This window comes from Janibacter melonis (genome assembly GCF_020567375.1).
Taxonomy (GTDB): Bacteria; Actinomycetota; Actinomycetes; order Actinomycetales; family Dermatophilaceae; genus Marihabitans; species Marihabitans melonis.
Window position 1 is genome coordinate 1,027,288 of record NZ_JAJBZM010000002.1, and the last position, 90,691, is coordinate 1,117,978.

Below are 90,691 nucleotides of genomic sequence, written 5' to 3' on the forward strand. Positions count from 1 at the left end.
CGTCGGCGATGTAGGTCATCACCGGCGAGTCGATGACGTCGACCGCGCCGAGGTAGATCTGGCCGGTCTTGCCGTCGATGGAGATGACGTCGCCCTCGGAGACGACGGTCTCGCCGACCGTGATCGTCTTCTTCGCGACGTCGATCTGCAGGTCCTCGGCGCCGACGACGGCGCACATACCCATGCCGCGGGCGACGACCGCGGCGTGCGAGGTCTTGCCGCCACGGGCGGTGAGCACGCCCTGCGCGGCGATCATGCCGGGCAGGTCCTCGGGCGAGGTCTCGCGACGCACGAGGACGACGTCCACCCCTTCGGCCGCCTTGGCCGTGGCCGAGGCGTTGTCGAAGGCGACGGCACCGACCGCGGCGCCGGGGGAGGCCCCCATGCCGGTCGCGAGGAGCTGGCGCACCGCGTCCTTATCGAACTGCGGGAAGAGCAGGTTGGTCAGCTGCTCACCGGTGACCCGCTCGAGCGCCTCGTCCATGGTGATGAGCTGCTCGTCGACGAGCTGGGTGGCGACGCGGAAGGCGGCGGCCGCCGTGCGCTTGCCGACACGGGTCTGCAGCATCCACAGCTTGCCGCGCTCGATGGTGAACTCGATGTCGCACAGGTCGCGGTAGTGCGTCTCGAGGCGGCGCATCGCCGAGCGCAGCTCGCGGTAGGCGTCGCGGTCGCGCTCCTTGAGGTCCGACAGGGCCAGGGTGTTGCGGATGCCGGCGACGACGTCCTCGCCCTGGGCGTTCGGCAGGTAGTCGCCGTACACGCCGGAGTGGCCGGAGGAGGGGTCGCGGGTGAAGCACACGCCCGTGCCGGACGTCTCGCCGAGGTTGCCGAAGACCATGGCTTGGACGTTGACCGCGGTGCCGAGGTCGTCCGGGATGCGCTCACGACGGCGGTAGAGCATCGCGCGCTCGGTGTTCCAGCTGCGGAAGACGGCCTCGATGGCCATGTCGAGCTGCTTGCGCGGGGTCTGCGGGAAGGGCTTGCCCGTCGCGTCCTCGACGATCGCCTTGTACTCCTTGACGAGGGTGCGCAGCTGCTCGACGTCGAGCTCGACGTCGGAGGTCACCCCGGCCTCGGACTTGCGGGCGTCGAGCGCCTCGGAGAAGAGCTCGGAGTCGATGTCGAGCACCGTCTTGCCGAACATCTGGATGAGGCGGCGGTAGGAGTCCCAGGCGAAGCGCTCGTCACCGGCGAAGTCGGCGAGCGCGTGCACGGTGTCGTCGTTGAGACCGACGTTGAGGACGGTCTCCATCATCCCCGGCATGGAGAACTTCGCGCCCGAGCGCACGGAGAGCAGGAGCGGCTCCTCGCTGTCGCCGAGGGTGCGGTCGATGTGGTCCTCGACCTCGCGCAGCCGTCGGGTCACCTCGACCCGGACCTCCGGCGGGACCTTGCCCTCGCTGAGGTAGGCGCGGCACGCATCCGTGGAGATGGTGAAGCCGGGCGGGACGGGCAGACCGAGCTTGACCATCTCGGCGAGGTTGGCACCCTTGCCGCCGAGGAGGTCCTTCTGGTCCTTGTCGCCGTCGCTGAACATGTACACGTACTGCGTCATCGCTGCTCCTCGCCGTCCGGGCGCGTCGACGCGCCCGAGGATCCCTGGGGTTGGCTCATGGTGGCAGACACGAGCGGCAGTGCCGCCTCGGGGTTCCGACTGGCGGGACGGACAGGTGTGCGAAGGGGGACCGTCGGGTCCTCGGCAGCGCGAGGGTCAGGTGCCGCGCACCCGGTCGACCGCGCCGCGCACGGCGTCGGCGGAGCGGGCGAGGAGAGAGGCGTCGGTGTCGCCCCCGGACGACCAGGACGGGTCCTGCGGCAGCGGTCCCATGGGGTCGGCCTGCTCGGGGTCGTCGGCGGACTCGACGCGCGGGTCGGCGAGGGAGCGACGGATCGCGTCGTCCAGCGGCACGAGCTCGTACCCCGCGGGGAGGAGGTCCCGGCGGACGTCGTCCTCGGCGGCGACCATGTCGTGGTGCAGGCTCTGGACGAGCGCCTTGACCGTCGGGGAGGGCACGTCGGTCAGGGCCGCGACGAGCGAGCCGACGAGATCGGTGGGCAGCAGCGGGACCTCGACCTGGGGTCGGGAGAGCCCGGCGATCGCGGCGTAGCGGTCGAGCAGGCCGGCGTAGGACAGCGCCTCAGGGCCGCCGACGTCGTAGTGCCGGCTGGGTCCGGGGGCGTCCAGCGCGCCGACGAGCGCCTCGATGACGTCGACGACGGCGACGGGCTGGACCTGCGTGTCCATCCAGCTCGGCACGGTCTGCACCGGCACCCTCTCGCTCACCTGGCGGATGATCTCGAAGGACGTCGAGGCGCTGCCGACGAGCACGGCGGCCCGCAGGGTGATGACGACCGCCGAGCTGCGCCCGAGGATCTCCTCCACCTCGAGGCGAGAGGACACGTGGGCGCTGAGGTCGTCGTGGTCGACCTCGGGCACGATCCCGGACAGGTAGACGACTCGCTGGACGCCGTGGGCGTCGACCGCCGTCGCGACGTGCTGCGCGGCCGCACGGTCCGTGTCCTCGAAGTCGCCGCCGTCCATGCCGTGCACGAGGTAGTAGACGGCCTCGACCCCGCGGACCGCCGCGTCGACGGAGCGCTCGTCGGCGATGTCCATCTCGACGACCTCGACGCGGTCGCCCCACCACGGCGCGGGCCTGTCGAGGTCTCGGGTCGTCGTGCGCACCTCGTGCCCCTCTGCCAGGAGCCGGGGGACGAGTCGCCCTCCGACGTAGCCGGTGGCGCCGGTGACCAGGACCTTCACAGATGTGCTCCTCGCAGGGCCCGGTGGGGCCACGTCGTCGAGAGGTCGACGCTACCCGCGTCAGCCCTCCGCGAGGCCGGCGAGCGCGTCGCCGGTGAGACGCTGCGTCGTCCACTCGTCCTGCGGGAGTGCACCGACCGCGCGGTAGAAGGCGATCGACGGCTCGTTCCAGTCCAGGACGGTCCACTCCAGGCGGGGGTAGCCGCGCTCGCGGCAGACCTGGGCGAGCGTGCGCAGCAGCGCCAGGCCGAGGCCCGACCCGCGCTGGTCGGGCTCGACGTAGAGGTCCTCGAGCCAGATGCCGTTGCGGCCGGTCCACGTCGAGAAGGTGAGGAACCACAGGGCCATGCCGACCACCCTTCGCCCCTGCGGCCCGTCGACCTCGGCGACGTGGCAGAAGGCGGTGGGTGCCCCGTCGGCGGGGAAGAGAGCCGCGGAGAGGGACTCGACGGTTGCCTCGACGGCGTCCGGCTCGCGCTCGTAGACGGCGAGCTCGGTGATGAGCCGCAGGATGTCGGGGACGTCGGCGACGGTCGCCTCGCGGACGGGGGCGCTGGTCGAGGTGCTCATGGGCTCAGCCTGCCGTGCGGGCCGCGACCTGCGCGCGGGTGTCCCGGCGGTGGGCGAGCAGGGACAGGCCGAGGACGAGCAGGCCCGCGGTGGCGAGCAGGGCGCCGACGGCGCTCGGGGCGCGCCAGCCGTAGCCCGCGGCGACGACGAGACCGCCGAGCCAGGCGCCGAGCGCGTTGGCGGTGTTGAGGGCCGCGTGGTTGCCCGCGGCGCCGAGGGTGCGCGCCGACCCGGCGACGGCCATGAGCCGCAGCTGCAGCGAGAGGACGAAGACCGAGGCGCTCGCGGAGGCGAGGAAGACGGCGCACGCGACGAGCACGACGGAGCCGGCCGACAGCGCCACGAGGAGCAGGGCGACGGCGAGGGAGAGGGCCGACCCGGCGACGGTGCGCAGCACCGAGCGGTCCGCGAGCCGTCCGCCGGCGATCGTGCCGATGACCCCGGCGACACCGAAGACGAGGAGGTAGAGCGGCACGCTCGACGCGCTCACGCCGGTCTCCTCGCGCAGCATCGGCGAGATGTAGCTGTACATCGAGAACATGCCGCCGAAGCCGATGGCGCCGACGAGGAGCGTGAGCCACACCTGCAGCGAGCGGAAGGCGCGCAGCTCGGTGCGTACGCTCGCCCCCTCCTCGGGGGCGAAGTAGGGCAGCGTGAGCAGGACGAGGACGGCCGTGACGAGCCCGACGGCGGTGACGCCCCAGTACGCGCTGCGCCACCCGAGCTCTTGCCCCATCCACGTCGAGACGGGCACGCCGACGACGGTGGCGAAGGGGATGCCGAGCATGATCTGGCTCACCGCGCGCCCGCCGCGGCCGGGGGCGGCGAGGTCGACGGCGACGATCGAGGCGACGGCAAAGAAGGCGCCGTGCGGCAGCCCGGCGAGCATCCGGGCGCCGAAGAGCACGGGATAGCTCGTCGCGAGCGCGCTCAGGGTGTTGCCGACGACGAAGGCGGCCATGAGCGCGACGAGCATCGCGCGCCGCGGGACGCGCGTGCCGAGGACGGCGATGGTGGGAGCGCCGACGACGACCCCGATCGCGTAGGCGGAGATCGTGTGGCCGGCCTCGGGGATGCTCACCCCGATCCCCTCGGCGATCTCGGGCAGCAGCCCCATGGTGACGAACTCGGTCGTCCCGATGGCGAAGCCGCCGAGGACGAGGGCGGTCATCGCGGCGCGGTGGGCGGTCGGTCCGAGGGCGGGGGGCGAAGGGGGAGCAGGGGGTGCAGCGGTCGTCACCGCAAGATTCTCCCCCCTCGCGAGGTGCGCGGCGAAACCGTCTCGGGCGGGCAGCCGGCGCCACCTGCTCGTGACGGGTGGGTATTTCTCCCCATCGACGGTGCCACCTGCACCTCCATAGCGTGGGTGCAGCGCCCCACGGGGGAGGCGCCGCGCCCGAGGCGGGACCAGCAGGGGAGGTCCCGCCTCGTGGTGTGCCCCCTGTCGCCGGTCGAGGGAGGAGGGTGAGCCCCCGCACGCAGGCCCGTGCCGACGCTGGGCAGACGCGCGAATACCGCTGGTCCGTGGGGTCATCCGCGGGTTGGGCTGTGCCACGATTACCCGCATGTCACACAACGCAGGGGGCCCCTCTGGCCCGAACGTCCCTCCGCCCCCCGGTCAGGGTCCTGGCGGTTCTTACGGCGGCCCGCAGGGCCCCGGCGGCCCTGGTGGTCCGGGTCAGCCCTACGGCGCCCCGCAGGGTGGCGCCCCCCAGAAGAAGAGCAAGACCGGCCTCATCGCCGGGATCGCGGGCGGCATCGCCCTGATCCTCGTGCTGTGCTGCGTCGGCGGCTTTTTCCTCTCCCGCGGTGACGACGACGAGTCGAGCTCGACGAGCACGAGCGCCGCCTCGACGAGCGAGAGCCCCAGCGAGTCCGAGACCTCCTCGGAGAGCCCCAGCGAGTCCGAGACCTCCTCGGAGACCCCGAGCGAGTCCGAGACCCCGAGCGAGACGAGCAGCGACACCGGCTCCGGCTCCGGCGGCGACATCAGCCTGCCCTCCGAGTTCGACGGCTGGAAGAAGGTCGACACCAGCGTCAGCGCGCCGGCCGGCGGCCAGGTCGGTGCCTACACGAAGGGGTCCGAGGCCCTCTCGATCGTCACCATGGGCGAGAGCCCGGGCGTCATGGACAGCTTCGAGGGCCTGTGGTCGAACGAGGAGAAGGTCGGGGACACGTCCTGCGGCAAGTACTCGAACCAGACCCAGTGCGCGAAGGTGCAGGACGGCAACATCATCCTCATCACGCACAGCGGTGACGCGAAGACCACGGCCGGCTACCTGGACGACTTCATCGCCGCCCTCTGACCGACCGCCCGTCTCGACGGCCCTCGCCCCTCCCGGGCGGGGGCCGTCGTCGTGCCCGCCGACCCGCGGCACCCACGTCATAGGCTCCCGGCATGGCGACCTCTCACATCCGCACCACCCGTGACGGTGGCGTGGCCACCGTCGAGCTGCACCGGCCCGACAAGCTCAACGCGCTGACGCTCGACATGCTCGACGGCCTCGTCAGCACCGCCCACGAGCTCGGGCGCGACCGCTCGCTGCGGGCCGTGATCATCGCCGGCTCGGGCGAGTCCTTCTGCGCCGGGCTCGACTTCGCGACCGTCATGTCCGACCGGGCAGGTCTCTGGCGCGCCTTCGCCCCGCGGCCCTGGCGGGGGACGAACACCTTCCAGGAGGCGTGCTGGGCCTACCGCCGTCTGCCCGTGCCCGTCGTCGCCGCCGTGCACGGCAACTGCCTCGGCGGCGGGCTGCAGATCGCGCTCGGCGCCGACTTCCGGGTGACCACGCCGGACGCCCGCTGGTCGGTCCTCGAGGGTCGCTGGGGGCTCATCCCCGACATGAGCGGCATCCAGTCGCTCTCGGAGCAGGTCGGCAAGGACGTCGCGAAGCGCCTGACGATGACCGCCGAGGTGCTCGACGGGCAGCGGGCGGTCGATCTCGGCCTGGCCAGCGAGGTGGCCCTCGACCCGCGCGAGCGCGCCGGAGCGCTCGTCGACGAGCTGCTCACCCGCAGCCCCGACGCGCTGGCGTCGGCGAAGCGTCTCTTCGAGGGCACGTGGCACCGCGGGCCGCGGCACACCTTCGCCCGTGAGCGCGTCGAGCAGCTCGGTCTGCTCGTCGCCGCCAACACGCGGCGGGCGCGCTCGGCCGCCTTCGCCCGCACGACCCCGGAGTACGCCGACCGGGGACGCCGGCTGCTGCCCTGACCCGCCCGGATGGTGCACGCGCCCCGCACCGGAGGAGGGTGCGCTGGGAGACTGGGTCGGTGACCTCACCTCACCTCCCCATGCCCGACCTCGCCCCCGGCCTGCACGTGGTGCCCCCGACCCACGACGACGTGGCGGCGCTCGCGGCCCTCGCGACCGCGCAGAGACGGGCGGTGACCGGCAGCGGGTCGGTCGGCGTCGACGAGGTCGCGATGGAGGTCACGGGCATCGGGTCGTGGACGCGTCGCCAGCTCCTCGTGCGCGACGGCGAAGGGGAGGACGCCCCCGTCGTCGCGTGGGCGAGGGTGCACGACCGTGCCGCCGGCCGGACCAACGTCGAGCTGACGGTCGCGCCCGACCGGGCGGACGGCGACGAGATCGCGGCGGCCCTGCTGCGCTGGGCCGAGGAGGTCGGCGTGGCCTTCGCCGCCTTCCGCGGGCTCGGGGGCACGCTGCTCGACGTCAGCGTGCGCGCCGACGACGAGACCTACCGCCGCCGCCTCGAGGCTGCCGGGTACGAGGCGGTGCGCACCTGGCTGCAGATGAGCCGACCGGTGACCGAGGACGACGCCGGGCTCCCCGGCCCGCGCGAGGGGGTCGTCGTGCGCCGGGTCGCCACCCACGAGGACGGCATGCCGGTCGCCGAGGACGTCCAGACCGTGCACCGGATGCTCGAGGAGTCCTTCGCCGACCACTTCAACTCCTACCGGGAGTCCTTCGCGGAGTTCGTCCAGCGGCAGCGCGAGGCGACGGGTCACCGCTGGGACCACTGGTGGATCGCCGAGATCGACGTCGACGGGCAGTGGGTGCCCGGGGGCGCGGTCGTCTCCTCGGTGTCCGGCCGCGACGCCGACGGCCGGGTCGGCAGCTATGTCGACTACATCGGCGTGCACCGGCTGGCACGCGGGCGCGGGGTCGCGAAGGCCCTGCTGCACACCGTGATCCGCGACGCGCTGGAGCGGGGCCGCAACCGGGTCGCGCTCGAGGTCGACGCCGACAGCCCGACCGGTGCCGACGGGCTCTACGAGTCGATGGGGTGGGCCACCGCGTACCGCACGACGTCCTTCCACCGGCACGTGGAGGTGCCCGGGGCGGACGCCCCGGTGCCAGTGGCCAAGCCGATCGACGACGAGGGCTGAGCCCGCCGCACCGATCGGCTCGGCTCAGTCCTGCACCTCGAGCTCGAAGTCGAAGCCGCGCAGGCGCTCGGCGAGGGGCTCGGCCATCGCGGCCGCGGGGGTGAGCACGCCCCCGGGGCTGTCGAGCTCGTCGAGCGCCAGGCACAGCGCCGCCTGGCCGAGCATGATCGCCGTCCCGTTGTACCCGGGGTCGTAGGGAGCGCCCACCCGGGTGCGCACCTGCTGCCCGCTCGTCGTGCCGGCGACGACCTCCATCGCGAACATGCCCCGCTCGCGGGTCTCCTCGCTCGGGCCCTCGCCGGGCTCGGGGAGCACGCGGTCGAGGACGGCGCGGGTGGGGCCGAAGGCCATGCCCCCGGCCACCCCGAGCAGCCCGGCGGTCATCGCGACGGCCTTGAGCGGCGCGGTGCGCGAGCGTCCGAAGTCGCTCACCTCCTGGTAGCGGAAGTCGCGCCCGTAGGCGTAGCCGAGCAGCGCGTTGGTCCGGCGCACGACCCGGGTGTTGTACGACGCCATGACGAAGGGGCCCGTCCACCGGCCCTCGTCGGTGCGGCGCACCGGGATCGCCCGGGTGACGCGGGAGAGGGGAGAGGACCCGCCCCGAGACCTCGGGGCCGGCTCGGCTGCCCGGTCGGGGGACAGCCCGTAGGGGTCGGCGACGGTGCGTCGGGCGGTCTCGTCCTCGCGGGCGGCGATGGCCTGCTGGCGCATCGAGTCGATCGTGCCGCCGCTCAGCCCGCCGCGCATGCGCCGCACCGACAGGGTGGTCGTCGTCAGCTCGCCGAGCCCGCGCTCGCGGGCGGCCTCGGCGGTGAGCCAGACCCCGAGGTCCGAGGGCACGGAGTCGAAGCCGCAGGACGGCACGATGCGGGCTCCTGTGCGCCCGGCGAGCTCGTGGAAGGCGTCGGCCACGTCGTGCACGAAGAGCACCTCGCCGGTGAGGTCGGCGTAGTGGGTGCCGGCCTCGGCGCACGCTCGGACGACCTCGCGGCCGTGGCGGGCGTACGGGCCCACGGTCGTGGCGAGCACCCGGGTCCGGGCGGCCAGTGCGTCGCACGCGGGTCCGTCGGAGGCGTCGAGGACGACCCGCTCCCACTCGGCGGCGACCCCGCCGAGACGCTCGGCGACCGCGTCGAGCCGGGCGCGCGAGCGACCCGCGAGGGCGACCCGGAGGCCGGCGGGTGCGTGGTCGCGCAGGTGGGCGGCGGTCAGCTCGCCGACGAAGCCGGTCGCGCCGAAGAGGACGACGTCGAGGTCACGGGTGGTCGAGGCCATGACGCGACCCTACGCGGGCGAATTTCGGGGGAGCGCAAGACGCCTCCACGAGCTGCTGAGCAGGTAGAACGGCAGGGCAGGGATCCCCTGACCGGCCCGAGGAAGTCCCCGCGGGCCCCCGCTTCAAGGAGGACGAGCATGACTCAGCCGAACGACGAGACGGTGCCCTCGGACGCAGCCCTCGGCGGTGTCCCGACGACCAGCGGTGACGGCGGCGCGGACGGCGGTGCCGATGGTGGCGCCGACGGCGGCGCGACCCACGGCCCGGCCGACGGCGGTGCCCACGGCCCCGCGGACGGCGGCGCCGGTGCGGGTGGCGACGGCGGTGCTGACGGTGGAGCCGATGGCGGTGCCGATGGTGGCGCGGACGGCGGTGCCGATGGTGGTGCTGACGGTGGAGCCGATGGCGGTGCCGACGGCGGCGCGACCCACGGCCCGGCCGACGGCGGTGCCCACGGCCCCGCGGACGGTGGCGCCGGTGCGGGTGGCGACGGCGGTGCTGACGGCGGTGCCGATGGTGGCGCGGACGGCGGCGCCGACCCCGTCGCACGTGGTCTCTGACATCTGTCGGTGAGCACCCCGACCTCGGGCCGGGCCGGTCAGGTGACCGGCCTGGCCCGACTCATCCGTACCGGGCGTGACGACTTCGCCCGGGATCACTGGGGCCGCGGGCCCCTGCTGTCCACCGCCGACCAGCTCGGCGGAGGGGGCTTCGACGGCCTCCTCGACGAGGACGCGGTCGACGAGCTGCTGACGACGCGGGGTCTGCGGACCCCCTTCGTCCGGGTGGCGAAGGCGGGTCGCACCCTCCCCGAGCGCTCCTTCACCGGACCGGCCGGTGTCGGCGCGAGCATCACCGACCAGGTCCGTGACGACGAGCTCGCGCGGCTCTTCGCCGACGGCCACACGATCGTCATGCAGGCTCTGCACCGCACGTGGGAGCCGGTGATGCGACTCGTCCAGGAGCTCTCGGACGACCTCGCGCACCCCGTCCAGGCCAACGCGTACATCACGCCGCCGCAGAGCACGGGCTTCTCCGCGCACTACGACGTGCACGACGTCTTCGTCCTGCAGATCAGCGGCGAGAAGAGGTGGCGCATCCACGCCCCCGTCCTCGTCGACCCCCTTCGCACCGAGCCGTGGGACCAGCGCGGCGACGCCGTCGCCGAGCAGGCGACGGGCGAGCCCGCGCTCGAGGCCACGATGCGGCCCGGTGACGTCCTCTACCTCCCGCGCGGGTGGCTGCACTCCGCGACCGCTCTCGGGGGCACGAGCACCCACCTCACCCTCGGCGTGCACACCTGGCAGGGCGGGCACGTCCTCGACGCCCTCGTCGACCACGCCCGTCGCGCCGTGGCCGACGACCCGCGGGTGCGCGCCTCGCTGCCCCTCGGCGTCGACCTCGGCGACCCGCACGCGCTCTCCGGCACCCTCGACCACGTGCGCGACGCCCTCGTGCGCGCCGTCCAGGAGGTGCCCGACGACGTCCTCGCGCAGAGCCTGCTCGGCCGGTCGCACGGGTCGCGCCGGGCCGCCCCCGTCGCGCCGCTGCGCACGGCGCGCGACCTCGCCGCCCTCGAGCAGGACCCGACGGGCTGGGTGCTGCGTCGGCGCGACCACCTCGGCGCCGTGCTCGACGGCGGCGTGCTGCGCAGCCGCGCCGGGACCGTGACCGTCGCCGCCGACGACTCCGCCTGCGTCACCCGTCTGCTCGACGAGGGCGTCGTCCCCGTGGGCGACCTCGGCGTCGACCTCGCCCGCCGTCTCGTCCTCGCCGGTCTGGCGACCCCGGACCGGGCGGCGTGACGAGGGCGGGAGCGCGCGGCCTAGGCTCGTGCCGATGACCCTCACCCCTGCCGACCAGCGATGGCGGTGCTCGGTCGCCGCCCGCGAGCGCGACGACGCACCGATCGGCACGGCGGTGCCCGCCCCCCGGTGGATGCTCGTCGGGCACCCGGGCCCTTGGGCCGAGAAGGCCGCACGCACCGATCCCGTGGCGGGGGTGCGCCCGGCTCTCGTCTCTCGGCTCGACGCCGTCGGGGCGCGGCTGCAGCTCATCCGCCCGCACGGCCGGTCCGAGGACTTCCAGGCCCCGTGGCCGGTCTTCCTCGTCGACTGCACGACGGGACGGATCGGGCGCTACACCTGGTCCGAGCCCGAGGATCTCGTCGAGATCGCCGCGCACTTCGCCGAGCTGCCCGAGGTCTGCACCGACCCCCTGGTCCTCGTGTGCTGCCACGGCAAGAAGGACGTGTGCTGCGCGGTCGAGGGGCGTCTCGTCGCCCGTGTCCTCGACGACATGCTGCCCGGGTCGGTGTGGGAGACCACCCACCTCGGCGGTGACCGCTTCGCCGGCAACCTCGCGATCCTCCCGGAGGGCTCGATGTACGGCCGGGTCGACGGCACGAGCGCGCCCGAGGTCGTCGTCGGTCATCTCGACGGGGTCGTCGACCTCGAGCGGTGGCGGGGCCGGTGCACGTGGAGCTCGCCCGAGCAGGTCGCGGTGCGCGACGTCCTCGCCGGCGGGGTCCGTCTGGCGGACGTCGCCTCGGCCCGGGCGAGCGCTGCGGGCCGGCACGAGTGGGACGTCGTCGTGAGCGCCGGGGGCGAGGAGCACGTCCGCCGCGTGCGGCGCGACTTCTCCGAGCCGCGGCGGCTGACATGCGGTCTCGACCTCGCGGTCATGGCGCAGTGGTCAGTCGCCGAGCGGGCGCACTGACAGCTCGCCCGTGCCGCAGGTGCGGCCCTCCGCCGGAGGCTCCATGATGCGGGCCGCGTTGAGCACCGACACCCGGTCCAGGCTCGGCCGGCCCTCGAGGACCGAGCGGTAGAGGTAGCGCGTGAGCGTCTGCCCGCGGCACTGGTCGTCGATCGTCAGCAGGTCGAAGGAGCTCGGCTGGCCGACGAGCTCCTGGTCGGCCTCGTCGAGGCGGAAGTGCGAGAGCGTGCCGCCCCCGGTGAAGGTGCCGAGAGCCACCCTGTTGCCGTCGACGTCGGGGACGTGCCCGTGGCCGTGGACGCGCAGCCGGCCGGGGGCGTCGGCGAGGGCGGGGGCCTCGTGGGAGAGCGTCAGGTCCGGCGGCTCGGCGTCGCCGAGGGCCTCGACCCATCGGTCGCGGGCGGCCTCCTGCGGCTCCGTGCTGCCGTCGTCGGCATCGCCGTAGTACCGCGGGTCGCCGAAGCCGGCGATGCGCACACCGCCGACGTCGGCGAGGGCGTAGCTGCCGTCGCCCGGGTCGGGCAGGACGACGTTGTCGACCATCGACAGGGCGTCGAGGAGCGCGGTGTCGTCGGCGGATGTCGCGTCGTGGTTGCCGCGGACGAAGACGTAGGGGACCCCGAGCGACTCGATGCCGCGGGTGATCCGGGAGAGCCGCAGCTCCTCGACCCGGCCGAGGTTGACGAGGTCACCGGTGTCGACGACGACGTCGACGTCGCGCTCCTGCACGATCGTGCGCATGAGCGCGTACTGGTTGGAGGCGTGGATGTCGGAGACGAGCAGCACGGTGACCGCCGGGCGGGTGGCGATCTCGGTGGGCGTGTACTCGCTGCCCAGCGCGGCCGACAGGGCGAGGAGGTTGCGCAGGTAGGGCGCGGCCTGGCCGGCCCGCTCCTCGACGTCGGTGAAGAGCGAGGCGTTGTCGGCGGCCAGGCGCAGCAGACCGGTCGTCTCCAGCGCGGCGAAGCGCTCCTCGCGGTAGGTGCTCGCGGCGCCGATGCCGACGGCGGCGCACGTGAGGCCCCACACGAGCGCGGTGCCGACGACGGCCCGGGCCCCAGGTCGGCGGCGCCTCCACAGCGAGCGCACGGCGAGGACGGCGCCGGCGCCGAGCAGGGCGCCGCCGGCCATCCGCAGGCCCACGCCCACCGCGGCCTCCTCGATGACCCGGGCGCGCTCTGCCCCGCCGACGACGAGCTCGGTCGTGCTCACCCGGCCGCCGGCCACGACGTCGGTGACCTCCTCGCGGATCTGCGGCTCGACCTCGATGCCGGGGGCGAGGCCCGTGAAGTCGGCCGAGACGCTCCCCACGACCGTCTCGGCGCTGATCGAGGAGCGCTGCTCCCACGACGGCGACAGCCGGACCTGCGCGGAGTAGTAGTCGGTGCTCACCGTCGTCGGGAGCAGGACCGTCGTGACGACGCCCGTCACGAGCGCGACGAGCGCGGTGACGACGGCGGTGAGGACCACCCCGCCGACGCGGCGCACGGCGAAGGGGGACGGCATGGCTCGATGGTACGAAGGACGCCCCGGGTTACCCGCGGGTAGGATCTGGCCATGGATGCAGACGTCGTCGTCGTCGGACATGGCCTCGCCGGTCTCGTCGCCACCGCAGAGCTCGCCGACGCCGGTCGCCGGGTGCTCGTCGTCGACCAGGAGCCCCGCTCGGGCATCGGCGGCCAGGCCCACTGGTCCTTCGGCGGGCTCTTCTTCGTCGACAGCCCCGAGCAGCGCCGGATGGGCATCTCCGACAGCCACGAGCTCGCGCTCGCCGACTGGATGGGCTCGGCCGGCTTCGACCGGCCCGAGGACCACTGGCCCCGGGAGTGGGCGCAGGCCTACGTCGACTTCGCCGCGGGGGAGAAGAGGTCGTGGCTGCACCAGCAGGGCATGCGCTTCTTCCCGCTCGTCGGCTGGGCCGAGCGCGGTGACGGCACCGCGGACGGGCACGGCAACTCCGTGCCTCGCTTCCACATCACCTGGGGCACCGGACCCGGGGTCGTCGCCCCCTTCGCCGAACGGGTGGCCGCGGCCGAGCAGGCCGGTCTCGTCACCTTCGCCCACCGTCACCGCGTCGACGAGCTGCTCGTCGACGGGGGAGCGGTCACCGGGGTCCGGGGGGTCGTCCTCGCACCCGACGACCACCCCCGTGGCGAGAGCACGAACCGCGACCCCGTCGGCGACTTCGAGCTGCGCGCTCCCGCCGTCGTCGTCGCGAGCGGCGGCATCGGCGCGAACCACGACCTCGTGCGCGCGGCCTGGCCGCAGCGCCTCGGCGAGCCGCCGCGGCGGATGGTCACCGGGGTCCCGGCGCACGTCGACGGGCGGATGATCGCCATCACCGAGCAGGCCGGCGCGCGGGTCATCAACCGCGACCGGATGTGGCACTACGTCGAAGGGGTGCGCAACTGGGACCCGATCTGGCCTGGCCACGGCATCCGGATCCTGCCGGGGCCGAGCTCGATCTGGCTCGACGCGACCGGCCGCCGGCTGCCCGCGCCTCTCTTCCCCGGCTACGACACCCTCGGCACGCTCGCCCACCTGCGCCGCACCGGGCACGACCACTCGTGGTTCGTCACCAACCGCACGATCGCCGGCAAGGAGTTCGCCCTGTCGGGCTCCGAGCAGAACGCCGACCTCACCGGCCGATCGGTGCGCGCGGTCGCCCGCCGACCGGTGACCCCGGTGCCGCCGTCGGTCCAGGCCTTCCTCGACAAGGGCGTCGACTGGGTCCAGGCCGACTCGCTCGACGAGCTCGTCGCGCGGATGGGCGAGCTGCGCGAGGAGGGCGAGCCCGAGCTCGACGTCGAGACCGTGCGCCACGAGGTGCTCGCCCGGGACGCGCAGGTCGGCAACTCCTTCAGCAAGGACGCGCAGCTCGCGGCGATGGCGGTCGCCGGGCGCTACCGCGGTGACCGGCTGAGCAAGCGGGCCTACCCGCCCCACCCGATCACCGACCCCGCCCGCGGCCCGCTCGTCGCCGTGAAGCTCCACATCCTGTCGCGCAAGACGCTCGGGGGCTTCGAGACCGACCTGTCCGCCCGGGTGCTCGGCCACGACGGCGAGCCGATCCGCGGCCTGTACGCGGCGGGCGAGGCGGCGGGCTTCGGCGGCGGCGGGGTCCACGGGTATCGCGCGCTCGAGGGCACCTTCCTCGGCGGGTGCATCTTCTCCGGCCGCACCGCGGGCCGGGCGATCGCCGGCGAGCTCGCCGACTGACGCCGCCCGGGTCGAGGTGATGCGGTGCGTCCGGACGCACGACATCACCTCGACCGAGGCTGATCCCCCTTCGCCCCCTGACCGAGGAGGGCGGCTCGGCCCCCTGCGCCGGGCCGCCCTCCTCGGCGGTCTAGGCCGTGCGCCGGGTCGCGTCCGGGGCCCGGCGGATGCCGGCCGCGGCGATGGCCCCGGCGAGGAGCGGCACGACGACGAGCACGACGAGCAGCGGCAGCCACGGGATGACGACGATCGGCGAGGCCACCACGGAGGTGCCCTCGACCGGGTCGAAGGACGTGCCCGTGAGGGGGACCGTGAGGGCGATGCCGGGCACTGCGCCGACGACCACCCCCAGGCAGACCCCGACCACCGCGAGGGCGAAGGTCTGCGCCCCGGCCATCCACCGGCGGGTGCGCCGGTCCGCGCCGACGGCCGCGAGGGTCGCCTGGTCGCTCTCCTGCTCCGCGAGGCTCAGCGCCGTCGACGTCGTCGTGACGACGAGGAGCACCGCGGTGAAGATGCCGAGCAGGATCGCGATGATGAGGAAGAGCGGGTTCTGGTAGCCGCTCTCGACCTGCACCCCGCCGGTGTCGCCGACCTCGGTCTGGACGCGGTCCGCGACCTCCTGGCTCACCCCGTCGTCGCTGTGACCGACGAGCGTCCCGGTGACGAGGGGCCAGCCCGCGTCGTCGGCGACCTCGTCGGGGACGAGCAGGGTGAACCCCAGGCCTCGAGCAGCGTCGTCGTCGGACTCCGGCAGGTGGACGACCGGGAGGCGGGTGGCGCTCGTGCGGCCGTCCACCTGCGCGGTGCCGGTGTCGCCGTAGCGGACGTCGCCCCGGGTGACGGTGATCTCGCCGTCGCGCACCGCCCCGGCCGTGCGGTCGCCGCCGAGGAGGACGGCAGCGCCCGACCGGACCTGGCTCGCCTCGTCGCCGTCGAGGTCGAGGCGGCGCACGATCTCGTCGGCGGGCAGGACGGCCAGACCCGAGGCGTCGGTCAGCGACAGGCTGCCGGAGACGGAGGCGCACCGGCCGCCCTGGGCGTCCGCCGTCGCGTCAGCCGCCTGCTCGAGGGTGCACCCGGGGGGCAGGAGCTCGAGGACCGGCTGCGCCGCATCGGGGTCGGAGTCCTGCGAGCCGGGCGTGCGCGCCGTCGCGAAGGTGACGCCGGGGGCGATCTGGCCGGCGCGCGCGATGACGGCTTGCAGCGCGTCGGGCGAGGCGTAGGCGACGAGCTCGCCGGGCAGCGCGGAGGCGAGGTACTCGCGGCGGGACTGCTCGTCGTCGCTCGCGGTCGCGACGAGGGTCATCGTCAGCACGGCGGTGCCGGCGAGGATCGCGGCCACCGTCGGGGCGCTGCGGGAGCGGTGCCGGGCGAGGTCACGCGTCGCCATCCGCAGGGGCAGCGGCAGCCGGCCGCCGATCCTGGCGAGCAGGTGCAGGATGGTCGGGACGACCATGAGCGCGCCGAGCACGAGCGCGAAGGCTGCCGCCGCGATGACGAGGGCAGACAGCTGGCGCAGGGCGCCGCCGATGACGCCGGTGCCGCCGAGGAGCACGAGCACGAGGCCGAGGACGAGCATCCACCGGCTGGGCGGCGGGGGAGCGTGCTGGCCCTTCATCACCCCGACGACGTCGAGCCGCGACAGGCGCTGCGCGGGCATGAGCGCCGCGATGACCGACGACAGCACGGCGAGCGCCGCGATGGCGAGGACGGCGAGCACGGGCACCTCGAAGGGCCCCATCGGCCAGCCGCGGCTCACCGAGATCCACTGCGCCAGGCCCCAGGCGCCCGCGACGCCGAGCCCCGCGCCGATCACCGAGCTGAGCCCGCCGAGGACGACGGCCTGGGCGAGCACGCTGCGGCGCAGCTGGCTCGTCGTCGCGCCGTTGCTCGCGGCGAGCGCGAGGGTGCGGCGCTGACGTGCCGCGCCGACGGCGAAGGCCGGTCCGACGAGGAGGGTGACGACGAGGACGAGCAGGACGCCGCCGATGACGACGATGTCGGTGACCTGGCCGTCCTGGGAGCTCTGCTGCGCGGCGATCGTCTCGGGCAGCTCGGACGTCGACGGGGGGTCGAGCAGGACGGCGGCGCTGGTCACGGCGAGGCCGTAGCCGCCGAGCCGGCGCACCTCCTGCCAGCCCATCGGCTCGTCGCGGTCGACGAACCACGACACGGGAGACCCGGAGCTCGCCGGACCGAGGTCGGTCGTCACGGCGTCGTAGATGCCGCCCCACGTCGTGTAGGCGCGGACCGTGCCGACGACCTGGACGGTGCGGGTGGAGTCACGGCCGTCGACGACCTCGACGCCGCCCGACTGGGGGATGCCGCGGTCAGCCACGGTGGGCGAGACGAGGATCTCGTCGGGCGAGGTCGGCCAGCGGCCGGAGAGCAGCTCGACCTTGTCGCCGAGCGCCTCGGGGTCGGTGACGCCGAGGGCGAAGAGGCGCGGGGTGCGGTCGCCGACGCGCATCGCGAGCTCGCGCTCGGTCCACGAGATGGCGCGCCCGCCGACGAGCTCGCCGATCGCCGCGGCGTCGCTCTCGACGTCGGTGCCGTCGTCGTACCCGGGGATCGGCGCCGCGGCCTCGTCCCGCGCGCTGAAGCCCTCGGAGTCCGGCGACGGGCCCTGGTCGATCGCGGACGCCTCTGGGGGCCGGACGAGTGCCGTCGTGCCGCCGACCTTGTACTGCACGTCCTCGGACATGCTGATCTGCTGCGTCGCGCCGAGCGTGAGCGCCGCGCAGATGAGCGCGGTGGGCAGGCCCACCATGAGCAGGACGACGAGGCTGCGCCCCCGGTAGCGGCCGACGTCGCGGCGGGCCATGCGCAGGGCGACGCGCCAGGACGAGACGAAGGTCCCCGTGGGGCGCTCGCCGACGCTGCCGCGCTCGGGCAGGGTGTCGCGATCGGGACGGGTCAGCGTGCTCACGACGCGTCTCCGGGGAGCAGGTCCTCGACCCGGCCGGGCTCGCCGGTCGTGTCGACGACCCGGCCGTCGCGCAGGAAGACGACGCGGTCGGCCCACGCGGCGTGGCGGGCCTCGTGCGTGACGAGCAGGCCCGCGACGCCCTTGTCGCACCGGCGACGCAGGATGCGCAGGACCTCCTCGCCGGTCTCGCTGTCGAGGGCACCCGTCGGCTCGTCGGCGAGGACGAGGCGACGGCCGCCGACGAGGGCGCGGGCGATGGCCACCCGCTGCTGCTGACCGCCCGACATCTGGTCGGGGTAGCGGTCGGTGAGCTCCTGCAGGTCGAGCATGCCCAGGGCCTCGCGGGCGGCGCGGCGACCGGCGCGCACCCCCACCCCGTCGAGCTCGAGGGGGAGCGCGACGTTCTCGCCCGCCGTGAGCGAGGGGATGAGGTTGTAGTCCTGGAAGACGAAGCCGACGCGGCGACGCCGCAGCTCGGCGAGCTGGCGCGGCCGCAGCTGGGCGACGTCGTGGCCCTCGATGATCACCTGGCCGCTCGTCGCCCGGTCGAGGCCGCCGGCGAGGTTGAGCAGGGTCGACTTGCCCGACCCGCTGGGGCCCATGACGGCGACGAGCTCGCCGGGCCGGATCGCGAGGTCCACCCCGCGCAGCGCGCTCACCGCGGTGTCGCCCTCGCCGTGCGTGCGGGTCACCCCGCTCAGCTGGAGGACCGCCCCCTTCGAGTCGGTGCGGGTGTCCCTGACCTGCGCCGTCGTCGTCATCGCTGCTCCCCTGCTCGTGCCGAGGCCGCCGCGGACGCGGGGGCCGTGCTGCTCGTGCCGCCGTCGGGCGGCGGCGTGGCCACCGGGCCACGCGGTCGGACCCGCTCGCGGGCGAGGCGCGACTCGACGTGGTCGAGCCAGCGCACCTCCGACTCCGCGGCGAAGATGAGGTTCTCGACGACGAGGAGCCAGGCGAGGTCGTGCCGGCCACCCCTCGTCGGACCCGACTCGTGCTGGTCGAGCGCGCTCTGCTTGAGACGGGTGAGGTCGCGCAGGTGGCGCAGGCTCGCCGTGCGCTGGGTCTGGACGAGGGTCGGCACGTCGACGCCGGGCGCGGTCACCGCGAGGGCGAGCTTGATGACGAGCTCGTCGCGGGGGCTGCTGTCGCGGACGACGGGCGTGCCCCACCAGCGCAGGACGTCGGTGCGACCCTCCTGGGTGAGGCGGTAGGTGATCCGCCCCTCCTCGTCGGGGGCGTCGGCCTGCTCGACGAGGCCGTCGCGCTCGAGCCGGGCGAGGGTCGTGTAGACCTGCCCGATGTTGAGCGGCCACGTGCCGCCGGTGCGGGCCTCGAACTCCGCGCGCAGCTGCGCACCGTACATGGGCTGCTCGTCGAGCAGTGCCAGCAGACCGAGCCGGACGGACATGAGGACCTCGTATCACCGGGGCGAATACTCGGTATGCATCGCCGGTGCGGTGAAGATATACCCGGTATGCGCCCGGCGGCAAGCGGGTCGTCCGGTCGGCGCGTCCTCGCGTCCGACGGGCCCGGGTACGGCTCTCCCCCTCCGCCCGGCGGGGGCGAAGGGGGAGATGAGGGGCGCCTGCAGCGGCGCGGCGAGCCGGGGCTCAGGGCACGAGGAGGACCTTGCCGATGTGCTGGCTCTCCTCGAGCTCGCGGTGCGCGTCGGCGGCGCGCTCGAGCGGGTGGGTGCCCTGGATGACCGGGCGGAAGACGCCGTCCTCGATCAGGGGCCACACGTGCTCGCGGACCGCGGCGACGATGGCCGCCTTCTCCGCGGCGGGCCGGGCGCGCAGCGAGGTCGCGATGACCGCGGCCCGCTTCTTCACGAGCGACCGGAGGTCGAGCTCGGCCTTCGCGCCACCCATGAGGCCGATGTTGACGAGACGGCCGTTCGTCGCGAGAGCGTCGATGTTGCGGGCGAGGTACTTCGCGCCGATGTTGTCGAGGAGGACGTCGGCGCCGTGGCCGTCGGTCTCCTCCTTGAGCCGCTCGACGAAGTCCTCGTCCTTGTAGCTGATGAGGATGTCGGCACCGAGCTCGCGGCAGGCGTCGAGCTTGGCCTGCGAGCCGGCGGTGACGGCGACGCGGGCGCCGGCGGCCTTCGCGAGCTGGATCGCCGTCGTCCCGATGCCGGAGGAGCCCCCGTGGATGAGCAGGGTCTCGCCGGGCTGGAGGACGGCGGTCATGAAGACGTTGCTCCACACGGTGCAGACGACCTCGGGCAGACCGGCCGCGTCGACGAGCGAGACGCCGGCGGGCACCGGGAGGACCTGGGTCGCCGCGACGGCCACCGCCTCGGCGTAGCCGCCCCCGTCGAGCAGCGCGCAGACCTCGTCGCCGACGGCGAGGCCCTCGACCCCTTCGCCGATCTCCGCGACGGTGCCGCTCACCTCGAGACCGGGCAGCGGGGAGGCCCCGGGGGGCGGCGGGTAGGCGCCCTTGCGCTGGAAGAGGTCGGCACGGTTGACCCCGGCCGCGGCCACGTCGATGACGACCTGACCAGGACCGGCCGCGGGGCGCTCGACCTCCGTGACCTGCAGGACGTCGGGCTCTCCGGGCTCAGTGATCTCGATCGCGCGCATCATGGGCCCCACCCTACGGACGGGGCCCGGACGCGGGTCGCTCAGGCGCCGCCCTGCTGCATGTCCTTGGGGAGGTGGCCGGCGGAGCGCTGGTAGAGCTGTGCGGCCTTGCGGGTCGCCATCGTGCGGGCCAGGCCCATGGCCAGACCGGCGAGGGCGGCGTAGACGAGCGCCTCGCCGACGGGGCTCTCGGGGTTGCGCGGGTCGATGTCGACGTCGCGGCCGGCCTTCTTCCAGGCGGCGGTGACGACCTTGTTGGCGATCGTGCCCGCGGCGATGGCCAGACCGGTGCCCAGGACCTTCCAGAGTGCGTTGCCCATGACTTCCTCACCTCGACGTGCGTTGCTCACGACCGCCCGACCTGGGCAGTCGTGCCTGCCTTCGGCACTCTGCCACAGCCTGGGCTATCCTCGGCCCGTACGACAGGGGAGCGCTGAGCAGCGCTGAGAGTGCGGGTAGCCGCAGACCCTCCGACCTGATCCGGTTCGCACCGGCGTAGGGAGTCACGAAGATGACCCGATCCACCCGTCCCGTCCGCCTGCTCGCGCTCGCCGCGACCGGGCTGAGCCTCGCCGCGTGCTCGCTGAGCTCCGGCACCGACAGCGGGAGCGGCGGCGAGAGCTCGTCCGCCGGCTCCGGCAGCAGCACCACCGCGGCCTCAAGGTCGTGCGAGCCCGGCAGCACCCTCACCGTCCTCGCGCACGAGAGCTTCTCGCTGCCCGAGGAGGTCACGGCAGACTTCGAGGAGGAGACCGGCTGCACGGTGGAGGTCGTCACGGCCGGTGATGCCGGCCAGGTGACGAACCGCCTCGTGCTCACCAAGGGCAGTCCCGTCGCCGATGTCGTCTTCGGCATCGACAACACCTTCGCCGGGCGAGCGGTGAGCGAGGGGGTCCTCGCGCCGTACTCGCCGCAGCTGCCCCCGGGCGCCGACCAGTACGCGCTCGAGGGCGAGGGCGCCGACGTGCTCACCCCCGTCGACTTCGGCGACGTGTGCGTCAACGTCGACGACGCGTGGTTCGCCGCGAAGAAGATGGACCCGCCGAAGACCCTCGACGACCTCACCGACCCCGCGTACCGCGACCTCTTCGTCACGCCGGGTGCGTCGAGCTCGAGCCCCGGTCTCGCCTTCCTCCTCGCGACCGTCGCGGCGAAGGGGGAGGACGGCTGGCAGGACTACTGGCGCGACCTCATGGACAACGGCGCGAAGGTCACCTCCGGCTGGTCCGACGCCTACGGCGTCGACTTCACCGCCGGCGAGGGCAAGGGCGACCGCCCGGTCGTCCTGTCCTACGCGAGCTCGCCGCCCTTCACCGTGCCCGAGGGCGGGACCGAGCCGACGACCTCGGCCCTGCTCGACACGTGCTTCCGCCAGGTCGAGTACGTCGGCGTCGTCGCCGGCACCGAGCAGCCGGGCGGTGCCCAGGCGCTCGTCGACCTCATGGTCGACCCGCAGGTGCAGTCCGGCATCCCCGAGTCGATGTACATGTACCCGGTCTCGGGCGAGGTCGAGCTCCCGCGCGACTGGGCCCGGTGGGCGAAGGTCGCGCCCGAGCCCTTCGAGGTCGAGCCCGCGACGATCGAGGAGAAGCGCTCGACGTGGGTGCGCGAGTGGACGGACCTCACCTCCTGAGACGCGCGGGGTCACCGGCTGCGGCCGCGGCACTGCTCGCGCTGCTGCCGCTGGCCTTCCTCGCGGTCTTCTTCGTGCTGCCGCTGCTCGGCATGCTCGGGCGCGGCTTCGTCACCGACGGGGCGCTCGACCTCTCCGGCGTCGGTGACGTCCTCGGCCGGTCTCGCACGGCCCGGGTGCTCGCCTTCACCGCCGGCATCTCGACGCTCGCGACGGCGGTGACCCTCGCGCTCGGCGTCCCGACGGCCTACGTCCTGCACCGGCTGCGGGTCCCCGGCGCGGGCCTGCTGCGTGCGCTCGTCGTCATGCCCTTCGTCATGCCGACGGTCGTCGTGGGCGTGCTGTGGCGCGGGCTGCTCGCCTCGTCCGGCCCGCTCGGCGTCCTCGGCCTCGACGGGTCCTGGGTGGCGATCCTGCTCGCGATGGTCTTCTTCAACGTCGCCGTCGTCGTGCGCACGGTCGGCGCCGCGTGGGACGGGCTCGACCCGCGCACCGCCCAGGCCGCTGCCGCCCTCGGCGCCTCGCCCGGGCACGTCCTGCGCACGGTGACGCTGCCCGCCCTTCGCCCCGCCGTCGTCTCGGCGGCGAGCGTCGTCTTCCTCTTCTGCTCCACGGCCTTCGGCGTCGTGCTCACCCTCGGCGGGCTGCGCTACGCGACGGTCGAGACCGAGATCTACCTGCTGACGACCTCGCTGCTCGACCTGCAGGGCGCGGCGGTGCTCAGCGTGCTCCAGCTCGTCGTCGTCGTCACCCTGCTCGTCCTGTCCGAGCGGACGCGCAGCCGCGCACGCGGGGTGCGACGGCGCTCCCGGGCGAGCGTCCCGCGCGTGCCGGTCGCCCGCCGCCACCTGCCCGCTCTCGTCGTCGCCGCCGTCGCCGTGCTCCTCGTCCTCGCCCCGCTCGTCGGTGGCGTCATCCGCTCGTTGCGCCGGGGGTCGACGTGGACGCTCGCGAACTACGCCCAGCTGACGAGCGAGGTGCCCGGCACCGGGGCCTCGGCCTGGCACGCGCTCGGCACGTCGTGGCGGATCGCGGTCGACGCGGCGCTCCTCGCGCTCGTGCTCGGACTGCTCGTCGCCCTCGCCGTCACGAGGCGCCCGCGCTCGCGGCGGGGTCGCTCGTGGCTCGCCGCCCTCGACGCGACATTCATGCTGCCGCTCGGCGTCTCCGCGGTGACGATCGGCTTCGGCTTCCTCATCACCCTCGACCGCCCGCCGCTCGACCTGCGCTCGACGCCGCTGCTCGTGCCCGTCGCGCAGGCGATGGTCGCCCTGCCCCTCGTCGTGCGCACCATCGCGCCGGTGCTGAGAGACGTCGACCGCCGTCAGGGCGAGGCCGCGGCGACGCTCGGGGCGGGCCCCCTTCGTGCCTGGGCGACGGTCGAGCTGCCCGTGCTGTGGCGCCCGCTGCTCGCGGCCGTCGGCTTCGCGCTCGCGGTCTCGCTCGGCGAGTTCGGCGCGACCGCCTTCCTCGCCCGCCCCGACGAGCCCACCCTGCCGGTGCTCGTCTACACGCTCATGGGGCGGCCCGGCGCCGAGGCGCAGGGCGGCGCGATGGCCGCCGCCGTCCTCCTCGCCGCGGTCACCGTCGCCGTCATGGGCCTCGTCGAGCGGCTGCGGCTGTCCTCCGTGGGGGCGTTCTGATGAGCGAAGGGGGACCCGGCCTCACCCTCGACGGCGTCACCGTGCGCTTCGGCGCGCTGACCGCCGTCGACGACGTGAGCCTGCACCTGCCGACCGGGCAGGTCCTCGCCGTGCTCGGTCCCTCGGGCTGCGGCAAGTCGACGCTGCTGCGCGCCGTCGCCGGGCTCGAGCCGCTGGCCGCCGGGCAGGTGCGCTGGGACGGGTCGGACCTCGCGACGACGCCGACGCACCGGCGCGGCTTCGCGATGATGTTCCAGGACGGGCAGCTCTTCGGGCACCTGTCGGTGGCGCGCAACGTCGGCTACGGCCTGCGGCTGCAGGGTCTGCGTGGCGCCGAGCTCGCCCGTGAGGTCGACCGGCTGCTCGAGCTCGTGGGTCTGTCGGGGCGCGGTGACGACGACCCGCTGACCCTCAGCGGCGGGCAGCAGCAGCGCGTGGCGCTGGCCCGCGCGCTGGGCGCCCGCCCCCGGCTGCTCCTGCTCGACGAGCCGTTGTCCGCGCTCGACCGCGAGCTGCGCGAGCGCCTCGCCGCCGACCTGCGCGAGGTGCTCGTCGAGACGGGCACGACCGGCGTGCTCGTCACCCACGACCACGCCGAGGCCGAGGTCGTCGCCGACGACGTCGTGCGGATGGCCGACGGCCGCCTCGTCCCCCCTTCGCCCTGACCGGCCGCCCCAGCTTTCCCGCCCTGGGCGGGAACATGCGACTTCGGGAAGGGAATGTTCTTGCCCGAGGTCGAGCTTTCCCGCCCTGGGCGGGAAAGCGCGAAGGGGGATCAGCAGCGGGTCTTGCTCTCCTTGAACCACGACATCCGCCATCCGTCGCGGGAGGGCCAGGAGGTGTTGCGCACGGAGAAGGTCGCGCGGACGCTGCGCAGGGCGGGGTCCTTCACCGGGGAGCCCGAGGCGTCGACGGTCTTGAGCGCGGAGCGGTCGATGCACCCGGACAGACGCACCGTGGGCCACACGGTGATCTTCTTCGAGTCGTCGAAGGTGAGGTCGAGCGAGGTGATCGTGAGGTCGCTGATCTCGGTGCGGCCGGTCTGCGCCCGCTCGGCCAGGATCAGCCGGTTCGCCCGGGTGGACGCGACGGTCTTCGCCGAGCCCTCGGCGACCGCCTCGAGGGTCGCGCCGCCGGGGTCGGCAGACGGGTTGTCGAAGATGCCGTCGGCGCTCGCGAAGTAGCCGGTGACGACCCCCTTCGCCCGCTGCCGGGCGTCGTCCTCGGGCGAGATCTCCTCGACCGGGGCGCGGTCCACCCCGCCGGTCCGCACGACGAGCGGGGTGGGCTCCTGCGCGCAGCCGGCGAGCACGACGAGACCGGCCGCGGCGACGAGCGCGAGCGGACCTGACGCCCTCATGCCGCGTTGACCGTCTGCGACTCGAGGACGCGGATGACGGCGGACCGCTCGAACTCCAGCTGCTGGCTGTCGTAGCCCAGCGCGTCGACCCACTCGACGTTCCAGTACGTGCGGATCGTCACGCGGTAGTAGCCGGGCTCCTTGTACCGGTGCCCGCACGTCGGGGAGTCGCGCAGCTTGAAGGACGGGAAGTACTCGGTGCCCTTCTTGCAGCGCACGGTCGTGCCGTCGCCCATGTCCCACGTCGTGTGGGTGGTCCCGGCGGTGACGTAGTAGGGGGTGCCGGGCTCGCGCACCGTGACGGGCGGGTCGGCGTAGGTGTAGAGGTACTGGCCGGCGGCCCACATCCACACCGGCATGCCGACGACGCCGGCGCTGCCCTCGGCGTAGCGACGCGCGCTGGGCGCCAGCCCGATGGGGAAGGCGACGAAGCGCATGTTGAGCACGGTCTGCGCGGCGCTCGAGGGGTTCCACCCCTCGATCTGCGGCGGGTTCTCGTACCAGTAGGTCCCGATGGTCACGCCGACGCTGTTGACGCAGTCGTAGAGACGACCGGTCGTGTGCCCCTCCCACTCGGGGCGGGAGTAGTCGACCTCGTCGTTGTTCTCGGCGAGGTAGCACTGGCGCTCGTTGTTCCACGGGCCGTTGATGCTGAAGCAGCTGATCGCGTCGTACGCCGGAGGGCCGCGGTGGCAAAGCGGGCGCTTCTTGCCGCCGCCCTTGCCGTCCCCGCCGCCGGGGTCGCCGAGCACGAGCCGGCAGCCCGCCTGCAGCCCGAGCTTGCGGCAGATCTCGGCCTGGCTGCTCGGGGCGACCGCGAGGGCGGAGATGAGCAGCAGGGCCGTCGCGCACAGCACGGACAGCGCGCGCGAGGACCGGCGGCGGGCGGGGTCGAGACGGCGGGTCCGGGGCATGGGGCGGTGCTCCTTCGGTGAGGTCATCCGACGCCTCGCACGGCATGGGTGCGCTCGAGCTGGTCGACCTGCTCGAGCAGCCGGCGCGACCCGGTGTCGAGGTCGGCGTCGTCGGTGCCGCCGAGCTCGCGCAGACCGGCGACCGCGCCCTCGAGCAGCTCGTCGTCGAGCTCGTGGGCGGCGAGGACCTGCAGGCGCCACAGGGGCTCGGCGTGCGGCTCGACGGTGAGCCCGACGACGGTCGCGTCGTACGCGGCGCTCACCCGGCCCTCGAGCAGACGGCGGCGGGCGAGCTCGGCCGCGGCCTCGCAGATGGCCTCGATCATCGTCGATCGCAGCGGTGCCGCCCAGAGGTAGTGGCGCGATCGCGACCCGACGAAGGGGCGCCCGCGCACGAGGCCGAGGGCCTGCTCGAGATCGGTGGTCTGGGCCGAGCGGGTCTCGCCGGGCAGCAGGCGCTGCCAGATGTCCCAGTCGGACGGCAGCGCGGCAGCAGCGGCCCGGCCCGACTCCGGTGCCCCGGTGAGGTCGTGGGCACCGCGCTGCGGCGCGAGCTCGCCGATCCAGTCGCCGAGCGCGGCGAGGGCGCCGAGCCGGGCGCGGGCGTGGTCGTGCCCGCTGCGGTTGGGCCACATCGCGTCGTCGAGCTCGGCGTCGCTCGCGCCGGGGTGGAGGTGGAGGTAGGCCGCCAGCTCGGTGAGCCGCGCACGGTGCACCTCGCGCACCTCGGGCCCGTGGTCGATGTCGACGGGGCCGAGGAGGCGCAGGACGGGCCCTGCCACCTGCGCGGCGAGGTCGGCGTCGCGCAGCGGGAAGGCGACGACCGGCGGCAGCGGCACCCCGGGGGTCGGCGTCACCTGGTTGCTCAGCCAGCGGGGAGTGCTCGCCGTCGCGGTCCACGAGCTGTCGGTCGCCCGTCGCACGGTCTCGACGAGGGCAGCGGTGTCCTCGTCGGCAGCGCGCCCGGAGGTCGCGACGACCGGGGTGTTCCAGCGAAGGGGGACCCGTCGCGCCGCCGTGATCTCGTCGACGTGGCGTCGGGTGGGCTGGTCGTCCTCGCTGCTGACGACGACCCGGCCGTCGTCGTCGAGGACGACGCCGGGCGAGCCCATCGCGGCCGCGGCGGCGCCGACGGTGGCCAGCGTCGGCTCCTGCGCCGGTGCCCAGTAGTCGTCGGACTGCACGGCGAGCTGGAAGAGCTCGACGACGGCGGCGACCGCGGCGTCGTCGGCACGCTGGGCGCGCAGCTGCAGCTGGCTGGGGGCGAGGACCGCGGCGTCGGGGTCGGCGCCCACCGACAGCGACCACAGCCCGTCGACGGGGGTCTCGCTCGTGTGCACGAGAGCGATGCGCGGCGAGCTGGCTGCCGTCCGCACGAGACGGTCGCGGTCGGCCGCGCTCGGCTCACCGCTCACGAGCACGACCTCGCGCGCCGTCGTCTCGGCGGTGACGCCTGCGGCGACGAAGTAGCCGGTCGCGTCGGGCACGTGCCGCAGGCGGGGAGAACCGATGGCGTCGACGAGCGCGGGGTCGCCGCCGACGACGGTGATCGTCGTCCGGTCGGCCCACGCGCTGCCGGCGAGGTCGAGGGCGAGGGCGGCGACGACAGCGCGGGTCGTGCGCTGCTCGCCGACGACGGCGAGGGTCTGGGCGTGCGCGAGGTCGACGAGCACGTGCGCGTCCTCGGCGTCGGTCCCGAGGGAGACGAGCGCCGGGTACGGCGGGGGCACCTGGGCCAGGGCGAGGGCGTCGAGCCCACGGGCGCGCTCCGCCGCCAGGGTCCAGACCCGGGGGTCGGCGGTCGACGTCCACGGCGCGGGGAGCACAAGCGGGCTGTCGAGCTGCACGTCGACGTGGTGGCGGGTCAGCCGCACCGACTGCAGGCCAGGCAGCGCGACGTCCTGGGCGGCGGCCGCCCGGGCGAGGTCGCGCAGCGCGAGGTCGACCGTGTCGCGGGAGTGGCCCTCCGCTGCCAGGCGCAGGGCGCCCTCGAGCGGCGTCGTCTCGCTCGTCCGGCGGCCGGCTCGCAGGCCCCGTCGGCGGGCCGCGCCGAGCAGCCCGAGCAGGCCGACGGCGGTGAGCCCGCCGATGCCGATGGCCGTGCCGGCCCAGCCGTCGTCGGGGTCGGCGACGAGCACCGGGTCGGCGGTCTCGGAGGACTCGCCGGTCGCCGGGGTGGCAGCCGCGGTCTGCCCGACGGTCGTCGCGGCGTCGCCCGCGGTGACCGCGGACCGGGCATCGGCGGCGGTCTCGGCGCCCAGGTCATCCGGCACGTCAGCGGCCGGGTCGTCGTCGGTCGTGGGGGAGGACGGTGCCGTCGTGGACGGCGCGGTCTCGGCCGACCCGGCCGCACCGGGGGACGCGGTCCCGGCGTCGGACGCGGTGCTGTCAGAGTCGGCGCCGCCGGACCCCGTGCCGTCGGACCCCGTGCCGCCGGGGACGGAGAGCTGCCAGCCGGGCTTGATGAGGTCGGGATCGGTGAGCCGCTCGCCACCGGGCTGCTCGAGGTCCGAGGAGGCCTGGGCGATCTCGCCGTACCGCGAGCCGTCGCCGAGCTCGTCCTCGGCGACCTCCCACAGGGTGTCGCCGGGCTGGACGGTCACCTCGTGACCGGCGTCGTCGGCGGAGGGCGCGGGCGTCTCGTCGGGGACCTGGAGCTCGGCGCCGGGGGTGATCCAGTGCGAGGAGATGCCGGGGTTGAGCTCGAGGATCTCGTCGTACCGGGCGCCGTCGCCGAGGTGCTGCTCGGCGATCGACCACAGCGTCTCGCCCCGCGCGACCGTGTGCGTCCGGGTGGCGACCTCCGGTGCGGCCTCGACGGAGCTCGCGGCGTCGTCGGCCGCACCGATGCCGGTCTCGGCGGTCGTGCTCGCGACCGCCGCCGCCCCGCCCGCCTGGTCGGCGACGACGCTCGCCGTCGCGCTGGCCGTGGCGGCGCTCGCCGCACCGCCGCCCGGGGACGCGCTCGCGCTGCCGGCCACGCTCGTCACGGCCGGAGCGGCGATGAAGAGCAGGGCGGCCGTCGCGACGAGGCTGCGGGCTATGCCCTGCGGCAGGGACAGGCCCGGCAGGTCGGGCGCCTGCGCGCCGGCGAGCCGGGCGACGACCTCGACGACGATGCACAGCGCGAAGAAGAGCCAGGCCAGCCAGGCCGCGTAGGTGAAGATCGTGCGGAAGACGGCGCCATCGGCGGGCTGGCGCACGGCGTCCCAGATCTCGCCGACCTGCGGGGTCGACGACGGCACGGGGCTCGCCCCGATCGCGAGCAGCAGCCACGGGACGCCGCCGAGGACCGCGAGGATCCCGACGAGCGCGAGCAGACCCCGCAGACGTCTCATCGCCGGTACTCCTCGCCGTCGAGATCGGTCTGGGCCAGGGTGGCCGTCGACTCGCCCTCGACCGTCCACGGGCCGAGGCCGATGGCGCCGAGGAAGACCGGCTCGTAGGTCGCGCGGGTCCGCACGGTGATCTCGCGACCTCCCGGCTCGAGGACGACCGAGTCGACCTCGAGACCCTGAGCGACGACGTAGTCGCGCGCGGCCTGGGTCGAGCGGTTGTCGAGCACGACGCGGTCGCCCTGGATCGCGTCGCCGGCCTCGATCTGCTGGCCGGCCGCACGTGCTGCCTCGTCGGCGACGAGATCGGCCCGCTGCGTCGCCCGGACCTGGCCGCCGCCGTCGACGACGAGCCCGAGGAGCGGGATGACGGCCAGGGTCGCACTGATGAAGTAGGCCGAGAGCGACCCGCGGTCGTCGCGGACGCGCCGGCGAAGGGGGGGACGGGCCACGGCTCAGCGCTCCCGGTAGACGTCGAGCGGGCTCGTCGCCGAGCCCTCGAGCGTCACGTCGCCCAGGCCCGGGATCTCGACCCCGGAGATGTCGACCTGGCAGCTGACGGTCACGGCGACCTCGGCCGGGGTGCCGGGGTCGGTGCGGAAGGCCGCGAGGTCGACCGTCACGGCAGGGGTCCCGCGGCACTGGAGGTCCTGCTCGGCGAGGTACTCGTCGGCGGCGCGCTTCGCGTTGGCCGTCGCGGCGTCCTCACCGCGGCTGAGCGTGGCCGAGCGTGCCGCCTCGGAGGCGGCGTTGCCGATCGCCTGCTTGGCGATGGCGACCCGTCCGCCGATGATGAGCATCGCGAGGAGCAGCACGAAGGCCGGGCCGAGGATGACGAGCTCGATCGAGGTCGACCCCCGCTCGTCGCGCACCCGTGCACGCCGGGTCACGGGCCCGCACCGCCGATCGGCAGCGGCTCCGCTGGGTCCTCGGGTCCCCCTTCGCCGACCCCGTCGGGGTTGACCGGGTTGCGGGGGGCCGAGAAGTCCTCGAGCGGGCGGGTCGAGGACTGGGTGACCTTCGGGTCCCAGCCGGGGATGACCGACAGGGTCGTGCCCGTGACGGTCACCGTCACCGCGTCGTCGGTGCGCTCGACGCTCACCTCGGGCGAGCCGAGGATGCCGTCGCCGCCGGCTCGTCCGGCGAAGGACATCGCCGCCTCCTGGCCGAGGCTGTCGCTCGACCCCTTCGCCGCCGCGTCGCGGGCACCCTCCTGCGCGGAGGCCATGGCCACCCCGCGGGCGTGGTAGTAGATCGCGCCCTGGACGGTGACGAAGAGCAGCGTGAGGGCAAGGGGGAAGAGGATCACCATCTCGATGGAGACCGACCCTCGCTCGCGCGCCCGGCGGGCGCGCCCCCCCTGCCCGCGCGTCACTTGATCTCGTTGGCCTTGTCGGTCACGAAGCCGCGCACGGCGACGACGACGAGGGTGGCGATGGCGATGGCCGCGACCGCCCACAGGACCTGCTCGATGGTCACCGAGCCGCGGTCCTCCCTGGCCCGGCGCAGGACGCCGACCTGGTCGGCGGTGTGGTCCGTGGCCCGCAGGCCGAGGATCTGGAGGGTGGTGATCAGCGCGATCATGGCTGCTCCTGCTCTGAGGTTCGAGGGCATGCGAGGGCGACAGACCGAACCCCCGGCATAACGAGGGTAACGGGGTGCGACCTCGCGGTGGAACGGGGAAGAGTCCCCGTCGTCGGTGGTCTCATCACGACCCCACGATCCGCAGCAGCGCGGGGGTGACGAGGATGGCCATGAAGATCAGGCCGAGGGTGGACATCGGGATCGAGAGCCGCTCGCCGGTCGCGTTCGCCTCTGCGAGAGCGGAGTTCAGCTCGGCGGTGCGCATGCTCTGGCTGCGGGCGCGCAGCGTCGTGTAGACCTGGGCACCCTCCTCGCCGGAGAGCCGCATGATGTCGGCGAGGTCGGCGAGCTCGGGCAGCCCGAGGTCGTCGGAGAGCTTGCGCAGCGCGTCCCACGGGGGCTGGCCGGACCAGCGCGAGCGGGCCAGCTCCTCGCCGATGCGGCGGAAGACCCACGCGTCGCCGATGCCCGCTGCGATCTCCATCGCCTGCCGCGGGCCGGACCCGGCGTTGCGCTCCAGCGCGACCAGGTCGATGTAGGAGGCGAGCGCGCGGCCGAACTCCTTGCGCGCCTTCGCGGCGTCGTCGCGCACGTTGTAGTCGGGCAGGAAGAACATCAGGCTGCCCAGGAGCAGCGCTCCCATGATCGCGAAGAAGACCGGGACGGCGAGCCCGACGGCGGAGAAGAGGATCATCAGCGCGAAGGGGATGACCAGCCCGACGACGGCGAAGAGCACCTTCTCGCCGAAGAAGCGGTGCACGGGGATGCGCAGGAGGGCCAGCTCCTTGGTCGGCACCGCGCCGAGCGCGTCGAGCGGCAGCGTGCGCATGGCCCACCGGCCGAGCTTGTCCTTCGCGTCGGCGTCCGTGCCCGCGCGCTGCGTGCGGTCCTCCTCGGCGAGCGAGCGCTCCGGCGAGAGCCGGTCCAGCGCGGAGGACAGGTCGACCTGGGCAGGGCGCACGCGCCACAGCAGCATCGACAGCCCGAGCCCGACGAGGGCGCCGGCGAGGAGCATGAGGGGCAGGTCGCCGGTGGTCATGCGTCGGCCTCCTCGGCCACGGCCGTGCCGATGAAACGGGGCAGCTCCTTGCCCTTGGCCATCTGCTTCATCCACACGAGGGCGGCGACGTACAGGCTGAGGAGGAAGCCCAGGGCGATCTGCCCGACTCCGCTCTTGTACGGCTCGACGTACTCGTTGGTGAGGAAGAGGACGCCGAGGACGACCATCGTGATGATCGTGACCCAGCGGGCCGTCGCGCGGGGCTTGGCGCGGTCGGCCTCGATCATCCGGCGGGCCCGCACGTCCTCGGCGACCGACATCGCCACCGACTCGAGGACGCTGGCCAGGCCTGCACCGCGACGCTGGGCGCCGAGCAGGAGGTTGGCGGCGAGGAGGTCGCCGGTGGAGTCGTCGAGGTCGTCGGCGAAGGCGCGCAGCGCATCGCCCGTGGGCCAGCGGGCGCGCAGCCGGGCGGCGAGCAGGCGGACCTCCGGCTGGATGGCCTTGGGCGCGCTGCGCAGGGTCGCGATGATGGCCTGCTCGAGACCGACGCCGACGGTGAGGACACCGGCGAGCGAGCGGGTCCACTCCTCCATCGCCTCGAGCCGCTCGATGCGCTGGTCGGCGTCGCCCGACCCGAGCAGCCAGGGCAGGCCGAGGACGAGGGCCGGCAGGATGACCATGGCGATGACCCAGCCGGTGAGCAGCGCGATGACGAGCCCGAGCACGACCGAGGCGACGGCGAGCTGCTGGGTGCGCCTGGGCAGTCGACCCCACCGCGAGTCGTCCCGCGCGCGGGCGACGGCCGGCTGCTTGACCCGCACCGGGGTCTTGCGCACGCCGAGCACGAAGGTCACGACCGCCAGCGCGAAGATCGCGCCGACGAGCAGCGACCAGAGCCAGATCACGCCGAGCTCCGGGCGAAGTAGTCGGCGATGTCGAAGCCGTAGCGCTCGAGCTCGCGGTAGTCGTCGGGGAGCACGCCCGGCACGGGCGGGCCGCCGTTGGGGTTGGGCTGGTAGACGTGCGTCGTCGCCGCCCCGTCCTCGCCGGGCTGCACGACGACGATCTCGCTGACGTAGCGCTCGCGGCGGGACTCGCCGTCGGGCGAGGACTGGGTGTCGAGGTGCAGCTGGACGATGACGTTGATGTGCTCGGCGATGGCACGCTGCGCGTAGGCCTCGGTGACGTGCGAGCCGGCCTCCATCGCGCAGGTGATGAGCTTGCGGATCGCGCCCACGGCGTTGGCGGAGTGGGTCGTGCTGATCGACCCCGAGCCCGACTGCATCGCCTTGATCATCGCGAGCACCTCGCGCCCGCGGACCTCGCCGACGATCTGGCGCGAGAGGTTGAAGCGGAAGGAGTCGTAGAGCAGGTCGTCGAGCGGGATCTCGCCGGCCTGGCGCCCGTCGGGGCCGACCTCGCCGGAGCCGGGCCGCGACTCCCACGCGACGATCCGCCGGTGCTTCTCCGGCAGCTCGTGCAGGTGCAGCTCGTACTCGGTCTCGAAGGTGCCGATCCGCTCCCACGGGTCGAGCTCGGCGCACAGCGCCCGGACCATCGTCGTCTTGCCCGCGCCCTGGGGGCCGGCGACGACGATGCTCTTCTTCGCCCGGACCGCGGCGCGCAAGAAGGACACGGCGGTCATGTCGAGCATCCCGCGCTGCGCGAGCTCCTCGAGGGTGATCTCGCGCAGCCGGTGGCGTCGGATGACGAGCGAGGGTCGCGGGGTGACCCACGCGGTCGCGGCGAGACGGGCACCGCCGTCGAGCCGCATGTGCAGCCGCGGCTGAGCCTCGGAGAAGGGCCGGGCGTTGACCTCGGAGCGGCTGGCGAGGAAGACGAGGAAGTCGATGAGCTCCTGGTCGGTCTCGGCGACGGGCGGGCCCGGCCGCAGCGTGCCGTCGGTGTACTCGAGCATCACCTGGTCGCACCCGGTGATCTCGATGTTCTCGACGCGCTCGTCGTCGACGAGGGGCTGCAGCCGTCCGAGCCCGAAGAGCGCGTTGAAGACGGCCTCGGCGACCCGCTCCTGCTCGTCGAGCGACCACGCACGCCGACCGGTGGCGAGGTGCTCGGCGGCGGTGGTCTGCAGCAGCTCCATGATGATCGCCCGGCCGAGCTCACGCTGCTGCGCCGTCGTGAGGTTGCTCCGGTCGTGCAGCGCGCCGGTGAGCATCTCCGAGGCCTGGGTGCGCAGGTCGGCGACCTGGGTCCAGTCGATGTCGCTGCCGTGGACGGCCTCGGCGGGCAGGGACCCGCCCTGGACCCGGCTCACGGACGGCAGTGCGGGCGACGAAGGGGGCAGCGGCGCGGCGTCCGGCGCGAAGGTGCCCGACGGCGGGGGGCCGACCTCGGGCAGGGGTGCGCTGCCGGCGTCGCCCGGCACCGACGGCACGGCCGGTCGAGGGGCGGCGGTGTGGCGGGCGTAGGGCGAGGAGGTGCCCGCACCCGCGGCGAGCCGGGCGGAGACGTCGGCGTCCTGCGGTGCCGGCTCGTCGAGGTCGCCCCCGGCGAAGAGCGGCAGCGAGGTGGGGTCGGTCGGTCCGTGCTCAGACATTGCTGTCGGCCTTCCGCTGGACGGAGCTGAGGCGCTGCCGGTTCGTCGCGATGACGCCCTGCGCCGAGCTCACGGCGGCGGCGAGGCTGCGCTGGAAGGCGCCCGAGGCGTACTTCTTGCCCGGCTGCGCCCCCGTCGACAGCACGAGCGCGTCCTCGGGCGCCCAGGCGATCTCGGCGACGACCGGCAGCCCGAGGACCTTGCGGATCTCACGGGCGCTGTAGGGGCGGCCCGAGCCGACGACGACGAGACCCAGGCTCTCCTCCGAGCCGGTGCTCAGCAGCTGCTCGCGCACCGCCTTCGCCCAGGAGCGGGCGCCGGCGACGGCCGGCAGGTCGGAGCGCACGACGAGCAGGGAGAGGTCGGCGGAGCGCACGAGCGGCTGGGCGGAGTGGGCCACACCGATGCGGCCGGCGTCGACGACGACGTCCATGCCCCGCTGCTCCATCCCGCGCAGCACCCCGGTGAGCGGCTCCCAGAGGTTGACGAGCGACGCGGCCTGCTGGTGCGAGCGGATGCCGGGGACGAAGGAGACGGGGGAGCCGGGGATCTCCATGGCCACGGTGGCGATCGCGGCGTTGAGGTTGCCGACCCGGTTGGCGACGGCGAGCTCGACGAGCCCGCGGTCGTGCGCCGCCTGGCCCTGGAGGTAGCCGGCGAGGACGGCAGGGGAGCCGGTCGCGTCGGCGTCGACGAGGTAGACGGGGCGCTGCCAGGCCAGGGCCAGGCCGAGCGCCGTCGTCGTCACGCCGGGCGCGCCCGCGGCGGAGAAGAGGGTGATGACCGCCATCAGCTGCTCGACCCGCTGGAGGTGGGGGAGCTGCTGCCAGAGGAGCTGGAGCCGCTCGGGGACGTCGACCCCGCGGGCACGTCCGCCGGCGCCCCGTCGACGGGGAAGCCGTCGGTCTTGGCGTTGAGGTCCTGCTCGGCCCGGTCGCGGGTGTTCAGCACGAGCGAGACGTTGCCGGTGCCCGACGCGGCGGCCACCCGGGGGGCGTCGTCCGCGCGCACGAGGATGTCGACGATCATCCCGCGGGCGTCGGTGGCGGGGCGGGTGCTCGTCACGTAGCCGAGGTACTCGTCGGGGTTGGCCGCGGGGTCCTCGTCGAGGGAGTAGACGACGCGCACCTGGTCGCCGTTGCGCAGGATGTCGCTCGGCATGCGTCCCGGCTCGAGGTAGAGACCGACGACCGAGGTGTCGGCGGGCACGTCGAGCTCCTCGGTCACCGCGTCCTGCGTGACGATCGAGCCCGGCGCGAGGTCGTACTGCGCGTAGAGCCCCTCGAGCTTGCGCGCGTCGGACCACGGGAGCGGGCGGACCGCGCTGTCGTAGCTGACGTTGGCCATGACGAGGTCGTCGGCGGTGATCTGCTCGCCGCGCGACACCCCTTCGCGCACCGCGACGACCTCGTTGGTGCCCGCGATCTCGGTGAGGAGGTAGGCCGCGAGGAGCGCACCGACCGCGGTGAGGATGACCGAGACGGCGATGAGCATGGGGCGCCGGCGCAGCTTGGGCGGGGCCGCGGCGACGTCGCCGTCACGCCGGGTCGACCGCGTCTGCTCGGGCGGGATCTGCTCGGTCGGGATGCTCATGCTCGCGGGCTCCTGAGGGCGGGGTCGGGTGGGGGAGCCTCGCAGCCCCCTGCTCCAGCGCGCTCAGGCTATGCGACGGTGAGGGTCCCCGGTACCCGCGCAGCCGTTGGGTTTTGGCGATGTCGGCCGTCCGCGACGACGGGGTCGGCCCGCCTCGCTGGCAGCATGACCGCATGGCCACGTTGCTCGTCGTGCACCACTCGCCCACGTCGTCGATGCGCGCCCTGCTCGACGCAGCGCTCGCAGGCGCCGGTGACGACGAGATCGAGGGGGTCGAGGTCGTCGTGCGCGACGCGCTCGAGGCGACGGCGCAGGACGTGCTCGACGCCGACGGCTACGTGCTCGGCACGACGGCGAACTTCGGCTACATGTCGGGCGCGCTCAAGCACTTCTTCGACAGCACCTTCCTCGCCGTCGGCGGCGCTCTCGACGCGGACGGCCAGGGCGCGGCGGGGACGCCGCGGCGCACCCCCTTCGGGCTCTACGTGCACGGACGCTACGACACGACAGGCGCGGTCCGCTCGGTCCACGGCATCGTCGGAGCGCTCGGCTGGACGCAGGCGTCGGCGGACGTCGAGGTGCTCGGCGACGTCGACGACGACGCCCGGGCGCGGGTGCGCGAGCTCGCCGCGACGATCGCGGCGCTGCTGGGCTGAGCCCGGTCGGCCTCAGCCGTGACGCGGGACGTGCCGGGTGTGCCGGGCGGTGTAGCGACGGTTGACGAGGTGCTGGGCGAGGAGCAGCCCGCCGACGAGGAGCGCGTAGCCGGCGAGGGCGATCCAGCCGCCGATCAGCCCGACGACGGCGCCGAGCAGGACGATCGCGGTGACGACGACGGCGAGGGCGACCTGGTTGCGGCGCACCGCGTCGAGCGACTCGGCGCTCGCGTGGCGGTGGCGGGTCGCGGGGGAGGCCACCAGGGACGGAGCCGGCGCAGCGGCGGGTGCGGGCACGGCGGGCGCAGGTGCGGGCGCCGCTGTGGGGGCCTGCGAGACCGGGGCGGTCGTGGCGCCGGCGGGCAGCTCGACGGGCACGACGACGTGGTGGCCCAGGGCCAGGCGCGGGATGACCGCGGTCTCGACGTCGTCGGTGTCGACGTCGAACCAGGCGGCGAGCATCTCGGCCTCGAGGACGCCGTAGTCGTTCGCGGAGGTCTCGGGTCGGGTGGTGGCGCGCTCGGTCATGCCTGCGATTGTCTACTGCCGCCGGGCCGCTCGGGCGCAGGCACGCCGCAGCCGGGTCGCCTCCTTGGTGAGCCGCTCGCGCTCCGTCGACTGCGTGCGCAGCCGCTCGCGTGCCTGTGCCACCGCCTCCCGGGCCCGGGCGAGCGCCTCCTCGGCCTCGGCGAGCTGCGAGGTCGCCAGGTCGACCTCGGCCCCGACGGTCTGCAGCCGCAGCTCCGTCTCCCGCAGCTCGGCCGCCTCCGGCGGCTCCGGGGGGTCCTGCGTCTGCTCCTCGTCGGTGGTCTCGTCCCCTTCGCCCCGACCGGCGCCGGCCGCGCCCCCGGGCAGCACCCGCAGCCGAGCTCGCGCGGCGACCGCGTCGTCGAGGTCGACCTCGCCGAAGCCGGAGTAGCGCAGGGCCCGCACGAGCATCCCCGACGCCAGCGCCGCCTGGCTCGTCTCGTCGGCCAGGGCGGCGACGACGGTGGCGGCGACCTCGTCCTCGCCCGCGGCGGAGAGCTGCCGGTCCTCCCCCTTCGCGACCTCCCGGGTCGCCGCGACGACCCGTCGCACGAGGGCGTCCCGTTCGGGACGCGCGTCGCGCAGGGCGGCCGCGTCCCCTTCGCCCTGGGCCGAGCGCATCCGCTCGCCGAGCTCGCCGACCTCGGCGAGCAGCTCGGGGGAGCGGCGGGCGAGGAGGTTGAGCAGCCACGCGGTGACCGTCGGCTTGCGCAGGGCCTTGATCTCGCGGCCCAGGTCCCTGCCGGCCTCCTTGGCCAGGCGGGTGCGCACCGCGACGAAGTCGCCGAGCCCGGCCCCGTAGAGCTCGCCCACCGCCTCGTCGAGGTCCATGCGCCGATCCTGCCAGCACGCTCCCACCTCACGCCCAGGCCACGCCCCTAGGCTGGCGCCGCATGAGCGGCCTGACGTCCACCCCTGCGCGCACCCGCCCGGCGACCCGATGGGTGGCCGTGGCCACGACGCTGCTCGTCCTCGGCTCGCTCGCCGCCTGCGGCCTCGTCGCGCTGCGGGCCGACCGGGTCGGCGAGGGCAGCGGTCTCGTCTTCGGCTTCCTCGCGTGGAACCTCTTCCTCGCCTGGGTGCCGTACGTGCTCGCCCTGCTCATCGGGACCCTCGACCGCGACGGCCGGCCGGGCTGGTTGCTCCTGGGCGTCGGCGTCGTGTGGCTCGCCTTCCTGCCCAACGCGCCGTACATCCTCACCGACTTCATCCACCTCGGCGCGGTGGCCGGGGTGCCGCTGTGGTTCGACGCGGCGCTCATCGCGAGCTTCGCCGGGACCGGTCTGGCCCTCGGCCTCGTCTCGCTCGTCCTCGTGCACCGGGTCGTGGCGCGTCGCCTGGGGCCCGCCGCGGGCTGGGTCAGCGCGGTCCTCGTGCTCGCGCTGAGCGCCGTCGGCGTCTACCTCGGCCGCTTCCCGCGCTTCAACTCCTGGGACGTCGTCACCAACCCCGGCGGGCTCGTCTCGGTCGTGCTGAGCCGCGCCTCGGACCCCCTGGGCAACCCCTTCCTCCTGCAGTTCGTCCTCGGTCTCTCGGTCCTCCTGCTCGTCAGCTACGTCCTCACGTGGATGCTCGCGGCGGGCCTGCTCGGCCCGGCGCGCCGCACCGCCGTGCCGCCCTCGCGGACGCCGGCGCGCGGCCCCCTTCGCGCTGACTAGCGTGGTCGGCACCGACCGAAGGGAGATCGACATGGGTGCGCTCACCACCGAGGACCCCACGACGGGTGCCGCGGTGCCGGAGGACGCGCTGCGTCGCGACATCCGGCTCGTCACCTCGCTGCTGGGCCAGACGCTCGTGCGGGCCGAGGGGCAGGAGTTGCTCGACCTCGTCGAGGAGGTGCGTGCGCACTCGAAGGAGGGCTCGCTCGCCCAGCTGCCGACCATCGACCTCGACCTCACGACGAAGGTGGCCCGCGCCTTCACCGCGTACTTCCACCTCGCCAACGTCACCGAGCAGGTGCACCGCGGGCGGGCGCTCGTCGAGCAGTGCGCCCGGGAGGGCGGCTGGATCGCCCAGGCGGTCGAGCGCATCCGCGCGGCGGGGATCGACGGCGAGCGGCTCGGCGAGGAGGCGGCCCGCGTGTGCGTGCGCCCCGTCCTCACCGCGCACCCCACGGAGGTGACCCGACGCTCGACGCTCGACAAGCTGCGCCGCATCGCCGCGCTCCTCGACGAGCCCGACAGCACGCGACGCACGCGACGTCTCGCCGAGAGCATCGACCTGCTGTGGGCGACCGACGAGATCCGGGTCGAGGCTCCCGAGCCGACCGACGAGGCGCGCAACGGCATCTACTACCTCGAGGGCCTCTCGCGGGCCGCCGTGCCCGACGTCGTCGAGGAGCTGCGCGACGAGCTCGGCGAGGCCGGGGCGGGGCTCTCGCTCGACGCCGTGCCGCTGCGCTTCGGCACGTGGATGGGTGGCGACCGCGACGGCAACCCCAACGTCACGCCCGAGGTGACCCGCGAGGTGCTCGGCCTGCAGGCGGTCCACGGCATCGGGCTGCTGCGCGACCGGGTCGACGTGCTGCGACGCGACCTGTCGGTGAGCGACCACCTCTCGACGACCTCGGACGAGCTCGACGAGCGGCTGGCGGCGATGCTCGAGCAGCTGCCCCAGATCGAGCTGCGCTACCGCCGGCTCAACGCCCAGGAGCCCTACCGGCTCTACCTCACCGCGGTCGGCGCGCGCCTCGGGCTCACGCAGGAGCGGGTGCGCCGGGGCGAGGCGCACGTGCCGGGCCAGGACTACGCCGACGACGTCGAGCTGCTCGACGACCTGCTCGTCCTGCACCGCTCCGTGAGCGAGCACCAGGGCGAGCTCGTCGCCGCGGGCGAGCTCGAGCGCCTCGTGCGCACGGTGCGCTCGACCGGTCTTACCCTCGCCGCGCTCGACGTGCGCGAGCACTCGGCGAAGCACCACGACGCCGTCGGGCAGCTGCTCGACCTCACCGGCGACCTCGACGAGCCGTACGCGGCGCTCGACCAGCCCGGGCGGATGAGGGTCCTCGGGGCCGAGCTCGCCGGCCGGCGGCCGCTGGCCCGTCGTCCGCTGCCCCTCGAGGGCGACGCGGTGACGACGGCGCGGGCCTTCGACGCGGTCGTGTGGGCGCTGGACTCCTTCGGTGCGCGCACGGTCGAGAGCTACATCATCTCGATGACGCGGCACGCCGACGACGTGCTCGCCGCGGTCGTCCTCGGCCGGGAGGCCGGTCTCGTCGACATCCAGGCCGGGGTGGCCCGGGTGGGCTTCGTGCCGCTGCTCGAGACCGTCGAGGAGCTCGGCAAGGCCGAGGAGATCATCACCGCGCTGCTGTCCGAGCCGTCCTACCGCGAGGTCGTGCGCCTGCGCGGCGACGTCCAGGAGGTCATGCTGGGCTACTCGGACTCGAACAAGTCCGGCGGCATCGCCGCCTCGCAGTGGCAGATCCAGCGTGCGCAGCGGGTCATCACCGACCTCGGTGCCCGCTTCGGGGTGCGGATGACCTTCTTCCACGGCCGCGGAGGCTCCGTCGGGCGCGGTGGTGGCCCGACGTACGACGCGATCCTCGCGCTGCCCGCGGGCACCGTCGCCGGCGAGGTGAAGATCACCGAGCAGGGCGAGGTCATCTCCGACAAGTACGCGCTGCCCGTCCTCGCCCGGCAGAACCTCGAGCTGATGATCGCCGCGACGCTCGAGGCGAGCGTGCTGCACCGCGAGCACCGGCGCAGCGCCGACGAGACCGAGCGCTGGGACGCGCTCATGGATCGGGTGGCCGGGGCGGCGCAGGAGCGCTACCTCGAGCTCACCGAGCGCGAGGGCCTCGCGGGGTACTTCCTCTCGGCGACGCCGGTCGACCTGCTCGGGCAGCTGCGGATCGGGTCTCGTCCCTCGCGCCGGCCCGGTGCCGACGCGGGGCTGGACGACCTGCGGGCGATCCCGTGGGTCTTCGGGTGGACCCAGAGCCGGCAGATCGTGCCCGGCTGGTACGGCGTGGGCTCGGGACTGGCTGCTGCCGGCGAGGACCTCGAGACCCTGCGCGAGTTGTACCAGAGCTGGCCCTTCTTCCGCTCCTTCCTCGACAACGTCGCGATGACGCTGGCCAAGACCGACCTCGGCATCGCCCGGCAGTACGTCGCCGCGCTCGCGCCCGACGGCGAGGGCACGCTCGACGACATCGCCGCCGAGCTCGACCGCACGGTCGCCGAGGTCCTGCGGGTCACCGGCGACGCGGCGCTGCTGGACCGGGAGCCGACGCTGCGCACGACGCTCGAGATCCGCGAGCACTACCTCCAGCCGCTGCACCACCTGCAGGTCGACCTGCTGCGCCGTCAGCGCGACGGCGAGGACGACCCGCGCCTGGGCCGTGCGCTCCTGCACACGGTCTCCGGCATCGCCGCGGGGATGCGCAACACCGGGTGACCTCGGCCCCGAGGTGACCGGGCGAGGGGCGAAGGGGGGCTCGTCCCCCCTTCGCCGCCGGCCTGGTCGTCGTCGGTGCCAGGCCCTACCGTCGTGCCATGAGCGCGAGTGGTGGGGACCGACCGCTGACCGGGCGGGTGGCGCTGGTGTCCGGTGCGACCCGAGGCGCCGGGCGAGGGGTCGCCCGCGCTCTCGGCGAGGCGGGGGCGACGGTCTGGTGCACCGGGCGCACGACGCGTGAGCGGCGCTCGGAGTACGACCGTCCCGAGACGGTCGAGGAGACCGCCGAGCTCGTCACCGCAGCGGGCGGCGAGGGCGTCTGGGCCGAGGTCGACCACGCCGACGAGGCGAGCGTCCGCGCCCTCGTCGAGCGCATCCGCGAGGTCCACGGGCGTCTCGACATCAGCGTGTCGAGCCTGGGTGGCGAGCACCTCCACGGCGAGTGGGACCAGCCGGTGTGGGCCCAGGACGTCGAGACCGGGCGACGGATCCTGCGCGGCGGGATCGAGACCCACCTCCTCACGGCGACGTACGCGCTCGACCTGCTCCACCGCACGCCCGGCGGGCTGCACGTCGAGCTCACGGACGGCGACGCGGCCTACAACGACACCCGCTACCGGATCAACGCCTACGTCGACCTCGTCAAGACCGGGCTGACCCGGCTCGCGCACAGCCTGGGCCACGAGCTCGCCGAGCACGGGGGCACCGCGATGGCCGTGAGCCCGGGCTGGCTGCGCTCGGAGATGATGCTGGACGCCTTCGGGGTCGACGAGGAGACCTGGCAGCAGGCCTGGACCGACACCGGGCGGGGTGGTGTGGCGCCCGAGGCCTTCGCGGTGTCCGAGTCGCCCCTGCTCGTCGGGCGGTGCGTCGCGGCCGTCGCCGCGGACGAGGGCCGGACCCGGTGGAACCAGCTCTCGACGACCTCGGAGGTGCTCGCCGCCGAGTACGACGTGCGCGACGCCGACGGCTCGCAGCCGCGGGCGTGGTCGTACATCACGGCCATGGAGGACGGCAGCACGCCAGACGTCGCGGACTACCGCTGAGCGTCCGGCTCAGGACCCCTTCGGCCAGTCGTCGGGGGTGCTGGCGCCGCCGGGGACGACCTGCTCGCCCTCGGGCACGTGGTCGGTCCAGCGGTCCTGGGGGCGGTAGCCCAGCTCGAGCATCGTGCTCGTGACGTCCCAGCGACGGTCGGGGTTGTCCGAGATCGCGTAGTAGAGGCCGTAGCCGACGTCCTCGACCTCGATCGCGCAGCGGAAGACGCGCTCGGCGTCGTCCTCGCTGAGCCACATGGCGCGGAGCAGCTCGACGTCGGTCTCGGTCGGGTCGGGGCTCACCCACCCGATGCGCAGGCACAGCACGGAGATCCCGTGCGCGTCGTGGTAATAGCGCCCGAGCGTCTCGCCGAAGACCTTCGTCACGCCGTAGAGCGAGTCCGGCCGCGGCAGGTCCGTCGGGCCCACCGGCCACTGCTCGTCGCGGTCGTACATGCCGAGGACGTGGTTCGAGGAGGCGTAGACGACCCGGCGCACGCCCGCGTCGCGGGCCGCCTCGAGCACGTTGCGGGTGCCGACGACGTTGGCGCCGAGCACGTCGTCCCACGTCGACTCCGGCGACGCGGCCCCGGCGAGGTGGACGACCGTGTCGACGCCGTCCATGAGGGCGCGGACCTCGTCGTAGTCGGTGAGGTCGGCCTCGCGCAGCTCGCGCTCCTGCTCCGGCGTGCGCGGGGTGCGGCCGTGCATGACGACGTCGTAGTCGTCCCGCAGCCGGTCGGACAGGACGAGGCCGATGCCTCCGGTGGCACCGGTGATGAGGATGCGTCGGGTCATGGCCCCAGTCTCACGTCCGGCGAGGGCCCGTCGGGCGAAGGGGCGGACCCGATCCGCGGACGTAGGCTGAGCGACGATGTCCAGCCCGAGCGCCCCGGAGCGCATCCCCCGCGAGATCTGGGTCCTCGTCGCCGCTGCCTTCGTCATCGCCGTCGGCTTCGGTCTCATCAGCCCCGTCCTGCCGGCCTACGCCCGGAGCTTCGACGTGGGCGTCGCGGCGGCCTCGGTCGTCGTCTCGGCCTTCGCCTTCTTCCGGCTCGTCTTCGCGCCGGCCGGCGGGTCGCTCGTCTCACGCCTGGGGGAGCGGCCGGTCTACCTCGCCGGGCTCGTGATCGTCGCGCTGTCCTCGCTCGCGACCGCCTTCGCCCAGTCGTACTGGCAGCTGCTCGTCTTCCGCGGCGTCGGCGGTCTGGGGTCCACCCTCTTCACCGTCTCGGCGATGTCGCTCCTCGTGCGTCTGGCGCCGCCGCGCATCCGTGGCCGGGTGTCGTCCGCGTACGCCAGCTCCTTCCTCCTCGGCGGCATGCTCGGCCCGGTGATCGGCGGGCTGCTCGCCCAGCTCGGCCTGCGGGTCCCCTTCGTCCTGTACGCCGTGGCCCTGCTCGTCGCGGCGGGCGTCGTCGCCGTCTTCCTCGGCGGCACCCGGCTGCGCAGCGTGTCCGACGGCGAGTCGCGCCCGACGATGCTCGTCTCCGAGGCGCTCGCCTCGCCGACCTACCGCGCGGCGCTCGCCTCCTCCTTCGCCAACGGGTGGTCGAGCTTCGGGGTCCGGGTCGCCGTGCTGCCGCAGTTCGCGGTCGCGATCCACGACGCGACGTGGGTCGCGGGCGCCGCGCTGGCCATCTCTGCCGTCGGCACGGCCGCGGCGCTGCAGGTCGCGTCCCGGTGGTCGGACACCATCGGACGGCGCCCTCTCGCCCTCGCCGGCCTCGCGATCACCGCCGTCGGGATCGGGCTCGTCGGCACGAGTCAGCGCCTCGACGTGCTCTTCGTGCTGTGCGTCGTCGCCGGCATCGGCGCCGGGCTGCTCAACCCCTCGCAGCAGGCCGCCGTCGCCGACGTCGTCGGCAGCGAGCGGGCCGGAGGGCGGGTCCTCGCCCGCTTCCAGATGGCTCAGGACGCGGGAGCGATCATCGGGCCGATCCTCATCGGGGTCGTCGCCGACCGCTTCGGGTGGACGACCGCCTTCGCCGTCACCGGGGTGATCACCGCTCTGGCCATCGGCCCGTGGTTGCGGGCGCGCGAGAGCGCCCCCGGCGTCGTCGCGCCCGAGACGGCCTAGCCGGAGACGGACCCGCCCCCGACCGGCCGGGCGGGGATCGACGACAACCCCGGCCCGTGCAGCTCGTCGACGGCGTGCCGGCGACCGCTGAGCAGCAGGACGATCGCGAGGGCGGGGCCACGCACCTCTGGGCCCTGGCCGACGACGAGGTCCGTGTCGTCGGCGACCAGCCGCACCGCCCGGGCGACGGAGCGGCCGCCGCCGATCGCGTCGGGCGTCTTCGCCTGGTAGCGCGCGGCGCCCTCGAGGGTCTTCGCCGGGTAGGCCCGACGGATCCCGAGCGCGCCACGGATGTCCTCGCCGTGGGCGACCTCCTCGACGAGCCGCGACTCGAGCGAGGCCAGCCATGTCGGCGGCCCGCTCGTGCGGTCGACGACCTCCCGCAGCCGCGCGAGGGTCTGCTGAGGCGTCGCCCCCCGCTGGGCGGCGACGCCCGCGGCGTTCTGCCGGTCGAGGTCCCCCTTCGCCCGCACCATGGCGCGCAGCAGACCGACGGGGGTGGTGAGCGCGTTGTCGACGAGATGGGCGGCGACGTCGTGCACGCTCCACCCGGGCGCGAGCGAGGGCGTGTCCCACTGCGACGGGGCGAGGCCGCAGAGGTCGTCGACGAGCGCACGCCGCTCGGCGTGGACGAGGTGCCAGATCTCGCTCATCGTGTGTCGGCGATCTCGTGCAGGCGGGCGACGTAGTCGGCCCACCACCGCTCGTCCTGCTCCGGCAGGTTGTCGCCCGCGCGGCGCAGACCGACGGACCCGTCGAGCTGCTCGCGCAGGACGTCCATGTGGCCGGCGTGACGAGCCTCGTCGACGGCGAGGTGGACGATGATCTGGTCGAGCGTCACCTCACGACCCTCCGGTCCCCACCACGGCACGAACCCCCTCGCGTCCAGGTCGAGCGCCTCGACCGTCGCGTCGGCGTGGGCGAAGGCCCGGTGCGCGAGGTCGAGGACGTCGGCCATCGACTCGTCGGCCGTCGCGTAGAAGTCGAGGTTGTCGTCGAGCGAGGCGCCGGGCGCGTCCCACGGGTACGCGATGCCCGCGGGCCGCCCGAAGCAGTCGCCGAGGTAGCCCAGCTCCATGAGGGCGCAGTGCTTGAGCACGCCGAGCAGGTTCGTGCCCGTGACGGTGCGTGGCCGCCGCGCGTCGGCCTCGCTCACCCCGACGAGCTTGGCGAGCATCGCCTGACGCTGCTCGCGGACGTAGCCGTGCAGGATCTCCTTGGTCGTCACGCCGCTCAGCTCTGCTCGCCGGCGATGTTGACCATCCACGGCATGCCGTAGCGGTCGACGAGCATGCCGAAGTCGTCGCCCCACATCTGCCGCTCGAGCGGCATCGTCACCTGACCGCCCTCGGCCAGGCGCTCGAAGCACCCACGCAGGTCGTCGTCGGGCCCGCCGCTGATGGACAGCGTGATCGCGTCGCCGATGGCAGGCGTGCCCTCGGTGCCGGGGGCCATGTCGCTCGCCATGAGGGACAGCCCGGTCGGTGTGTCGAGGCGGGAGTGCATGACCCCCTCGTTGCCCGGGTCGCCCATCTCGGCGAAGGCCGAGACCGACAGCTCGCCGCCGAGGGCGGAGCGGTAGAACTCCATCGCCTCGCGCGCGGTGCCGGGGAAGGTGAGATACGGGTTGAGCGTCGCCATCGCAGTGCCTCCTCGTCGGGGCCGTCCTCGTCGACGGCCAGGCGCCGAGACTAGGACCGAGCCCTGACAGCCCGCAGCGTCCCGGCGCCCGCCGGTCCCCCCTTCGCCTCCCGTCGTCCGCCGACGTCTGGCAGGGTCGGCCCGGTGACAGGACGCGCGCGGGGGTGGCTGGTGCTCGCGGCGCTGGCGGGGACGGTGCACGCGTTCTTCAGCCTGTACTGGGCGATCGGCGGCGACTGGCTGCTCGAGACCCTGGGCGAGCGGATCGTCACGACCTTCGCCGACATGCGGTGGGTCCTCCTGCCCGTCGGTCTCGTCAAGCTCGTCGCCGCGCTGGCGCCGCTCTGGTTCGACCGACGCGGCTGGCCGCTGCGACCGCTCACCCGAGGTCTCGCCTGGCTGGGCGCCGTCGTGCTCGTCGTCTGGGGCGGTCTCAACACCGTCGTCGGCCAGCTCGTCCTCGCCGGCGCCATCCGGCCCGATGGCGGGTTCGACCGGCCCGGGATGATCGGGCACGCATGGCTGTGGGACCCCCTCTTCCTCGTGTGGGGACTCGCCCTGCTCGTCCACCTCGCCGCGACCCGGCGCCGTCCCGGCCGAGACGGCGCCGGCCCGGTCCGCGTGTCGGACGGCACCTCGCGGCAGCGGTGATCGCGGCTCCCTGGAGTCTCGGGGGTGGGGCGTCGACGAAGGTGGGAGCCGCCGTCCGACACGCACGGCGGTCGCCTGCCTAGGGTGACGGCATGACGACGACCGACGACTGGGACGTGGTCGTCGTGGGGGCCGGGCCGGCGGGCAGCATCACGGCGCTCGCGGCCCTGCACGAGCGGCCGGGGGCGCGGGTGCTGCTCCTCGACCGGGCCGACTTCCCGCGGGACAAGTCGTGCGGCGACGGCATCGCCCCTCACGTCCTCGACGTGCTCGACGCCGTCGGTGCCTCGGACGTGGCCGCCGACCTGCGCCGTGAGCACCGGGGGATCGGCACGCTCGAGCTCGCCCTCGGCGACCTGAGCAGCACGCGCGAGATGCGCCGCCCCGCCCTCGTCATTCCCCGAGAGCGTCTCGATGCCCGACTCGTCGAGGCAGCCGTGGCGGCGGGTGCGGTCCTGCGGCGGCACCGCGTGCGCGACGTGCAGGTCGAGGCCGACCGGGTCGTCGTCGACGGCGAGACCAGGGCTCGCGTGCTCGTCGGTGCGGACGGCGCGCAGTCGCAGGTCCGTCGCTCGCTCGGCCTCACCCTGCCTGGCAGTCTCGCTCTTGGCCTGCGCGGCTACGCGCCGACACCCCCATCACGTGACGGGCGACAGGTCATCCGCTTCGCGCAGGACCGCCAGCCGTCGTACGCGTGGGCCTTCGACCGGGGCGACGGGTGGTCGAATGTCGGGTACGGCGAGATCCTGCGCGACCGGCGGGACCGGCCGACCCACGCGTTGATGCGCGAGCGGCTCGAGGACCTGCTGCCCGGCTCGACCGAGGGCGCTCAGTCGTGGCGCGGCCACCACCTGCCGCTCTCGACCGCGCGATGGGGCTCGGTCCAGCCCGACGGGCGCGTGCTGCTCGTCGGCGACGCGGCCGGGCTCATCAACCCGATGACGGGTGAGGGGATCTACTACGCGGGGGTGACCGGGCAGGTCGCCGGTCGTGCGGCCGCGCGGGCGGACGAAGGGGGCGACCCCGGCCGCGGCTACCGCAGCGAGGTGCGGCGGCGGCTGCGAGCGAACCTCGTGAGCACGGCCGTCGGTGGGAAGGTGGCGTCCCACCCCTTCGTCCTCGCCGCGGGGCTGCGGGCCGCCGCGGCGGATCAGAGGGTCTTCGACGACCTCGTCGAGCTCGGGCTCGGGCCCGGACGGCTCACCCCGCGGGTCGTCGCCGGGCTCGTCCGGCACGCCCGCTGACGCGGCTCAGCGGCTCTCGAGGTCCTCGCGCAGCCGGTCGAGCGTGCGGCGGATGTTGCCCGCCTGGTAGACGTCGAAGGTCCGTCCGCGCGTGACGAGGCGGTCGAAGCGTGCCGCGAGCGGGTCCGGCCATCGAGTGCGGTCGTCCTGCCAGGTCTCGATGACACGGGTCCGACCGGGGGCGACCTCCTCGAAGGTGTAGGACCAGGTCGCGACAGACACCGGCACGAGGACTCGGCCGAAGCCGTAGCGATGCACCCGGAAGGCGAAGCGCTCGCCGGGCTCGGCCGCGATGACGGTGCACCTCGTCGACCACCGCGCGGGCCCACGACGGTTGTGCCCGACGAAGCTCTCGCCCGTCGTCAGCGCGCCGCGGCCGGGGTCGCCCGTGCCGACGTTCTCCGGGCTCCACCGCCCCATCCGGTCGGGGTCGGCGATCTCGGCGTAGACGGTCTGGGGGTCGGCGGCGATCTCGACGCTGCCGGACACGGTCATGGGGCGGGACATGGCTCGACCCTGCCAGAGCGGGTCGTCCCCCTTCGCGCTGCGTCGGCGTGGCCTCGGCCTCAGTGCTCGATCACCTCAGTGCCCCATCACCTCAGTGCCCGTCGCCGAGCCGCCCGCTCAGCAGCTCGTGCCGCTCCGCCGACGCGGGGTTCAGGCCGACGACGTCGAGCTGCTTGCCCATCCGCTCGTACTTCGCCCGCACGCCGTCGAGCGCGGCGACGCTCGAGGCGTCCCAGATGTGGCTGTCGGTGAGGTCGACGACGACACGCTGCGGGTCGGCCGCGTAGTCGAACTGGTAGACGAGGTCGTTGCTCGAGGCGAAGAAGAGCTCGCCGGTGACCCGGTAGATCTGCACCTCGCCGGCCCCCGGCACGCGCTCGACCTGGGCGACACGGGCGACCCGTCGGGCGAAGGCGACCATCGCCGCGAGGACCCCGGTGATGACGCCGTACGCGAGGTTGTGGGTGGCGACGGTGACCGCGACCGTGAGCAGCATGACGAGGGTCTCGCTGCGCGGCATGCGGCGCAGGGTGGCCGGCGCGACGCTGTGCCAGTCGAAGGTCGCGACGGAGACCATGACCATGACGGCGACGAGCGCGGCCATGGGGATCATGCCGACGAGCGGGCCCGCCCCGACGACGAGCGCGAGGAGGAAGGCGCCGGCGAGGAAGGTCGAGATCCGCGTGCGGGCCCCGGAGACCTTGACGTTGATCATCGTCTGGCCGATCATCGCGCAGCCGCCCATCCCGCCGAAGAGGCCGGACGCGACGTTGGCGACGCCCTGCCCCCAGGACTCGCGGGTCTTGTCGGAGTGGGTGTCGGTGATGCCGTCGACGAGCTTCGCGGTCATGAGCGACTCGAGCAGGCCGACGAGGGCCATGGCGAGGGCGTAGGGGGCGATGATGCGCAGCGTCTCGAGCGTCAGCGGCACGTCGGGCAGCAGCAGCGAGGGCAGCGAGCGGGGCAGCTCGCCCTGGTCGGAGACGTCGGGCAGCTGCCAGCCGGCGGCCGCGACGAGGGCGGTGATGACGACGATGGCGACGAGCGGGGCGGGCAGCGCGGTCGTCACGCGCGGCATGACGACCATGACGAGCAGGCCGAGCGCGACCATCGGGTAGACGAGCCACGGCACGCCGAGGAGGTAGGGCACCTGGGCGAGGAAGATGAGGATGGCCAGCGCGTTGACGAAGCCGACCATGACCATCCGCGGGATGAAGCGCATGAGCCGCGCGACGCCGAGCAGGGCGAGCACCACCTGCAGGACCCCGGCGAGGACCACCGTCGCGAGGAGGTAGCTCAGGCCGTGCTCGCGCACGACGGGGGCGACGACGAGCGCCACCGCGCCGGTCGCCGCCGAGATCATCGCGGGGCGTCCGCCGACGACGGCGATGGTCACCGCCATGACGAAGCTCGAGAAGAGCCCGACCTGAGGGTCCACCCCGGCGATGATCGAGAAGGAGATGGCCTCGGGGATGAGGGCGAGGGCGACGACGAGACCGCCGAGCACCTCGGTGCGCAGGCGCCGTGGGTCGCGCAGGGCGGCGCGCACGGAGGTCTCGCGGGCGCCGGCCTCGGGCGGGCCGGCGACGGGGGCGGCGGTGGTGACGGGCTCGGGCACAGGGGTCCTTCGGGTGGGGCGGCGGGACGGCGACGGTGGCGGCGCGGCCGGAGCAGTGCTCGACGGGACGCGACGGTTAACTCTACCGCAGCGTGAGAGTTGGTCCGGTCGGCCGCCGGGACGCCGAGGTCGGCCGGTAGCGTGCGCCCCATGGACGGCCAGGGCGAAGGGGTGCGCGGCCGCCACGTGCACATCGGCGAGGTCGCCGAGCTCACCGGGCTCTCGCACCGCACGATCCGGTACTACGAGGAGATGGGGCTCGTCACCCCCGCAGCGCGCACGGACGGCGGCTTCCGCCTCTACGACGACGCCGACATCGCTCGGCTCCTCCTCGTGCGCCCGATGAAGCCGCTCGGCTTCTCCGTCGAGGAGATGCGCGCCCTGCTCGAGGCGCTGGACGTGCTCGCCGACCCTGCGGGGGAGCCCGGCCACGAGGCGCAGGCGCGCGAGCACGTCGCCGCGGTCTACGCCGACGCCGAGCAGCGCCTGGCCGACCTGCGCCGCACGACGGCGCGGGCCGAGGAGCTCACGGCGAGCCTGCGCGAGGCGATGGCGCCGCCCCCGCCGCCGCCCGGCTGACCCCTTCGCCCCCTTCGCGGTGCCGCCTGACGACCCGGCTACGGCGCAGTACTGGTCGTGATCGCGACCAGTACTGCGCCGTAGCTCGCGGGGTGCGAAGGGGGAGTCAGCCCGCCTGGGTCGCGCCCGCCCGGCGGCTGCGGATCGACAGGATCGTCCCGCCGATGATGGCCGCGGTGAAGGAGCCGAGGAGCACGCCGATCTTCACGTGCTCGTCGGCCACGCTCGAGGCGCCGAAGGCGAGCTCGCCGACGAGCAGCGAGACGGTGAAGCCCACACCGGCGATGAAGCCGGCGCCGACGAGGTCGCCCCAGCGCAGGCTCGGGTCCAGCCCGAAGGAGGGCAGCCGGCTGAGCAGCAGGCTCGTGCCGACGATGCCGATGGGCTTGCCGACGACCAGCCCGACGATGATCCCGAGCGTGATCGGGTCGCCGAGCGCGCTGCGCAGGCCCTCGACCCCGCCGACGGTGACCCCGGCGGCGAAGAAGGCGAAGACCGGCACGGCGACGAGCGTCGAGAAGACGCCCCACTGGTCGGCGAGGTGGGCGGTGAGGCTGTCGTAGACCGGCTCGCCGTCCTCGGTGCCGGTCTGCACCCGCGCCCGGGTCGACGCGATCGCCGGCACGGTGAAGCCGAGGAGCACGCCGGCGACGGTCGCGTGGATGCCGGACGCGTGGACGAGCGCCCACGTCGCGACGCCGAGCGGCAGCAGCAGCCACCACGTGCGCACCCCGCGCTGGGTGAGCACCGCGAAGAGCGCGAGCGGCACGAGCGCGAGGAGCAGCCACTGCAGGTGCAGGCCCTGCGTGTAGGCCACGGCGATGATCGTGATGGCGATGAGGTCGTCGACGATCGCGAGGGTCAGCAGGAAGATGCGCAGGGCCGGCGGCAGGAAGCGCCCGACGACCGCGAGCACGGCGACGGCGAAGGCGATGTCGGTCGCCGTCGGGATCGCCCAGCCCTGGAGGGCGCCCTCGGACGAGCGGGTGATCGCGATGTAGATGACGGCCGGCACGACGACTCCGCCGACCGCGGCCGCGATCGGCATCGCGGCCCGGCGCGGGTCGCGCAGGCTGCCGGCGACGAGCTCCTCCTTGAGCTCGAGGCCGACGACGAAGAAGAAGATCGCGAGGAGGCCGTCGGCCGCCCACTGCCCGATCGTCAGGTCGAGATGGAGGGCGGCGGGTCCGACGGTCGTGTCGCGCACCGACTCGTAGAGGTCGACGGCCGCCGTGTTGGCCATGAGCAGCGCGAGCAGTGTCGCGACGAGCAGGAGCGAGCCGCCGAAGGCGTCGCTGCGGGCGCTCGCGCGCACACCGCGCCACATCTCGTGGGGCATGCGGCGCAGAGGGGTGTCGGTCAGGGGTCCGGGCATGGGGTGCCTTACGTGGTCAGGGGAGGTGGGCGCGTCTGCGTCCCGCGAAGGGGGGCCGCGTCGCTCACGCAGGCGGCGGGCAGCCGGCGATCTCGCCGTGCGCGTTGGTGCCCCACTCGCTCGTCCACCCGTTGGTCCCGGGGTGGCGGATCGTGCGCTGCAGCGCACGCATGCGCGTCGCGTCCGCCAGGTGGCGGGGGAGGCGCAGCAGTCCGGTCACCCGCCTGATCTTACGGGCGTCAGGGTGCCGGCTGCCGTTCGCTCTGCCTCGCGAGACGCCCGGGCTCCCCTCTCCCGCCAGCCCGCTGCCGCCCCCTTCGCCGGGCCTGTCGCCGAGTCGAAGAAGGATCGTCATGTCGAGGTGACGATCCTTCGTCGAACCGGCAGGGGGGGCGGGGGAGAGGAGCGGGAATCATCTGCGCGGTTCGGTAGTTGAGTCAGATGTACTCAACTTTTCGGCTCCGGATTTGCGCAGGCCCACGAGGGCTTCGTAGGTTGAGCCGCAGAGACCAACCCCTCCCGAAGGGGGCGCCCGCCCCCTTCGACCCGGACGAAGGAGAACCCCCATGGGACGTGCCGTCGGCATCGACCTCGGTACCACCAACTCGGCCGTCGCGTACCTCGACGCCGGCGAGCCGGAGATCATCGCGAACGCCGAGGGCGGTCGCACCACCCCGTCCGTCGTCGCCTTCTCCAAGGGCGGCGAGGTCCTCGTCGGCGAGATCGCCAAGCGTCAGGCCGTGACGAACGCCGACCGCACCATCCGCTCCGTCAAGCGCCACATGGGCACCGACTGGACGAGCGAGGACGTCGACGGCAAGAAGTACACCGCGCAGGAGATCAGCGCCCGCACGCTGATGAAGCTCAAGCGCGACGCCGAGGCCTACCTCGGCGAGGACGTCACCGACGCGGTCATCACCGTGCCGGCGTACTTCGACGACGCCGAGCGCCAGGCGACGAAGGAGGCCGGCGAGATCGCGGGCCTCAACGTCCTGCGCATCGTCAACGAGCCGACCGCGGCGGCCCTGGCCTACGGCCTCGACAAGGGCAAGGAGGACGAGCTCATCCTCGTCTTCGACCTCGGTGGTGGCACCTTCGACGTCTCCCTGCTCGAGGTGGGCAAGGACGCCGAGGACGGCTTCGCGACCATCCAGGTCCGTGCCACCTCCGGTGACAACCAGCTCGGTGGCGACGACTGGGACGACCGCGTGGTCAAGCACCTCCTGCAGAGCGTCAAGAGCAGCACCGGTGTCGACCTCGCCGGCGACAAGATCGCCATGCAGCGTCTGCGCGACGCGGCGGAGCAGGCGAAGAAGGAGCTCTCCTCGAGCAGCTCCACGTCGATCAACCTCCAGTACCTCTCGATGGGCGAGAACGGCCCGATCCACCTCGACGAGACGCTCACCCGGGCGCAGTTCGAGCAGATGACCAAGGACCTCCTCGACCGCACGAAGACCCCCTTCGAGAACGTCATCAAGGACGCCGGCATCAAGCTCGGCGACATCGACCACGTCGTCCTCGTCGGTGGCTCCACCCGCATGCCCGCCGTCTCCGAGCTCGTCAAGCAGCTCACCGGCGGCAAGGAGCCCAACAAGGGCGTCAACCCCGACGAGGTCGTCGCCGCCGGCGCGGCTCTGCAGGCCGGTGTCCTCAAGGGCGAGCGCAAGGACGTCCTGCTCATCGACGTCACCCCGCTCTCCCTGGGCATCGAGACCAAGGGCGGTCTCTTCACCAAGCTCATCGAGCGCAACACCGCGATCCCGACCAAGCGCAGCGAGGTCTTCTCGACGGCGGAGGACAACCAGCCCTCCGTGCTCATCCAGGTCTTCCAGGGCGAGCGCGAGATCGCGCAGCAGAACAAGCCGCTGGGCACCTTCGAGCTCTCGGGCATCGCCCCGGCGCCCCGTGGCGTCCCGCAGGTCGAGGTCACCTTCGACATCGACGCCAACGGCATCGTCAACGTCTCCGCGAAGGACCGCGGCACCGGCCAGGAGCAGAAGATCACCATCTCGGGCGGCAGCGCGCTGTCCAAGGAGGAGATCGAGCGCATGGTGCAGGAGGCCGAGGCCCACGCCGAGGAGGACAAGCAGCGGCGCGAGGAGACCGAGGCCCGCAACACCGCGGAGAACCTCGTCTACTCGACCGAGAAGTTCCTCTCCGACAGCGGCGACAAGCTGAGCGACGACCAGCGCAAGCCCGTCGACGACGCCCTCGCCGACCTCAAGGACGCCCTCAAGCCGGAGTCCGGCGTGAGCGCTGCCGACCTGTCGAAGAAGGTCGACACCCTCAACGAGGAGTCGCAGAAGATGGGCGCCGCCCTCTACGCGGCCTCCGCCGAGCAGGGCGAGGGTGCCGGCACCGCCGGTGACCAGCCCGGCGCCGACGCGGGCAGCACCCCGGCCGACGACGACGTCGTCGACGCCGAGGTCGTCGAGGACGAGGACGAGGAGCGCAAGTGAGCGACTCGACGAGCAACCACGAGCCCGAGGACGTCGTCCACGACGCCGACGGCGACGCGGTGAACGTCGAGGCCGTCAACGACGGCGTGCCGGCCCCCGCGCAGGGGGCCGGCAACCCGGCCGCCGACGCGGACGGGACGCCTGCGGCCGAGACCGCACCTGGGGCCGAGGCCCCGGGCGCGGGCTCCGACGCCCACCCCGACACCGCGCTCGCGGCCGAGCGGCTCGGCGACCTGCAGCGCCTGCAGGCCGAGTACGTCAACTACAAGCGCCGCGTCGACCGGGACCGCGCCGACATCCAGATCCGGGCGGCGCACGACGTGCTCGAGACCCTGCTGCCGGTGCTCGACGAGATCCACCTCGCGCGCCAGCACGGCGACCTCGACGAGGGCCCCTTCCGGGCCATCGCCGACAAGCTCGAGCAGGCGCTCGGCCGGTACGGCCTGGTCCAGGTCGGCGCGAAGGGCGAGCCCTTCGACCCGGCGGTCCACGAGGCCCTCATGCACGCCGCGTGGGACTCGAGCGACAGCGAGCTGCCGAGCGACGCGACGACGACCACGGTCGTCACCGTGCTCCAGCCCGGGTACAAGGCCGGCGAGCGCGTGCTGCGCGCGGCGCGCGTCGCCGTCGCCGACCCCGAGTGACCCACCCGCACACCCCCTGAGAGGAGGACGGCATGGCTAGTCAGGACTGGTTCGAGAAGGACTTCTACAGCATCCTCGGCGTCTCGCAGGGCGCCGACGACGCGGAGATCAAGAAGGCGTACCGCAAGCTCGCCAAGCAGCACCACCCCGATCGCAACCCCGGGGACGCCGCGGCGGAGCAGCGCTTCAAGGACGTCGGCGAGGCGCACGCCGTCCTCTCCGACCCCGAGCAGCGTCGTGAGTACGACGCCGTGCGCCAGATGGCGCGCGGGGGCGCCCGCTTCACCGCGGGCGGCCCCGGCGGGGCCGGGGGCGCCGGCTTCGAGGACGTCTTCTCCTCGATGTTCGGCGGCGGGGGCGGTGGTGGCTCCCGGGTGCGCTACTCCTCGCAGGGCTTCCCCGGCGGGGGCGGCGGCGAGCCCGACCTCGAGGACATCATGGCGATGTTCGGGCAGGGCGGGGGATCCCCCTTCGGCGGTGGCGGTGGTGGTGCGGGCTTCCGCGCGCCCCGCGGCCCGCAGAAGGGTCCCGACCTCACCGCCCGCACGACCCTGTCCTTCCGCGACGCGGTCGAGGGGTCGACGGTGCAGCTGAGCGCCGACGGCGAGCGGATCACCGCGAAGATCCCCGCGGGCGTCAAGGACGGCCAGCGGATCCGGCTGCGCGGCAAGGGCGGTCAGAGCCGCACCGGCGGCGAGCGGGGAGACCTCATGCTCACCGTCGCGGTCGAGCCGCACCCGGTCTTCGGCCGGGACGGCGACAACCTGACGATCGAGCTGCCGGTGACCTTCGCCGAGGCCACGCTCGGCGCGACGGTGAGCGTCCCGACGCTCGACGGCCGCCCGGTCAAGGTCAAGGTCGCCCCGGGCACCCCGAGCGGGCGCGTCCTGCGGGTCAAGGGCCGCGGCGTGCCGACGAAGGGGGGATCCGGTGACCTCCTCGTGCGCGTCGAGGTCGTCGTCCCGACCGACCTCACCGACGAGCAGCGCGCGGCCGTCGAGGCCCTCGCGCAGGATGCCGACTCCCTGCGTGCCGACCTGCTCGCGAGGGCGGGGGACTGACCCGTGGCCCGCTCCGCCTTCAGCCCCGATGACGAGACCCCGGTCTTCGTCATCTCGGTCGCGGCCGAGCTCGCGGGCATGCACGCCCAGACCCTGCGGCAGTACGACCGCATCGGTCTCGTCACCCCCTCGCGCACGCGCGGCGGCGGTCGCCGGTACTCGGCGGCCGACGTCGCGCGTCTGCGCGAGGTCCAGCGGCTCTCGCAGGACGAGGGCGTCTCGCTGAGCGCGATCCAGCGCATCTTCGAGCTCGAGCACCAGGTCGACGCGCTGCGCGCCCGCGTCGGCGAACTCACGGAGGAGCTCGAGTCGGCCCGCGTCGCGCTGGGCCAGGGCTCGCGCTTCTTCGCCGTCGGCTCCAGCGGCGACATCGTCGCGCTGCGTCACGGCCAGCGTCCCCGACCGCGCACGGCCTCGCAGGCGCTCGTCCTCTGGGACCCGCGCCGCTGACGCGCCCCCGCCCCACCCCCGTCGCCCTACCCCTTCGCCCCACCCCCCTTCGCTCCACATCCCCCTTCGCCCACCCCTTCCGCGCCGAGCCCCGCTCGTCGTCCGTGACACCCGCTCTCCGCGGGACCGCGACGAGCGGGGCTCGCGGACCAGGAGCGGGGTTCAGCGAGGCGTGTCAAGGACGCTAGACAACGACCGGTCTCTCCTCTGTAAAGTCTGCTTGACACCGCACCGGAGGGACCGGCTGCGGGCGAAGGGGGACCGCCATGACCCGCACGACCACCACCGCGCCGACCTCGGCCTACCTCCGCGCCGGGCTGCTCGCCGCGGGCATCACCGCCGCCGCAGGCATCGGGGCCGGCCTCGTGCGGGGCGAGGACTTCTGGCTCGCCGCGGGGGTCTTCGGCGCCGCCGCGCTCGGCCCGGCCCTCGCCCTCGGCTGGCTGCTCTTCGTCAGCGACCACACGGTGCCCCAGGACGCGCACGCCGAGGACAGCGTCGAGCGGCGCTGGGCCGAGCAGGCCGGGGCCGGCGCCTTCCTCGACGTCGTCATCGCCTCGGGCGTCACGCTCACCCTGCTCTCCGTGCTCGACGTCGGCATCTCCGCGACCGGCGTCCTCACCCTCCTCGTGGTGCTCGCCCTCGCCGACTCCGCTGTGCGCTACGCGGTCGTCTCGCGCCGCGGCGCCTGAGGGGGCAGCGGATGGACAACGACCTCGCGGCCCGGCGCGCCGAGCGCGGCTGGTCACAGGCGCGCCTGGCCGAGGAGCTCGGCGTCTCGCGTCAGACGGTGATCTCCATCGAGCGCGGGCGCTTCGACCCGAGCCTGCCGCTGGCCTTCCGGGTGGCCCGGACCTTCGGCTGCCAGGTGGAGGACGTCTTCTACCCCGGCACCGCCGAGGACTGAGCGACGCGCCCGCGGGCTGCGACGTAGACGCCGACGACCGCGAGGGCCGCCACGACGGCGGCGAGACCGACGACCTGCGAGCTGGGCTCGTCGCCGAGCCGCCCGGCCGCGATCCACGCCAGGCCCCAGGTGATGGCGGCGGTGATGCCGAGGCGAGGTCCGACCCGCCGGGTGAGCGCGGCGGCCACCCCGACGACGACGACGATGACAACGACCGCCACGACCTCGCCGACGCCCTGGCTCGTCTCGACGCCATAGCCCACGAGCGCCGCGGCGACGTTGGCGCAGGTCGCGACGCTCACCCAGCCGAGGTAGAGCCCGAAGGTGCCGTCGACGAGCAGCGCCTCCGCGGCGCCGACCGCCGGCCGGTCGTGCAGCCGCGCGACGAGCACGCCGAGCACGAGGAGCAGAGCGACGATGACGACGACGCTCAGCCACAGCAGGCCCCACTGGGTGACGAAGATCCACGCCGCGTTGAGGAGCATCGATGCGGCCGCGAGGTAGCCCGTGCGCCGGTGCCGGGGGTCGGTCGCCGTGCTCGGGAAGAGCTGGTAGATCGCGTACGCCGTGAGCAGCGCGTAGACGAGGGACCAGATCGAGAAGGCGGTGCCCGCGGGCGCGAGGAGGGTGGCGTCGGCGGACAGCGCACCGCTGCTCGACTCCGAGACCTCGGTGCCGATGACACCGACCCCGGTGAGCACACCGAGGACGCCGACGAGGTGGCTGACGACGACGACGACCTGACGGGTGCGGTCCGCGCGGGTGGGCTGCTCGCTCATGCTTCGACGATAGGAGCCGGGCCGCCCCTCACCGGCCTCGGACGCCCGCGCTGTCCAGGGTGGCTGCCTCGAGCGCCCGCGCCGCGGCGAGCCTCTTCATCCCCTCCGCGGGGCGGATCGGCTCGGGCCACCGCGCGGCGATGCGGTCGCCCTCGTACTCGCGGCGCAGGCGCCGCCGCACGAGCGGCACGACCTCCTGGCGCACGAAGGCCGCCTCCTGGCGGGCCACGTGCCGCCAGCCGCGGGGCTCGTGCGGGACGAGGTCGCCGATCTTCAACGTGTGGGGCACGCCCATCGTCTCGGCGACGAGCGCCGCCATCCGCTTGTGGCCCTGCCGGGACATGTGGATCCGGTCCGGCGCCCACAGCGCCGGGTGGTCGAAGTCGCGGACGCGGGCGTGGTCGACGAGCAGCGTCCCGTGCCGGTCGGCGAGCTCGCGCACCCCGTCGTTGAAGAGGTGGACCCGGCGCACGAGCGGGTCGAGCAGCCGGGTCGTGCGCACGTCGTACGCGGTGAAGAGGACGACCTGCGCACCGGAGCCGACGAGCCGGTCCAGGGCCGCCTCGTAGCGCCCCAGCAGCGAGGTGAGGTCGGCCCGCAGCGAGAGCAGGTCGTTGCCCCCGGCGTAGAAGGTGACGTGGGTGGGCCCGAGGGCGAGCGCCGCGTCGAGCTGGTCGGCGACCACCTGGTCGAGGAACTTGCTGCGGATCGCGAGGTTCGCGTAGCGCCACGTCGGGTCGGCGCGGCCCAGCTGGCGGGCCAGCCGGTCGGCCCAGCCGCGCACGGAGTTCGGGTAGTGCAGGTGGGGGTCGCCGATGCCCTCGGTGAAGGAGTCGCCCACGGCGACGAGCAGGCCAGTCATCTCGCGCCCCATGCCACCCGCCCGGGCGGCCGGGTCGCAAGCCACGCGCGGGGTGGTGACGAAGGGTTGTCCGAGCCGTCATCGGGGGTCGCCGGGCGGCCGTCGTGCGTTCACCTCTCGCCCGGGCGACCGCCCGAAGGGGGAGCGAAGGGGTGGTCGTCGTCGGTGGTCGCTGCCAGGGTGGGGCCATGCCGATGCCCCAGGACCCCGCCTCTCGCTACGACCGCCGCAACACCCCGCTCGTGCGGGTCGTCGACGCCGTGCCCGACGACGCGTGGGACGCGCCCTCGCCCTGCGAGGGGTGGAGCGCGGCCGACGTGCTCCAGCACCTCGTCGACACGCAGCGCACCTTCTTGCTGACGAACGGCGCGAGCCTGCCCGACCCGGCGCCGGTCGTCGCCCGGGGCCCGGCGCTCGCCTGGCGGACGCACTCCGAGGCGGTCGCCCGCGCCCTCGCCGACCCGCGCGTGGGCGAGGCGCCGTACGAGACCCCCTTCGGCGTCTCGACCGTCGGCCAGGTCCTCGACGACTTCTACGGCTTCGACATGGTCGTCCACCGGTGGGACGTCGCCCGCGCCACCGGGGGCGACACCTCGATCGCGGACGCCGAGCTCGACACGCTCGACGCCGCGGCCGACGGCTGGGGCGAGCGCCTCTACGGCGACGGCATCTGCTCCGCCCCGCTCGAGGTCGGCGCCGACGAGCCCCGCCCGGTGCGGGTCCTCGCACGCTTCGGCCGGGACGCCCGGTAGGGGCGCCCCGGCCGAGGTGGGGGGTGGCGGGTCAGGGGGAGATCAGGAGGAGACGGCCGCCGCGAGGTTGCCGAGGCTGTCCTCGAGCTGGCCCTTGCTGACGAGCGGGAAGCTCACCTGCTGCAGCAGCTCCTTGTCGGTGACCTTGCTCCAGTCGTAGGTGAGGCTGACGAGCGTGCTGTCGGGGCCCTGCGCGTCGAGCTCCCAGAGCCACTCCCAGCCCTTGGGGTCGGTGCCGGCGGGGGCGGTCTGCCAGCCGACCATCGTGTTCTCCGCGTAGGCGGTCACGTGGTTGTCGGTCTGGTACTCGCCGCCCATGTGGTCGCCCTCCATGTTCATCGTGAAGACGTCGCCGACGCCCTGGATGCGGTTGGACCTCTCGTCCGAGCGGACGAAGCCGGAGCCGTCGAGCTCGGTGTGGCGCTTGGGGTTGGTGAGCACCTCGAAGAGGTCCTTCGCGGACGCGTCGACGGTGCGCTGGACGGTGATCTTCTGATCGCTCATCTGACGAGCGTGCCCAGGCGCGCCGGTCATGTCCACACCCTGTCGAGGGTGCGAGCATGGCGGTCATGAGCGAGCACCTCATCGTCCTGCCCGACCGCGACGACGCCGAGCGCGTCGCCGACGACCTGCGCGAGGAGGGGCTCGGCGAGGTCCGCGTCGTGCGCGAGGCGCTCGCGGGGGAGGACGACGGCGAGGACCACGAGTGGGCCATCTACGTGCGCGTCGAGACCGTCACCGACGAGGCGAGCGCCGTCGGTCAGGGGCTGAAGGAGCGCTTCAGCGCGCTCGCCGAGGAGCACGACGGCTGGTACGACGACCGCGCGGGCGGACCGGCCTGATCATCGCCCGGCCGGACGACGTCCGGGACCCGGCACGACGCGGGGCGCATCTCCCTTCGCATCCAGCCGACCTCCAGCCCGGTGTGCCAGGATCAGGCGGCTGACCGTGCCCGGCAGCCAGCTCCCGAACGACCCCAGGACTGCCCGTATGAGCGAGATCGGCCGACACCGGCGCGACAAGCCTGCGACCCCGATGCTCTCCGAGCGCGCGCGGTCCCGGCTGAGCCGCCGCTTCTACGTGCTCACCGCCGCGAGCACCGTCGTGCCCGGGCTCGGGCTCATCCCCAGTCGTCGGCGCACCGGTCAGGTGATGGTCGGTGCCTTCGTCCTCGCGCTCGTCGGGGGTGTCGCCTACCTGCTGTCGAAGGGGGTGACGACCTCGGTCCTCGAGGTCGGCGTGAGCCGCCGGGCGCTCGCCGTACTCATCCCCGTGCTCGTCGTCGGCGCGCTCGTCTGGCTCTTCGGCATCGTCGCCACCGCCCGCGACAACATGCCCGCGGACGTGTCGGGCCGGCCCCGCGTCGCGATGCTGCTCTTCGCCTCCTTCGCCGCCCTGCTCGTCATCGCCCCCGCGGCCCAGGCCGCGCGCTACGCCCTCATCCAGCGCTCGGTCATCGGCGAGGTCTTCTCCTCGATCCGGCCCGAGGGCGCGGCCGCACCGGTCGACGCGGAGGACCCGTGGGAGGGCACCGACCGGGTCAACATCCTGCTCGTCGGCTCCGACGCGGGGCCCGACCGGACCGGCGTGCGCCCCGACTCGACGATGGTCGCGAGCATCGACACGACGACCGGCAAGACCGTGCTCTTCGGCATCCCGCGCAACCTGCAGAACATCCCGCTCTCGCCCGACAGCCCGCTGCGCGCGCAGTACCCGGACGGCTACAGCTGCGGCGACCAGTGCCTCTTCGAGTACGTGTGGACGCTCGGCGAGGACAACGCGGGGCTCTTCCCCGGTGACCCCAGCCCCGGTCTCACCGTCACCAAGGACGCGGTGAGCCAGATCCTCGGGCTCGACATCGACTACACGACGATCATCGACCTCAAGGGCTTCACCGAGCTCGTCGACGCGATGGGCGGGGTGCAGATCGACGTCAAGGAGCGGGTCTGCATCGGGTGCAAGGTCGAGGGCGGCGTCGTCGTCGGCACGACCGGCTACATCGAGCCCGGCGTCCAGCGGCTCGACGGCTACCGGGCGCTGTGGTACTCGCGCTCGCGCGCCGACAGCCGGGACGGCGACTTCAGCCGGATGCGGCGGCAGCGCTGCATGGTGGGCGCGCTCATCAACCAGGTGAACCCCGTGAGCATGCTGCGGCGCTACCCCGAGCTCGCCGCGGTGCTCAAGAAGAACGTCGCGGTCGACATCCCCCAGGACGACCTGTCGGCCTGGGCGGTCCTCGTCGAGCGGATCCAGGACGGTGGCTCGATCAAGTCGTTGCCCCTGACGAACAAGGTCATCGACGTGACCAACCCGGACTACGGCGTCATCCACACGAAGGTGCGTGACGCGATCGACCCGCCGCGTCGCAGCGCGACGAAGAAGCCCACCTCGAGCGCGAGCCCGAGCGCGACACCGAGCGGCAGCTCGACGACCGAGCCCACCGACGAGCTGGCGGACATCACCGCCACCTGCTGACGGTCAGGGCCGGGATCGGCGAAGGGGGACGAGGCCTGGCCTCGTCCCCCTTCGCGCGTCTGCGACCGGCTCAGCCGGTCTTGATGAGGCCGAGCTGGCTGACGGTGGCGACGTGCTCTCCGCCCGCCGTGAAGATCTCGGCGACGCCGAGGGCCCGGCCGTGGCTCATCACCTCGACGCGGCAGTCCATCTGCATCCAGCCGTCGAGGCGGGGGAGGGCGTGGAAGACCATGCTGTGGCTCATGCTGAGGATCCGGCTGCCCGCGAGGTGGCGGGCCGAGCCCAGACGACGAAAGGCCGGCTCGAGCACGCTCATGTCGGCGACGTAGGCCAGGCACGACGCGACGAGCACGGGGTCGTCCATCGGGTCGGGCGTGCGCCACCACGTGGTGAGCTCGGTGACCGCCGGGGAGACGGGGGCGGTGTAGGCCGGGGTCTCGACGTGACGGAAGTCGACCGGCCGTGGTCGGGACCACCACGGCGGCACCCGCTCGTCCTCGCCGTACCGCTCGGGAAGGCCGACGAGGTCGTCCGGGGGTGGGCACTCCCGCGGGCGTACCTCGCTGTACCCCGGCAGGTCCTCCCGCACACGTCCCAGGCGGACGACGCAGGTGAAGGCGCTGCGGCCGTCGTCGAGGAGGTCGGCGCGCCGCGCCGAGGTGCCTGGACTGGTCCCGAGGTCGTCGACGCGCCAGGAGCTCTCGCCGGTCACAGGGACGCCGGCGAGGAAGTCGGCCTGGAGCCCGATGGGCACGTGCGCCTCGGGCGCCGTCGCCGCGGCGCAGCTCACGGCCTGCGCGAGCTGGAGCCCGCCGAAGACCCGGTCCGCCGGGTGGGGCTGGTCGCGACCACGCAGCCTCCAGCCGCCCGACGGGTCGTCGTCGTCCGGCCAGACGGCGAGGAGCTGGCGGAGGTCTTCGGTCCCGGGTGCCGTCATCGCGGCCGTCCTCTCAGGTGGTCGGCGGTCCCGAGATGACGGGCCTCGACCATGATTACAACGCCCCGAGATATCGAGCGAGCACTCGTCGATACGTTCGGGGTATCAGTTCGCCGGATGAGAAGTATTGGAGTTGCGGCGCGCGGTCCGGGCAGGGTGGTCGTCGACCGGCCTCGTGCCGGAGCCAGGACGATCAACGGTGATTGGACGGATGATGCGACGACGCGACTTCTTGGGGGCCGGGGGTCTGCTCCTCGGCAGCGCCCTGCTCAGCGCCTGCGGGACGGCGAAGGGGGCGGTGCTGCGCGACGGCCGTCTCGCGATGGCCGTGGTCGCCACCTACGGCACGGGCACCGCGACCTACGCCGACGTCGCCGCCGTCGCCAACGCGATGACGAACGCCAAGGACGTCAACATCCGCATCGTCACCTCCGACACTGCCATCGGCCGGATGACACCGCTGCGCTCCGGCCAGGCGACCTTCGCCCGCACGGGTGACGAGTACATCTTCGCCTTCGAGGCAGAGCACGAGTTCGCCACGCGGGAGTGGGGGCCGCAGCCGACCCGGGTCGTCTGGGGACCCGTCGCGCCGCACAGCCTGCTGACGACCTCTCGCACGGGCATCGTCGACCTCGCCGACCTGCGTGGCAAGAAGATCCCCCTCATCACGGCCAACCCCTCGGTCAACGGCAAGATCACGTCCTTCCTCGCCGCGGGTGGTCTGACGCGCGAGGACGTCGAGCTCGTGCCGATCAGCTACGGCGAGCAGGCGGATGCGCTGAAGTCCGGCAAGCTCGACATCCTCTTCCAGCAGGTCTACGGGTCCTCCCTCTTCGAGCTGGAGAGCGCGGCGACGGTGCGGTGGGTCGAGCTGGACGAGAAGGACGAGGCGACGATCCGCGAGACCTCGCCCTCCGTGCGCCTGGGCAGCTTCACCGGCGCGCCCGGCCAGAAGGGGTCCGGGTCTGACATCGGGATGATCTACTCGGTGCCCCTCATCACCTACGCGGAGAGCGACGACGACCTCGTCTACGCCTTCGCCCGGGACATCGTCGACACCTACCCGGCGTACGAGAAGGCGACCGCGACCACCCCCGACTGGGGCATCGACGAGGCGATGACGGCACCCGTGCAGGTGCCCTTCCACCCCGGGCTCATCCGCCTCCTCGAGGAGCGGGACATGTGGCCGGAGAGCTCGCAGCGCAGGCAGGACGAGCTGCTCGAGCGCGAGGAGCAGCTCGCACGTGGCTGGCAGGCGATGGCCGACGTGTCCGACGACGAGCTCGCGGCCGCGTGGGCGACCTGGAAGAAGGAGAACCTCGATGACTGACTCGGCCACCACCGTCCGTGAGCAGGCGTGGCGGGCCTTCGCCCTCGTCGTCACCCTCCTGGGCCTCTTCCTCGTGCTCAACCAGGTCTTCTTGTGGGACCTCCTCGGCGGCGGGATGCTGCGCAACGAGTTCCTCTACTACCTCCTCGCGTGCTTCGGCTCGCTCGTCTTCGTCTTCTTCCGCGCCCGCAAGGTCGCCCCGAAGGACGGACCTGACGCCGTCGACGAGCTCGAGGCCCCGGGAGCACCGCTGCCGCCGTCGCGATTCGCCGTCCCCTGGTACGACGCCGTCCTCGTCGCCGTCACCGCCGCGACGAACATCTACTTCGCCGTGAACGCCGAGAACATCGCCACCCTCGGCTGGGACTACGCCGCCCCGACGACGGCGGTCGTGCTCAGCTACGTGCTGTGGGGGCTCACCCTCGAGGCGCTGCGCCGCACCGCGGGGCTGGTCGTCACCGTGATCGCCGGCGTCTTCTCGCTCTACCCGATGATCGCCGGGTCCGTCCCGGTCGGCTTCCTCCAGGGGATCCAGTTCGACAGCAACGGCGCCGCGATGATGCACGCGCTGGGCAGCGACTCGATCCTCGGCCTGCCGCTGCAGACCGCGGCGGTCATCCTCGTCGGATTCCTCCTCTTCGGCGTGGTCCTCCAGCGGACCGGCGGAGCCGACTTCTTCGTCGACCTCGCCCGTGGCGCGCTGGGCGCCTCGCGCGGCGGCTCGGCCAAGGTCGCCGTCGGCAGCTCGGCCGCGATGGGCATGATGAGCGGAAGCGCGGTCTCGAACGTGCTGACGACCGGCCCGATGACGATCCCCGCGATGAAGCGGGCCGGCTACCCGGCGCGCTACGCGGGCGGTATCGAGGCCACCGCTGCGACCGGGGGCTCGATCACCCCGCCCATCATGGGCACCGCGGCCTTCCTCATGGTGTCCTTCCTCGGAATCCCGTACAGCGAGGTCGCCATCGCGGCCGCGATCCCTGCCGCCCTGTACTACCTCGGCATCTTCACCCAGGTCGACGCGTACGCGGCGCGCAGCGGACTGCGCGGAGAGCCGCGCTCGATGCTGCCGAAGGTCCTCCCGACCCTCGCCGCGGGCTGGCCGTACGTCCTCGCCATCGCCGTGCTCACCTTCCTGCTCGTCGTGCGCAAGGACGAGGCCCAGGCCCCCTTCGTCACCGTCGCGCTCATGCTCGTCATCGCGCTCGTCCGGCGCTCCGGACGGGTGGGGATCCGCGACCTCGGGGGCGTCGTCCTCGACACGGGGCGCAGCGTCGCGGAGATCTTCGGCATCATCGCCGGCGTCGGGCTCATCGTCGGTGGTCTGTCGATGTCGGGTGTCTCGCTCTCGCTGGCCCGCGAGCTCGTGGCCGCCGTCGGCGACAACGTCCTGCTCATCCTCGTCGCCGGGGCCATCACGTGCTTCGTCCTCGGGATGGGCATGACGGTCTCTGCCGTCTACGTCTTCCTCGCCATCGTCATGGCACCCGCCCTCGTCGCCCTCGGGGTGGACCCGGTCGCGGCGCACCTCTTCGTCATCTACTGGGCGGCGGCGTCCTACATCACGCCCCCCGTCGCGCTGGCTGCGTTCGCCGCAGCGGGGATCGCCAAGGCCCCTCCGATGGCGACCGGTTTCACCGCGATGAAGCTCGGGGCGGTGAAGTACATCATCCCCTTCTGCTTCGCCCTCAACCCGGCGCTGGTCGCTCAGGCCGGTGCCGGCGAGATCGCCTACACCTTCGCCTTCGCGGTGGTCGGGGTCGTCTTCATGGGCTCGGCCTTCGAGGGCTGGCTCCCCGTCGTCGAGCGACCGCTGGGGCTGCTGACCCGGGTCGTCGCCTTCGGCGCCGGTCTGGCGATGCTCGCCCCCGAGCTCACGAGCAGCCTCGCCGGGCTCGTCGTCGGCGCCGCGCTCGCCGTCGCGCTGCGGGTGCTCGTCGAGCGACCGGAGCTCCCCGAGGCCGTCGACGCCCCCGTGCTGGACCGGGTGGGCGCATGAGGACCGACAAGGTCGTGCCGCTGCGCGACGCGGTGGCCCGCTACGTCACCGACGGCGCGACGGTCGCTCTCGAGGGCTTCGGCCACCTCATCCCCTTCGCCGCCGGGCACGAGATCATCCGGCAGGGGCGCACCGGCCTGACGATCTGCCGGATGACGCCCGACATCATCACCGACCAGCTCCTCGCGGCCGGCTGCGTCGACCGTCTTGTCGCGAGCTTCTTCGCCAGCGGCTCGGCGGGGTCGCTCTACGAGATCCGGCGGCGGGTCGAGTCGCACGACCCTGCGCCGCTGGCCGTCGAGGAGCTGAGCCACTACGGGATGTACTGCCGCTACCGGGCCGGGGCCGCAGACCTGCCCTTCTACCCCCTTCGCTCTTACGCGGGCAGCGACCTGCCGGACCTCAACCCCCAGATCCGCACGGTCGACAGCCCGTACGGCGAGGGTCTCGTGCACGTCGTGCCACCGCTCAAGCCCGACGTGACGATCATCCACGCCCAGCGGGCCGATGGCCTCGGCAACGTGCAGATGTGGGGGATCACCGGGGCCCAGCAAGAGGCGGCGTACGCAGCCGGCTCGGTGGTCGTGACGGTCGAGGAGGTCGTGGCTCCCGAGGTGATCCGGTCCGACCCGAACCGCACGATCCTGCCGGCGCACGCCGTCGACGCCGTGTGCCACGTGCCCCGCGGTGCGCACCCTTCGTACGCGCAGGGCTGCTACGACCGTGACAGCGCCTTCTACCGAGAGTGGACCGCGATCAGCAAGGACAAGCAGCGCATCCGTCAGTGGGTGCGCGAGTGGGTGCTGGAGACGGCTGACCACGAGGAGTACCTCGCCCGGCTCGGCGACGAGCGGTGGCAGACCCTCGAGGTCGCACCCGCGCCGTCCGGGTCGGTCAGCTACGGCAGGAGGCAGGCATGACGACGCACCTCGACCTCGCGGCGGCCTCGGACGTCGACCCCGCAAGCACCGAGTTCCTCGCCGCCGTCGCGGCGCGCGAGCTCGCCGGAGTCGGGCGGGTCTTCGCCGGGGTGGGCCTGCCCACGCTCGCCGTCGACCTGGCGCGGCGCACCATCAACCCCCACGTCGAGCTCATCTACGAGTCGGGCGTCGTCGGGGCGCACCCCGAGGCGATGGCCGAGGGCATCGCCGACTCGGTGCTCGTGTCCGGGGCCGAGGCCGTCGTGTCGATGGAGGCGCTCTTCGGCTACGTCCTCCAGGGCGGTCACGTCGACGTCGGCTTCCTCGGAGCGGCCCAGGTCGACCGGTGGGGCACCATCAACACGAGCTTCATCGGATCGCGCGACCGTCCGCAGGTGCGTCTGCCCGGGTCCGGTGGTGCGAGCGACATCATCGCGAGCGCGGCGGAGGTGGTCGTCGTGCTGCGCCGGCACGACCCGTCGGCGCTGCCGGCGGAGGTCGACTTCTGCACCTCGCCGAGCCCAGTGCTCGCGTCGCGCGACCCGGCGGTGATGCAACCGCGGGGCTTCGGGGTGCGCACCGTCATCACGCCCCTGGGCGTCCTGCGCCGCCGCGACCGACTCGGCGAGCTCGAGCTCGCGGCGACGCACCCGGGGGTCAGCGTCGACGACGTGCGAGCGGCGACCGGCTGGGACCTCGCGGTCAGGCGGGACGTCCAGGTGACCAGGCCGCCCAGCGTCGAGGACGTCCGTCTGCTCCGCGAGGAGATCGACACGGTGAGGCTGTACCTGCGGTGAGCATCGCCGCGCCGGGCAGGGCGGCCTACGTCTCCCTGCTCGGCACGACGACGCTCGGCACGCTCGCGAGCACCCTGATGTCGGCGCCGATCAACGACATCGGCGCCGACCTCGGTGCGGCCCCCTCGCAGATGGTCCTCGCGGTCAGCGCCTTCACCGTCGCGATGGTGGCGGTGGCGCCCGTCGCCGGATGGGCCTGCACCCGTATCGGCGCGACCCGCTTCCTCGTGCTCTCGCTCGTGCTCATGGTGCTCGTGCAGGTCGCTGCCGCGTCGGCGACCGGGCTGGCCGGGCTCGTCGCGGCGAGGGCGGTGCAGGGCGTCGCCTGCTCGGGCATCCCCCCGGCGATCCACCAGGGCCTCCTGCACTTCTGGCCCGAGATGCGTCGGCGCTCCATGGCGGCATGGGCCTCGGCCATCGGGGTCGGTCAGGCTGTCGGCCCGCCGGCCGGGGGCCTCGTCTCTGACGCCGTCGGGTGGCGTGGTCTCTTCCTCGTGTACGCGCTCGTCTGCGCTGCCGGTCTCCTCTGCCTCTTGCGCTTCGTGCCCGCGGTGCCCGCCGTGCAGCAGCCCGTCGAGGTCGGTGGGACCGCCCAGCTCGTCGCCGGGGCCGGGTTGCTCGTCGTCGGCATGACCTGGGCCGGCCAGGGCGGCGCCCCCGGGCCGAGCGCCGCCCTCGTCGGGGCCGGTCTCGCCCTGCTCGGCTGGGCCCTGCGGCCGCGCCGTCCTAGTGGGCACCTGCTGGGTCGGGGGGTGCTGCGCGACCCGGCGTACCTCGTGAGCACCGCGGCCGCGGCGGCGGGCATGGCCGCGATGGGCATCACCCTCGTCAGCGTGCCCCTCTACCTCGGGCGTGACGTCGGCCTCACGGCAGGGGCGATCGGAGCCGTGACGGCTGCCGTCGCCGTCGGCATGGTGCTCTTCGCCCCGGTCGCCGCCCGGGTGGCGCGACGGGTCGGAGCCGGTCCGACCCTCGCCGGGGGTCTCGTCGCGCTCGTCGTGGTCCCCCTGGCCGTCGCGACCCTCGAAGGGGTGGCCACGGGACCCGGCGTCGTCCTCCCGATCGCGGCGCTCCTGCTGCTCCTGGGGTGCGCCATCGCCACCGTGCAGAGCATGGCTGCCGTCGTCCTGCTCGGGTCCGTCGGTGCGTCCAGCGGCCTGGCGACCGGGGTGCACAACACCGGTCGTTTCACCGGTCTCGCGACGGGCTACGCCTGGGTCGCGGTCGTCTACTCGGCGGGCTCGCCCGCCCTCGTGCACACCGGCACGGCGGTCGCCGCGGCGGCCACGCTCGTGCTGGCCGCGGCCGCTCGCGCCCGCCGCCTCAGTCCGTGACCTCGGGCGGGGTCGGCAGGGCGTCCTCGGAGAGCGCGAGCACCTGACGCAGCGCGGGGCTGGAGTCCTCCGAGCGCCACAGCAGGCGTGCTGGTGCTCGCTGCGAGCTGCCGCTCAGGGGGACGACGACGAGACCCTCCTGGCCGGGCCCGGCGCCGAAGGCGGTGTCGACCGTGAGCGTGACGCCGACGCCGGCCGCGACGAGCGCGAAGATCGTCCACGAGTCGGGGGCGTACTGCGCGATCTTCGGCATGAAGCCCGCGTCCTGTGCCTTGCGCAGGGTGAGCTCGCGCAGAGTCGACCCGCTCGTGGGCTGCAGCATGACCCACGACTCGTCGGCGAGATCGGCCATCGTCACGGCGTCCTGGTCGGCGAGGGGGTGGTCCTCTGGCAGGACGACGACGAAGCGGTTGACCGCGACCACGCGAGAGCCGAGACCGACGGGGACACTCGGGTACATGACGATCGCGAGGTCGAGCGAGCCCTCCTGGATCCGCTCGATTGCGCCGCTGCCGTACGTCGTGCTCGTGAGGGTCAGCTCGACCCCGGGCAGGTCGCGCCGGACCCGGCGGGCCAGCTGGCTGATCGGGCGGTGCGAGGACGGCCCGGCGAAGCCGACCCGCACCTCGCCGATCTCGCCCCTGCCGGCGTAGGCGACCGTGCGCTCGGCCGTCTTGAAGGACCGGACGATCTCGCGGGCCGGGTCGACGAGCGCGGCACCCTGCGGCGTCAGCCGCACCGATCGGGTCGTCCGTTCGAAGAGGGGAGCCCCGAGCTGGCGCTCCAGCTGCTGGATGGTGCGGCTCAGCGGCGGCTGCGCCATGTGCAGCCGCGCGGCCGCCCGCCCGAAGTGCAGCTCCTCGGCGACGGCGAGGAAGGCGGTGACGTGGTGCAGGTCCATGGAGGTGCCCTCCAGGGCGGGTCGGTGAACCGGATTCTTCTATCAGGTATATCAGTGCCATACCCACTATGCCCTTGATCGACATAATTGGTGTGGGCAGTCTGAGGACATGACAACGCCGTCGTCGACCTCACCGCTGCTGCCCCTCGAGGGCGTCGTCGTCGTGGCCCTCGAGCAGGCCGTCGCCGCGCCGCTGGCCACCCGTCATCTCGCGGACCTCGGTGCGACGGTCATCAAGGTCGAGAGGGTCGGCGAGGGCGACTTCGCCCGGGCCTACGACGCGACCGTGCGTGGTGTCGCCAGCCACTTCGTCTGGCTCAACCGGGGCAAGCGGTCCGTCGAGATCGACCTCAAGTCGCCGGAAGGGCTGACCCTCGTCGAGCGCCTCGTCGCGGAGGCTGACGTCTTCGTGCAGAACCTCGCGCCCGGTGCCGCGGAGCGTCTGGGACTCGGCGGTCGGCAGCTGCGCGAGCGCGACGAGCGTCTCGTCGTCGTCAACCTCAGCGGGTACGGCTCGAGCGGCCCCCGCGCGGACCGCAAGGCCTACGACATGCTCGTGCAGGCCGAGTCGGGTCTCGTGTCGATCACCGGCACGCCCGAGCACGCGACGAAGACCGGGATCCCGACCGCGGACATCGCCGCCGGGATGTACGTGCTCACCTCGGTGCTCTCTGCGCTCTACCGTCGCGAGCGCACCGGGCAGGGAGCGCTCGTCGAGGTCTCGATGTTCGACTCCACGGTCGAGTGGCTGGGCCACCCGATGTACGTGCAGATGTACGACGACCGGCAGCTGCCCCGGATGGGTCTGAGCCACGCGGCCATCGCGCCGTACGACGCCTACCCGACCTCTGACGGCCAGGTGCTCGTCGGGGTGCAGAACGACCGCGGCTGGCAGGCACTGTGCGCGGAGGTCCTCGACGACCCCGCGCTCGCCGCGGACGCCCGCTTCACGACCAACGTCCTGCGGGTCGCGGCGCGGGCCGAGTGCGACGCCGAGGTGGCCCGCCGGACCGTCGCATGGTCCACCGACGAGCTCGAGGAGCGCCTGGCGGCCGCCGGTGTCGCCGCGGCGCAGGTCAACGACATGGCGGGGCTCGTCGAGCACCCGCAGCTCGCCTCCCGGGACCGCTGGCGCAAGGTCGGGACCGAGGGCGGGCAGGTCGAGGCCCTCCTGCCCCCGATGACCTTCGACGACGTCGAGCTCGTCATGGGCGACGTGCCCGCCCTCGGGCAGGACACGGGCGACGTCCTTGCCGGCATCGGGATCACACCGCAGGACCTGGCCGAGCTGCGCGCCGCGCGCGTCGTCGGCTGACACCCCAGACATCGAGCACGACGAAGGAGATCGACGTGGAGAGCACCGAGTTCGACGAGGTCCTGGCGACCGTGGCGACCCTCGTGGAGAAGGTCGTCGTGCCTGCCGAGGACGAGATCGAGAGCACCGACGCGATCCCGGAGCACGTCCGGCGCGCCGCGGCCGACATGGGTCTCTTCGGGTACGCCCTGCCCGAGGAGTACGGCGGGCTGGGGCTGACGATGAGCGAGGAGGTGCGCCTGGCGATGGTCATCGGGCGCACGACCCCTGCCTTCCGATCGATGTTCGGCACGAACAACGGCATCGCCGGTCAGGTGCTCGTGAACTTCGGCACCGACGAGCAGAAGCAGACCTACCTGCCTGGCCTGGCGGCGGGCGAGCTCGTCGCGTCCTTCGCGCTCACCGAGCCCGACGCCGGATCGGACCCCTCGGGGCTGCGCACGAAGGCGGTGCGCGACGGTGACGACTACGTCATCAGCGGGCAGAAGCGGTACATCACGAACGCGCCCCAGGCCGATCTCTTCATGGTCTTCGCCCGCACGGGCGACGTCTCCGAGGGCACGAAGGGGATCTCGGTCTTCGTCGTCGACGCCTCGCTCGAGGGCGTGACGGTCGGCCCGAAGGACGCGAAGATGGGCCAGCGGGGCGCGCACACCGCCGAGGTCTACCTCGACGAGGTGAGGGTGGGGGCTGAGTGCCTCGTCGGCGGCGTCGAGGGCGAGGGCTTCTCCGCTGCGATGCGATCGCTGGCGAAGGGACGCCTGCACATCGGCGCGCTGTGCGTCGGGCTCGCCGAACGACTGACCCACGAGGCCCTCCAGCACTCCCTCGACCAGACGCAGGGCGGCGCCCGCATCGCCGACTTCCAGCTGGTGCAGGGGATGCTCGCGGACTGCCGCACCGAGACGATGGCCGGTCGAGCGCTCGTCCTCGAGGCGGCCCGCGCCTACGACGACGGCAGCGACCGACGGCTCGGGCCGTCCGCGGCGAAGCTCTACTGCAGCGAGATGGTCGACCGGGTGGCCGACCGGGCGGTCCAGGTCCACGGGGGCATGGGCTACATGCAGGAGTCGAAGGTGTCGCGCTTCTACCGCGACGCCCGGCTCTTCCGTCTCTACGAGGGCACGAGCGAGATCCAGCGCACGATCATCGCCAAGCAGATGATCCGCGGGGCGTCGACCCGATGAGTGCCGCAGACGCGGTCCGGGTAGAGCAGCACGGCAGCGTGCGCGTCCTCGTGCTCAACCGCCCCGAGCGTCGCAACGCGCTGGGGATGCAGGAGCGGGTGGCCCTCGCCGACGCCCTCGTCGAGGCCACCGCCGCCGATGACGTCCGAGCAGTCGTCCTCACCGGGGCGGGTGCGGTCTTCTGCGCCGGCGGCGACGTCTCGACGATGACGGCCGACCTGGAGGTCGCCCGGCGGCGGATGGTCGCGATGGAGGCGGTGACCCGGGCGATCGTCGAGTGCCCCGTGCCCGTCGTCGCCGCGGTCGAAGGGGGTGCCTTCGGCGCCGGACTGGCCGTCGCGGCCGCCTGCGACGTCGTCGTCGCCGCGCAGGACGCCCGCTTCTGCGCCTCCTTCGCCAAGGTCGGCCTCACGGCCGACGCCGGCGCGACCTGGGCGCTCACCCGCCGGGTCGGCTGGTCCCGCGCCAAGCAGCTGCTCCTCACGGCGAGCACCGTGCCCGCCGACGCGGCCCACGGCTGGGGCCTGGTCGACGAGCGGGTCGCTGCGGGAACCGCTCTCGAGCACGCCCTGGGGGTCGCCGAGCGTCTCGCCGGGCTGGCGCCGCTCTCCCTTCGCGCGACGAAGGAGCTCATGGCGACGCTGCCGCCCGCTCTCGACGACGCGATGACCGCCGAAAGCGCGGCCCAGCTCGCCCTCTTCGGCACCGAGGACTTCGCCGAGGGCCAGAGCGCCTTCGCGCAGCGCCGCCGACCGGACTTCCTCGGGCGGTGACGTCATGACCACAGGTCTGCTCTCCGGGGTCACCGTGCTCGAGCTGTCGAGCTACGTCGCGACGCCGCTGGCCGGGCTGACGCTCGCCCAGCTGGGTGCCGACGTCGTGCGGGTCGAGCCCCCAGGCGGGGCCGCCGACCGGTCTCGGCTGCCCGTCGCCGCGTCGGGCACGAGCTACTACTGGAGCGGCCTCAACAAGGGCAAGAGGGCGATCGAGGTCGACCTCACGACCCCCGAGGGCCAGGACGTCGTCGCCGAGCTCGCCGCTGGGGTCGACGCGGTCATCGCGAACGCGTCCCACCGCGGTGCTGCTGGTGAAGCCGCCCTGAGGGCGCGCTCCCCGCGTCTCGTCCACGTGCAGCTCACGGGTAGGTGGACGGGCGAGGCCTCGGTGGACTACCTCGTGCAGGCGTCGTCGGGCATGCAGGCGGTGACCGGCCCGGCCGGCTCGGGCGCCCCGGTCAACCACGTGCTGCCGGCCTGGGACGTCGCGGCCGGGCTCTACCTCGCGAACGGCGTGCTCGCCGCGCTGCGGCACCGCGACGCGACGGGGGAGGGCAGCAGCATCGCCCTGGCCCTCGAGGACGTCGCGCTGGCCACGATGGGCAACTTGGGCCTGTACACCCAGGCCCAGGTCGACGGCGTCGACCGGGCTCCTGACGGTAACTACGTCTACGGGACCTTCGGTCGTGACTTCGAGCTCGCCGACGGGACCCGGATCATGCTCGTCGTCCTCACGACGCGGCACTGGCGCACCCTGCTCGAGGTGACCGGCCTCGCGGACGGGGTCCGCGCCGTCGAGCGCGGTCTGGAGATCGACCTCGACGACGAGACCGCGCGGTACGAGCACCGCGAGCTCGTCGCCGCGCTGCTCGCGCCGTGGTTCGCCCGGCGTGACCTCGCCGGTCTCGTCGCGGCGTGCGAGGGGCGGCGCCTGCTGTGGTCGGCCTACCGGGACCTCGACGCAGCGGCCCGCGACCTCGCGGACAACCCCCTCTTCGCGCCCCTGGACCAGCCGGGTGTCGGCTCGCACCTCGCACCCGGCTCGCCGCTCGTCGTCGACGGGCTCCGAGCCGCTCCACGCGCAGCGCCCGTCGTCGGCCAGCACACCCGAGAGGTGCTCGCCGAGCGCCTCGGCGCCGATCGGTGCGCCGCCCTCCTCGGCCCTGACCATCCCCACGACCACCTCACCCTCGACGAAGGAGCTCACGCATGACACTGCTCACCGACAAGGTCGCCGTCATCACCGGCGGCGCCCAGGGCCTCGGCCTGGCCATGGCGCAGGAGCTCGCCCGGGCGGGTGCGAGGGTCGTCATCGGCGACCTCGACGGCGCCCGCGCGCGGGAGGCGGCGGCGTCGCTGGGCGGGGAGGCGGTCGGTGTGGCGTGCGACGTCGTCGACGCCGGGCAGGTCCAGGCGCTGATCGACACCGCGCGGCAGCGGTGGGGCAGCCTCGACGTCTTCGTCAACAACGCCGGTATCACCCGGGACGCGACGATGCGCACGATGGACGAGGACGCCTTCGACCAGGTGATCGCGGTCCACCTCAAGGGCTGCTGGAACGGCACCCGGCTGGCGGCGGCGGTGATGCGCGAGCAGAAGGCCGGCGCCATCGTCAACATCTCCTCCCTGTCGGGCAAGGTCGGCATGGTCGGCCAGACGAACTACTCGGCCGCCAAGGCGGGCATCGTGGGCATGACCAAGGCCGCGGCCAAGGAGATGGCCCATCACGGGGTGCGGGTCAACGCGATCGCGCCCGGGCTGATCCGTTCGGCGATGACCGAGGCCATGCCGAGCAAGGCCTGGGAGCAGAAGATGGCCGAGATCCCCATGCAGCGCGCGGGCGAGCCCGCCGAGGTCGCCTCGGTCGCGCTGTTCCTGGCCAGCGACCTGTCCTCGTACATGACCGGCACCGTGCTGGAGGTCACCGGCGGTCGCTTCATGTGACCGGCCGCGGCCGGTCATCCCTGTCATGTCATCTATCCCCTCACCAGCCCAGGAGATCTCTCATGCGTGACCCCAAGGACGTCGTCGTCTGCGCCCCGTACCGCACCGCGGTCGGTGCGTTCGGTGGTTCGATGCGGCCGTTGCTGCCCGCCCAGATCGGCACCCAGCTGATGACCGGTCTGATCGAGCGCACGGGCATCGACCCGGCCGTGGTCGAGGACGTGATCCTGGGCCACTGCTACGCCAACGGCGAGGCCCCGGCCATCGGCCGGGTCGTCGCGCTGGATGCCGGTCTGCCGGTCACGACGACCGGCATGCAGCTCGACCGGCGTTGCGGTTCGGGTCTGCAGGCGATCATCCAGGGCGTGATGCAGGTCCTCACCGGCGCCAACGACTGCGTCGTGGCCGGTGGGGTGGAGTCGATGAGCAACGCGCCCTTCTACTCCATGGACATGCGCTGGGGCGCGAAGGGCACCGGCGTGCACGTGCACGACATGATGAGCCGCGGCCGCGAGACCGCGGGCGGGGTGAACTACCCGGTGCCGGGCGGGATGATCGAGACGGCGGAGAACCTGCGCCGCGAGTACTCCATCAGCCGCGAGGAGCAGGACGCGCTGGCGGTGCAGTCCCACCAGCGCGCCGCGGCGGCGCAGCGCGAGGGGCTGCTCGCGCAGGAGATCGTGCCGGTGCGCGTGCCGCAGCGTCGGGGCGAGGACCTGCTCGTCGAGGTCGACGAGCACATCCGCCCCGACACCTCGATGGAGTCCCTGGCCCGGCTGCGCCCGATCCTGGGCGCGGGCGATCCCGAGGCGACCGTGACCGCGGGCAACGCCTCGGGGCAGAACGACGCGGCCGCCTTCGTCGTCGTCGCTGATCGTGCGACCGCGGCCGCGCAGGGCCTGACCCCGCTGATGAGCCTGCGGTCGTGGGCCGTGGCGGGCACACCACCACGGACCATGGGCATCGGCCCGGTCCCGGCGACGGCCAAGGCGCTGGACATCGCGGGGCTGACCCTGGCCGACATCGACGTCATCGAGCTCAACGAGGCCTTCGCCGCGCAGGCCCTGGCGGTGATGCGCGAGTGGGGCTTCACCCAGACCGACCACGAGCGCACCAACGTCCACGGCTCGGGCATCTCCCTGGGCCACCCCGTCGGGGCCACCGGCGGCCGGATGACCGGCGCCCTGGCCCGCGAGCTGCACCGCCGCGAGGGCCGGTACGGACTGGCCACGATGTGCATCGGCGGCGGACAGGGCCTGGCCGCGATCTTCGAGAGGGCACACGCATGAGCACCCCGCGCACCATCGCCACCATCGAGGACCTGCGGGCGCTCGTCGGGCACGAGCTCGGCAGCACCGAGTGGGTCGAGATCACCCAGGAGCGGGTCGACCTCTTCGCCGACGCCACCGAGGACCACCAGTGGATCCACGTCGACGTCGAGCGCGCCGAGGCCGGCCCCTTCGGCGGCACCATCGCGCACGGCTTCCTCACCCTGTCGCTGCTGCCCTCCTTCGGCGCCGAGCTCTTCACGCTCGAGCTCGGCAGCGCCCGGCTCAACTACGGCCTGGAGAGCGTGCGCTTCACCAACCCCGTGCGGGTCGGCTCGCGGATCCGGGGGACCGCGACCTTCGAGGAGGTCAACGACCTGCCGAAGGGGACCCAGGTCGTCACCCGCTACGTCGTCGAGATCGAGGGTGTCGAGCGGCCGGCCTGCGTCGCGCGGCAGATCACCCTCGTCACCGGCTGAGAGGAGGAGCCCCATGGAGAACCTCGACGCCGAGGAGCAGGCGATCGTGCAGATCGTGCGCGAGTTCGTCGACAAGGAGGTCCGCCCCGGCGTGCGCGAGATGGAGCACGCGAACGAGTACCCCCGGTCGTACATCGAGACGATGAAGCAGATCGGGATCTACGGGCTGGCCATCGACGAGCCGTGGGGTCCCGGCAGGGTGAGCACCCCCTGCTACGTCCTCGTCACCGAGGAGCTGGCCCGCGGCTGGATGAGCCTGGCCGGCGCGATGGGCGGGCACACAGTCGTCGCCAAGCTCATCCAGGACTACGGCACCCAGGAGCAGAAGGACCGCTACCTGCCGCGGATGGCCACGGGAGAGGTCCGCGCGACGATGGCGCTCACCGAGCCCGGGGGCGGGTCCGACCTCCAGGCGATGCGCACCGTCGCCCGCCGTGGCTCGGACGGCGACTACTTGGTCGACGGGAGCAAGACGTGGATCTCCAACGCGCGCCACTCCTCGCTCGTCGCCCTGCTGTGCAAGACCGACCCGGGTGCCTCACCGGCGCACACCGGCATCTCGATCCTGCTCGTCGACAAGGAGCGGCTCGACGGGCACGGCGCGAGCGAGCCCGACACCGGCGGCGGGCTCACCGTCAGCCGTGACCTGCCCAAGCTCGGTTACAAGGGTGTCGAGTCCTGCGAGCTCGTCATCGAGGGGATGCGGGTCGAGGCCGACCAGGTCCTCGGCGGCGTCGAGGGTCAGGGTTTCGCGCAGATGATGCGCGGGCTCGAGGTCGGCCGGCTGCAGGTGGCCTCGCGGGCGCTCGGCGTCGGGCGCGCCGCGCTCGAGGACGCCCTGCAGTACTCGCAGGACCGCGAGTCCTTCGGCACCCCGATCTGGAAGCACCAGCAGATCGGCGCCTACCTCGCCGGCATGGTCACCAAGCTCACCGCCGCCCGCCAGCTCACCCTCCACGCTGCGCGGGTGTACGACAGCGGGGCCCGCGCCGACATGGAGGCCGGGATGGCCAAGCTCTTCGCCTCGGAGGTCGGCATGGAGATCGCCCTCGACGCCGTCCGCATCCACGGCGGCTACGGGTACTCCACGGAGTTCGACGCCGAGCGCTACTTCCGCGACGCCCCGCTGATGATCGTCGGCGAGGGCACGAACGAGATCCAGCGCAACGTCATCGCCGCCCAGCTCGTCCGGCGCGGATCGGTGGCACCGTGACCAGGGGCCGGATCGCGGACGCGACGACGCTGCTCTTCGTCCCCGGCGACCGCCCCGACCGCTTCGAGCGGGCGGCGGGCAGCGGGGCCGACGTCGTCGTCCTCGACCTCGAGGACGCCGTCGCGGCCTCGGCGAAGGGTGCGGCCCGCACCGAGGTCGTGCGCTGGGTGTCGTCAGGTGGCCGCGCGGCCGTCCGCGTGAGCGCGGTCGGCGAGGCGGCTCACGAGGAGGACGTCACTGCGCTGCAGGCGCTGATCGCCGGCGACCGGCAGGCTGGTCTCGTCGGAGTTGTCGTGCCCAAGGCGCAGAACCCCGCCGAGCTCGCTCGTCTCGCAGCCGCGCTGCCCGGAATGCCCCTGCTCGCGCTCGTCGAGACCGCGGCAGGCGTGCTCGACGCCCGGTCCGTCGCCACGGCCGAGGGCGTCGTGCGGCTCGCCGTCGGGCACCTCGACCTGGCCGCCGATCTCGGGGCCGACCCCGACGACGCCGTGGTCCACCATGCCCGTCACCAGCTCGTCCTCGCGGCCCGCGCCGCCGGGAGCCCCGCCCCGGTCGACGGGGTGAGCACCCAGGTCCGCGACGTGGCAGCGGTCCAGGCGGACGCCCTGCGAGCCCGCCGGGGCGGCATGGGCGGCAAGCTGTGCATCCACCCCGACCAGGTCGAGGTCGTCCGGCAGGCGTTCGCGCCCACCGCCGAGGAGGTGGCCTGGGCACGTCTGGTCCTCGGGGGCGGCGACGGGGTCGACGTCGTCGACGGTCAGATGGTCGACCGCCCGGTCCTCCTCCGGGCGCAGGCCCTGCTCGCCCGGTCCGAGAGCGCGTCATGAGCACCGCGCAGGCGGAGTCGCAGGAGCGCACCGGTCTCGTCGACGGCTCGCAGGTCGAGGCGCTCGCGGCCCTGCTCGACCTCGACGCGAGCTCGCTTCCTGTGCGCGCGGTGCCCGAGCTGTGGCACTGGACCCACCTCCTCGACCGTCCCGCCCAGCGCGACATCGGGCCGGACGGGCATCCGCTCCGCGGCGGGCTCCTCGCGCCTCCGGGGCCTGATCGCAGACGGATGTTCGCCGGCGGACGGGTGCGCACCCACGCGGTGCTACGACCAGACGTCGAGGCGACCCGACGGTCAGCGGTGGTCAGCCGGACGACGAAGGAGGGCCGCAGCGGTCGCCTCACCTTCGTCACGGTGCGCCACGACTACACCCAGGCCGGCCGGCTCGTCGTCAGCGAGGACGCGGACGTCGTCTACCGCGACGCGACCTCGCGCATGGACATCCCCCTGGGCGCTCCGGACCGACCGCTAGCGCAGGTCGACGGTCCGTACCTGCGCCTCGTCGTCGACGAGACGACGCTCTTCCGCTTCAGCGCGCTCACCTACAACGCGCACCGGATCCACTACGACCACGGCTGGGCCTCGCACGAGGGCTACCCGGGGCTGGTGATCCACGGTCCGTTGCAGGCGCTGCTCGCTGGGGAGCTGCTGCGCCGCGAGGGCCCCGGGCTCATCGGTCACGAGCTGTCGTACCGTCTCGTCCGACCGGCCGTCGGTCCCCAGACCCTCACGGCCGTCCCCCACCCCGAGGGCATCAGCCGGGGCGCCCGGGTGCTCGACGGCTCCGGAGAGGTGACCGTCGAGGCCGAGCTCGCCCCGCTGCCCACCACGACCACGCAGGAGGACGCATGGCAGCGCTGACCACCCGATTCACCGAGATGTTCGGCGTCGAGCACCCCGTCGTCCAGGGCGGCATGCAGTGGGTCGGCCGGGCCGAGCTCGTCGCCGCGGTCGCCGAGGCCGGGGCGCTGGGGTGCCTCACCGCGCTCACGCAGCCCACCCCCGAGGCCCTCGCCGCCGAGATCGCGCGCTGCCAGGAGATGACCGACCGCCCCTTCGCCGTCAACCTCACGATCCTGCCGACGATCACCCCGCCCCCGTACGGGGAGTACCGCGACGCGATCGTCGAGTCCGGCGTCCGCGTCGTCGAGACGGCGGGCAACCTGCCGACGGAGCACGTCGAGGCGCTCAAGCCCCACGGGATCAAGATCATCCACAAGTGCACGAGCGTGCGGCACGCCCTCAAGGCGCAGGCCGTCGGCGTGGACGCGGTGAGCATCGACGGCTTCGAGTGCGCCGGTCACCCCGGCGAGGACGACGTCACGGCGCTCGTGCTCGTCCCGCTCGCCGCGGGGGCGCTCGACGTGCCGCTCGTCGCGTCGGGTGGCATCGCCGACGCCCGCGGTCTCGTCGCGGCCCTCGCCCTCGGGGCTGACGCGGTCAACATGGGCACACGCTTCATGGCGACCGCCGAGGCTCCCGTGCACGACGCGGTCAAGCAGGCGCTCGTCGAGCGTGACGAGCACGCCACGAACCTCATCCTGCGCCAGCTGCGCAACACCTCGCGCGTGGCGAAGAACGCCGTGAGCGACGAGGTCGTCGAGCGTCTCGCCGAGGGCGCGGACTTCGAGCAGGTGCGCGAGCTCGTCGCCGGGGCGCGGGGGAGGACCGTCTACGAGACCGGCGACCTCGACGCAGGGATCTGGAGCGCCGGCGTCTCTCAGGCCCTGGTCCACGACATCCCGACCGTGGCCGAGCTCGTCTCGCGGATGATGGACGAGGCCGAGGAGATCATCGCCTCACGGCTGACGGGCATGCTCGTCTGACGCCCAGCGGACGACGAAGGGGGACGAGGCCAGGCCTCGCCCCCCTTCGCACGTCCGCTGCCGGCTACCACGCAGTACTGGTCGCGATCGCGACCAGTACTGCGCCGTAGCGCGGGTCTAGCCGAGCACGTCGACCGAGCGGTGCTCGGCGACCCGGCTGCCCAGGGTCGCGAGGTGGCTGCGGGTGCTGCCCCACGTGCGCGAGATCATCGTCAGCCGCGCGCTGAGGTGGCCCACCGGGTACTCCGCGGTGACGCCGATGCCGCCGTGCAGCTGGATGGCCTCCTGGCCGATGAGCCGGGCGGCCTTGTCGACGACGACCCGGGCCCGCAGGACCGCGTCGACGTCGACCGGCGACTCCTCCGCGGACATCGCGGCGAAGAGGGTCGCGCTGCGCGCCAGCTCGAGCTGGGCGTACATGTCCGCGGCGCGGTGGGTGAGCGCCTGGAAGGCGGCGAGCGGGACGCCGAACTGCTTGCGCGTGCGCAGGTAGTCGGTCGTCATCCGCAGGGCCTCCTCCATCGCGCCCAGCGCCTCGGCGCACAGCAGCGCACCGGCGACGGCGAGCGCGTCGCGCAGGGCCTCCTCGGCGGCCTCGCCCTCGGCGAGCAGGGTGACCGACGCGCCGTCGAGGTCGAGCCGCTCCGCGGTGGCACCCGGGTCGGTGAGGAGGAAGACGCCCGTGCCGCTCGCGGTGCGGGCGGTGAGGACGACGTGGGTGGCGGCCGGGGCGTAGCGCACCGGGGCCTTGACGCCGGTGACCTGCCAGCCGTCGGCGCCCTCCTCGGCCCGTACGTCGTGCGGCGTCGGGTCGAAGGTGCGCATCGGCTCGTCGAGCGCAGGCACGAGCAGGGCCTCGCCCTCGCTCACCGCGCCGAGCACCTGCTGGCGCAGCTCGGCGGGGGCGAGGCGGGCGACGAGGGTGCCGGCCAGGACGGTCTCGGCCAGCGGGGCCTGGATGCGGCCCCGGCCGAGCTCGGTCGCGGCGGCCGCGAGGTCGGTGATGCCGGCCCCGACGCCACCGTCCTCCTCGGACCACGGCATCGCCGGGATGCCGAGCTCGACGAGCGCCTGCCACAGCGCGGTGTCGTGGGCGGGCGGCTGCGCGGAGGAGCCGGACTCGGCGGCGGGAGAGCCGTGGCGCGAGAGCACGCCCCGGGTCGCGTCGGCGAGGGCGCGCTGCTCGTCGGTCGTCGTGAAGTCCATGTGTCAGCCCTTCAGCTTCAGGATCGTGGCCGCGATGATGCCCCGCTGGACCTCGCTCGAGCCGCCGTAGATGGTCGCCTTGCGGAAGTTGAGGTACTCCGGGACCGAGCCGGTCGCCCAGTCGGGCAGCTCGTCGTCGTCCCACACGTGGGCCATCGGTCCGGCGACGTCGATCGCCAGCTCGAGGACCTCCTGCTGCAGCTCCGAGCCGCGCAGCTTGAGGATCGACGAGGCCGGGTCGGGCCGGCCGTCCTTGCTGCCGCCGCTGACGCGCACGACGGTGAGCTCGAGGGCCATGAGCTCGGCCTCGAGCTCGGCGAAGCGGGCGGCGATCGCGGGGTCGTCGAGCAGGCTGCCCTCGCCCTCGCGCACCTGTGCGGCGTGCTCCTTGACCTCCGAGAGCCAACGCTTGATGAGCCCGACGTTCGCCACGCCGACGCGCTCGTTGCCGAGGAGGAACTTCGCGTAGTCCCAGCCCTTGTTCTCCTCGCCGACGAGCTGGTCGGCGGGCACGCGGACGTCCTCGAAGAAGACCTCGTTGACCTCGACGCCGCCGTCGAGCAGGCGGATCGGGCGCACGGTGATGCCCGGGGTCTGCATGTCGATGAGCAGGAAGGAGATGCCCTGCTGCTTCTTCGCGGTCGGGTCGGTGCGCACGAGCGCGAAGATCCAGTCGGCGTGCTGGCCGAGCGTGGTCCAGATCTTCTGCCCGTTGACGACGTACTCGTCGCCCTCGCGCGCGGCCGTCGTGCGCAGCGAGGCGAGGTCGGAGCCGGCGTCGGGCTCGGAGAAGCCCTGGCACCACCAGATCTCGCAGCTCGCGGTCTTGGGCAGGAAGCGCTCCTTCTGCTCCTGCGAGCCGAAGGTCGCGATGACCGGGCCGACCATCGAGGTGTTGAAGGCCAGCGGCGGCGCGACGGAGGCGCGCTGCAGCTCGCTGTCCCAGATGAACTTCTGCAGGCTCGTCCAGTCCTGGCCGCCCCACTCGCTCGGCCAGCCCGGGGCGGCGAGCCCGGCATCGGCCAGCGCGGCCTGGCTGCGGCGCAGGTCCGCGGGGTCGAAGTCGTCGGATCGGGCGAGCAGACCGCGCAGCTCCTGGGGGAACTCCGTGGTGAAGTACTCGCGCATCCGCTGCTGGTGGGCGGCGTCCTCAGGACTCAGGCGTCGGTGCATGTCTGGACCCTAGCTGAGCAAGCGCTCACCTAGAAGGGTCAGGTGCGCGCGGTCACGAGGTGCTGCATCCGGGGGCGGTGGCCGGGTGCCGCGCCGTGCCGCTCGTCGGCCTCGAGGACCTCGGTGAGGTCGCGCACGACGACATCGGTGAACCCGGCCTCACGGATCGCTGCGACGGTCGGCTCGATGCTCGACGCGAGGGCCAGCGGCAGGTCGGCGAGCACCGGTCCGTAGGCGTCGACGAACTCCGGCGGAGAGCCCTCGAGGCCGTCGGTGAACCACGTGCTGTCGACGACGGCGAGCACCCCGCCCGGCCGCAGCAGCCTGCGCCAGCGCGAGAGCGCGACCACCGGCTCGCGCAGGGTCCACGTGACGTAGCGGCAGATGACGGCGTCGACGGAGCCCTCGGCGAAGGGGGGATCCACGGCGTCGCCGAGGGCGAAGGTGGGCGCGGGGCGGCCGTCCGCCCGGGCGCGGTCGGCGTGCTCCTGCGCGATCCCGAGCATGCCCGGCGAGCTGTCGACGCCGGTGACGTCGTGGCCGAGCCCGGCGACGAGCAGCGCCGCGTGCCCGGTGCCGGTGCCGAGGTCGAGCACCCTCGACGGGGTGCTCGGCAGCGCCTGCGACCAGATGGACGACCACATCGCCGCGTCGTCGTCCCAGCGCTCGGGGCGGCGCTGGCCGGAGTCGTAGGCGGGGGCCCGGTGGGTCCAGTAGTCGTCGATGCGGGGCTGGATGCTCATGCGGAGATCTCCTCGTGGCGGGCCAGGGGGGTGAAGAGCAGGTGGACGCGGCCGTCCCGGTCGAGCCGGTCGACGTCGATCTCGTAGACCTGGCGCAGCAGGTCGGGGTCGAGGACCTCGGAGGTCGTGCCGCGCCCGGCGACCCGGCCGCGGTCGAGCAGCACGAGGTCGTCGCAGTAGGCCGCGGCGAGGTTGAGGTCGTGGAGCACGACGACGACGGTCTGATCGAGCCCGCGCAGCAGGGTGAGCACCTCGTGCTGGTAGCGGATGTCGAGGTGGTTGGTCGGCTCGTCGAGGAGGAGATGGCCGGCCGCCTGAGCCAGTCCGCGCGCGACGAGGACGCGCTGGCGCTCGCCGCCGGAGAGCTCGGAGATGTCACGACGGGCGAGGTGCAGCGCGCCGACCCGCACGAGGGCGGCCCGGGCGGCGGCCTCGTCCTCGGGCCGGGCCCGCACGAAGCCGCCGAGGTGCGCGGTGCGCCCGAGCAGGACGAGCTCGGCGACGCTCAAGGTGCTCTCGCCGCCGGCCTCCTGCACGACGACGGAGATCTCGCGGGCGAGCTGGGCGGGCGACATCGCGCTCACCGGGGTGCCGTCGACCGCCACCGAGCCGGCTCGCGGGCGCAGGCCGCCGTGGAGGCAGCGCAGCAGCGTCGTCTTGCCCGAGCCGTTGGGCCCGATGAGGCCGAGGACCCGGCCGGGCCGCACGGTGAGGTCGACGTCGTCGAGGACCGTGCTCGCGCCGTAGGCGAAGGTCAGCCCGCGCGCCTCGATCACCGGGCGTCCCCGGTCGCCAGCTCCTCGACGATGCGCTCGAGGCCGTCGACGGCGAGCGGGCTGGCGGGCTCGGTGAAGTTGAAGAGCTGGGTGATGACGGCGTCGTCGCGCACGGCCGTGAGGCGCTCGGCGCCCGGCAGCGCCGTGAGGGCGTCCTCGACCTTCGCCGGGTCGCCGTCGGAGTAGAGCAGGACGACGACGTCCGGGTCCTCCTCGAGCAGGCTCTCGGTCGTCACCTCGAAGACCCGCTCGTCGACGTCCGCGTAGACGTTGGCCAGCCCGGCCGCCTCGAGCTGCGGGTCGGCCATCGACCGGCTGCCGTAGGCGTAGGTGGTGCCCCCGCCCACCGTCGGGTAGAGCACGGCCGCCGTGCGGTCCTCGTCCGAGGGCACGGAGGCGGTGATCGTCTCGACGCGCTCCTCGAGGTCGCGGGCGGCCTGCGCCGCCTCGTCCTCGCGGTGGAAGACCCGCCCGAGCTCCTCGAGCTCGGTGCCGATCGCCTCGAAGGAGGGGTCGGGGCCCCCGGTCGGGCACAGGCCCCCGACCTCGAGCAGGGGGATGCCGAGCTCTGCGAGCGAGGCGCGGTCGAGGTTCTCGACCTGACCGAGGACGAGGTCGGGCTCCCGGGCGACGACCGCCTCCTTGGAGATGAGCAGGTGGCCGCTCGAGTCCATCCGGTCGGTGAGCGAGTCGATGCCCTCGACCGCGGCGTTCGTCTCGTCGTCGTAGTAGCCCTGGGGGTAGGCGCCGGCCTTCGCCGTCACGTGGTCGAGGACGCCGAGGGTGTCGAGGTAGGGCACCCACGCGCTCTTGAGCAGCACGACGTCGGTGGGCTCGGCCTCGATCGTCACCTCCTCGCCGCAGCTCGTCGTCGTCAGCGGGTAGTGCCCGTCGTCGGGCGCCGTCGCGGCGGTGCCCGCCGGCTCGTCGGTGCCGCAGGAGGCGAGCAGGGCGACAGCGGCGGCGAGGGACGCGGCGCGCAGGGGGCGAAGGGGCATCGAGGGCCTTCCGGGATCAGGTGGACGAGACGTGCATGCGGCGGATGAGGACGAGCAGGAAGGGCGCGCCGACGAGGCTGGTGAGGATGCCGATCGGGATCGCCTGCGGCTGGAGCAGGGTGCGCGCGACGACATCGGCCCAGACGAGCAGGATCGCGCCCATGAGCGCGGCGACGGGGACGACGGCGCGGTGCGACGAGCCGACTGCCCGCCGGGCGAGGTGCGGGACGACGAGGCCGACGAAGCCGATGCTCCCGGCGGCCGAGACGACGACGCCGATGCACAGCGAGACGAGCACGAGCAGGCGCACGCGCAGCCGGTCGGGCGTGAGCCCGAGGGTCTGCGCGGTCTCGTCGCCGATGGCGAGGACGTCGAGCCGGCGCCCGGCGTGGGTGAGCACGAGGACGGTCCCGAGGACGACGACGCACACGACGGCGAGCGGGGCGGTCCACGACGCGAGGCCGAGCGACCCGAGGAGCCAGAAGAGCACCGAGCGCGACCCCTCGGCGGAGTCGGCGGCGAAGATGAGGAAGCTCGTCAGGGCGTAGAGCGCGTACCCGACGGCGACGCCGGCGAGCAGCAGCCGGATCGAGGTGACGCGCCCGCCGGAGCGGGCGACGACGAGCACGAGGAGGGAGGCGGCGAGCGCCCCGGCGAAGGCGCTCACCGGGAGGGCGTGCTGGCCCAGGCCCGCGCCGACGCCGAAGAGGATGGCGGCGGCCGCCCCGCTCGAGGCTCCCGAGCTCACGCCGAGCAGGTAGGGGTCGGCGAGGACGTTGCGCACCATCGCCTGGAGCGCGACGCCGCACACCGCGAGGCCGGCGCCGACCGCGGCGCCGAGGACGACGCGGGGGAGGCGGACGTCCCAGATGATCGCGTCTCGCGACAGGCTCCACGTCCGCTCGCCGAGGCCGAGAGCGTGGTGGCCGACGACGCGCAGGGTGGTGCCGGCGGGCACCGTGACCGCGCCGATGCCGACGGCGAGGACGAGGGTGGCGAGCAGGCCTGCGCCGAGGCCGAGCAGCCAGGCCGTCGTGCGGCGACGGCGGCCCGCGACGCCGAGGTCGTCCTGCGCGAGGAGCGTCGTGCTGCGGGCGGGCGAATGGGTCGCCGGCCCGGCCGTGGGCGGGGGCGGCTGGGGCACGACGGCTCCTCGGGGTCAGGTCGCGTGTTGCGAACGATGTGCAGGTAGACCGTACGCCCCGGACGGTGACGACGACGAAGTTGAGCGAAATAGACTCAACTTCGCAGGCGTTGCACCTGGCAGATCACCTTCCCTGCTCGTGAAGACAAGGAGTCACATGGAGCTCAAGCCGACGACCAAGGTCGCCGAGGCCCTCGCCCTCGCCCAGCGGTCCGCCCAGACCGAGGGGCACGCCGAGATCACCCCGGCCCACATCACCAGCGCGCTGCTGCGCGTCGACACCGCGCAGGCCGACGCGCTGCTGCAGGCCGCCGGCACCGGGGCGAGCCATGTGCTCGCCATGGCCGACCGGGCGGTCGCCGCCCTGCCGTCGGTCGCCGGGTCGACGACCCAGGCACCCACCTTCGGCCGTGAGGCGATGGCCGTCCTCCAGCAGGGCGACACCCTCATGCGGGCGAAGGGGGACACCTTCCTCGCCTTCGACCTCCTGCTGCTCGCGCTCGCCGAGACCGGTCACCTCGCCGCCGTCGAGAAGCGCGGCGCCGCCGATCTCGAGGCGAAGGTCGGCGAGCTGCGCGCCGGTCGCAAGGTGACCTCGGAGACCCCGACCGAGGGCGGCGACGCCCTCGCCGAGTACGGCACCGACCTCACCCAGATGGCGCGCGACGGCAAGCTCGACCCGGTCATCGGCCGTGACTCCGAGATCCGCCGCGTCGTCCAGGTGCTCTCGCGCCGCACGAAGAACAACCCCGTCCTCATCGGCGAGCCCGGCGTCGGCAAGACCGCCGTCGTCGAGGGTCTGGCGCAGCGCGTCGTCGACGGCGACGTGCCCGAGAGCCTGCGCGACAAGCGACTCGTCAGCCTCGACCTCGGGGCGATGGTCGCCGGTGCGAAGTACCGCGGCGAGTTCGAGGAGCGGCTGAAGTCCGTCCTCGAGGAGATCAAGGCCAGCGACGGCGAGATCATCACCTTCATCGACGAGCTGCACACCGTCGTCGGCGCCGGGGCCACCGGCGAGGGCGCGATGGACGCGGGCAACATGCTCAAGCCGATGCTCGCGCGCGGCGAGCTGCGGCTCGTCGGCGCGACGACGCTCGACGAGTTCCGCCAGCACGTCGAGAAGGACCCGGCCCTCGAGCGCCGCTTCCAGCAGGTCTACGTCGGCGAGCCGAGCGTGCCCGACACGGTCGCGATCCTGCGAGGCCTCAAGGAGCGCTACGAGGCGCACCACAAGGTCGAGATCGAGGACTCGGCGCTCGTCGCCGCGGCCGCCCTGTCCGACCGCTACATCAGCGGCCGCCAGCTGCCCGACAAGGCGATCGACCTCGTCGACGAGGCCGCCTCGCGGCTGCGCATGGAGATCGACTCGAGCCCCGTCGAGATCGACGAGCTGCAGCGCGCCGTCGCGCGGATGGAGATGGAGAAGCTCCACCTCGCCCGCGAGACCGACGACGCCAGCCGTGAGCGCCTCGACCGGCTCGAGACCGAGCTCGCCGAGCGCCGTGAGGAGCTCGCCGCCCTCACCGCCCGCTGGGAGCAGGAGAAGTCGGGTCTCAACCAGGTCGGCGAGCTGCGCGCCCGCCTCGACGACCTGCGCACCTCCGCCGAGCGGATGCAGCGCGACGGCGACTACGAGGGGGCGTCACGAGTCCTCTACGGCGAGATCCCGGCTCTCGAGGCCGAGCTCGCCCGGGCCGACGCGGCCGAGAGTGCCCGCAGCGGCGACGAGGACCTCATGGTCAAGGAGCGGGTCGGTGCCGACGACATCGCCGAGGTCATCTCCGCGTGGACGGGCATCCCCGCAGGTCGCCTGCTCCAGGGCGAGAGCGAGAAGCTGCTGTCGATGGAGTCGATCATCGGCTCGCGCCTCATCGGGCAGACCAGCGCGGTCCAGGCCGTGAGCGACGCCGTGCGCCGCAGCCGGGCCGGCATCGCCGACCCCGACCGGCCGACCGGCTCCTTCCTCTTCCTCGGGCCCACGGGTGTCGGCAAGACCGAGCTCGCGAAGTCGCTCGCCGACTTCCTCTTCGACGACGAGCGCGCGATGGTGCGCATCGACATGTCGGAGTACGCCGAGCGGCACTCGGTGGCCCGTCTCATCGGCGCGCCCCCCGGGTACGTCGGGTACGAGGAGGGCGGGCAGCTCACCGAGGCGGTGCGTCGTCGGCCGTACAGCGTCGTCCTGCTCGACGAGGTCGAGAAGGCGCACCCGGAGACCTTCGACATCCTGCTCCAGGTGCTCGACGACGGGCGGCTCACCGACGGCCAGGGCCGCACGGTCGACTTCCGCAACGTCATCCTCGTGCTCACGAGCAACCTCGGCAGCCAGTACCTCGTCGACCCGCTCGTCGACCCGGCGACGGCGCGCGAGGCGGTCATGGGGGCGGTGCGGACGGCCTTCAAGCCCGAGTTCCTCAACCGGCTCGACGAGGTCGTCATCTTCGACCCGCTGAGCCGCGACGAGCTCGGCCACATCGTCGAGCTGCAGGTGCGCGAGCTGGCGACCCGCCTCGCCGACCGTCGCATCGACCTCGACGTCACCGACGACGCGCGGGCCTGGCTGGCGGAGAAGGGCTACGACCCGGCGTACGGCGCCCGGCCGCTGCGCCGCCTCGTGCAGAAGGAGATCGGCGACCGGCTGGCGACCGGCCTGCTCGGCGGCGACATCCGCGACGGGCAGACGGTGGTCGTCGACACCGACGACGAAGGGGTGTCCCTCACCCTGCGCTGACGGGTGGGGCTCCCCCTTCGCCCGGGTCGAGGGGGTGGGGGGCCCCGGGGGGGGGGGGGGGCCCCCCCCCCGCGGGCCGGGGCGCGCGGGGGGCCCCCCCCCCCCGGCGGGCGCCCGGCC

At 73.6% G+C, this 90,691-nt stretch carries 88 protein-coding genes and 1 riboswitch (1 of these 89 cut by a window edge); of the genes, 43 read left to right on the top strand and 45 right to left on the bottom strand.

The features are described from left to right. The 4 genes from ppdK to LIV55_RS11150 form a co-directional block, all read right to left on the bottom strand. A protein-coding gene (ppdK, locus tag LIV55_RS11135) for a pyruvate, phosphate dikinase (RefSeq protein ID WP_229300224.1) crosses the window boundary here: on the bottom strand, nt 1-1,558 show its 5' portion. Its footprint begins 1,163 nt before the window's first position; 1,558 of the gene's 2,721 nt are visible here — the first part of the coding sequence; it begins with the start codon at nt 1,556-1,558; its stop codon lies beyond the left edge, outside the window. Nucleotides 1,559-1,714: 156 nt separating this feature from the next. Then, a complete protein-coding gene (locus tag LIV55_RS11140) occupies nt 1,715-2,767 on the bottom strand; it encodes an NAD(P)H-binding protein (protein WP_123092527.1) in 1,053 nt (350 codons plus the stop codon). 60 nt (nt 2,768-2,827) lie between these two features. After that, nucleotides 2,828-3,337, bottom strand: coding sequence for a GNAT family N-acetyltransferase (locus LIV55_RS11145; RefSeq protein ID WP_229300225.1), 510 nt, complete (start codon nt 3,335-3,337; stop codon nt 2,828-2,830). Nucleotides 3,338-3,341: 4 nt separating this feature from the next. Further along, nucleotides 3,342-4,577, bottom strand: coding sequence for an MFS transporter (locus LIV55_RS11150; RefSeq protein WP_229300226.1), 1,236 nt, complete (start codon nt 4,575-4,577; stop codon nt 3,342-3,344). Nucleotides 4,578-4,902: 325 nt separating this feature from the next. On the opposite strand from LIV55_RS11150, the gene LIV55_RS11155 reads away from it, so the two are divergent. The 3 genes from LIV55_RS11155 (at nt 4,903) to LIV55_RS11165 (ending at nt 7,687) form a co-directional block, all read left to right on the top strand. Further along, the gene (locus LIV55_RS11155; RefSeq protein WP_229300227.1) at nt 4,903-5,643 is read left to right on the top strand and encodes a hypothetical protein; all 741 of its coding nucleotides are present in this window, start codon (nt 4,903-4,905) and stop codon (nt 5,641-5,643) included. Between the two features lie 92 nt (nt 5,644-5,735). Beyond that, the gene (locus tag LIV55_RS11160) at nt 5,736-6,548 is read left to right on the top strand and encodes a crotonase/enoyl-CoA hydratase family protein (protein WP_229300228.1); all 813 of its coding nucleotides are present in this window, start codon (nt 5,736-5,738) and stop codon (nt 6,546-6,548) included. A 59-nt stretch (nt 6,549-6,607) separates the two neighbouring features. Then, the gene (locus LIV55_RS11165; RefSeq protein ID WP_229300229.1) at nt 6,608-7,687 is read left to right on the top strand and encodes a GNAT family N-acetyltransferase; all 1,080 of its coding nucleotides are present in this window, start codon (nt 6,608-6,610) and stop codon (nt 7,685-7,687) included. A gap of 24 nt (nt 7,688-7,711) precedes the next feature. Here the strand turns inward: LIV55_RS11165 and LIV55_RS11170 are convergent, their stop codons facing one another. Further along, nucleotides 7,712-8,962, bottom strand: a complete 1,251-nt coding sequence (locus LIV55_RS11170; protein ID WP_229300230.1) for a saccharopine dehydrogenase family protein — start codon at nt 8,960-8,962, stop codon at nt 7,712-7,714. A 123-nt stretch (nt 8,963-9,085) separates the two neighbouring features. After that, complete coding sequence (locus LIV55_RS11175; RefSeq protein WP_229300231.1) at nt 9,086-9,526, bottom strand: hypothetical protein; 441 nt, start codon at nt 9,524-9,526, stop codon at nt 9,086-9,088. On the opposite strand from LIV55_RS11175, the gene LIV55_RS11180 reads away from it, so the two are divergent. Together LIV55_RS11180 and LIV55_RS11185 are read left to right on the top strand one after the other, a co-directional pair. After that, the gene (locus LIV55_RS11180) at nt 9,527-10,768 is read left to right on the top strand and encodes a cupin domain-containing protein (protein ID WP_267492984.1); all 1,242 of its coding nucleotides are present in this window, start codon (nt 9,527-9,529) and stop codon (nt 10,766-10,768) included. It begins immediately after the preceding gene. 34 nt (nt 10,769-10,802) lie between these two features. Then, nucleotides 10,803-11,681, top strand: a complete 879-nt coding sequence (locus LIV55_RS11185; protein ID WP_123092519.1) for a ferredoxin family protein — start codon at nt 10,803-10,805, stop codon at nt 11,679-11,681. Here the strand turns inward: LIV55_RS11185 and LIV55_RS11190 are convergent. Beyond that, nucleotides 11,658-13,187, bottom strand: a complete 1,530-nt coding sequence (locus LIV55_RS11190) for a metallophosphoesterase family protein (RefSeq protein WP_229300233.1) — start codon at nt 13,185-13,187, stop codon at nt 11,658-11,660. The genes LIV55_RS11185 and LIV55_RS11190 overlap by 24 nt on opposite strands. Before the next feature lie 51 nt (nt 13,188-13,238). Here LIV55_RS11190 and LIV55_RS11195 point away from each other — a divergent pair, with 51 nt between their 5' ends. Then, a complete protein-coding gene (locus LIV55_RS11195) occupies nt 13,239-14,900 on the top strand; it encodes an FAD-binding dehydrogenase (RefSeq protein WP_123092518.1) in 1,662 nt (553 codons plus the stop codon). Nucleotides 14,901-15,030: 130 nt separating this feature from the next. On the opposite strand, the gene LIV55_RS11200 is transcribed toward LIV55_RS11195, so the two are convergent. The 5 genes from LIV55_RS11200 to LIV55_RS11220 form a co-directional block, all read right to left on the bottom strand. Further along, a complete protein-coding gene (locus LIV55_RS11200; protein ID WP_229300234.1) occupies nt 15,031-17,832 on the bottom strand; it encodes an FtsX-like permease family protein in 2,802 nt (933 codons plus the stop codon). Then, nucleotides 17,829-18,593 carry an ABC transporter ATP-binding protein gene (locus tag LIV55_RS11205; protein ID WP_229300235.1) on the bottom strand — a complete coding sequence of 255 codons (765 nt, stop codon included), beginning with the start codon at nt 18,591-18,593 and terminating at the stop codon, nt 17,829-17,831. Before LIV55_RS11205 ends, LIV55_RS11200 begins: the two co-directional genes overlap by 4 nt. After that, entirely contained in the window at nt 18,590-19,240 is a 651-nt protein-coding gene (locus tag LIV55_RS11210; RefSeq protein WP_229300236.1) for a PadR family transcriptional regulator, read from the bottom strand. The genes LIV55_RS11205 and LIV55_RS11210 overlap by 4 nt, the downstream gene beginning before the upstream one ends. 202 nt (nt 19,241-19,442) lie before the next feature. Continuing rightward, a complete protein-coding gene (locus LIV55_RS11215) occupies nt 19,443-20,420 on the bottom strand; it encodes an NAD(P)H-quinone oxidoreductase (protein ID WP_123092598.1) in 978 nt (325 codons plus the stop codon). Between the two features lie 41 nt (nt 20,421-20,461). Next, complete coding sequence (locus LIV55_RS11220; RefSeq protein WP_068271753.1) at nt 20,462-20,740, bottom strand: DUF4235 domain-containing protein; 279 nt, start codon at nt 20,738-20,740, stop codon at nt 20,462-20,464. Between the two features lie 94 nt (nt 20,741-20,834). Further along, nucleotides 20,835-20,939: riboswitch (TPP riboswitch) on the top strand. Here LIV55_RS11220 and LIV55_RS11225 point away from each other — a divergent pair. The 3 genes from LIV55_RS11225 (at nt 20,932) to LIV55_RS11235 (ending at nt 24,361) form a co-directional block, all read left to right on the top strand. Continuing rightward, nucleotides 20,932-22,053: a thiamine ABC transporter substrate-binding protein gene (locus tag LIV55_RS11225; RefSeq protein ID WP_229300237.1), complete on the top strand. Its 1,122-nt coding sequence runs from the start codon at nt 20,932-20,934 to the stop codon at nt 22,051-22,053. (Overlaps the previous riboswitch by 8 nt.) Continuing rightward, complete coding sequence (locus tag LIV55_RS11230) at nt 22,032-23,696, top strand: ABC transporter permease (RefSeq protein ID WP_229300238.1); 1,665 nt, start codon at nt 22,032-22,034, stop codon at nt 23,694-23,696. The genes LIV55_RS11225 and LIV55_RS11230 overlap by 22 nt, the downstream gene beginning before the upstream one ends. Next, entirely contained in the window at nt 23,696-24,361 is a 666-nt protein-coding gene (locus tag LIV55_RS11235; protein WP_229300239.1) for an ABC transporter ATP-binding protein, read from the top strand. Before LIV55_RS11230 ends, LIV55_RS11235 begins: the two co-directional genes overlap by 1 nt. 110 nt (nt 24,362-24,471) lie before the next feature. On the opposite strand, the gene LIV55_RS11240 is transcribed toward LIV55_RS11235, so the two are convergent. The 12 genes from LIV55_RS11240 to LIV55_RS11295 form a co-directional block, all read right to left on the bottom strand. Next, the gene (locus LIV55_RS11240; RefSeq protein ID WP_229300240.1) at nt 24,472-25,056 is read right to left on the bottom strand and encodes a hypothetical protein; all 585 of its coding nucleotides are present in this window, start codon (nt 25,054-25,056) and stop codon (nt 24,472-24,474) included. Next, the gene (locus LIV55_RS11245; RefSeq protein WP_229300241.1) at nt 25,053-25,970 is read right to left on the bottom strand and encodes a PKD domain-containing protein; all 918 of its coding nucleotides are present in this window, start codon (nt 25,968-25,970) and stop codon (nt 25,053-25,055) included. The genes LIV55_RS11240 and LIV55_RS11245 overlap by 4 nt, the downstream gene beginning before the upstream one ends. 23 nt (nt 25,971-25,993) lie before the next feature. Continuing rightward, on the bottom strand, nt 25,994-29,308 hold the full coding sequence (locus LIV55_RS11250; protein ID WP_229300242.1) for a LysM peptidoglycan-binding domain-containing protein: 3,315 nt from the start codon (nt 29,306-29,308) through the stop codon (nt 25,994-25,996). Further along, on the bottom strand, nt 29,305-29,757 hold the full coding sequence (locus LIV55_RS11255) for a TadE/TadG family type IV pilus assembly protein (RefSeq protein ID WP_123092508.1): 453 nt from the start codon (nt 29,755-29,757) through the stop codon (nt 29,305-29,307). Before LIV55_RS11255 ends, LIV55_RS11250 begins: the two co-directional genes overlap by 4 nt. Before the next feature lie 3 nt (nt 29,758-29,760). Continuing rightward, nucleotides 29,761-30,195: a TadE/TadG family type IV pilus assembly protein gene (locus LIV55_RS11260; RefSeq protein ID WP_229300243.1), complete on the bottom strand. Its 435-nt coding sequence runs from the start codon at nt 30,193-30,195 to the stop codon at nt 29,761-29,763. Continuing rightward, nucleotides 30,192-30,680: a TadE family protein gene (locus LIV55_RS17225; protein WP_229300244.1), complete on the bottom strand. Its 489-nt coding sequence runs from the start codon at nt 30,678-30,680 to the stop codon at nt 30,192-30,194. The genes LIV55_RS11260 and LIV55_RS17225 overlap by 4 nt, the downstream gene beginning before the upstream one ends. Continuing rightward, nucleotides 30,677-30,889 (bottom strand): hypothetical protein, encoded by a 213-nt coding sequence (locus LIV55_RS11270; protein WP_229300245.1) that lies wholly within the window; start codon nt 30,887-30,889, stop codon nt 30,677-30,679. The genes LIV55_RS17225 and LIV55_RS11270 overlap by 4 nt, the downstream gene beginning before the upstream one ends. 124 nt (nt 30,890-31,013) lie before the next feature. After that, a complete protein-coding gene (locus LIV55_RS11275) occupies nt 31,014-31,928 on the bottom strand; it encodes a type II secretion system F family protein (RefSeq protein WP_201464927.1) in 915 nt (304 codons plus the stop codon). Then, nucleotides 31,925-32,797, bottom strand: coding sequence for a type II secretion system F family protein (locus LIV55_RS11280; RefSeq protein ID WP_229300246.1), 873 nt, complete (start codon nt 32,795-32,797; stop codon nt 31,925-31,927). Before LIV55_RS11280 ends, LIV55_RS11275 begins: the two co-directional genes overlap by 4 nt. Further along, nucleotides 32,794-34,449 (bottom strand): TadA family conjugal transfer-associated ATPase, encoded by a 1,656-nt coding sequence (locus LIV55_RS11285; protein ID WP_229300247.1) that lies wholly within the window; start codon nt 34,447-34,449, stop codon nt 32,794-32,796. Before LIV55_RS11285 ends, LIV55_RS11280 begins: the two co-directional genes overlap by 4 nt. Beyond that, nucleotides 34,442-35,239 (bottom strand): CpaE/TadZ family protein, encoded by a 798-nt coding sequence (locus LIV55_RS11290; protein WP_191564058.1) that lies wholly within the window; start codon nt 35,237-35,239, stop codon nt 34,442-34,444. Before LIV55_RS11290 ends, LIV55_RS11285 begins: the two co-directional genes overlap by 8 nt. After that, nucleotides 35,239-36,042, bottom strand: coding sequence for an SAF domain-containing protein (locus LIV55_RS11295; RefSeq protein WP_123092503.1), 804 nt, complete (start codon nt 36,040-36,042; stop codon nt 35,239-35,241). Before LIV55_RS11295 ends, LIV55_RS11290 begins: the two co-directional genes overlap by 1 nt. A gap of 173 nt (nt 36,043-36,215) precedes the next feature. Between LIV55_RS11295 and LIV55_RS11300 the strand changes: the two genes are divergently transcribed. Then, nucleotides 36,216-36,698, top strand: coding sequence for a flavodoxin family protein (locus LIV55_RS11300; RefSeq protein ID WP_123092594.1), 483 nt, complete (start codon nt 36,216-36,218; stop codon nt 36,696-36,698). A gap of 12 nt (nt 36,699-36,710) precedes the next feature. Here the strand turns inward: LIV55_RS11300 and LIV55_RS11305 are convergent, their stop codons facing one another. Both LIV55_RS11305 and LIV55_RS11310 read right to left on the bottom strand, forming a co-directional pair. Then, nucleotides 36,711-37,226, bottom strand: coding sequence for a hypothetical protein (locus tag LIV55_RS11305; RefSeq protein ID WP_229300248.1), 516 nt, complete (start codon nt 37,224-37,226; stop codon nt 36,711-36,713). Between the two features lie 12 nt (nt 37,227-37,238). Beyond that, nucleotides 37,239-38,057, bottom strand: coding sequence for a hypothetical protein (locus tag LIV55_RS11310; protein WP_229300249.1), 819 nt, complete (start codon nt 38,055-38,057; stop codon nt 37,239-37,241). Nucleotides 38,058-38,119: 62 nt separating this feature from the next. Between LIV55_RS11310 and LIV55_RS11315 the strand changes: the two genes are divergently transcribed. The 3 genes from LIV55_RS11315 to LIV55_RS11325 all read left to right on the top strand — a co-directional run bounded on the left by LIV55_RS11315 (nt 38,120) and on the right by LIV55_RS11325 (nt 42,670). Continuing rightward, nucleotides 38,120-38,884 (top strand): DUF1361 domain-containing protein, encoded by a 765-nt coding sequence (locus tag LIV55_RS11315; protein WP_229300250.1) that lies wholly within the window; start codon nt 38,120-38,122, stop codon nt 38,882-38,884. A 31-nt stretch (nt 38,885-38,915) separates the two neighbouring features. Beyond that, nucleotides 38,916-41,624, top strand: a complete 2,709-nt coding sequence (gene ppc / locus LIV55_RS11320) for a phosphoenolpyruvate carboxylase (RefSeq protein ID WP_229300251.1) — start codon at nt 38,916-38,918, stop codon at nt 41,622-41,624. 98 nt (nt 41,625-41,722) lie between these two features. Next, nucleotides 41,723-42,670 carry an SDR family oxidoreductase gene (locus LIV55_RS11325; protein ID WP_123092499.1) on the top strand — a complete coding sequence of 316 codons (948 nt, stop codon included), beginning with the start codon at nt 41,723-41,725 and terminating at the stop codon, nt 42,668-42,670. A gap of 9 nt (nt 42,671-42,679) precedes the next feature. Here the strand turns inward: LIV55_RS11325 and LIV55_RS11330 are convergent, their stop codons facing one another. Then, complete coding sequence (locus LIV55_RS11330) at nt 42,680-43,459, bottom strand: NAD-dependent epimerase/dehydratase family protein (protein WP_123092592.1); 780 nt, start codon at nt 43,457-43,459, stop codon at nt 42,680-42,682. Between the two features lie 76 nt (nt 43,460-43,535). On the opposite strand from LIV55_RS11330, the gene LIV55_RS11335 reads away from it, so the two are divergent. Further along, a complete protein-coding gene (locus LIV55_RS11335) occupies nt 43,536-44,741 on the top strand; it encodes an MFS transporter (protein ID WP_229300252.1) in 1,206 nt (401 codons plus the stop codon). Here the strand turns inward: LIV55_RS11335 and LIV55_RS11340 are convergent. Genes LIV55_RS11340 through LIV55_RS11350 form a run of 3 tightly spaced genes read right to left on the bottom strand, consistent with a single transcriptional unit; the run spans nt 44,738 to nt 46,382 of the window. After that, nucleotides 44,738-45,394: a maleylpyruvate isomerase family mycothiol-dependent enzyme gene (locus tag LIV55_RS11340; protein ID WP_229300253.1), complete on the bottom strand. Its 657-nt coding sequence runs from the start codon at nt 45,392-45,394 to the stop codon at nt 44,738-44,740. The genes LIV55_RS11335 and LIV55_RS11340 overlap by 4 nt on opposite strands. Next, the gene (locus tag LIV55_RS11345) at nt 45,391-45,969 is read right to left on the bottom strand and encodes a DinB family protein (protein WP_229300254.1); all 579 of its coding nucleotides are present in this window, start codon (nt 45,967-45,969) and stop codon (nt 45,391-45,393) included. Before LIV55_RS11345 ends, LIV55_RS11340 begins: the two co-directional genes overlap by 4 nt. 5 nt (nt 45,970-45,974) lie before the next feature. Continuing rightward, the gene (locus LIV55_RS11350; RefSeq protein ID WP_229300255.1) at nt 45,975-46,382 is read right to left on the bottom strand and encodes a VOC family protein; all 408 of its coding nucleotides are present in this window, start codon (nt 46,380-46,382) and stop codon (nt 45,975-45,977) included. A 144-nt stretch (nt 46,383-46,526) separates the two neighbouring features. Here LIV55_RS11350 and LIV55_RS11355 point away from each other — a divergent pair, with 144 nt between their 5' ends. Continuing rightward, nucleotides 46,527-47,033 carry a DUF3995 domain-containing protein gene (locus tag LIV55_RS11355; protein WP_229300256.1) on the top strand — a complete coding sequence of 169 codons (507 nt, stop codon included), beginning with the start codon at nt 46,527-46,529 and terminating at the stop codon, nt 47,031-47,033. Nucleotides 47,034-47,125: 92 nt separating this feature from the next. After that, nucleotides 47,126-48,277, top strand: coding sequence for a geranylgeranyl reductase family protein (locus LIV55_RS11360; protein ID WP_229300257.1), 1,152 nt, complete (start codon nt 47,126-47,128; stop codon nt 48,275-48,277). Between the two features lie 6 nt (nt 48,278-48,283). Here the strand turns inward: LIV55_RS11360 and LIV55_RS11365 are convergent, their stop codons facing one another. Further along, on the bottom strand, nt 48,284-48,784 hold the full coding sequence (locus tag LIV55_RS11365) for an SRPBCC family protein (protein WP_229300258.1): 501 nt from the start codon (nt 48,782-48,784) through the stop codon (nt 48,284-48,286). Nucleotides 48,785-48,875: 91 nt separating this feature from the next. Beyond that, a complete protein-coding gene (locus tag LIV55_RS11370) occupies nt 48,876-50,402 on the bottom strand; it encodes a SulP family inorganic anion transporter (protein WP_372456516.1) in 1,527 nt (508 codons plus the stop codon). 150 nt (nt 50,403-50,552) lie between these two features. Between LIV55_RS11370 and LIV55_RS11375 the strand changes: the two genes are divergently transcribed. After that, a complete protein-coding gene (locus LIV55_RS11375; RefSeq protein WP_068271848.1) occupies nt 50,553-50,981 on the top strand; it encodes a MerR family transcriptional regulator in 429 nt (142 codons plus the stop codon). 106 nt (nt 50,982-51,087) lie between these two features. Here LIV55_RS11375 and nhaA read toward each other — a convergent pair whose 3' ends face one another. Then, nucleotides 51,088-52,356 carry a Na+/H+ antiporter NhaA gene (gene nhaA / locus LIV55_RS11380; RefSeq protein ID WP_229300259.1) on the bottom strand — a complete coding sequence of 423 codons (1,269 nt, stop codon included), beginning with the start codon at nt 52,354-52,356 and terminating at the stop codon, nt 51,088-51,090. Between the two features lie 64 nt (nt 52,357-52,420). Next, a complete protein-coding gene (locus LIV55_RS11385) occupies nt 52,421-52,576 on the bottom strand; it encodes a hypothetical protein (protein ID WP_229300260.1) in 156 nt (51 codons plus the stop codon). 346 nt (nt 52,577-52,922) lie between these two features. Between LIV55_RS11385 and dnaK the strand changes: the two genes are divergently transcribed. From dnaK to LIV55_RS11415, 6 genes are all read left to right on the top strand, one after another. Then, nucleotides 52,923-54,815 carry a molecular chaperone DnaK gene (dnaK, locus tag LIV55_RS11390; protein WP_229300261.1) on the top strand — a complete coding sequence of 631 codons (1,893 nt, stop codon included), beginning with the start codon at nt 52,923-52,925 and terminating at the stop codon, nt 54,813-54,815. Then, nucleotides 54,812-55,459, top strand: coding sequence for a nucleotide exchange factor GrpE (grpE, locus tag LIV55_RS11395; RefSeq protein WP_229300262.1), 648 nt, complete (start codon nt 54,812-54,814; stop codon nt 55,457-55,459). Before dnaK ends, grpE begins: the two co-directional genes overlap by 4 nt. A gap of 32 nt (nt 55,460-55,491) precedes the next feature. Beyond that, nucleotides 55,492-56,520, top strand: a complete 1,029-nt coding sequence (locus tag LIV55_RS11400; RefSeq protein WP_123092488.1) for a DnaJ C-terminal domain-containing protein — start codon at nt 55,492-55,494, stop codon at nt 56,518-56,520. Between the two features lie 3 nt (nt 56,521-56,523). Next, nucleotides 56,524-56,970, top strand: coding sequence for a heat shock protein transcriptional repressor HspR (locus LIV55_RS11405; protein ID WP_068271861.1), 447 nt, complete (start codon nt 56,524-56,526; stop codon nt 56,968-56,970). 266 nt (nt 56,971-57,236) lie between these two features. Next, nucleotides 57,237-57,662, top strand: a complete 426-nt coding sequence (locus LIV55_RS11410; protein ID WP_123092486.1) for a hypothetical protein — start codon at nt 57,237-57,239, stop codon at nt 57,660-57,662. An 11-nt stretch (nt 57,663-57,673) separates the two neighbouring features. After that, complete coding sequence (locus LIV55_RS11415) at nt 57,674-57,877, top strand: helix-turn-helix transcriptional regulator (RefSeq protein WP_229300263.1); 204 nt, start codon at nt 57,674-57,676, stop codon at nt 57,875-57,877. Here LIV55_RS11415 and LIV55_RS11420 read toward each other — a convergent pair. Further along, nucleotides 57,853-58,656 carry a TspO-related membrane protein gene (locus LIV55_RS11420; protein WP_229300264.1) on the bottom strand — a complete coding sequence of 268 codons (804 nt, stop codon included), beginning with the start codon at nt 58,654-58,656 and terminating at the stop codon, nt 57,853-57,855. The two genes, LIV55_RS11415 and LIV55_RS11420, sit on opposite strands and share 25 nt — an antisense overlap. A gap of 28 nt (nt 58,657-58,684) precedes the next feature. Further along, nucleotides 58,685-59,518, bottom strand: a complete 834-nt coding sequence (locus tag LIV55_RS11425; RefSeq protein WP_229300265.1) for an SGNH/GDSL hydrolase family protein — start codon at nt 59,516-59,518, stop codon at nt 58,685-58,687. A gap of 188 nt (nt 59,519-59,706) precedes the next feature. On the opposite strand from LIV55_RS11425, the gene LIV55_RS11430 reads away from it, so the two are divergent. Beyond that, nucleotides 59,707-60,270, top strand: a complete 564-nt coding sequence (locus LIV55_RS11430) for a TIGR03086 family metal-binding protein (RefSeq protein WP_229300266.1) — start codon at nt 59,707-59,709, stop codon at nt 60,268-60,270. A gap of 42 nt (nt 60,271-60,312) precedes the next feature. On the opposite strand, the gene LIV55_RS11435 is transcribed toward LIV55_RS11430, so the two are convergent. Continuing rightward, on the bottom strand, nt 60,313-60,774 hold the full coding sequence (locus LIV55_RS11435; protein ID WP_068271877.1) for an SRPBCC family protein: 462 nt from the start codon (nt 60,772-60,774) through the stop codon (nt 60,313-60,315). Between the two features lie 56 nt (nt 60,775-60,830). Here LIV55_RS11435 and LIV55_RS11440 point away from each other — a divergent pair, with 56 nt between their 5' ends. Both LIV55_RS11440 and LIV55_RS11445 read left to right on the top strand, forming a co-directional pair. After that, on the top strand, nt 60,831-61,112 hold the full coding sequence (locus LIV55_RS11440; protein WP_308012910.1) for a ribonuclease E inhibitor RraB: 282 nt from the start codon (nt 60,831-60,833) through the stop codon (nt 61,110-61,112). Nucleotides 61,113-61,260: 148 nt separating this feature from the next. Beyond that, complete coding sequence (locus LIV55_RS11445; RefSeq protein ID WP_229300267.1) at nt 61,261-62,745, top strand: LCP family protein; 1,485 nt, start codon at nt 61,261-61,263, stop codon at nt 62,743-62,745. Nucleotides 62,746-62,815: 70 nt separating this feature from the next. On the opposite strand, the gene LIV55_RS11450 is transcribed toward LIV55_RS11445, so the two are convergent. Further along, complete coding sequence (locus LIV55_RS11450) at nt 62,816-63,682, bottom strand: acyl-CoA thioesterase (protein WP_229300268.1); 867 nt, start codon at nt 63,680-63,682, stop codon at nt 62,816-62,818. Nucleotides 63,683-63,893: 211 nt separating this feature from the next. Between LIV55_RS11450 and LIV55_RS11455 the strand changes: the two genes are divergently transcribed. From LIV55_RS11455 to LIV55_RS11475, 5 genes are read left to right on the top strand one after another with little or no spacing between them, the layout of a single operon-like run. After that, nucleotides 63,894-65,012: a TAXI family TRAP transporter solute-binding subunit gene (locus tag LIV55_RS11455; RefSeq protein ID WP_201464983.1), complete on the top strand. Its 1,119-nt coding sequence runs from the start codon at nt 63,894-63,896 to the stop codon at nt 65,010-65,012. Further along, nucleotides 65,005-67,011, top strand: coding sequence for a TRAP transporter permease (locus LIV55_RS11460; protein ID WP_229300269.1), 2,007 nt, complete (start codon nt 65,005-65,007; stop codon nt 67,009-67,011). The genes LIV55_RS11455 and LIV55_RS11460 overlap by 8 nt, the downstream gene beginning before the upstream one ends. After that, a complete protein-coding gene (locus LIV55_RS11465) occupies nt 67,008-67,931 on the top strand; it encodes a CoA transferase subunit A (RefSeq protein WP_229300270.1) in 924 nt (307 codons plus the stop codon). Before LIV55_RS11460 ends, LIV55_RS11465 begins: the two co-directional genes overlap by 4 nt. Then, the gene (locus LIV55_RS11470; protein ID WP_229300271.1) at nt 67,928-68,728 is read left to right on the top strand and encodes a CoA-transferase subunit beta; all 801 of its coding nucleotides are present in this window, start codon (nt 67,928-67,930) and stop codon (nt 68,726-68,728) included. The genes LIV55_RS11465 and LIV55_RS11470 overlap by 4 nt, the downstream gene beginning before the upstream one ends. Further along, nucleotides 68,725-70,062, top strand: a complete 1,338-nt coding sequence (locus LIV55_RS11475; RefSeq protein WP_229300272.1) for an MFS transporter — start codon at nt 68,725-68,727, stop codon at nt 70,060-70,062. The genes LIV55_RS11470 and LIV55_RS11475 overlap by 4 nt, the downstream gene beginning before the upstream one ends. Here the strand turns inward: LIV55_RS11475 and LIV55_RS11480 are convergent. Continuing rightward, nucleotides 70,052-70,963: a LysR substrate-binding domain-containing protein gene (locus LIV55_RS11480; RefSeq protein WP_191682167.1), complete on the bottom strand. Its 912-nt coding sequence runs from the start codon at nt 70,961-70,963 to the stop codon at nt 70,052-70,054. The genes LIV55_RS11475 and LIV55_RS11480 overlap by 11 nt on opposite strands. Nucleotides 70,964-71,072: 109 nt before the next feature. Between LIV55_RS11480 and LIV55_RS11485 the strand changes: the two genes are divergently transcribed. The 11 genes from LIV55_RS11485 to LIV55_RS11535 all read left to right on the top strand — a co-directional run bounded on the left by LIV55_RS11485 (nt 71,073) and on the right by LIV55_RS11535 (nt 81,800). Beyond that, on the top strand, nt 71,073-72,278 hold the full coding sequence (locus LIV55_RS11485) for a CaiB/BaiF CoA transferase family protein (protein WP_229300273.1): 1,206 nt from the start codon (nt 71,073-71,075) through the stop codon (nt 72,276-72,278). Between the two features lie 35 nt (nt 72,279-72,313). Continuing rightward, nucleotides 72,314-73,465 (top strand): acyl-CoA dehydrogenase family protein, encoded by a 1,152-nt coding sequence (locus LIV55_RS11490; protein WP_191682165.1) that lies wholly within the window; start codon nt 72,314-72,316, stop codon nt 73,463-73,465. After that, complete coding sequence (locus tag LIV55_RS11495) at nt 73,462-74,238, top strand: enoyl-CoA hydratase/isomerase family protein (protein WP_229300274.1); 777 nt, start codon at nt 73,462-73,464, stop codon at nt 74,236-74,238. Before LIV55_RS11490 ends, LIV55_RS11495 begins: the two co-directional genes overlap by 4 nt. 4 nt (nt 74,239-74,242) lie before the next feature. Next, nucleotides 74,243-75,454 (top strand): CoA transferase, encoded by a 1,212-nt coding sequence (locus LIV55_RS11500; protein ID WP_229300275.1) that lies wholly within the window; start codon nt 74,243-74,245, stop codon nt 75,452-75,454. Beyond that, complete coding sequence (fabG, locus tag LIV55_RS11505; RefSeq protein ID WP_229300276.1) at nt 75,451-76,185, top strand: 3-oxoacyl-ACP reductase FabG; 735 nt, start codon at nt 75,451-75,453, stop codon at nt 76,183-76,185. The genes LIV55_RS11500 and fabG overlap by 4 nt, the downstream gene beginning before the upstream one ends. A gap of 62 nt (nt 76,186-76,247) precedes the next feature. Beyond that, on the top strand, nt 76,248-77,474 hold the full coding sequence (locus LIV55_RS11510; protein ID WP_229300277.1) for an acetyl-CoA C-acetyltransferase: 1,227 nt from the start codon (nt 76,248-76,250) through the stop codon (nt 77,472-77,474). Then, nucleotides 77,471-77,932 (top strand): MaoC family dehydratase, encoded by a 462-nt coding sequence (locus LIV55_RS11515; protein WP_229300278.1) that lies wholly within the window; start codon nt 77,471-77,473, stop codon nt 77,930-77,932. The genes LIV55_RS11510 and LIV55_RS11515 overlap by 4 nt, the downstream gene beginning before the upstream one ends. A 13-nt stretch (nt 77,933-77,945) precedes the next feature. After that, on the top strand, nt 77,946-79,145 hold the full coding sequence (locus LIV55_RS11520) for an acyl-CoA dehydrogenase family protein (RefSeq protein ID WP_229300279.1): 1,200 nt from the start codon (nt 77,946-77,948) through the stop codon (nt 79,143-79,145). Then, nucleotides 79,142-79,972: an HpcH/HpaI aldolase/citrate lyase family protein gene (locus tag LIV55_RS11525; protein WP_229300280.1), complete on the top strand. Its 831-nt coding sequence runs from the start codon at nt 79,142-79,144 to the stop codon at nt 79,970-79,972. Before LIV55_RS11520 ends, LIV55_RS11525 begins: the two co-directional genes overlap by 4 nt. After that, complete coding sequence (locus LIV55_RS11530; RefSeq protein WP_229300281.1) at nt 79,969-80,835, top strand: FAS1-like dehydratase domain-containing protein; 867 nt, start codon at nt 79,969-79,971, stop codon at nt 80,833-80,835. Before LIV55_RS11525 ends, LIV55_RS11530 begins: the two co-directional genes overlap by 4 nt. Further along, nucleotides 80,823-81,800: an NAD(P)H-dependent flavin oxidoreductase gene (locus LIV55_RS11535; protein WP_229300282.1), complete on the top strand. Its 978-nt coding sequence runs from the start codon at nt 80,823-80,825 to the stop codon at nt 81,798-81,800. The genes LIV55_RS11530 and LIV55_RS11535 overlap by 13 nt, the downstream gene beginning before the upstream one ends. A 117-nt stretch (nt 81,801-81,917) precedes the next feature. On the opposite strand, the gene LIV55_RS11540 is transcribed toward LIV55_RS11535, so the two are convergent. Genes LIV55_RS11540 through LIV55_RS11565 form a run of 6 tightly spaced genes read right to left on the bottom strand, consistent with a single transcriptional unit; the run spans nt 81,918 to nt 87,840 of the window. Continuing rightward, nucleotides 81,918-83,006 (bottom strand): acyl-CoA dehydrogenase family protein, encoded by a 1,089-nt coding sequence (locus tag LIV55_RS11540; protein WP_123092476.1) that lies wholly within the window; start codon nt 83,004-83,006, stop codon nt 81,918-81,920. 3 nt (nt 83,007-83,009) lie between these two features. Next, nucleotides 83,010-84,179, bottom strand: a complete 1,170-nt coding sequence (locus LIV55_RS11545) for an acyl-CoA dehydrogenase family protein (RefSeq protein WP_229300283.1) — start codon at nt 84,177-84,179, stop codon at nt 83,010-83,012. Between the two features lie 38 nt (nt 84,180-84,217). Beyond that, nucleotides 84,218-84,922, bottom strand: a complete 705-nt coding sequence (locus LIV55_RS11550) for a class I SAM-dependent methyltransferase (RefSeq protein WP_229300284.1) — start codon at nt 84,920-84,922, stop codon at nt 84,218-84,220. After that, a complete protein-coding gene (locus LIV55_RS11555) occupies nt 84,919-85,698 on the bottom strand; it encodes an ABC transporter ATP-binding protein (RefSeq protein ID WP_229300285.1) in 780 nt (259 codons plus the stop codon). Before LIV55_RS11555 ends, LIV55_RS11550 begins: the two co-directional genes overlap by 4 nt. Further along, entirely contained in the window at nt 85,695-86,696 is a 1,002-nt protein-coding gene (locus LIV55_RS11560) for an ABC transporter substrate-binding protein (protein WP_229300286.1), read from the bottom strand. Before LIV55_RS11560 ends, LIV55_RS11555 begins: the two co-directional genes overlap by 4 nt. A gap of 16 nt (nt 86,697-86,712) precedes the next feature. Beyond that, complete coding sequence (locus tag LIV55_RS11565; protein WP_229300287.1) at nt 86,713-87,840, bottom strand: FecCD family ABC transporter permease; 1,128 nt, start codon at nt 87,838-87,840, stop codon at nt 86,713-86,715. Between the two features lie 157 nt (nt 87,841-87,997). Between LIV55_RS11565 and clpB the strand changes: the two genes are divergently transcribed. Next, entirely contained in the window at nt 87,998-90,571 is a 2,574-nt protein-coding gene (gene clpB / locus LIV55_RS11570) for an ATP-dependent chaperone ClpB (RefSeq protein ID WP_229300288.1), read from the top strand. The last annotated feature ends 120 nt before the right edge of the window (nt 90,572-90,691 follow it).

Excerpts from the sequence above, each read along its gene's own strand:
- LIV55_RS11145 (WP_229300225.1), bottom strand. The coding sequence starts at position 3,337 with ATGAGCACCTCGACCAGCGCCCCCGTCCGCGAGGCGACCGTCGCCGAC.
- LIV55_RS11155 (WP_229300227.1), top strand. The coding sequence starts at position 4,903 with ATGTCACACAACGCAGGGGGCCCCTCTGGCCCGAACGTCCCTCCGCCC.
- LIV55_RS11160 (WP_229300228.1), top strand. The coding sequence starts at position 5,736 with ATGGCGACCTCTCACATCCGCACCACCCGTGACGGTGGCGTGGCCACC.
- LIV55_RS11170 (WP_229300230.1), bottom strand. The coding sequence starts at position 8,962 with ATGGCCTCGACCACCCGTGACCTCGACGTCGTCCTCTTCGGCGCGACC.
- LIV55_RS11175 (WP_229300231.1), bottom strand. The coding sequence starts at position 9,526 with ATGTCAGAGACCACGTGCGACGGGGTCGGCGCCGCCGTCCGCGCCACC.
- LIV55_RS11185 (WP_123092519.1), top strand. The coding sequence starts at position 10,803 with ATGACCCTCACCCCTGCCGACCAGCGATGGCGGTGCTCGGTCGCCGCC.
- LIV55_RS11190 (WP_229300233.1), bottom strand. The coding sequence starts at position 13,187 with ATGCCGTCCCCCTTCGCCGTGCGCCGCGTCGGCGGGGTGGTCCTCACC.
- LIV55_RS11195 (WP_123092518.1), top strand. The coding sequence starts at position 13,239 with ATGGATGCAGACGTCGTCGTCGTCGGACATGGCCTCGCCGGTCTCGTC.
- LIV55_RS11205 (WP_229300235.1), bottom strand. The coding sequence starts at position 18,593 with ATGACGACGACGGCGCAGGTCAGGGACACCCGCACCGACTCGAAGGGG.
- LIV55_RS11210 (WP_229300236.1), bottom strand. The coding sequence starts at position 19,240 with ATGTCCGTCCGGCTCGGTCTGCTGGCACTGCTCGACGAGCAGCCCATG.
- LIV55_RS11215 (WP_123092598.1), bottom strand. The coding sequence starts at position 20,420 with ATGCGCGCGATCGAGATCACTGAGCCCGGAGAGCCCGACGTCCTGCAG.
- LIV55_RS11220 (WP_068271753.1), bottom strand. The coding sequence starts at position 20,740 with ATGGGCAACGCACTCTGGAAGGTCCTGGGCACCGGTCTGGCCATCGCC.
- LIV55_RS11225 (WP_229300237.1), top strand. The coding sequence starts at position 20,932 with ATGACCCGATCCACCCGTCCCGTCCGCCTGCTCGCGCTCGCCGCGACC.
- LIV55_RS11235 (WP_229300239.1), top strand. The coding sequence starts at position 23,696 with ATGAGCGAAGGGGGACCCGGCCTCACCCTCGACGGCGTCACCGTGCGC.
- LIV55_RS11240 (WP_229300240.1), bottom strand. The coding sequence starts at position 25,056 with ATGAGGGCGTCAGGTCCGCTCGCGCTCGTCGCCGCGGCCGGTCTCGTC.
- LIV55_RS11245 (WP_229300241.1), bottom strand. The coding sequence starts at position 25,970 with ATGCCCCGGACCCGCCGTCTCGACCCCGCCCGCCGCCGGTCCTCGCGC.
- LIV55_RS11250 (WP_229300242.1), bottom strand. The coding sequence starts at position 29,308 with ATGAGACGTCTGCGGGGTCTGCTCGCGCTCGTCGGGATCCTCGCGGTC.
- LIV55_RS11270 (WP_229300245.1), bottom strand. The coding sequence starts at position 30,889 with ATGATCGCGCTGATCACCACCCTCCAGATCCTCGGCCTGCGGGCCACG.
- LIV55_RS11275 (WP_201464927.1), bottom strand. The coding sequence starts at position 31,928 with ATGACCACCGGCGACCTGCCCCTCATGCTCCTCGCCGGCGCCCTCGTC.
- LIV55_RS11285 (WP_229300247.1), bottom strand. The coding sequence starts at position 34,449 with ATGTCTGAGCACGGACCGACCGACCCCACCTCGCTGCCGCTCTTCGCC.
- LIV55_RS11290 (WP_191564058.1), bottom strand. The coding sequence starts at position 35,239 with ATGGCGGTCATCACCCTCTTCTCCGCCGCGGGCGCGCCCGGCGTGACG.
- LIV55_RS11295 (WP_123092503.1), bottom strand. The coding sequence starts at position 36,042 with ATGAGCATCCCGACCGAGCAGATCCCGCCCGAGCAGACGCGGTCGACC.
- LIV55_RS11300 (WP_123092594.1), top strand. The coding sequence starts at position 36,216 with ATGGCCACGTTGCTCGTCGTGCACCACTCGCCCACGTCGTCGATGCGC.
- LIV55_RS11305 (WP_229300248.1), bottom strand. The coding sequence starts at position 37,226 with ATGACCGAGCGCGCCACCACCCGACCCGAGACCTCCGCGAACGACTAC.
- LIV55_RS11310 (WP_229300249.1), bottom strand. The coding sequence starts at position 38,057 with ATGGACCTCGACGAGGCGGTGGGCGAGCTCTACGGGGCCGGGCTCGGC.
- LIV55_RS11315 (WP_229300250.1), top strand. The coding sequence starts at position 38,120 with ATGAGCGGCCTGACGTCCACCCCTGCGCGCACCCGCCCGGCGACCCGA.
- ppc (WP_229300251.1), top strand. The coding sequence starts at position 38,916 with ATGGGTGCGCTCACCACCGAGGACCCCACGACGGGTGCCGCGGTGCCG.
- LIV55_RS11325 (WP_123092499.1), top strand. The coding sequence starts at position 41,723 with ATGAGCGCGAGTGGTGGGGACCGACCGCTGACCGGGCGGGTGGCGCTG.
- LIV55_RS11330 (WP_123092592.1), bottom strand. The coding sequence starts at position 43,459 with ATGACCCGACGCATCCTCATCACCGGTGCCACCGGAGGCATCGGCCTC.
- LIV55_RS11335 (WP_229300252.1), top strand. The coding sequence starts at position 43,536 with ATGTCCAGCCCGAGCGCCCCGGAGCGCATCCCCCGCGAGATCTGGGTC.
- LIV55_RS11340 (WP_229300253.1), bottom strand. The coding sequence starts at position 45,394 with ATGAGCGAGATCTGGCACCTCGTCCACGCCGAGCGGCGTGCGCTCGTC.
- LIV55_RS11350 (WP_229300255.1), bottom strand. The coding sequence starts at position 46,382 with ATGGCGACGCTCAACCCGTATCTCACCTTCCCCGGCACCGCGCGCGAG.
- LIV55_RS11360 (WP_229300257.1), top strand. The coding sequence starts at position 47,126 with ATGACGACGACCGACGACTGGGACGTGGTCGTCGTGGGGGCCGGGCCG.
- LIV55_RS11365 (WP_229300258.1), bottom strand. The coding sequence starts at position 48,784 with ATGTCCCGCCCCATGACCGTGTCCGGCAGCGTCGAGATCGCCGCCGAC.
- LIV55_RS11375 (WP_068271848.1), top strand. The coding sequence starts at position 50,553 with ATGGACGGCCAGGGCGAAGGGGTGCGCGGCCGCCACGTGCACATCGGC.
- nhaA (WP_229300259.1), bottom strand. The coding sequence starts at position 52,356 with ATGCCCGGACCCCTGACCGACACCCCTCTGCGCCGCATGCCCCACGAG.
- dnaK (WP_229300261.1), top strand. The coding sequence starts at position 52,923 with ATGGGACGTGCCGTCGGCATCGACCTCGGTACCACCAACTCGGCCGTC.
- LIV55_RS11400 (WP_123092488.1), top strand. The coding sequence starts at position 55,492 with ATGGCTAGTCAGGACTGGTTCGAGAAGGACTTCTACAGCATCCTCGGC.
- LIV55_RS11410 (WP_123092486.1), top strand. The coding sequence starts at position 57,237 with ATGACCCGCACGACCACCACCGCGCCGACCTCGGCCTACCTCCGCGCC.
- LIV55_RS11415 (WP_229300263.1), top strand. The coding sequence starts at position 57,674 with ATGGACAACGACCTCGCGGCCCGGCGCGCCGAGCGCGGCTGGTCACAG.
- LIV55_RS11420 (WP_229300264.1), bottom strand. The coding sequence starts at position 58,656 with ATGAGCGAGCAGCCCACCCGCGCGGACCGCACCCGTCAGGTCGTCGTC.
- LIV55_RS11425 (WP_229300265.1), bottom strand. The coding sequence starts at position 59,518 with ATGACTGGCCTGCTCGTCGCCGTGGGCGACTCCTTCACCGAGGGCATC.
- LIV55_RS11430 (WP_229300266.1), top strand. The coding sequence starts at position 59,707 with ATGCCGATGCCCCAGGACCCCGCCTCTCGCTACGACCGCCGCAACACC.
- LIV55_RS11435 (WP_068271877.1), bottom strand. The coding sequence starts at position 60,774 with ATGAGCGATCAGAAGATCACCGTCCAGCGCACCGTCGACGCGTCCGCG.
- LIV55_RS11440 (WP_308012910.1), top strand. The coding sequence starts at position 60,831 with ATGGCGGTCATGAGCGAGCACCTCATCGTCCTGCCCGACCGCGACGAC.
- LIV55_RS11445 (WP_229300267.1), top strand. The coding sequence starts at position 61,261 with ATGAGCGAGATCGGCCGACACCGGCGCGACAAGCCTGCGACCCCGATG.
- LIV55_RS11450 (WP_229300268.1), bottom strand. The coding sequence starts at position 63,682 with ATGACGGCACCCGGGACCGAAGACCTCCGCCAGCTCCTCGCCGTCTGG.
- LIV55_RS11455 (WP_201464983.1), top strand. The coding sequence starts at position 63,894 with ATGATGCGACGACGCGACTTCTTGGGGGCCGGGGGTCTGCTCCTCGGC.
- LIV55_RS11460 (WP_229300269.1), top strand. The coding sequence starts at position 65,005 with ATGACTGACTCGGCCACCACCGTCCGTGAGCAGGCGTGGCGGGCCTTC.
- LIV55_RS11465 (WP_229300270.1), top strand. The coding sequence starts at position 67,008 with ATGAGGACCGACAAGGTCGTGCCGCTGCGCGACGCGGTGGCCCGCTAC.
- LIV55_RS11470 (WP_229300271.1), top strand. The coding sequence starts at position 67,928 with ATGACGACGCACCTCGACCTCGCGGCGGCCTCGGACGTCGACCCCGCA.
- LIV55_RS11480 (WP_191682167.1), bottom strand. The coding sequence starts at position 70,963 with ATGGACCTGCACCACGTCACCGCCTTCCTCGCCGTCGCCGAGGAGCTG.
- LIV55_RS11485 (WP_229300273.1), top strand. The coding sequence starts at position 71,073 with ATGACAACGCCGTCGTCGACCTCACCGCTGCTGCCCCTCGAGGGCGTC.
- LIV55_RS11495 (WP_229300274.1), top strand. The coding sequence starts at position 73,462 with ATGAGTGCCGCAGACGCGGTCCGGGTAGAGCAGCACGGCAGCGTGCGC.
- LIV55_RS11500 (WP_229300275.1), top strand. The coding sequence starts at position 74,243 with ATGACCACAGGTCTGCTCTCCGGGGTCACCGTGCTCGAGCTGTCGAGC.
- fabG (WP_229300276.1), top strand. The coding sequence starts at position 75,451 with ATGACACTGCTCACCGACAAGGTCGCCGTCATCACCGGCGGCGCCCAG.
- LIV55_RS11510 (WP_229300277.1), top strand. The coding sequence starts at position 76,248 with ATGCGTGACCCCAAGGACGTCGTCGTCTGCGCCCCGTACCGCACCGCG.
- LIV55_RS11515 (WP_229300278.1), top strand. The coding sequence starts at position 77,471 with ATGAGCACCCCGCGCACCATCGCCACCATCGAGGACCTGCGGGCGCTC.
- LIV55_RS11520 (WP_229300279.1), top strand. The coding sequence starts at position 77,946 with ATGGAGAACCTCGACGCCGAGGAGCAGGCGATCGTGCAGATCGTGCGC.
- LIV55_RS11530 (WP_229300281.1), top strand. The coding sequence starts at position 79,969 with ATGAGCACCGCGCAGGCGGAGTCGCAGGAGCGCACCGGTCTCGTCGAC.
- LIV55_RS11535 (WP_229300282.1), top strand. The coding sequence starts at position 80,823 with ATGGCAGCGCTGACCACCCGATTCACCGAGATGTTCGGCGTCGAGCAC.
- LIV55_RS11540 (WP_123092476.1), bottom strand. The coding sequence starts at position 83,006 with ATGGACTTCACGACGACCGACGAGCAGCGCGCCCTCGCCGACGCGACC.
- LIV55_RS11545 (WP_229300283.1), bottom strand. The coding sequence starts at position 84,179 with ATGCACCGACGCCTGAGTCCTGAGGACGCCGCCCACCAGCAGCGGATG.
- LIV55_RS11550 (WP_229300284.1), bottom strand. The coding sequence starts at position 84,922 with ATGAGCATCCAGCCCCGCATCGACGACTACTGGACCCACCGGGCCCCC.
- LIV55_RS11560 (WP_229300286.1), bottom strand. The coding sequence starts at position 86,696 with ATGCCCCTTCGCCCCCTGCGCGCCGCGTCCCTCGCCGCCGCTGTCGCC.
- clpB (WP_229300288.1), top strand. The coding sequence starts at position 87,998 with ATGGAGCTCAAGCCGACGACCAAGGTCGCCGAGGCCCTCGCCCTCGCC.